Raw genomic sequence first — 115,343 nt, forward strand, 5'->3', positions numbered from 1 at the left:
ATATTACCTTCAACGCCCGCAACAGTACCAGTAGCTATACTAACTTGAGCTGTTGGGTGCGTCATCGCGCCTACAGATAGTGCATTCGGTGTTGTACTTGGGCCACCAACACGAAATGGGTTATCGCCGTCATTACCAGCAGAAATAACCATATTTACACCCAAATCAACGGCGCGTTGAATTAGGTACTGCGCACCACCACCTGTGTATGTATCACCAAACTCGCCACCGAGTGACATATTCATTACATCGACACGATCAGAAATGTCACCATCCCCATTAGGATCCATAGCAGCTTCTAATGCTGCAACTTGTGCCGCACTTGGACAACCACCACCACAAACAGAGTAAACATACAGCTCTACATCAGGTGCAATACCACTTACTGAGTGTGAAGAAGATGTACCGTGATTTGTTGGCTCATCAACATCAGCAATAACAACAACAGGATCGTTTTCAATTGGGTCTGCATCATTGCGAATAAAATCGAAACCACCTTTTACAATACCTTGTGGCCAAGTAACTGCGGCAGGATCTTCCTGAGCAGCATCATATGCCTCAACAGTACCCGCGCCATCAAATGCTTTGTGAGTATAATCAATACCTGTATCTAAAACAGCTACTCGCTGGCCTTTACCACTTACAATACCCTCATCGATTAAAGGTTTAGCATGAATATAGTCCGACGTTGCAGCTACATGTAACTCGTTATCAAACATAGGTAATACTTTAGCTACACGTGAGTCTTTTGCTATTTTAGCTAATGCTTCTGGTGATGCTTGAACAATTAGTGTTGGTGCTAGTATTTTAGTTTTACCAATTACTTTCGCATCAAAATCTAAGCTATTGAGCTCTAAAGTCATTGTATCTTGAAGCTGCTCAATATTTGCCGTAATTTCACGGTTGTTTGATGCCTGATAAGTACCATTTACAAATCCATCAACAGAGGTCGTCGCACGAAGTACGATCATATATGCTGATGGTTCTTTCTGTGCAGAAACAGTATCTTTAACTTGCTCTGCTTGGTGATGAGCAATAGTAACTGTAGGTAAAGTTGTTGCACTTGCGAATGTTGCAATAAACGCACTTGATACTGCAGTTGCTATTGCAGTTCTTTTTATTATGTTTTTAGACATTATTTCCCCTGGGACGAGTTTTATATTATTGTGCTTATACCAATCGTAATTGGTTTGTAACTAGAATATAAAACTTTACACCCACCCTGAGCAACACCTTGATTACAAACAAATTACAATGCGTCTACACAAAGACAGAAAACAAGCCTAAGCAATTGATTTGAAGCAACAATAATTCAATTTAAATTTGTAAACAAGTGTAAACAAATCGACCTTTTTGAGACAAATATGAATAATGAAGTGATTAACATCTTAACTATGGCTAAAGTAATCCAAACCGCAGTGGCTCCTGTGTTCCTCATAACCGGGATTGCTGCCACGCTGGGTGTGTTATCTAATCGCTTAGCACGAATTACCGATAGGGCACGCCAATTAGAACGCAGGTTAAAGGTAAGTACAGATGAAGATTTCAATAAATCACTAGCTACAGAACTTCGCGCCCTTTTAAAGCGTTCTCGATGTATACATATTGCTTTTAGTTTAAGTGTATTAAGCGCATTGCTTGTATGTGCTGTGGTTATGCTGTTGTTTTTATCACATATTCAATCTATAAATTTAGGCGTTACAATTGCCTGCTGCTTTGTTGCAGCAATGGCATTGCTTATATGTGCCTTTATGTCTTTACTTGGCGAGGTATTTTTAGCAACTCGAAGCATGCGTCGCGGGATGATATTTGCTGACATAGACATAAACGATTAAATTTTAATTAAACCCATCGCATTTGCTTGAATAAATACGATGTTAGATACAATATACTTAATTAATAATTAAAATTTCCAACAGGGGCAAACATGAAATTAAAAAACGTATTAGCAACAATAGCGCTAGCAACGTGTGCATTTAGCGTATCGGCAAATTCTGCATTTAAAGAGCCAAGTGACGCAATTGAGTATCGCCAAGCTGCATTTTCAATGATCTCAGTACAAATAAGCGATATGGGTGCAATGCTAAAAGGCAAAGTACCTTTTGACGCAGAGCAATTTAAAAAGCGTGCTAACAACGCAGCTGCACTTTCAAAAATGCCATGGGAAGCGTTTTACGAAGGAACCGATAAAGGCGACACAGCTGCACTTGCTGCTGTTTGGTCTGAAAACGATACCTTTATGAAAAAAGCAACTGCATTCCAACAATACGCAGATGAGCTAGCAGTAGCGGCTCAATCAGGCGATAAGGCCGTAATTGGTAAAGCTTTTGGCGCATGGGCTAAAGGCTGTAAAGATTGCCATAAGCAATTTAAAGATTAATTATTGTTGTTTTAATACTTAATGTAGTAACAACAAATGATAAAAAGCACTGAATGGTTAATTATTCAGTGCTTTTTTGTACCCAGCATTTAAGCCCGTATGTTATTTATTGAGCTAAACCTTCTGCGGGCGACGTTTAAATACAGCCCTAATCCCACCCAAAATGCGTGTAAACACCTTACCAATATCACTTAATATAATATACAAACATGGTACCAATATAAGCGTTATTAATGTTGCAAACATCACTGCAAAACCAAGCGCTACCGCCATAGGTATTACAAACTTAGCCTGCAAGCTTGTTTCAAACATAATGGGCAATACACCTGCAAATGTAGTAATTGAAGTAAGTAATATAGGTCTGAATCGAGCACAACCGGCATCTATTACAGCATTTTTAATACTAACACCTGTTTTACGGGCCTGATTCACATAATCGGTCATAACGAGTGAGTCGTTTATAACCACCCCTGCTGCTGCAATAATACCAAAGCCAGACATTAAAGTTATATCCAAACCAAACCAGTAATGCCCCCATATTGCTCCCGTTAAGCTAAATGGAATCACCGACATAACAATAAGTGGTTGCGCATAACTCTTAAGGGGTACGGCTAATAAGATATACACCAAAATCATGCCGCCGAAGAAAAACATCTTCTGCTGATTAGCTTGATCTTGTTGCTCTTCAATGGCGCCACCAAGTTCTGACTTAACACTTGGGTACTCTTCTTTAAGTTGTGGTAGTAATTTTTCTTTAATTTGATCTACAACTTCGTTTGGCTCAATCACTTCTTCATCTATGTTTCCATAAACATACACTGTACGATAACCCCCTTCGCGGCGAATATAACTAATACCCGGTGTTTCAGTGAGTTCAACTACATCACCAAGCAGTACTTCACGGCCCTGCGGGGTAGTAACAACCGCATGCTTAAGTGACGAAAATGCCTCTCGAGTCAGTTTAGGGTAACGTACCATTACACGCACCTCTTCGCCGTTTCGAATAACACGCTGAGCCTCACCACCGTAAAAGCTTGCCCCAACTTGATTAGCAATAGAAGCCAAATCTAAACCTAAGTCGTAAGCGACCGGTTTTAGGTTCATTTGCACTTCTTTACTGGCAGGGTCTATTGTTGAGCTAATATCAAACAAACCTTCTTGCTGTTGCAGCAATTCTATAAAGCGACGACCAGCATTATTTAATGTATCAATATCTGAGCCATATAATAAATAACCAAATTCGCCGTCACTGCCTCCTCCATTTACATCATCATAAATGGTTAATGATTTAACACCGGCAATATCAGGCATGGCTTCGCGCCAACGGCGTGATAATTCAAACGCGTTATAAGGACGCACACTTTCATCAACAAGAGGTACAAGCACTTGGGCTTCGGTGCGCCCTTGGTTAAATACTAAAATATCTCTTATGAGTTTTTGACCATATTTGCGCTCGGTATCTTCATCAACCGCAATCACCATCGTCTCTATTTCACGAATAGCATTTATTGTTTGTATGTCTGATACATTGTCATTCATTTCTAGATTTATTTGTGGGTAGTCATGCGGAATTTTTGGCATAAACCCAGTACGAACTTGATTTGATGAGATTAAAGCAAAGGTTACGATCAATAGGGCGATAAATGAAAATAATACTGACCAACGCCATTCAACACAACGTACAACAAAGCGCTTATATGGGCCATTTACAAAACCAAAAAATCGCGTATTAAACCGATCTCGCCAGCCCCCCTCTTTTATTGGTGAAAAATGAGTGTGGGCAATATGGGCAGGCAATATCAACTTTGATTCAATCAAACTAAATACCAAACACAGCATTACCACCACAGCTATACCATAAAAGAAGGCACTTTCTGGACCTGTAGATAACGTAAATGGAGCAAATACTGCAATGGTAGTTAGTACACCAAAAGTTGCGGGGGTTGCTACGCGTTTTGCGCCATTAACCACATTAACAACACCGCCGCCTTTTTTCTCTATTTCGGTGTAGGCACTTTCGCCTATGACAATGGCATCGTCCACCACAATCCCTAGCACCATAATAAAAGCAAAAAGTGATAAAATATTAATGGTTACACCAAACAGTGGCATCATCATCATTGCGCCCAAAAAGCACACTGGTAAACCAATCATTACCCATAATGCCAACTTAAAGCGTAAAAAGATTGATAGCATAATTGCAACCAAAATAGCGCCCTGAATGAGGTTTGTAACCATCATATCTAAGCGGGCATTTAGGTAATACGTAAAATCCATTAGTGGCTCTAAACGAACCCCCAGTGGTAGCTCTTTGTTTTTTAATTCTATAAATGCTTTTACTGAATCAGCAACTGGGATAATACTTTGCTCTTCAGTCGCTTTCACCGATATATAAACTGCATTTTCACCATTGAATTTAAAGTAACGCTCACCTTCAGTGAACTGATCTTTAATCACGGCAATATCTTGCAGTAACACTTTAGCGCCGTTAGCCCCTATTTTTACCGGTATTTGCCTAAATTCTTCACCAGAGTAAAACTGATTTTCGACGCGAACAGAAATAACACCTGCGTCTGTTTTTAGCTGCCCCGCCGAAAAGTTAGCTGAGTAACGACGCACTGCATTCATTACATCACTAAGGGTTAGGTTATATTGACGCAGCGTATCGGGTTCGATTTCAATTGCTATTTCATCAAGAGGAACATCGTTTACCACTAACGACACGTTAGATAGCTGTAGTAACTCATCTTCTATTTGGTTTGCTATAGGCTTAAGCTCAGTTAGCGGTAAGTCAGCAACGAGCGTCATACCTATAACATCTTGTTTAAACTCAACTTGACTTATGGTGACCGGTTCCATACCGGCTGGGAACGTTGCTATACCATCAACCCGTAATTTAACTTTATCGAGTATATCGGTAAGCTCTACATCGGTATTAATTTCAAGACTTGCTCTACCGCCATTTCTAAATGCCCTGTACACACCTTTTTTAATTTCGGTCACATCTTTTAGCGACTCTTCAATTTTTATAAGTATGCTTTCTTCAATTTCTTGTGGTGAAGCGCCTGGATAGTTAGCTTCAATATTAATGTAGTTAATTTCTACATTAGGGAACATTTGGCGTTGGATATTTAGAAAGCTAATAATTCCCATCACCACAATAAAAATCATCATTAGGTTGGCAGCAACGGAGTTATTAGCGAAGTAAGCAATAATACCGGTTTGTTTTTCAGCGTTAGGCGCTGTATTTGGTAGTTCAGTGTTACTCATAACTCAGCTTACCTTATAATTTTTCAGTGGAAGCATTTTCAAGTGCCTCTGTTTTTTTAGTATCTTGAAGGCCCGCAATTTTTACAGCCATGCCTTTTTGCGGATATTCTGGCAAAGTAATCACCAACTTATCATCTGCTTGCAAACCATCACTGATGTAAAAGTACTCACCCTCTTCACGAATAACTGTGACTTTGCGCGGCTCAAGTTGCTGCTCTTCATTAACGATCCATACGGTTTTGTTATTAACTAATTCTTGCGGTAAGCGGTAAATATTATTAAGCATTGCACCTGCAAAATTTACCTGTACGTAGCTACCAAACTTAATGGCTGGTTGTATATTCTTAAGACCGTATGGGTCTTCTATACGCACTACTAAACTGCTCATACGCGTAGCGTTATCAACAATCCCTAGGTCGCGGTCAATTACACCTTCACGGGTGAAGCTGTTTAGGCCTTTTTGAATAATCGTTGCGGTAATACCTTTAATACGCTCTGGCAAAAAAACGCTATCGAACCCTGCTATAGGAATAATCACTTCAGCGGTCTCAATATTATTGAGTTCAGCAACTTGCGAGCCCATAGTGACAAATTGTCCAACACCTATATTTCGACTAATAACCAATGCGTCGTAAGGGGCTGTAACATCACAATTATCCAAATCACGTTGCGCGCGCTTTAATGCAGCTTGCGCCGACTTAACAGATGCTTGTGCACTGAGCACTTGAGGTTTACGTAAAAATAAATCTGTGCGCGCTTTACTTGGAAAGCGCTTGGCTTCGTCTTCGGCTACTTGAGCTTGAGCTTGTTCCTCTATTAAACCCGCTTGTGCGCGAGCAAGCTCGGCCTCTGCAACAAGTACTGCTGCTTCATAGTTGTCTTTTTCGATAGTGAATAAGGTTTCACCGCGAGCAACTATGCCACCGGCTACAAAATTAGGATGCCAACTTAACACCTCGCCCGACACCTGCGCCGAAAGCTGTGTATTTTCAAGTGGTCTTACTTCGCCGTAGCTATTAATGATAACTTGGTGATCATTTGCTGCCACAGGCTCAACTTGCACCGTTGGACGAGCATCAATAACTTCTTTTTTTTCTGATTCTTTTGCAATAGCGTTAATTGCCATAAAACCAACGATACCTAAAGCAAGCGCGACGAATGGAAAAACCCATCTAAGTGAATTTGTTTGCATATCTTATTTATCCCTAAAATTCTATTAACACCATAATACCAGAGCTATACGAAACATTAAGATGACATTTGTAAGCAACTGTTGCAAATACATCCAAATTACAACTTTATATAAGTATAAAAGATGAATGAAATGGTGATTAATCTCATTCGTTATATTTTGTTACAAACTTTTATTTATTGATATCAATCAATTAGCTTTAAACGCTTAAATTTCATCGCGAAGATGTGCGAAATTAAATCAATTTACGTACAGTCCAATTAAATTAACAAATATTAAAAGTCTCAAAATGAAATTAACGTCCATCACCCTTGCGCTTAGCTTAGCGTTTGGCAGCCATGCATTTGCAGCCGATAAAAAAGACGAAAAAGAGTCAAAAACACTTAGCGAAATGATCAAAGGACAAACCGAATTTGCCGGTATATTTAGCCTTTATCAAGACGAAAAAACCGGTAAGCACCTTATGGTGATTAACGAATCCCAACTCAATACGCCGTTTGTGTATTTTGCGCACACTGTCGATGGCGTTACAGATGCAGGCCATTATCGTGGTGCATACCGTGAAACTAAGTTAATTGAATTTAGAAAATACTTTGACCGTATCGATATTATTAGCAAAACACCTCGCTACAAATTTGACGAAAGCAGTGCGATTTCAAAAGCGAGTGATGCCAATATTAGTGAAGCGGTACTTGCGAGCATTAAAATAGAAAAAGAAGAAGACGGTAAAATAGCATTTAATGTAAATAAGTTATTTTTAAGCGAAGCACTTCATAAAGTATCACCTACGCCAAATCCAGCAGATAAAAACGCTAAAAAACGCTTTAAAGTAGGTAAACTAGACGATAAAAAATCACGCATTATTAAACAGCGTCCATACCCTAATAACTTAGACGTAGTAGTTGATTACGTATTTACTAACCCAAGCCCTACTGTACGTGGCTCTAATGCAGTAAGCGATCCTCGCAGTGTATCGGTAAAAGTGCAGCACTCGTTTGTTGCTCTTCCTAGCAACAATTATGCACCCCGTATGGATGATGCTCGCATTGGTTATTTTACCAACCAATTTGATCAAATGACATCTACCGATTGGGCACCTTATCAAGATGTTATAAAACGCTGGGACTTACAAAAGAAAGACCCTAGTGCAACACTTTCAGAGCCAGTAAAACCAATTACTTGGTGGATAGAGAATACGACACCAGTTGAATGGCGCGATACTATTCGTGATGCAGTTTTAACATGGAATACTTCTTTTGAAAAAGCCGGTTTTAAAAATGCGCTGGAAGTAAAAGTACAACCAGACGATGCGGATTGGGATGCGGGCGATATTAATTACAACGTACTACGTTGGACTTCGTCACCTAAGCCTCCATTTGGCGGATACGGACCAGCACTTGCTAACCCATTAACAGGCGAAATACTGGGCTCAGACATTATGCTTGAGTTTGTATTTATGAAAAACCGCTGGATTTACGACACACTTTTCACCCAAGGAACAATGAGCCACGGTGAAGCAACAGATACCGGCGAGCTAAATTGCTCTCTTGGGCATGAGATTCAACAAAATCTAATGCTTGCCAAAGGCCTTGCTAGCGGCGACAAAATTGAAGATAAAGAAATGCTTCGCCAAGGTTTAACGCAACTGGTACTTCACGAAGTAGGCCATACTTTAGGTCTTAACCACAATATGAAATCATCTATTTTGTGGGATGAAAAAGAAGTACACGACAAAAACAAAACCCAAGGCATAGTAACCGGTTCTGTTATGGATTATGCACCGGCTAACATTGCCCCAATTGGTGTGCAGCAAGGTGATATTTTTCAAACAAAACCAGGTCCTTATGATGATTGGGCAATTAACTACGGCTACAGCGTAGCGCTTGCAGATGAAGCTGCTGAGCAAGCTCGACTTGAAAAAATACTTGCTCGTTCAAGTGAACATGCCCTTGCCTTTGGTAACGATGCCGACGACATGCGCGCACCAGGTCGCCATATCGATCCACGTGTAATGATTGGTGATTTGTCGTCAAACCCTGCAGCCTATGGCGCAGATCGTATGGCACTTATCAATAAACTATTTACTGAACTAAAAGATAAAGCAACGGTTAAAGGTGAGTCTTACCAACAGCTTGTTACCTCTGCTAATAGCTTATTTGGTCAATACCGAGCTCAAGCAGGTGTTGTTTCTCGCCAGATTGGTGGTGTGTACGTTGAGCGCGCTGTAGTGGGTGATGCAAACGCAGATAAACCATTTACACCGGTATCGCTTGAGCGTCAAACACAAGCGATGGATATACTCGCAAAGTTTGTATTTGCACCAGATGTACTACAAAACATGCAACCTCTTTATAGCTACTTACAGCTGCAACGTCGTGGCTTTAATCACTTTGGTAAAAATGAAGACCCTAAAGCACACAAAATGATTTTAGGCATGCAAAAGTCTGTACTTGCGCAGCTATTACACCCTGCTGTGTTACTGCGTATTTCTGACACCGCTCTATACGGTAATGAATATAGCCTAACTCAGTTTATGCAAGATTTAACTGCCAGCATTTTTGTGAAAAGCAAAGACGCCAACTCTATTAGCCACAACTTACAAATTGAGTATGTTAACCAGCTAATCGCGATTGCAGGCCTTGGTAAAGCAAGTAAATTTGATAACCTAGCTAAAACCGCTGCGTTATATCAGCTAACTCAAATAGCCGATACCAGTGTTGCATGGGGATCAGATACTGCGACTAAAGCGCATAAAAAATATATTGATCGCTTAATTGCAAAAGCGCTAGAAGCGTAAAGCAGCTCTAACAATTGAGTAAAACCAAGGCCACGTTAAACGTGGCCTTTTTTATAACAAGAACAATAAAGATTAAATATAAATAGTGCCTTTTAAATACCTTACAGCATGCCCGGTTAAGGTGACGGTTGTATCACCCACTTCGCAAGTTAGCTGCCCGCCTCTGCTTGAAGCCTGATAAGCGCTTAACGTAGTTTTACCTAATTGCAGCGCCCAGTAAGGTGCCAAGCCAGTATGAATAGAACCTGTCACATAATCTTCGTCGCCACCGCTTGCAGGCCAAAAATAACGAGATATAAAATCATATTCAGCACTCGGAGCAGTGGCCACTACATCAAGTGGATAAAGCGTTTTTAAAAGCTCTGAGCTAGTTTTTAATTCAAGTATTTGATCGGCATTTTCATAAATAGCAAAGTAAGCTTGGCGGTTTTTAAGCACTTTACTCGGTTGTATAGACAAGCCATCAAGCAATTGCTGCGGTACATTTTGCACTTCAACCGGTGCTTGTTTCGGAAAGGTCATTGCAAAGCTGCCATCAGCGTTTTTATTAACGATCAGCTCGCCCACCGCATCAGCAATAAAGCGAATTTGCGATATATTATGCTCTTCACATAAAACATAGGCAGCCGCAAGTGTGGCATGACCGCAAAAGTCGATTTCCATTAACGGCGAAAACCAGCGAATAACAAAACTGCCATCGTCTTGCTGGCAGGTAAAAGCCGTTTCAGATACGTTATTTTCTGCGCCAATTTTTAGCATTAAATCGTCACTTAGCCACGATTTCAATGGGATCACTGCCGCATAGTTACCTTTAAATAACTCATTCGTAAACGCATCAATTTGATGAATAGTTAATTGCATTGTTTAAACTTTGTAATGATTAATAGCTTAAAACTGCCACACCTAAACTCAATTAGCACTTTTATTTTAGCTTTAAGCCATTACAGGTCGCACTCTATAATATTGCATACAGCCAAATTGCACAGCATTTGTAAGCAACAACATAATAAACATAAGTAAGTGCGCAGTACTTGTGGCTGCATTTGAAAGCTCAACAACTAAGCCGCAAATACCAGCAATAAACTGCAAGCTAAAGTAGCGCGCGCTTAAATTACTTACATTACCCGTACGCAATGTTTTATAAGTTTGCGGCATAACACGTACCGAACTCATCACAAGGCCAACATACGTTAAAGCGCTTAATACCGTTGCAGTATCGAGGTTTGAATTCAAAAGCAGTGAAAAGGGCAGTAACGAAAAACCTAACATAGTAACCAGCTGTACGCGCTCTCGTTTAGCTGCGTTGAAACGTGCAAAAAAATACAAAATAAGCCCGCTTAACGCACCGGTTACAATAAATGGTAATGCAATATAATAGCGCTCAAAGTAAATATTGTAGGTTATAAAATAAAGGCTTTGCGCTAACCCAAACGTCATCATCAATAGTGATAAACCTGAGACACTACGATTTTTTCGAATTTTGTTTAGTAGTGGTAAAAAACTAAAAACCAAAATAAAAGAAGACAATATAGGCAAATAATGCGCCAAAGCAACCTCACTCGTTACATAAATGTTAACTAGAAATGGAAATAAAAACATTTATTAAACATATGTTTTAAAAGGCTTTTACTATGAGCGCGGCATTGTAGAGCCGCGTAAATTTAACTCAACTAAATAGCAAAAACTTATTTTAGGTACTGGCAAGCTGAGTATACAAAAACCGTAGAATTAAGTTCACAGTTTGTTTGTTTTATTGAAATTCATTACTGAAACTTACAAATAAAAATGATAGTTGTTATCATGCGCAGGTCATTAGCTACTGCATATAAAACCATCCATGAGAAAAATACTTTTTAAGATCCACAGCTGGATTGCCCTTATTGCAATCATTCCACTCATTGTCATTAGTATTACAGGCAGTGTATTAGTTTTTAAAAGTGAAATAGATGGCTTACTTATGCCTGATAGTCACTTTGTTGTAAAAGCGTTGCCAGAGCGTATAGCAATCGATAAATTAATCGCTAAAGCAGAACATGCTTACCCTGAGTATCTAGTGGGTAGCTGGGAGATTTTTAACAATGATACTGCTGATCGGGTTTACTTAGTTAAACGCGGTACAGAGCAATGGTATAAGTTTCATTTAAACCAGTACACAGGTGATATTTTATCGGAGCCAGTAGACACTAGCCATTACTTTACTGATTGGTTTTTAGAACTACATTACACATTTTTACTAAATGACTTAAAAAGTTTACCTGGGCAAACAGGTACTGTTTTAGGCTTCTTTTTTGCTTTGTTTTTATTAATCTTAGGTATTACAGGCCTCATTATTTATCGCAAGTTTTGGCAACGTCTGTTTAGTGTACGCTGGCGTGCGACACTACAAATAGTCCTTAGCGATATTCATAAAATGACCGGTGTTATTGGTTCCCCTATCATTATTATTTTAGCGATTACAGGTGGCTACTTTAACTGGGCTGTTTGGTATCACGAAGTAATAGAGCACGCAGAAGAAGAACATTTTGTGCTAACCAAAAAGCTACATAGTGCAGATATCTCGTTTCAAGATATTTTAGATAATAGCAAACAACAAATAACTACTTTTAATAGCACTTTTTTGGTTATGCCATTAGAACCGGATGAAAATATTACCGTATTTGGAGAAGTTAAAACTGCCAACCCGTTTGCCAGTGAATACGCCAATACTGTTACCTACAATAAATTGACTGGTGACCACATGGTCAACTGGGATATTCGCGAAGTTGGTATTGGCTGGCAAGTAATTGATAGCTTCAGAAAACTTCACTTTGGTTATTTCGCAGGTCTTACTAGTAAAATACTGTGGTGTGTAATTGGCTTAAGTCCGGTATGGCTAGCCGGAACCGGCTTTTACTTATGGTTTACCCGCCGAAAACGTAAAAAACAGTCACAGGTCAATCGCTATAAAAAACGACATGCCACAAACGCTTAATAAAGAAACACCTTGTTGTTGGTTTAACAATAAGGTGTTTTATCTAAGAAAAGACGAAATAACAATTGGGACGAGCAGGTAATAGTTAATTATTTTTAATTAATCTTCACACATCCAAAAAAAAGTTACCGCCAACCTTTTAGTATTTAAATCGTCTCCAAAATACTTTGAAGCGCTATGAACAATATTACCTTTAAATACAATTAAACGATTAAAGCGGTTATCAATGTCGATGTCTTTATACCATGCACTATAAGGTAAACTAGTTACATTCAAAGCATCAACCAGATTAGCGAACGGAGGATCTACAATATTCCCACCAGCCGCTTCATTTGCATATTTTAAACGATAAAAAGAGGTACCTGCAGAGGGTTTAGGGTTCGGGCTTAAATATAAAACGGCTGCATATCTGCATAAAAAACGATTATCTACATGAGGTCGAGATGCCCCTTCATCTGCACCCACTAATATTGCAGTATTCGTATCCACTACAACTTTATCTGACTTAGCAACCCATAATTTATCTTTTTTTATAACAGACTTAACATATTCTTCTACTTTATTAAGCTGTAAATCACTTAACGCATCGGGCGTACGCATTCCTGGCCAAAGCTCTTTTGTATAAGGTTTGCCGAATTTCCAAACTTCACTGTTTAAACATGAAGAGCGAATACTCATCGCCTCTTCGCTATCAAAAAAGTCATCAACAACCCAATAGTTGTTACCAATTGATGGCTTTTCATACCTTAAGCCTGGTGCGTCGGACGGGACGCTTGGAAGTACCACATCCAGTGGGACTTTCAAGTGTTTAAATGACATTGTTAAAATACTTATTTTATTAAACTAAATCAGAATATAACACTTACTTAATAACCATTCAAAGCGAATAATAGAAGCTCAGCCAAGCACGCATTTCATCTTCAAAACTGTCGCCTTCTACTCGCGACAGTCCCATATTAAATGTTAAATCATTTACGCCCGCAGGCCCCATCCCAAAACTAAAATCACCTTGGTATTTTAAGCCGTAGCTTTGTGCGTATACGGTGTCGTCGAGTTGATGTTGCTTATAATAAAGCCACGGCATGCCTTCTTTAAAGCTAAAGCCGCCACCGTAGCCTTGATAGCGCTTTGCAGTTGCGCTGTAAAAGGGCAGAACAGATGAAAGTACATGTTCACTACTTTGTTGCTGATTAATAAGATTTGAGCTAAAACCACCTAATGCAAGGCTATTGTCATCACGCTGTTTTTGATCAAAGTTTGCATAAAGAGGAATACCAAACGCCCTACCAAAAATTTTGGCGGCTAAATCGTAACCTTGCCAATTACTACTTTTACTACTGCCATCGTACCAACTCGCATAAACACTTTGGCCTATCGCAAAATCTTGACGATCATATTGCCAATTTTGAGCAACGCCTAAACGCGTCCAACTTTTATGGCTTAGCTTATAATCAGTGTAATTGTAGGCAATCTCTGGCGTTAAACTTAGCTGCCCAAATTTAACTGGGTAACTTACTGCAGCAAAACCACCACGGGCATCTATGTCGGTATTTAAACTTGCTTGGTACTGCCGCGATGTATTTAAATTATAGTCAAACAGTGCAAGTTTCAGTTTTACATCAAGCGCATTATATTTTGCCTGCACATAACCACCGTGCAGTGCCCCATCGTGTAAATCAGTGCTATATCCTGCTTGCAAGTCGAGCTGTTTTAATAAATCGCTACTTTTAATGCTTAAATCTAACAAACTGGTAGAAGCCGAATAATACTGCGTCCCTAGTGCAAAAGTAGCGTGCTGGTCGAGCACGTTGTAATTTGTTTGCTGCGTTGTTTGGTGCGTATATATTTTAGCTTTTGGAAGCGTATGTTCGTTTACAATGAGCAGCGATGCTTTTTTATTAGCCGAAAATTCAGTAACTACAGTGCTGTTTATAGCTTTTGGCAATGTTTTTACATTTGGCCCATCTGCGGTTATCGAAAAATAGAGTAACGAGCCATCAGCCATTTCAATCGGGTGGGCAACGGCTTCCTGCCCCTGAGTTAACTTGCTGAGTGTTTTACTCTCTATGTTGTAGTTATAAATATCAGTAGCGCTATTTAAGCCTGCAACAAAGTAAAGTGACTCACCATTAAGACTAAAGCTCGGCTGACTTAAATATTGATAGCCGTTTGGCATAGGTACTAATTGCTGCTTATTACCACCTACATCTTGTATATACAATTGCCAGTTTTCATTTAATGACGTTGATAAATAAGCCAATTTACTTTCATCAGGACTGAGTATTGGGTAATCGTAAGTTGTCTCAAGGCTTTTTGTAAATAATGGTGTGATGGTTTGCGTGTTTAGATCAACCTTTACTAATTCAGAGTAGCCATCTCTTATTTGCTCGCCATATAAGGTTTCACCATTGCTGGTTACGCTAAATCGTCGTATACCAGCAAGTTCGGTAAGTTGTGTAATATTTCCAGTGTCAGTGTTATAGCTAAATATGTCAGACACTTTGTTATAAATACCCGACTCTTCATTGCTGTACGCATTAAAATATAACGTTGTATTATTTACCCATTGCGTGTTTGCAATACCGGCTCGATTAATTTGATTAAGCACTTGTTTTTGTTCGCGCTTAAACACACTTGGCGCTGCATCGGGGATGTCTTGTGCATCGTTTTCGAGTAGCTCTTTTTGCGCTTTAGTAAACTCTTCTTGCGCTTTAATGTTGTCATCCGTGCTATAAATTATAAGCTTGGTATTACTCTCTTTGTCTCGCTCAACAATTGCAATTTTACTACCATCTTTTGAAAGTGCGGGGTTACTTGCATATAAGTTAAGTTCAAGCCAAAGTTCACTATTAAGTAACACCTCCCCTTGCTCTATTTGCATTGCTTTATAGGTATATTCAGCTATAAATCGGCGGTATAGCTTGGCTGCACTTTGCCCAAACACACCGCTAAATGCCTCATCAAAATCCCGCGTTTTTACGCCTTGCATTCGCGTCCAAACACTATCGAGTGTTTGCTCTGAATAGTTTTGCTCTAGCCAATTTAAAAAGCGGCTCCCCATTAAATACGCCATTGAGCCGCCCATAAAGCCCTGCTCGCCATTTAATTGCCCATAGGTTGGCAAAGCACCTTGCTGAGCAAATTCTCGCAGTATTGACTCTGAGTAGTTATCAAATAAACGCCCACGGCCCGTCATTTTAGACTCAATCAATGTGGCATAACCTTCGGCTACCCAGCGCGGTGTATCACTGTAGGTTAAGTCGTATAAATCCCATATGCCACGTACTTTTTGCTGCCAGTCATTGCGTGTTGGCTGTGCTAAGTGTACTAAGTGAATATATTCATGCAGTACAAGTAACTGCTGCCAGCCAGCGCTGTTTGATATAACGGTGTCGGATTGTGGTGGGGTTATAAAAAGCGCCATTACAGGATTATTTGAGGTAGGTAGCGCAAAGCCATTTGCCGCATTTAGGGGATCAAACACAACTACATCAACTGTTTTATCAAGTGCTCGGTTTTGCTGCTCAAGCACTTTGATGCGTACTATTTCAAGCTCTGCTGCAGTTGATTTAGCAAAATCAGCATGCTCAACACTGTAGTGAACATTAAAATGTTCGGTATGAATAGTTTGCCAATCGGCTGCAAAGCTCGGTGCTGCTAGTAATAAAGCCGATGCGATAAGTGTTTTTTTCATGAGCGTCCCTAAAAGAATTCCTTAATACCATCTAGAGTATTATTAAATGTCTTTCATGGGCAGTAAGAAAGTGTAATAAAACATGTGAAAATGAGTATTTACACATGTTTTATTAGGGTGATTTACATCCAGCTGCGAGTATCTGACTCAATCTGTTTGATTGTAAAATCAATAATAAAGTCAGCATCTTGCTGCTTTATATAGGGCATAAATGCAAAGCCCGAAGCAAGTTGTATATACAGGCTTTTTAAGCCTGATTTTCTCATTAAGTACGTACTTATACTGCGTGCACTTTGCGCTTTATAAAGCTCAAAAACACGGTAATGAACGCCAATCATACCTTTGCGTACAACCATGTAATATCGGCCATTATCCTCATGCATGTAATAACCATAACGCTGATACGACAAAGTTACCAAGCCAGAAAGCACCACCAAAACACCAAGGCTTATCAAAGTATTAATATCAGCAATAAAACAAAAGCCAAACACGAGTGCACTGGGTAAAAGTGAGTAAAAGCCTAAATTTTTATACAAAAGCGCTCGTTCTGCGCGCTTAAAAGCGAGTTTTTTACTATTAAACCACGGGTAAATCCACTGGCATACACTATCAACTTGTTCGCTATTTAATACTGGTAATACTAAGGTTTGTTTATTTTTTTTAGCTGCAACACCGGCTGCTATTCCGCCGCTACTTGCTTGCAAGCACTCAACGGTAAATCGCTTTAGTAATCGCCCCATTAGGTTTTGTTTAATAACAATAGATTGCACCTTGTCCATGCTCATAGAAAGCTGATGGCGCTCTAACAAGCCAGCAATACGTTTAAACTTTTGACCTTTAAAATAAAGCTCAAAGTTATAAAAACGAATAAGCGACATAGTCACCGATAGCATCACAGCGACCAAAACTAGCAAAACAATTAAGGTGATCATCGCAAAAGTAGCAGCACTTGCCAGCATACCAAGCTCTTGTTGATAAAAGCCTTCTACTTTCGCAATAATTTGCTTCTCTAAAAAATCAACAATCAGGTTTATAAAAGGGGCAACAGCAGCGATTGCTAAAATAGCCATATTCGACATTAAACCAAATTTGGCTATTTCTTTATTGCTAATGCTTAGGCTGTTTTCGATAGTGTCTGTTTCGCTTTGTTCAGTATTTTGTATTTCTTGCTGTTGCTGCGCTTTAAAATCAAATATTTGTTTACGCATTTGCTGTGCGTAATCTTGAGTGACGCCAGGTAAAACAACTTCTTGTGACACACTGCCTGCGGCATCAAAAATACAATTAACTAAGTTTACGGGGGTAAAATAAAACGGCTCGGCAATATTAACGTTTTGCACGCGGCCAAATTTAAGCGTAAGTCGCTCTTTTTTAAATACACCTTTGTTAAGCAATATTTCGTTGTCGCTACTAATACTAAACTTAAAATTTAAATAATATAAAAATGAGTAAACAAGTAGCAAAATTAGTGCAATACCGCCTGCAACCTGTGCCCAAAATAATTTATTTTCTACTTGAGTAACAAACACCACAAGCATGGGCAGTAAGTTTAAAAGGCCATCTTTTACAAACCGCACACTAAAGTGCACAACAAAGTATAAAAGTGCCCAGGGCGATACTTTTTGCCAGTAAATAGGGCTCGCTTTATCTTCGATAGTTGTATTACTCATCGACTAAAGTTGCCTGAGTAGTTGCGTCGTCTTGACGGTAATTTTGTACAAATTGGCGCATATTTTTACAATCATCATGGGTTAGCCCACTAATTTGTAAATCGGCACTTACACCGCCAGCGCTAAATAATTTAATGCTCGCAAGACTAAGTTTTCGCTCTATTGGCCCTTGGTGTATTTCCATATGCTGTACACGTGCTAAAGGTAATACCGTCACTTGTTGCCAAATAACGCCTTTTTTAAAAGCAATGTCATGATCTCGCACTGCAAAACCTCGCAGCCTCACACTTATTATGTTGTACGCCATAGATACGGCTACCAAAATTGGCATACCAATTAGCAAATACGTTTGTGCATTATTAGCAAAGGCTTCATTAAAATAACAAACAGCAATAAGCGCTCCAATTAGCGGAATATAAAACAGAAGCGAGCTAAGCTGTGTATGTAATAAGGCTTTATCAGCCAATGGCTTAAAGCTAATATCACTATGCTTTGGTAAATCCATTATTTGTTGATTGTTAAACACTATTTGTCCCTATTTCTGCTTTTAATTATGACTGGCTTACCAACTAATGGTGGTTATTAAGGTGTGGCTTTGTTTTGGCTCAAGCGTTACTTTATCGCCTAAAACATTAGCGGCCTCTAGGCAGAGCATTGTTTTATATTCATCATCAGCAAAATTAGATAAGCGTTTTGATTTTTCTATCCATGGGTTCCACAGTACACACGAACTTGAATTTTCGCGGCTCACATTAATAACACCTTCTGGCGTATTAATGGTTTGCTCTGTATTTGCTTGTGTATAAACCATGTCGGTTTCGCGCTCAAAGCTTACAATGCCATGTTGTACAAATGGCCCCTCACTAAACTCAACATATTGCGCGCCTTGCAACCCATCGACATGAGTATTTGTAATGTCTGAGGTAGGAAAATAGGTATGCAGCGCTTGAGTAAAGCTAAATGGTACACTCCCTAAGTTAGTGGTCGTCAAGCGAACCTGTAATTTATCGCTTAATACAAACTCAACTTTTAATGCTGACTGATGCGGCCAATACGTCGTATTAACAAGCTTCATGGGTAGCTTTAAACTAACTGTAATTTGCTCATCAGATTCGTGTACTTCATCGGCTTGCCATACGCTTGTGCGCGCAAAACCATGGGCTGGCCATCCATCATTAGCATGTGTACCAAACCATGGCCAACAAATTGGAATACCACCTCGAATACTTACACCTTCTTGATAGGTTTCGCTCTGTGACACCCAAATAAGCGGCTTGTTATTTTTAGGAATAAACTCGGTAATTTGCCCACCTTGCAAAAATATTTTTGCATCGCACTTTGCACTAGCTATTTTAATAAACTCAAGACCGGTTTCGCTTTGCTCAATGCTAACTGATGGCGATAATTTCATACCTTCCCCTATAATACTGATACTAAAGATTTTTAATATTTGTGCAAAAACAATAATGCATACTTAAAGTATACGCTATTGATATTAAATATTGATTGCTGAATTTGTTCATTGCCGATTAATACATCTACAGTAAACTCACAAACAATTACTTTGTACTAACAGCTGTAAATGAATAATACTAAAGTCTATGTAATAAGACTTGCCAATTATTCACAACCTACGTACTGTGCGCAACTTAATGTATACAAGATGCTAAGAATATTTAATAAATTTTGAACAATATAATTTTACATTAGTTTCTGCTCTAAGCATTAAAAACCAATAAAAGCGGGTTGAAATACAATATATAATTTGAATTCAATTTATTTGATGTGTAACATTTCGCGATTACGGCAAGCTATTGCTTTTTCGACGAGATAAAAAATGCAGAAATATGACGAGTTATTAGTTTCTTTACGTAAAGTGATCCGTGCGATTGATTTGCACTCTAAGCAACTAAATAAAACAGCGGGTTTAACAGGGCCACAACTGCTTATTATGCAGGAAGTTTCCCAAACAAACGGCATAACTGCCAGTCGTATTGCTCAAAATGTCAATTTAAGCCCAGCAACCGTCACAAATATTCTCGATAGAATCGAAAGTAGAGATTTAGTAACACGCGTACGCAGTCAAATGGATAAACGACGAGTGAGCTTATACCTCACAGAAAAAGGAAAAGAGTTACTTGAAAAAGCACCTCAGCCATTGCAAGAACACTTTATTGAAAAGTTCTCTGCACTTGCTGAATGGGAACAGAGTCTTTTACTCTCGTCAATGCAGCGCGTAGCCGCAATGATGGATGCTGACAAATTAGATGCATCTCCCCTACTAGAAGTTGGTGCGCTGACTCAAGCTCCTAAAGAATAAATAATAAAAACACATAAGTTTTGTACTTACTCTAAACGTAAGGCGTTTTTTGACGCCTTGAATTTTTTATTTTTTAATCAACATCTGAGCAGCTACTATGACTAAACTCTCTAAATTAACGTTAGCATTAATTTTAAGTGGTGTTACTGGCACTTCTTACGCCACGGACCTCGACACCCTTCAAAACCAATTAAAACAACTAAAACAGCAAATGCAACTGCTCGAAAATCAATTAATCGAAGAGAAATCCAAACAACAGAAAATCAACAAAAAGCATGAAGAGCAAGTTGCTAAAATCAGTAAAAAGGCCCAGCAAACAGCAACTATTGTAGAGCCAGTAAAAAAAGACGACGGTATTAAATTCGGTGGTGCAATTCGCGCTAACTATAGCGTGGCCTCATACGATGAAGATAATAAAGATCGTGACGGTGATTTCGATTTTGATATTTTTCGTTTAAATGTATCAGGAAAAATTAACGATATCTCAGTAAATGGTGAAATTCGCTTTTTTGATTATATGACCGTAATTAAATATGCCTATCTAGGTTATGAGTTTACAAATGATTGGGAAGCGCAAGCAGGCATTACACAAGTGCCATTTGGTAACGGTCCTTATAATTCTCATAACTACTTTTTTAGCAGCAACTATTATATTGGCCTAGAAGATGATTTTGATTTAGGTGTTGTCGTTAAACGCAAATTGAAAGATAACTGGAAATTAGACTTAGGCTTTTTCAAAAATGACGAGCTTGGCGGTGTTGACGGATCAGCATCAGATAAAAGCCATCGTTATTCTTATGATATTGTTGGTAGCCGCAGTGCAAGCGAAGGAACATATGCAGAACCAGCTAATGAGCTTGGTGAGTACAATACCTTTGCTGGGCGTGCAACATATCAAATTAAGCACAATAAAAACATAACAACAGATATTGGTATTTCACTACTCAGTGGCGGCTTACATGACGGTGTAGATCGAGCAGGTAGTTATGGTGCATGGGCTGTACACCTTGATAGTCAGATTAATAACTGGAATATTCAGCTTCAACATGGCGAGTATGACTACGACTTAGACGATCAAAGTGACCGTATTTCGGTTGCAGCCTATGCCTATTACGATACGATTTCAAGCGAGGCAACTATGTCTAGCCTTAACGTTGCCTACAATTATTCGGTAGAATGGGGGCCTGTAAATGCCCTACAATTTTATAACGACTACAGCACCATATACGACAAATCAGACGATAGCGCCAATACGTGGATGAATATAACAGGTGTGAGTGTATCGGCCGGTGCCTTTTTTACCTACTTTGATTATGTTCAAGCGCGTAACCAGCCATTTATTGGCGGAACAATGATAGGAGATGGCGATACAGAGCGTCGCTTCAATATAAATTTAGGTTACTATTTCTAAAAAAGTCGCACATAATCTATTCAACAATAAAAAAGGGCAAAGTACATTTGTCCTTTTTTATTGCGTGCTGTTGTTATTTCATACCAATCTGCTTATATATTTGGTCTATTAAATGATAAAAAACCGCACTAAAACCAAGCAAAAATTTTTAACGAAATGAGTCCACTATTTAATACTATATAATCATCATGTTTTTAATAAAATTGGCATAAGTACTTCGAATTACGCCTCAATTAGCCTACAATTTAATGTATCCGTAATTAAACAAAATGAGCATAAGTGAATATAAGAGCAGCCTTTGTTTGTTATAAAAATTTATGGCTAAAAATGCTAGGGCTGATACTGGTTGCACTTGGTATTATTGGCATTGTACTGCCTGTTATGCCCACCACTATATTTTTCATTTTAGCGCTCACTTGTTTTACTCGCTCATCGCCCGCGCTAGAACACTGGTTACTTAACCATCCTCGTTATGGGGCTACATTACAACAGTGGCAAGCTCACAAAGTGGTTCCCGTTAAAGCAAAATGTTATGCCGCCATTGGCATGTTAATTGGGTTTATATTTTTACTGTACTCTACTGCCCCGATTTGGGTTATTTACCTCGTTGCAGCGATAGAAATATCGGTAATGATTTACCTTATCTTAAGGCCCTCTACTCCACCTAAGTACTAAACGTATACCTACAAATACCCTCCACTTGTAAAATCTTAATGTAAAGTTAAGTAAGTAAATTTGTAATGACTAATGCAAATCATTATCATGTTGTAAATTTTACAATATTAAACTATTTATGGCGTTTATTAATAAGCGAACTTTGTATAGTACAAGTCGCGCTCTACATATTTATATTTCTACAGCTTTATTTTTTCTGCTTATTTTGTTTTGCGTTAGCGGCATTGTGCTCAACCATATTGATTGGCTTAAAAACGATAAAGATAACGGTCAAGTAACTGCAACAATTCCAGCAGAGCTAGTTACCAAAGCCAATGAACAGCTAAATACGCTACCAACGCTTTACCCTGAAATAGAAGCTTACCTAGCCGAGCAATATTCACTTACAAAAGTAAAAAGCATTGAGTGGGAAAAAGAAGACGCGCTTGTCATGCTCGACTACCCACTGCCTGCTGGGTTTGCCTACGCAGAGCTTGATTTTACAACTGGCGAGCTAAATCTTGATTACCAAACAGGTGGCTTTTTAAGCCTTATTGGCGACTTACATAAAGGCCGCCACAGCGGTGAAGTATGGAGTTGGGTAATTGATATATCTGCCGTACTAATGATTTTATTTGCCATCACCGGCATGATTATTTTGTTTCAAAATAGAAAAAAACGCTTAGCAGGAATATGGATAACTTTACTGGGAGTGGCAACTCCACTGGTTATATATTTATGTTGGGTTCCACAAATAAAAGGAGTGTCTTAATGGTTAAATTTAAATTATTTATAAGCACCGCATTACTGCTCGTAGCTGCGTTTTTTCAAACAACGGCGCATGCGCAAACACCACAGCTAGAGGTTGAATTAACGCTTCCCGACTTAGAAGTACAACCGTATCACCGCCCATACGTTGCAGTTTGGCTTGAAACACCAGAGCGCAAACACGTTACAACGCTTGCACTTTGGGTGCAAAAAGCAGAATGGTTTAAAGACTTACGCCAATGGTGGCGTAAAGCTGGTAAAAGCGATGCCAACTTTGACGGCATTAGCGGCGCAACAAAACGCGCAGGTACTTACACCATAAATTGGCAAGGTAATGATTTAGACGGTAACCCAGTAAAACCAGGTAAATACTTACTAAATATTGAAGTTGTACGCGAAGAAGGCGGCAGAGACTACACCCGCGTTGAGCTCGATTTAACTAAATCAGGCAAACTAACAATTGATGGTAAAAACGAGTTTTCTAAAAGCTTCGTCACTGTAAGCACTAAGTAGCTGCTACTTAATCATTTGAATTTAAGGAAATACAATGAAAATTAATTTATTAAAAACCGCATTAATCGGCGCATTGAGCTTATCTGCTTTAGTGTCAACTTCAGCAAGTGCACACGGACGTTGGTTACTACCTTCGCATACATCTTTATCAGGCGATAAAGCGCATTACGTAATGATTGACGCTAGTATCTCTAACGAAATGTTTGCACCAGACAAAGCCTTTAAACCTAAAGAAAAAGGCGCCGAGTACGACGACACATTATTAATGGCACTTGCACCTAATGGTGAGCCAGTAAGCGACACCATTCGTGCTTATTACTTAAAGCGTAAAAGCTCAGCTGCGGTAAGCTTAACAGAGCAAGGCACTTACCACATTGCAATGACCCAAAAGCCAATGTACATGACCTTCTACAAAAATGAAGAAGGTAAGCGCAAGCGCGTATTTGGTAAAAAAACAGAAGCTGAGTTACCTAGCAATGCAAAAGATGTAACGACAACGAAGGTTGTTTCAACAGTAGATACATTTGTAAGCCGAAATGGCACCTCAAAACCTGCACAGTTAGGTTTAGGCTTAGAGCTTAGCGGTCCAACGCATCCAAACGATTTATTTGTAGGTGAACAAGCACGTTTTCAGTTACTACAAGATGGTAAATCTGCTGGTGAAGGCGTTGAAGTAAGTATTTTAAAAGGCGACACACGCTACCGTAACGAGCGTGGCGAAGTAAAAGTAACGACCGATAAAGACGGTATGTTTACAATTACGTGGAAAGAGCCAGGCCTATACCTAATCGAAACCTCTAACAAGGTTACCGTAAATGAAGAAGGCGTAGATGCAGGACGTTATGCATTATTTACAACGCTTGAAGTTGCCCCTGAATAATTTAAATTACTAAATTTAAAAAATTGAAAGGCCAAGCATTTGCTTGGCCTTTTTACGTCTTACTAACTTTTATCTAAAATCCCCTTGAATTCGCAACCATTCGACACAAGATTGCAACTACAACGATCCAAACGCCTATATCGCGCGTAGACAGTGACCTTACTTGTTAACAACTTAGAATATCTTAGATAGTTTTTATCTTTGCACTAGGATAGTCGCTTCTATATGATGCGCTCCTTTTCGACTAGCAGCTCTTGGGGAACAATTAATGACTTTTAAGCGTTTATCTGCAAATAAACTAGCACTTAGCTTGGCCGTTACCACTGCACTTAGCACACCTTACTCTATGGCCGTTGCCGCAGAGCAAGATAATCAAGCAGAAAAGAATATCGAAGTGATTTCGGTTACCGGTACTCGCAGAAGCTTACGCAGTATTGCCGAAAGCTCAGTACCTGTAGATATTATTACCAGCGGTGATATGCAAAGTACGGGTCAGCTAGAAATAAGCCAAATACTAGCAAACCAAGTACCTAGCTTTAACTACCCAAGTGCCACTATGGGTGATGGTACTGACCATGCAAAACCAGCTGTTTTACGTGGATTAGCACCCGATCACACATTAGTACTTATAAACGGTAAGCGCCGCCATGCCGGTGCGCTATTAAACTTAGCAGGTGTTGTTGGTCGAGGCTCTACCGCTGTTGATTTGAACATGATTCCAACATCAGCCATTAAGCGTGTTGAAGTACTACGTGATGGCGCAGCCGCACAGTACGGTTCTGATGCAATTGCAGGGGTAATTAACATTGTACTTAAAGATGCCTCAGAAGGCGGCAGCGTTAGCGTAACGTACGGTAAATACGACACTCAAATGGCTGGCGTACCTCAGCTAGAAAGCACCTATGCAGATGCTAACGGCGACTTAGCGTTTAATACCGGTGGCGACAGAGAAGTAAACGACGGTGCAACACGCACTGTTAGCGCAAACTCTGGTTTTGCGTTATCTGATAACGGCTTTGTAAACGTATCAATTGAATACCGTGATAACGACTCAACTCAACGCTCAGGCTTTGACCCTCGCGAACAATACAGCCGCCTTGATGATGGCAGCCTAGACCCACGCGAATTTACTATCGATCGTTACAACCACCGCTTTGGTAAAGCCGACCTTGAAGATTACGCGTTGTTTTACAACATGGGTTACGATTTAGATAACGGCTTAAACCTTTATTCATTTGGTAGCTACTCAAAGCGTGAAGGTAATTCAGGTGGTTTTTACCGCCGTGCAAAAGACAGCCGTAACGTTTTAGAAGTGTACCCAGATGGCTTTTTGCCGCAAATTGAAACAGACGTACAAGACTACTCATTTGCGCTGGGCTTAAAAGGCGAAACTAACGACTGGACATGGGATGTAAGTACCAACTACGGCCGTAACGACTTTGGTTTCGGTGTTATAAATAGTATTAACACATCACTAGGTGCCGACAGCCCAAACGAATTTGACAACGGTGCATTGGTTTACGATCAGTTTTTAGTAAACGCAACGGCCAATACCACACTTGATTTAGGCTTACCTGATGACGTATTTTTTACCGTAGGTACTGAATACCGCCACGAAAGCTACAAAATTGAAGAAGGCGAAGAAGCGTCTTACATCACCGCACTTGATAGCGATGGTAACCCAATTGCAGCCGGTGGCGCGCAAGTACTTGCTGGTTTTGGACCAGAAAGTGCGACTGACGAAAGCCGTCATAACATCGCTTTATTTGTTGAGTTTGATACCTACTTAACAGAAAAGTGGAATATCGTTTTAGCGGGTCGTTATGAAGATTACAGCGACTTTGGCGACACATTTACCTCTAAACTTGCCTCGCGTTACAGCATTACTGAAAACCTATCGCTGCGCGGTGCAATTAGCACCGGTTTCCGTGCGCCATCTTTAGCGCAAAGCTCGTACCGCCAAATATCAACCGTACTTGAAAACAACCAACCATTTGAAGTTGGTCTATTCCCAACCGATTCAGCCGCAGCGCAAGCACTCGGTGCTCAGCCGTTAGATGCTGAAGAGTCAGTAAACGTTACTGCGGGCTTTATGTACACGCAAGGCAGCTTTAGCTTAACCGTAGATGCGTACCGCATTGATATTGATGACCGTATTGTATTGTCTGAAAACTTAGAGGGCGATGCCGTAGTAGAAATACTACAAAATGCCGGTGAGCTAAATACCGAAAGCGTACGCTACTTTACCAACGCTATCGACTCACGCACGCAAGGTGTAGATATAGTTGCCACTTATAATCTAGATTTAGACAACTTAGGTGATTTACGTTTAAACGTAGCAGCTAACTTTAACGATACCGAAGTAACACACGTAAACGACAACCCAAGCGAACTAAACTCACTAGGTGACGACTACGTAGTGTTTGCACGTCGTGAAGTAGGCCGCTTTGAAGAGGGCACGCCAGATAGCAAATGGAACTTATCAGCAGTGTGGAACTTTAACGAATGGCAAACAACGCTTCGTGCCACACGTTATGGTGAAGTCGCTGATATATCAACTACAGCTGATCGCGATGAATACCTAGACCCTAAATGGATCACCGACTTAGAAGTGGCATACCGTCCAGACGAATATTGGAAATTTGCCGTTGGTGCAAACAACTTGTTCGATCAATACCCACAAGCAACCGTGGATAACATTGGTTACTCTGACTTTGGCCAAATATTCCCGTACACACCGTATGCACCTTACGGATTAGACGGACGCTTTTTATACGGTAATATTACTTACAGCTTTTAATTAGTTTACTAATAAAAGCAGAGCAATTATAAAAGGATGCATCACGCATCCTTTTATATTAATAATTAGTTATTTTAACCACTTATTAGTATTTCAACTTTCATAAAAAACCACCACCCTATACAAAACAACAGCTTACATTTCGGCCTCATTTTTGCTCTATATTGTTTATATAAATACAAACAATAAATACCAAAGGACTAAACATGAGCTCATCAACTGTATCTAACATTACAAAACCACTTTCACTTATTGGCGGCATTTTATTATTAAGTGGCTGTGTATTTCATATATCGCCAAGCGTTGCCTCAGTAAAACAAACAAAACAGCTATCACTGCCAAGCAATAATTTAGAATATTTAAATGTGTTAAGCGGCGCAGGTAGCCTTGAAATAAAAGGCTCAAAAACGGCCACCAGCATCAGTGTTGATGCCACTATTTACACAGCCGACATTGAAGACGAATACGAGCTAACGCTCGAGCAAGACGGTAAACAGGCAAAGCTTGTTGCCCAAAATAAAAGTCGTAATGGTATTAGCTTTTACAGTGGCCAATCTCCAAGTATTAATTTAGTGGTTACTGTGCCAAGTAATCTAAATTTAGATATTGATGATGGCTCTGGCGACATTTTAATAAGTGCTATGCAAAGCAATATTGATGTAAAAGACGGCTCAGGAGATTTAACGATAAGCGGTGCTAAAAACCTAACTGTTGACGATGGATCAGGTGAAGTAAACCTTGAAAACATCGCAGGTAATTTAGAATTAACCGATGGATCTGGCAGTATTCACATTAACAACGTAAGCGGCAATGCAACTATTGACGATGGTTCTGGCGAAATGCACGTGAGCAACATAACCGGTTCGCTAAACGTTGAAGATGGATCGGGTGATATAGTAATAAGCCATATTAGCGGTGCAGTTAATGTTGATGATAACTCTGGCGACCTGCTTATTGAGCATATTGGTTCAAGCGTAACAATTGAAGATGGTTCGGGTGATATTCGCGTTAATCATGCAAAGGGGCTGACTATCACTGAGTCGGGCTCGGGCGATGTAAGTATCGATAATATTAGCGGTTCAGTAAAAGTAGCTGACTAACTTTATTTAAGCGTTATTCAACTGCCATTTAATATACTTTATGCCCTATCAATCTGGGCATAAAGCACTCCTCTCAAAGTATAAGTTATTTAAAAGCAGCACTGCTTCACGTTAACTATTTCCTAAAATAATATAAAAAGTACCTATTTTGATTTATTTTTTTGCTTTATAGCTAATTTCGGTACATATTAGTATTCGACTTTATTAAAAGGATATTAATACTATGAAATGGAAACTCTTAATTCTAATCACGACTCTATTCACGCTTGTTGCATGTGGCTCTGGTGGTTCAGACTCCAAAACAGTAACTAAACCGCTCAGCACTAACACAAAGCCTGTTGCGGTTATCACCACCGAGCAATCGGGGTTTAAAGTAAATACCACCCTCGTTTTTAGCGCAGCACAAAGTAGCGACCCCGATGGCGATGCACTCACCTATCAATGGCAATTAACCAGCAAAAACGAACAAGTAGAAATACCGATTACGGTTAATAATGAAAGTACCGTTGAGTTTTCAGTATCTGAAGCACAAGAGTACCAATTAGTATTAACCGTGAGTGACGGCAAGCTTTCAAGCGCACCTGCACAAAAACAATTCACCGTTACTGCAAATACCCAGCTAACTGCTAACGCAGGTAGCACACAAACCGTTAAACAAGGTGATGTTGTGCTTTTAAATGGCGCGCAAAGTAGCACAACCAGCGGCGCCATTAATCAATACAAATGGCAATTTATTACCAAGCCCGTAGCAAGTAATGCAACGCTTGAAAATGCGACTCAAGTAAAAAGCCAGTTTGTTGCCGACGAAATAGGCGAGTTTAAAGTTGAGCTTACCGTTACTGATTCACAAGGTGATACAGCAAGCACTGTCGTACTCATAAAAAGTGAATCGCTTAATTCTAATTCATCGCCACAAGCGGTGATAAACGTAGAAAATCAAACAATTGCTCCAAATGAAGTTGTTACACTTTACGGTAACCAAAGTACTGATCCCGATAAAAACGATACGCTTAGTTATGCGTGGGCAATTACAGCAAAACCCCAGGGCAGCACGCCGGCTCTTTCAAACATGCAAAATCATACCGCTGGGTTTTCAGCGTCTACAGCTGGAGATTACGCGCTTTCACTCACTGTTACCGATCAACAAAACGAAAGTGATACCGCATCAGTTACTTTAACTGTTACCACAAGCAATAAAGCCCCAATAGCAACACTTGAATCCGAACGTGATATTACGTTAAACGAATCAACCACTTTGCAGTGCCAACAATGCAGCGACCCAGACGGAGATACGCTGAGTTATAACTGGCAGTTACAAGCCAAGCCTGTAAATAGTGCATCGCAACTCACTAACAACACATCAGCAACGCCCTCTATTGTTGCCGATAAAGAAGGCGACTACGTTGTAGCGCTTACAGTGTCTGATGGGCAATTAAGTTCAAACCAAGCAACCTCAGCACTGCATGCCAGTAGCAATAAAAAGCCTGTTACTTTGGTAACTTATGAAACCTCCATAACGGTTGATGAACAAGTTTTACTTGATGCCTCGACTAGTTACGATCCAGAAGGCCAGCCACTAAGTTACCAATGGGAAATCATTTCGTCGCAAGGCCAAGCAACGCTTAGCAGTAATACAATATCAAAACCAACGTTTAGCGCATCAGTAGAGGGGCAAGTTGTTATTTCGTTACGCACTAACGATGGCGTGCAGTTCTCTGACACAAAAACCCTAACAATTGATGTAATACAAAACGCATTGCCAGTAATTAGCTTCACGGGGGAGCAATCGCGCTACGATGTAGTGGGCAATGCAGTTAAATTTGATGTAAGCCAAAGTTACGACCCAGAAGGAACCACTCTCGATTACGCTTGGACGCTATCAGCCCCTTCAGGTTCGAGCACCAGCTTAAGCAATACAAACCAAAGTATTACCGAATTTATCGCCGATATGACAGGTAGTTACACGCTAACCGTTGTAGCAACTGATGCAGATGGCTTTTCAAAAAGTGTGCAATTTTCAATTACAGTAACTAACTCTGCACAACTTACCGGTCGTATTAAAGGGCAACTCACTAATGTGCAAAAAGCGGCTATAAGCAATGCACAGCTAACAATTAATGGACAGCAGTACAGCACCAACACAAACGGCTTTTTTGATGAAGAGGTTAATTTAGCGCAAGGTGAAAAAATAACGATAACAACAGCAGATCAAAGGCTTGCAGCTGGGGAATATAACTCTGTAGCAATTACGCAAAGCAACTTTACTGTGGATATAGGCCAAAATAGCATGCCCGTTTTACAAGCTGTTGAGGTTTCAGTATTTGTGTGTGCTGAGTTTTCAGGCCCCGACACCGTTAACCTACGCTTTAACATGGTAGATACACTTTTAGCGTCAGATAGCTTTCAATTTAGCTTTGATCAAACAAAACCACTTACTTTACAAAAAAGCGGAAGTAGTTACCTCGATAGCGAATTAGATATCGACCTACCTGCATCTGCCGAATTTGAAGTAACAGTAATTGAAACAAACGTTGAAAATACAATCAGCTCAAACATTACTATTTACCATTCTGATTCAGGCCAACCGAGCTCAGCAATTATAAGTATTTGTAATATTTAGCCCCCAAATAAGCCCTTCAACATAAAGTGCTATTTTTAGCCCAGTAGTTATAACCATTAGTGTTATAACTACTGATAAATAAACAACTTTGAGCCATATAATCCATTGTATTTTATAAGCAGCTAAGCCATTCTAAAAGCCTTGATGTTATTAGGATAAACGCGTGTTAGAAATTGCTTTAATTTACTTAGCAGCAGCAATTGTAGCTGTGCCTATTGCTAAACGAGTCGGACTGGGCTCAGTATTAGGTTATTTAATTGCCGGAATACTCATTGGCCCTTATGCGCTGGGTGTTGTGGGCGATCAAACCGATGTAATGCACTTCGCAGAATTTGGCGTAGTAATGATGCTGTTTTTAGTGGGCCTTGAACTACAACCTTCGCGTTTATGGACATTACGCCACTCTATTTTAGGGCTTGGCGGCTTACAGGTTGTGCTATCGGCAGCGGCTATTTTTGCATTTTGTTATTGGTTTTTTGCCATGCATTGGCAAACCGCACTCGCCATTGGTTTAATGCTCGCGCTCTCCTCTACCGCTATTGTGCTGCAAAGCCTTGAAGAAAAAGGCTGGCTAAAGCAAGAAGCCGGACAAAACGCTTTTTCGGTATTGCTGTTTCAAGACATCGCAATTATTCCTATTTTAGCCCTATTGCCACTGCTTGCATTTGCCCCGCAAACTAGCACAAAAGATATTAGCGATTCGATTATTGCAAGTTGGCCGGTATGGCAACAAGTATGTGTATCGGTTGCGGTTATTGCCGCTATTATTGCCGGCGGTAAATATGTATCGGCGCCGTTATTTAGATACATTGCCCAAACACACATGCGTGAAATATTTACTATTTTTGCACTGTTTTTAGTGGTCGCTATTGCACTGGTTATGCAAAGTATTGGTTTATCGCCTGCGCTGGGGACTTTTTTAGCGGGCGTTGTACTTGCCGAGAGTGAATTTAGACACGAATTAGAAGCCGATATAGAACCCTTTAAAGGCTTACTTTTAGGATTGTTTTTTATAACTGTTGGCGCATCAATTAACTTTGAACTGCTATTTAACGAGTTTAGTACCGTTATTGCCTTAGTAGTTTTACTCATAGTAGTTAAAGCCTGCATTTTATTTGCCCTTGCCGTTACCTTTAAAATTAACAGCAAACAGCAGTTATTATTTGCCCTAGCGCTTGCCCAAGGCGGTGAATTTGCCTTTGTACTGTTAAGCGTAACAACTACCTTAAGTATTTTAACGCCCGAGCAAACCAGCCTTGTTACCTTAGTTGTGGCGGTATCAATGCTAATAGCGCCGTTATTACTTATGGTTTATGAGCAAATACAAAAACGCAGCAGCTGTGCTTTGCCTGAGTTTGATAAGCCAGAGCAAATTAGCACCGCTAAGCACGTAATTATTGCGGGCTACGGACGTTTTGGGCAAATTATGGGGCGTTTACTGCACGCGCAAGGCTACGAAATTACTGTACTTGATCACAGCCCTAGCCAAATAGAATTACTACGTCGTTTTGGCAATACCGTATTTTATGGTGATGCCGCACGCCAAGAACTCCTTGAAGCCGCAGGCGCGCACACCGCGCAAATGCTGGTAATTGCAATTGATAACCCCGATAAAACCATTGAGATAATTAAGCTCGCGCATAAAAACTACCCGCAACTTAAAATAGTTGCTCGCGCAATCGACCGCCGCCATGCGTATCAGTTACTTAATTTAAAAGTAGATGCGTTTAACCGCGAAACAGTCGACTCAGCTATTAACCTTGCCGTAGAAGCTCTGGAGTTACTAGGTAACACTAAGCAAGATGCCGAGCGCGCCGGAAAACTATTTAGAGACCACGATCGCGCTGCAGTTGTGCAACTTGCCGAGCTGTGGGGCGACGACGCCAGCTACGGCGTAGCCGTGCGCCAACGCATGGAAGATTTAAAGCAAGTGCTGCAACAAGATAAACAAGCACAAAGCGATTTAAATACCTGCGATAGCGGCGACTGCGAAGACGGCTTAACAGAAGTAGCGAGTAAACCTAAAAAGCCTGATGATGCTCATTTGGAGTAGCGTCTAAAAACTGATATGTGCTATTAGCGTGAGTTAATAGCACTGTGAATAAGTGCCACAATCAAATAAGTTGTCTGAAAGCATAGCTGTACTTTTTAGTTAGTGTTCAAAGCGCTTATATGTTCCACGCCAATCTAAGTTTTCAGGATATTTAACCTTATAAGCATTTATTTCAGCCTTAGAAGCGTACTGAAAATAGATAGAAAAATAGTCACTTATGTAGCTTTCGCCGTCACCCATTCTCCAAAATATATCGCTCGGATGATAATTTGGAAATTTAATCCAAGGCGGTTTTGGCGGAGTATGCTTTAACTTATTTTCATAACGCTCTTTAAGCATTTTATTCCAAGCAGCTCTATGCTCTAGATACTTACCCCATTTTTCATCGGTAGTGTTAGCTGGTTTTTCACTTCCCATTGATGAAATAGGTATAAGCATTAAAATAAACACTAAGACGGTGTAAATATTTATAAAATGACGCATGACTAAATATGAGCTTTAATAAATGCTTTTAGTTCTTCTTTTTCGGCTTCGTTTGTAAATGTGCTAGCTGGGATTATTAAAGCCAATAACTTGTCTACAAATATATATAAATCACCTTTATTTTCTTCCATTGCTTCAACGGCTTGCCATTTATAAAAGTAACTTCCAAGATGATTAGTCTCGCAAATGCCATCAGCTTGAAATTCAATTGTTTTATTGCCAATCATTACGCCATTTTCATTGGGGATTGATTGCTCTTTTAACTTATAATTATTGTATAAAAATACAATAATTAATATTAAAAATGGCACTGCTACAATTAACCCACTTGGCCAATGAAAGTCAGAAAGGCGAATAGACTCAACCTGAAAAAAAGTCATAAGAACAACGGCTAGCACAAACCATACAATCATGTTTTTTATAAACCCTAAACCTTTATTATCTTTAGGCGCACACAACTTTTTTATTATAAAATCAGCATAGTCGGTATAATTCTTTTTAGTAACAGTAATAGATTTGAGCATAGTAATGTCCATATAGAACGCTTTTTAGCGCACAATTAAGTTTTGTGTTTAAGTAAATAGCTAACTACAAGCGTGTATCAAGCTTAACCAACTCACCTGATAGTACATCAAAAATATAATAAAGTGCTTCACTCTCCGGCTTGGTATAAATTAATACCATATTATTACTAATTAGCTGATAGCCTTCAATATTATCCATAATAGATTTCAAGCCAGAGCCGTCGTATTCAGAAACTAATAACTCTTTTTGGTCATCACTATTTAAAAAGCCATTTTTATTTGTATCTTTTTGTACAACTGAGAAGATGTTTTTACTTAGAACGCTTTGGTAACTGGTTTCTTTTAATTGAACCGGAGAAAAGCCTACAATTAATACGTTATTTTTGAATAACACTTTGTTTTTCTCGCCAGCTTTAGTAAACATTAAATTTACTGCATTACGACTCAAACTCAGTGCTGATGAAATAATAATCTCAGCATTAGCGCTGTAAGGTTTTTGATTTATTATTTTGTCAGACGTGATTTCTAAAATGTGAACATCTTTGATTTGACCAATATAATTTTTTTGTAACTTTGGTTCTTCATCAAGGGCTACGCTATGTTCAATCAACTGAACCTTAGGCGCAGAATAGCCACTTTTAAAAAGATCACTAATAAGGCTCTTACCAATAGCAAAAATTACAACTATCGCAGCAATAAATAGTAATACCTGATTAGATTTCTCAATAAAATTCATAATACGTGTTCTCAACGCAAACTCCTTATAAACAACTGTTTCACCTTTGGTAATTAATTTTTTACCCATTTTATATTGGTTTGTTTAATACCTAGACCTTGCTTGAAGCTTACAGGAAACTCTAATGTGGGCTTACCAGCCCAGCCTCTTTCAAGATATAAATTGTAGCCGTCATCATTTTTTTCATATGTAACAGCGGACAACCAAATACCATCCCAATCACCTAAAAAATCCAGTTCAGCTAAAGTGTTTGGGTATACCCCATTGCGGGTTTTATGTAGTTCAATTAGAGAAATAGCAGATACAAAGTTTTGTGTACCAAATTTCTCATCGGCCCCAGTTACTTCAAAATCACACCCAGATAGTAATAAAACAAATAAAAGACTAAATATATACTTTGTCATATGAAGCAACTTCTAACTTTGTTTAAACATTGCCGCAGGAAAATAACAAGTGAGTCCATACAAAGCATATAACTAAAAGTACTCGCATTTAATTCCCCATATAACAGCTTTGTTAATAGGCACTGTTGCAAACATCCCTATTGCGTGGACTTCTATTAGTATCAAATAGCGTAAGTTATTGCCAACTATAAATAATTAGTAAAAAGTTATGCTCATTTATAAGAAGGGACGGTTATTCGAGGTATTGTTTAGGCGGAAGTATTTTAAATTCACTTTATTTTAGAGGGCGATTGGTAGCTCACCACGGCTTGCTGATTGAAGTATACATTTACCCCCAAAACAGCAAGCTCGTTTTACGCCACATTAAAACTCAACTAAAACCTAGTGGTGATGTCCGCCTTGAATAGCCTCGCCCTGCTGGTTATAAAAACCTGTTGCGCTGTGTTCTATAAAACCAAGGTTTATCATTTTTACTAAAAACGGGTCATTTTCGTTATCGCCAATGTCGGCGTAATCTGTGGTTTGAAAGCGATCCCATTGTGCAAATTGAGCGGTAATTAATGGCTCATCAGTGCTTACATTATTAAGGCTAAGCAAGGTAGTTGTTTGGCTTTTTTTATTACTAATACTAAATGTTTTAACTAATTTTGAATGCGTAAAAAAGGCGAGGTTAAAGTCGTTGCCATTTTCGCTCAATGTATAGTTCTTTACTTCATCGCAGCCTTTGCCTTGTGTGCTTACTAAGGTCATTTTTTTTATTAGGTGGTTATCCACCAGCTGACTTTTAGCACTCCAATTTTGCACGCCGCGTACTTCAGATGGTTGGTATTCAATGCCGCGTTGCTGGGCATTAAAGTAACGTATTGGTCGTATTTGATTATTGGCTAAGTGCTGCCAAAGCTCGGTTATTACTTCACTTTGATGCGCTACTTGCTGGTTGTTTCGCCAAAGGGTAAGTGACTCGCTACTTTGCTGCGCTTTATGGCTGTTGGTAATTTTATAATCGGCTTTTAAATGCTTAGCATCAATATCACATTGCGAGGCAAAGCTACTTGTACTTACAAGCGTGGCAATTATTAATAACGCTTTTTTCATTTAGCTATCTCTTATTTATATTTCAAGTTTATGGCAATAACATAACGATTAAAAATGTCAGCTTAATGACAAAAACCCCGCAAAGTAGGCGGGGTTTTTTATTTAGATATATTTAACTAAATTTATAACTAGCCGGTATTTATTGCGCTAGTTTTTCGTCTGCGGTTTTTACAAAGTCAGCGGCAAAGTCCATTACATGGAATAAAAAGCTTTGCTCGTTTGTGCCTGTTACCAAGTGTGCACCAGGTCCCATTGCATAAACGCCTACGTCTTCACCGGCATGTGTTTCTGAGCCCATTGGTACCAGTGCTTCTTGATGAAAGCCCGGTGTGGTTGTATCAACATCAGTTAAATCAACACGCCCTGTAACCGGTGCAAACGCGTAACCTGCATCGGCATTGGTCTCGCTACCTAGGTTTCTAAAGCCACCACCATTTGTGTAACCAACCGTTGTATAAGGCATATCGTCGGCAGCTAAGCTTGGCTCAGTAGCGCCGACTGCAACCACTTTACCTAAAATTGGGTTACCGCGTTTAGGGTAACCGGCAATGGTAAATACATGGCTGTGATCGGCAGTTACAACTATTAATGTTTCTTCTGGGTTGGTGTTTTCCATCGCCACTTTAACGGCTTTAGCAAGCTCAATAGTGTCGTTTAACGCGTTATAAGCGTTACCCGCATGATGCGCGTGGTCAATTCGACCCGACTCAACCGTTAAGAAAAAACCTTGCTCGTTGTTATCAAGTACGTTTATTGCTTTTTCGGTCATTTGTGAAAGCGAAGGCTCACCTGCTACATCGTTTGCACGGTCAGCCTCGTACTGCATGTGGGACTCATTAAATAAGCCAAACACTTTAGTGGCGTCGTCACTTATTGCATCAAAACCGGTTTGATCCATTACGTAAGTACCATTTGGATATTGCGTTTTCCACTCTGCGGTTAAGTCGCGGTTATCGGTTCGATCCCCTTCAACAGCACTTACTGCATCGGTTGAATTAAACGCGGCATCTTTTGGTAAAAAGTGACGACGACCGCCGCCCATTACTACGTCAATACCGTCTACATCAACACCACTAAAGCGTGCTTCTAAGTTGGCTTCAAAGTTAACTAGTTGCGATGCAATGTCTTCACACGTCGCGGCACTTTCTGGCATATCGGAGATATCTTCCCAGTTACGCTCTGCCGATTTAGCATACGTTGCAGCTGGTGTTGCGTGAGTAATACGCGCTGTAGAAATAATCCCTGTTGCTTTGCCTGCAATTTCAGCAAGCTCTAACGAGGTAACAAGTTCGTGCCCTTTGCCTGATGCACAATTACCACGTTCAACCGCTTCATCTATACCAATAACGCCTGCGTCGGTTTTAACACCCGATGCCATTGCGGTCATAGTGCCTGCCGAATCTGGCGTTTGCGCATCTACGTTGTATGTTTTTACAAAGCCTGAAAAAGGCATAGTTTCAAAGCTTAACTGGTGATCTTCACCCATTTCGCCCTCTAACTGACCCGCTAAAATACGTGCTGCGGTTATGGTAGAAATACCCATACCATCGCCCACAAATAAAATTACGTTTTTAGCTTTGCCTGATTCAGTAACAATGTTGCTACTGGCTGTTTGTGCAGCACCTAATTTTGTTTGTGCTTCACTAAACCAAGTATTACTAGTGAGCGAGGCTAACTGCTCGCTTGTTAGCGACGTTGCGGGTACATTACACACTAAATTAGTTGAGTTAACTTCGTTGCTATCTAGCACGTCGTTATTATTGGTATCTGCGCCTACTTGCGTCTCTACACCGCCATTAATGCACTGCTCAGAGCCCACTGCAATAGTATTATCTACTGCGATAATATTATTTTCATTTTTGTTATCGTCACTCGAGCAACCAGCTAGCGCGACCATTACTGCCAAAGAAAGTACCGTTAATTTGTTCATGTTAGCCGCCATTATTGCTGAGTTAATTCAAGAGCTTGATTAATTAGATGAAATACAACGTTTTGTTCAATTACACCTTGCGCTAGCTGAGCACCAGGACCTTTAGCATGTAAAGATATGTCTTCACCTGCGTGTGTTTCTGAGCCCATTGGTACGGTTGCTTCTTGGTGAAAACCTGGGGTTGTTGTATCAACGCCATTTAGCTCAACACGCCCTGCAACAGCAGCACTTGTGTAACTTGCATCAGCATTTGTCTCGTCGCCTAAATTTCTAAAACCTAAGCCATTTGCGTAACCGACTGTGGTGTACGGCATATCGTCGGCGGCTAGGCTTGGTGTTGTTGCACCTACTGCAACTACTTGACCTAAAATTGGATTACCACGCTTAGGGTAGCCTGCAATAGTAAATACATGGCTGTGATCGGCGGTTACTAAAATAAGGGTTTCTTCTGGGTTGGTGTTATCTACCGCAGCTTGCACGGCTTTAGCAAACTCAATGGTGTCGTTAAGCGCGTTGTACGCATTACCCGCATGGTGCGCGTGGTCAATTCGACCCGACTCAACCGTTAAGAAAAATCCATTATCGTTTTTACCAAGCACTTCAATTGCTTTAGTGGTCATATCGGTAAGTGAAGGCTCGCCCGCTACATCGTTTGCGCGGTCAGCTTCGTATTGCATGTGGGATTCGTTAAATAAACCAAATACTTTAGTGGCGTCATCCGCTATTGCATCAAAGCCTGTTTGATCCATCACGTACGTAGCATCTGGGTATTGTGTTTGCCACTCAGTCACTAGGTTGCGCTCGTCAGTACGGTCGCCTTCTATAGCACTTACTGCATCTGTTGAGTTAGCTGTTTCGTCTTTTGGTAAAAAGTGACGACGACCGCCACCCATTACAAAATCAAGGCCGTCTACGTCGGTCCCTACAAATCGTGCTTCTAGGTTTTTTTCGAAGTTAACCAGTTGCGATGCAATGTCTTCACAGCCACCCGTTACGGCATCTTCTGGCATATCGGATACGTCTTCCCAGTTACGGTCAGCCGATTTAGCATACGTTGCAGCAGGGGTTGCATGAGTAATACGTGCTGTAGAAATAACGCCTGTTGCAAGGCCTTTAATTTCAGCAAGCTCTGTAGCTGTAAGTAATTCATTACCTGCCACTGTTGAACACACGCCGCGTTCAATATCTTCATCTACACCAATTACGCCAACATCGGTTTTAACACCCGAAATCATTGCCGTCATCGTGCCTGCTGAGTCGGGAGTTTGGGCATCTACGTTATACGTTTTAACTTGTGCAGAGTATGGGAACTCTTCAAAGCTTAAATAACCTTCTTCGCCAGATTGGTTATTACGCTGCCCTTGCAAAATGCGCGCTGCGGTAAGAGTAGAAATACCCATGCCATCGCCCACAAATAAAATGACATTTTTAGCTTTAGTGGCTTGTGTAGCCTGCGCTTGTGCTGTTTTTGTTGTTAGTTTAGTTTGCGCAGCACTATACCAGCTGCTGTCTTTTTGGCTTTGCGGTAGTACATCTGCATGGCTCACTGCGCTAAACGCAAACGTTAGAGCGATTGCCGCAGCGACTTTTTTAATTTTCATTCATAATTCCCATTGTTTAGTGGTTATTTTTTGCTTGAAGTTAAAAATCTCAAATGAGTAACCGCTGCACTATAGAAAAAAGATATGACTAAAAAAGGTAATTTTGGTGAACAAAAAGTGACTAATATTTTACAAAAAAAAGACATAAAAAACGCAGCATGTTAAATGCTATAACTCTGGCTTAAAGCGACTGAGTTACACTCGCCTATGTTGATAGAACTGAGTATCGCCCGTATAACAAGTAGTTACTTTTCACCTTTTATATAGTGATTAAAAACGCCAATAACCTTTTGTTATTTTTTAATTACGCTTGCCTCCATAAATATAAAAAGAGGTAAAACTCATCAAAGTGGGCATAGAATCGATTATTAAAATAATTACTGAAACACTTTGGATTACATTATTAGCACCTAAATTTGCAATTTAGAGCCAGTCAATTAAATAATCTAAGATCCATATAAAAATTAAACAGATAAGTGATAGACGTTTTAAGCACTTGAGGTTTCTATTTAATTCACTTCAAAGAACACCACATAGAACATAACAAACTGATTTAAAAAGCTTTAATTTAATTTTAAAAAACAAATCTGCATAGGCGTTAGTAAACTGGCTAATAATTAACAGATAAAAAATTAGTACTTCTAAAATAAAATCACAATAAAGCTTGGTATACGGCTTAACTTACTGTTATCCTGCTTCGCATCGGGTTGATAGAAAACCCTATTTATTTGTAAGTACCACGTTGATATTAGTAATAATCCTTCGCGTTATCCTCAGTTAAATGTATGTTTTCTTCCTGTTAAATTGCCTTAATTTAAGGCGCACTTTTATTAATTCTTAGGATACTATTATGTCTAATACTACAACTGGTACAGTTAAATTTTTCAATGAAGCAAAAGGTTTTGGTTTCATCGAGCAAGAATCTGGTCCTGACGTTTTCGCTCATTTCAGCGCAATCTCTGGCGACGGTTTCAAAACTTTAGCTGAAGGCCAACGTGTACAGTTTACTGTTACTCAAGGTCAAAAAGGCCCACAAGCTGAAAACATCGTTAGCATCTAATTGCTTTCGTTAAATGGGTTAGCAATAACCCATTTTGAATACTAGTTTGAAAGAAGTTCTGTTTTATTTGTTAGTACCGAGTTGTTTTAGTAATAATCCTACACGATATCCTCAAGTTAACTATTTTTTCCGGCTCAATCGCCTCTTTTCAGGCACACTTATATTAATTTTTTAGGATACATATTATGTCTAATACAACTACTGGTTCAGTAAAATGGTTTAACGAAGCAAAAGGTTTTGGTTTTATCGAGCAAGAATCTGGCGCAGACGTTTTTGCACATTTTAGCGCAATCTCTGGCGACGGTTTTAAAACTTTAGCTGAAGGCCAACGTGTACAGTTTACTGTTACACAAGGTCAAAAAGGCCCACAAGCCGAAAACATTGTTTGCATCTAATTGCTAAACAATTTAGTGGGTTAGAGATAACCCATTAATATTTTTACCTTTATCATTTTTTAGTCAAATATCTTCAAAATCCTCCTCTGTAAATATTTTCCAAGCTCAATCTCATTTGTATACACAACTCATTAATTAGTACATTTTTAAACACATTTACGACTATCTCTCTTGAGCGAAAGCTTTGTATTGCCTACAATAGCGCATACTTCATTCAATATAGAATATGACCATGAACGACACTACCGCAAAACCTGCTTTACCAGATCGCCTTTCTATTAATCCACGCAGCCCACATCATGTGGAAGACGTTTTTGAACACGATATTGGTATCACGTTCAACGGCAAAGAGCGTTTTGATGTTGAAGAATACTGCATCAGCGAAGGTTGGATAAAATTTGCATCTCCAAAAGGGCTTGATCGTCGCGGGCAACCACTTTTACTTACAAGAAAAGGCACTGTTGAAGCCTTTTACAAGTAAGCTAATAATGCTTACTAAAAAAGCGACACCTTATTAGGTAGTCGCTTTTTTTGTGTGTTTTTATAGTGTTTTTAAATTTAATACCAATCTGCTTAATTAAGTGAGCTATTTTTAGTTAAGAAAATCGTGTCGATTACAAAGCAAAAATTTCGTTATTTAGTTGTTATCACTAATTGCTCCTGCATTGCTCTATCTCCTGCATCCATGCAGTCGTATATCAGAAACTTTTAACACAGTTAGCATCAGGTTTAAGCCCTCAAATTAATCAAGTATTATTGCTAATTGGTATAAAACTCGCCTTTTAAAGCTGAGTCTTTAATATAAATCAATATTCATTTAGTCGATGAGAGCTATACCACCATAATATAGGCATTAAACTATTTGATAAGATTAATTACCTGAGCACGGACAATCCTCATCTTCTTTTTTAAGACACTGGCGGTAGTTAAACCAATGTGCTACAGCTATAAAAGCTGAGCCAGTTAAAGTTAGCGCCTTTTCTGCACCTTCATGCCCTATAAAAATAGCAAGTAACATTAAGCACAACCCCACAATCCCAAAAGCCATATAACTAAACTGTTTATGTTTTTTACAGCCTAAGCTTAACGCAAGTAAACTTGTGGGTAGCACAGCCATTAATATCCATATATGAAACTGTTCGTTATCTAGTTGTAGTGCTGCCAAACTAGGTAGAAGTACTAAAATAATTGGCGTTGCAAAACAATGCACTGTACACATTAACGAAAGCCCTATTGCTAGACGATCCATTACACTTTGACTCGATTTCATTTTTTCCTCTACTAATCAATGTCTACAAATAAATATTTACTTTTGCATGAGCATTTAAATAACAATCGTTAATTACACTTGATACATTATAACATTTGAAGCACAATTGATACAATATAACATACCAAGAGTAAGGTAGAATGAAAAAAAAATCACAGTTAGCTCTTTTAATAGCCGCTTTATTTCCCGCGAGTGTGCTTGCAAAAACCATTCAAGGCACAGTGGTAAATACACAAGGCAGCGCTATAAGTAATGCTGTAATAGAACTTGAAGGCTCAGACATAAAAGTCACCACCGATAAAAACGGTCACTTTGTAATAGCCAAACTAAACAATGGACTCAAAGAGCTTCACATCGTTGCGCCAGGTTATGCGCATTTACATCGTGATATTACTATAGACACAGATGAAACACGCTCTGTATCGTTTACGCTTCAGCGCTCACCTATTGAAGTAATAGACATTGAGGCAACACCAATTCATATGTCGGCTATGGAGTCAGCCTCACCAGTCAGCGTTTTATCAGGCGAACAATTAAGGCGCGATCAAGCCGCTACACTAGGTGACACCCTTGAAAAACTCCCCGGTGTAAATACCAATTTTCATGGCAAGGTGGCGAGTACACCAATCATTCGTGGACTAAGTGGCCCCCGTGTACTTATAACTCAAAATGGCCTTGATGTAAGTGATGTGTCGCGCGTTGGCCCCGATCACTCGGTAGCATCAGAGGCTTCTACCGCACAACAAATTGAAGTATTACGCGGTCCTGCGACCTTATTTTACGGAAGTGGCGCTATTGGGGGCGTTGTAAATATAGTTGATAATCGCGTACCAACCGACAGCACAACACGCGGCGAATGGAACGTAGAGCACAACTCAGTAGATAATCAAAAAGTAGCCTCGTTTAATGCCACCACAGGTACAGACTCTTTTGCATTTTATGCCGATGCATTTTGGTGTGAGGCCAACGACTACGAGGTGCCTGTAGCTGCCGATATAGATAGCGATGGTGAAAGCCATAGTGGTGATTACACTGTTGAAAACAGTAATGAAGAGTCTGACGGTTTTACTGTTGGCGCTAGCTATTTAATGGATAACGGATTTATTGGCTTAGCAGTAGAGCAATTTAATCGCCAATACGGTATTCCTGGTCATTCTCATGGTGATGAAAGTGAGCATAGTGACGAGGAAAGCGTATTTGCCGATTTAGAGCAAACCAAAGTGCAATTACTAGGTGAATTCAATCTAAATAATAAGTGGCTAAACAAGGTAAATCTGCGCGCTGGCCATACCGACTACGAACACGCTGAAATTGAGGGTGGCGCTGTTGGCACTACCTTTAAAAACGAAACAAACGAATTACGCATAGACCTACTACATAACCAATTTAGCGAGTGGAATGGCGGCTTTAGTTTTCACTATAAAAATAGTGATGTAGAGGCGCAAGGTGAAGAAGCTTTTACACCGCCATCAGAGACCGAAAGCTTTGCTGTAGCGTTAATGGAAGAAAGGCACTTTGGCGACTTTTTAGTGCAATTAGGTGGCCGAATAGAGCGCGTAGAACTTAACGCAAGCAATGTATTACTGCCAAGTATTGATGCTCATGCACATAATGAAAGTGATGAACATGACGATCATAATCACGAAGAAGAAACCAATTTTACTCGCGTATTTGATGCAGAGCATGAATTTACGCCAGTCAGTTTGTCGGCCGGTGTAGTATGGGACTTTACACCTAACTATAACTTAGGGCTTTCGGTATCGCGCTCAGAGCGCGCACCTTCTGCGTCTGAATTATTGTCGTTTGGGCCACATATTGGCACCGCAACTTATGAAGTTGGCGCCTTATTTGATTTAGATGAAGATGGCCATTTAGGTTTGTCTGAGCAAACAACAGACCTAGAAACTGCCAATAATATTGATTTAACCTTTCGTAAAATCCAAGGTGATATTGGCTTTATATTTAACGCTTTTTATAACCAAGTAGACAACTATTACTACCAAATAAATACCGGCTTATACGCCGACAGTGGCCACAACCATGATGAAGATGAGCACAATCATGGCGACGAGGACGAGCACTCAGAAGAGCTACCCGTTTATTTATTTAAAACAGATGATGTAATTTTACACGGGTTTGAAGCGCAAATTGCGTGGCAATTAACAGATGAATTTAAGTTAGATTTATTTTCAGATTATGTACGTGCACGTTTAAAAGACGGCGGCGACCTGCCGCGTACACCTCCACTACGTTTTGGCAGCGAGCTAAGCTACAACAGCGAAAAATTAAGTGCGCATATTCATGTAACTCGCTACCAAGATCAAGATCGCACGGCTCCTGAAGAAACCGCAACAGACGGTTACACCCTAATTGACGCCAGTGTGAGTTACGACCTATCGATACTTAATCAAGACCTATCTCTGTATTTAAAAGGTACAAACCTAACAGATACAGAAGCACGCGTGCATAGCTCATTTTTAAAAGAGATAGCGCCACGCCCAGGACGAAGTTTCGCACTTGGTATTCGCGGTTACTTCTAAAAAGAATTTTAAATAAAGGGAAACTAATATGACCAAATTATTCAAACTAAAATTGATAGCACTTGCAGTAAGCAGCACATTAATTACCGCCTGTGGCGATGCAGAAACCAACATTGTAGAAAAAGATCCTATTGCTGTGGTAGATGACGAGCATGAAAGTGATGACGAGCATGACGACGGCTATACCATAAGCTCATTTGGCAGGCTTGCTGTTCTGGCAGGTGACAGCAACGAAGCGAGCTTTTTTGATTTAGACGATAACGCACTACTTGATACGTTTGTATTAAACGATGACTCAAACACGTTATCTGCATCACCTGACTTTCGTTATGCTGTTATTGCTAATCGTACTCAAGATTACCTAGGGTTTATAGACGGCGGTATGTGGCGCGAAGATCACGGCGCTCATTTACATGATTACGAGCAAAGCCCGGTGTTTAGTAATTACGAGCTTACAAGCGGCAGCCGCCCTACACACTTAATAACTCACGACGGACAATTAGCAATATTTTACGATGGCGATGCAGATTCAGGCGCTTCTGCTTCGGTTGAAGTATTAACCGATAACGATATTACCAATGCAACAGCCACACTTACTGGCATTAACTACGATATTAACATGCATGGTGTAGCTGAGCCTCGCGGTGAACATTTACTCTCAACCATTCGTCGAGACGATGCAAGTAGCACATCTAATGCCAAAGTACTTCCCGATCAAGTGGGTGTATATCATCTTCACGATGGTAATTACGAACTAGAGCAAACGTTAGAAGTAACCTGCCCCGATTTACACGGCGCAGCACAAAATCACGATTATGTTGTATTTGGTTGTGGCGATGGTGTATTGATTGCTCACCAGCAAGGTGATGTATACAACGCTAAAAAAGTTGTAAATATAAACGCCGTAGGCGCTCAACGTATTGGTACTTTGTACGGCCACAAAAACAACGACACAATTTTTGGCATAGCCGCAGGACACGATGGCAGTGATTCAGTATTACTTAGCATTCATCCTGAAAATGCCGAAATGGAAGAAGTAGAATGGCAACTTGCTGATGGCGCAAGTGCTGTATCTTATTCTTTTTCAGCCAGTGGTGAACACTTTTTAGTACTCGACAGTCTAGGCTTTTTAAATGTACTTACAGGACATGACCATGACGGCGAAATGCACTGGGAACTCGCAGGCCAAGTAGATATTACTCAAGCAGACGTAACCACAATGCCTGAAGGCATGAAGTTTACTATGACAGTGGCGCAAAATGGTCAGTTTGCTTACGTAGCCGACCCTATTGCTCAACACGTTGTACAAGTGCACTTAGAAGACCTAGAAATTGAAAGTGAGGTTGAGCTTACTTTTGCCCCAAGTGCAATTACTTGGCTGGGTATTGCGCAAGAGGAAGACGATCACGACCATTAATTTAAAACTAGCACTTTAAGTTAAACCCACAAAGCAAAACACCCGTAATTAGATTTACTAATTACGGGTTTTTTACAGCTATTTATTTAGCTCTATTGTTACTTACGGCGCCAGCCACTCCATACATCATCTATATCATCGGCTTTATTTTTTTTCTTTTTCTTGCCTGTGCCTTCTGGTTTTGCCATTGGCTTTTCACTTTTAAGCGCCTGTGCAGCATCAAGGTTAGCTTGGTTTACAGCAAAGCCTGTAACCTCTTCACGCTCTAAGCGTAGTTTGTTTTTCTTCTCGATAATTTTAAAGTGATGTAAATCTTCATAATCAACTAATGAAAGCGCTAAACCAACTTCACCAGCACGGCCGCTTCGGCCAATACGGTGCATATAATCAGAAGGGCTGCGTGGTAGGTTAAAGTTTATTACCACTGGCAGCTTCTCAATATCTAAACCACGTGCAGCAATATCGGTTGCGATAAGTACTTCGATTTCGCCCGCTTTAAATTTTTCTATTACACGAGTACGCTCACTTTGGCCTTTATCACCATGAAATACTTGTGCGTTAACACCGCGTTTTTCAAGCTTAGCCGCTAAATGCTCACAGTCTTTTTTAGCGTTCACAAAAATCAGCGCTTGGCGCCATTTATGCGTTTTAATTAAATGTGCTAAAACTGTGGTTTTTTCACCTTTGTTTACGGTAAAAACACGCTGTACTAAGGTGCTTTCATCTTTGTTTTGTACTTGTATTTCAACTGGGTCGTTTAAAAGCTCTTGCGTTAATAGCTTAACTTGCTCAGGGAAAGTTGCTGAAAACAACATGGTTTGTTTTTTAGCAGGCATTAACGCTAAAAGATCAGCCAGCTCTTCGGTAAAGCCAAGGCTTAGCATACGGTCGGCTTCATCAAGCACAAGCGTAGTTACATTATCGAGCTTAATCGCATTGCTTGAGATTAAATCAAGTAAGCGACCAGGTGTTGCCACAATAATATCGGCGCCGCCGCGCAGTGCCTGCATTTGTGTATTAACCGACACACCACCAAACACGGCCACCGTTTTAATTGCACCATTAAAGTTAGCAGAATACGATTTAACGCTATCGGCCACTTGCGTAGCAAGCTCACGCGTCGGTACTAAAATAAGCCCAGTTACAAAGTTACCCTTGCTTGCAGTATTTTTAGCGCCCTGCTCTAGGAAAGCTTTTTGCAACATAGGTAATGCAAACGTTGCTGTTTTACCTGAACCGGTATTTGCCCCTGCAATTAGGTCACTGCCCGCAAGCACACTAGGTATAGCCTTAGCTTGAATTGGCGTAGGCTGGGTATATTCCAAATCGGTTAATCGAGCTAATAGCTCTGGAATAAGGCCAAGTTCGGAAAAAGTGCTAGGGCTTGTGGCTGAGGTCATATTTATTACGGGCTTATTGCTAAAAAATTAGCCTGTAATTTTAGCGTATTTAGCGCTTATTAAGTAGAGATTAGTGATTTAAATAATAAACCAATGAAAAAAGTAGCACTTATTTTTATGGTTTCATCTTATCGACTTCAAAAAACATACTGCTCCCAGCTATCATGAAATTAACTCCCTTTACTCCATTGAAAACGAACAGGATTTGATAATTTAATAATATGACCTTCTGCCATTGCTCTCTTTAACCAGTCAGTAACTTGGCTTTTATGGAGATCTAAGCCCGATGTGATATCTGTAATATGTACTGGTTCAACTGCGAAAACCTGCATATTTTGGATAAAAAGAGAGTAAAAATCAATTGAAAACTGGTTAGTTTGAGTAGCAGGTATTGGCTCTTCTTGAGTCAAAGCTTCTGAACTACTCGAACTTGATGCAATAGATTCATTCAATGAAAACATATCATCTTGAGGGCTAACATCAGCAATTTGATTAAATAAACTTTCTAGCTGTAATTCATCTAAATTGCCACTACACCACTGAGCACCTTCAGAAACTAAAATTTTATTCCCCGCTTCAATATCATTGGTTGGTTTAATCCACAGAGGCACCCATTGTTTCTTGATGTTCTCTCGAGCACCATTCCAAGTGCCACCTTTCGTACCTGAATGAACGACCACAGCAACATCAGAAAGCGTATAAATATACTTGTTTCTAGACATTGCATTTCCAGCATTAAACCCTGCTTCAGGGTAAAAAGGGGATATCAAAACTGTATTACCTTGCATTAAACCATTGCGCCATTTTGCTGAGGTTGCAGCTCTTAATAAACTGTCGGCCATAATTCCAATAACATTTCCGCCAGCACCAATTGCACTCAACATGGATGTTTCATCAACCCCCCTAGCACCACCAGAAACTATTCCAATACCGCTTGCTGCCGCTTTTTGGCCTAAGCCTTCTGTAAACCTTAAATCCTCGTCACCAACATTTCTAGAACCCACAACAGCTATTCCGCCACTATTCAGTAAATCCTTGTTACCACAGCCGAATAAAACTGGGGGAGCATCATTGCGTAACTTTTTCTTTAACCTTTTAGGGTATTCTTCATCAGCTCTGGTTAATATCCATAACCCTGATCTTTGCCATTTATCTACTGCTAAGGCTAAACTATGCCCCCTTGCTAAAAGCTCAGAAACTCTTTCTGAGCTGGCTTTTACATCTTGCCAACGGCTCAAAATGTCGTGCTGTTCATCTCCTAAAAGATCCGCAGGTTTATGCTTTTTATCATAAAGCCAATGAGCAAAGCGCCCCCATTCAGTAATGGTCAGCGGTTTAGCTGCCCCTTTGATTGGTTTACTAAAATAAGACGTAAGCAATAAAATTGCTTGGGCATTGTTTGTTAAATTCATCAATCACTTACCGATGTAGAAGCTAAGGCGACAGGGTATACCTTACCGCTACCAGCTTGTTGTAAAAGTGCAGCAAGTACCGTTAATGTCCATCCTGAGTCAACAATATCATCAACTAAGAAAACACTTCCATCTGGTACGGGTTCTTCAATATTAAAAACACCATCAAGATTTCTACATTGATGGAAGTGATTTTGTTGTTCTTTTTGAGGAGCATTCGCTCTAACTTTTCCAACGGCATCGACAAAAGGCAACCCTAGTCTACCAGCTAATCGCTGTGCAAAGTTTGGTACAAGTTCAGTATGATTTAAAGAAGGTACACAACAAACCCATGTAGGAAAATCTTCAGGTTGCCAGCGTTCTTGTATTAACTCAACCGTTGCTTCAACAAGTTCATCTGAAAAGTGGTTGTTATGCTTGTTATCGGCAACCATTTGTCCCCAGCCCGCATCACCCCAACGAGAAAGCTCTCGGCCTGGCTGGGCTCTCAAAGCTTCTGGTAAGTCACCTCTAAAGCCATATTCAGCAAAAGCATTACTAGCTACTCGAATACGAGGTTTTATTATCCTTTCGGCATGTTTTAAGAAAATAGCGGCTTGATGAACAAGCCTACTATCAACTACTGACGAAATAAGCTCTTCGTTTAAACAGTTTTCACATTTACCACAAGGAGTTAGACCATCATCATCTAAAGCGTCTCTAAGAAAATTCATCAAGCAATTTGGCTCTTCCATATAGCTTTGAATCTCTTGCCATTCATCTTCCCTTTGTTGTGTTAAGTGAGCAATACGTTCCCTATCCATAGTGTATGGAACAGGTGTTCTTCGCCATTGAGATCCAACTTTGATAACCGGGGCGGGATTTTCTACTCGAAGTAATTTTAATACTTTATTAATTTGTCCATTGCTTAAGTTGGTTTGCTCTTCTAATCGAGGTACTGACAAACCATCACAGCCTGCTAATACTCGTAATATTTCATTCACCTGGTACTCAGCAGGGAACGCATTTCCTCTGAAAAAATCATGAATATCCTGATCTTCTTTACCTGACAACAACACACCAACAGCGTTATCGATACCACGACCTGCACGGCCAACTTGTTGGTAGTAAGAAACGATAGAACCTGGTGCTTGGTAATGGAACACAAAACCTAAATCAGGTTTATCGTATCCCATACCTAACGCAGTAGTTGCAACTAACACATCCAAGTCATTTCTAAGCAACATTTCTTCTAAATACTGTCTGTAACCATTACTGTCTCTACTACCATTATCAAACGTGAAATCAGGATGTGTTACTTTGCCATGATAAGATAAGGCATTAATGTTATTTTGTCTTAACCAAGCAGCTACTTGATCAGCGTCACGAGTAGTTAGAGCATAAACAATACCTGTTTTTTGAATTTGAGGAATTGATTGAGCAAGCCATGCTAAGCGTGATGCTTGATCTGGCAATATATTGGTTTGTAATCCCAAACTATCTCTAATAAGAGGACCGCGCTGAATCTGTATATCACCTAACTGAGTTTGAATATCCTCAACAACTCTATTATTAGCTGTTGCAGTAGTACCTAATACAGGAGTATTGGCTGGGAGGTTGCCAATGATGTTTACTATACGTCGATAATCGGGTCGGAAATCATGCCCCCAATCAGAAATACAGTGAGCCTCATCAATTACCATTAACGCCACTCTATCTGATATCGGCTGTAATACCGTTTCGATAAAGCGGTCATTAGCTAATTTTTCTGGTGAGATTAACAAGCAATCAACTTCGTCATTCAAAATACTCTGAGTGACAGCTTTCCACTCATCAGTATTAGATGAATTTATGGTTACTGCATTTATGCCTAAGCGCCTGGCTGAATCAATTTGGTTGCGCATTAACGCCAGAAGTGGGGATATTATTATGGTTGGCCCCACATTCCTATCACGGAAAATTTTGGCACTGATAAAGTAAACGGAGCTTTTACCCCAGCCAGTACGTTGCACAACCAGCAATTTCTGGTTTTGATTCACTAATGCATTAATAGCTTCCCATTGCCCATCACGAAACGTGACTGTGGTATCAGCCAATGCGGTTTTTAAAAGTTGTTCTGCTTGTATTCTATCCATTGCTCAATCCTTTGATAGTTAGACTTACACGGTAATTTCTCACAGTGTATTAGTTTGGGTAGTAGATCTCTAATTTAGCACTAAATTAAGTAAATTTTACAATTTTTCTAGGAATTTAAGTTATTCGGGGTAGATCACCCAAATCTAATAAGCTCTGTGAACTTGACTTAACCTGAACAACAAGAAAGCATAACCTCACACTGAACATCCTCTCTTGTCATCACGCTCTAAAATTAAGTAATTAAATTTACAAATAAATTAAAAAGTGGGAAAGGTCTTCGATGGTTTCCTTTCGGGAGTTATATTAAATCAATTAAGTTTTAAATAGCATAATATGAGGCATTCGTGGCTAAATATAGCCCCTACGAATTTCAGAAAGTACTCGCTACCATCAATGCGATAAAACCTTGAATAGAAGCCAATGAAAAAGGCGCATTGAGCGCCTTTTTATCTTTAACGGGTAATCACCAACTCATTGATTTTACTCAACCGTAACCGATTTAGCTAAGTTACGTGGTTGGTCAACGTCAGTGCCTTTAATTACCGCTACGTAGTACGACAGTAGCTGCAATGGCAAGGTGTAAACAATTGGCGCAATAATGTCGTCAGTGTGGTTTACGTTGATTACACGCATTGTGTCGTCTGATGCAAAGGCTGAATCTTTATCTGCGAATACGTAAATAATACCGCCACGTGCGCGTACTTCTTCTACGTTTGATTTAAGCTTTTCTAGCAATTCGTTATTAGGTGCGACAACAATAATTGGCATGTCGGCATCTATAAGCGCGAGTGGCCCATGTTTTAGCTCGCCAGCGGCGTAGGCTTCTGCATGAATGTACGAAATTTCTTTAAGTTTAAGCGCGCCTTCCATTGCAATTGGATATTGCGAACCACGGCCTAAAAATAATGAATGGTGCTTGTCGGCAAACTCTTCTGCAAGGTCTGCAATGCCATCAGCGAGTAATAATGTTTCTTCAAGCTTAGCGGGGAGTACTTTTATAGCATTTACAATTGCACTTTGATCAAGCTGTTTTTCTTGAGCTATAGACGCAGTAAGCATTAATAAACCAACTAATTGCGTAGTAAACGCTTTAGTCGATGCCACGCCTATTTCAGCGCCAGCTTTGGTCATAAAGGCAAGGTCTGATTCGCGTACAAGCGATGAGCCAGGTACGTTACAAATGGTCATTGATGCCATGTAACCTTGCTCTTTAGCTAGGCGTAATGCCGCTAGCGTATCGGCCGTTTCACCCGATTGAGAAATAGTAACAAGTAGGCTGTTTTCGTGTACAAACGACTGACGGTATCTAAATTCAGAAGCTATTTCTACATTACAGCTAACACCGGCAAATTGCTCAAGCCAGTAACGTGCAACCATACCTGAATGGTAAGACGTACCACAGGCAATAATTTGTACGTGTTTTACATCTTTAAATATTTGCTGAGCGCTTTCGCCAAAGGCATCAATTGCTACACGATCGTCGTTTAAACGCCCTTCAAGGGTATTACGTACAGCAAGTGGCTGTTCGTAAATTTCTTTTAGCATGTAATGGCGGTAATCGCCTTTGCCTGATGCATCTTGCGTAATGTTTGATTCAATCACTTCACGCTCAACGGCGTTACCGTTTGCATCAAAAATTTCGACTGTGTCGCGGGTAATACGCGCTACGTCGCCTTCTTCTAAAAAGATGAAGCTGCGAGTAACAGGTAATAATGCAAGTTGATCAGACGCAATAAAGTTTTCACCAAGGCCCAAACCAATAACAAGTGGGCTACCTGAGCGCGCTACAATAATTTCGTTGTCGTTGTCTTTATCAAATACAACGGTACCAAAAGCGCCTTCAAACTGTTTTACAGCAGCTTGAACAGAGGCTAACAATGTAGTGTGTTGTTGGCGTAATTGATGAATTAAATGCACCATAACTTCGGTATCGGTGTCTGATAAAAATTCATAGCCGTCACCTTTAAGCGCAGCACGTAAGCTTGCATGGTTTTCAATAATACCATTGTGGACAAGTGCAAGCTGGCTATTTGAAACATGTGGGTGTGCATTGGCTTCTGTTACGCTACCGTGTGTTGCCCAGCGAGTATGTGCAATACCTGTATGACCGCTAACACCGGCTTGTTCAAGAGCCGCTTCTACGTTAACTACTTTACCGACTGCTTTTACGGTATTAAGTGTATTGCCATCAAGCAAGGCTACGCCTGCTGAGTCGTAACCACGGTATTCAAGGCGTTTAAGGCCTTCAACTAAAATTTTATTTACTGGGCGTTCTGCAACTGCCCCAACTATTCCACACATAGTGTCTCCATTAATTTTTAAATACTTGCTACTGAGTAGCTATTGTATGATCTCTGCGCAAATTAGTTTTACACCACACGCCTCAATTGCTTTGCGTTTATCGTCAGCTAAGCCGTTGTCGGTTATTAATGTGGTTACTATTTTCCACGGTAATTCTAAATTTGGTATTTTTCGGCCAATTTTGTCAGATTCAACCATTACGATTACTTCACGAGCAGCTTTTGCCATTACTTGACTCAAGCCCACCAACTCATTAAAAGTGGTTGTGCCACGTTTTACATCTATGCCATCAGCACCAATAAATAGCTGATCGAAGTCGTAAGAGCATAATACATTTTCGGCAACTTGCCCCTGAAATGACTCAGAATGCGGGTCCCATGTTCCACCGGTCATCAAAAGTGTTGGTTCGTTTTCGAGTGCTAACAAACGACTAGCCACTTTAATGGCATTAGTCATAACAACGAGCCCGCGCTTATTTGCAAGCTCAGGGATCATCGCAGCAGTAGTGCGCCCGCTATCTATAATAATGCGGTTATGATCTTTTATAAGCTTTGCTGCAGCTTTTGCTATTGCGACTTTGCGCTTAGAATCTATTTCATCGCTAACAATCTCTTTTGGTAGCGCAATAGCACCACCGTAGCGGCGCAGCAATAAGCCACTTTTTTCAAGCGCGGTTAAATCTTTTCGAATGGTTACTTCGGAGGTTTGAAACTGCTGTGCTAACTTTTCAACCACGACTTCACCTAGCTCATTAACTTGAACCAAGATATTGTGACGACGTTGCTGTGTGTTTCGTTTAGTCATAAATTAAGTTTCGTTTCGAAAGTTAATAGATTTTAAACGAAACGATTCAAATGGCAAGATGTAGATCAAAAAAAGCGCAAAATGCGCTTTTGGTTACTCTGGAAAATTCATATATTATGTAAGTAATTGCCCACTTAAAATACATTTAACAATTGCATGTTGTCGGTTTGTGCTGTTTGTTTTTCTAATACAATTTGTTAGATGAAAATCAACGGTTCTTTGACTAATACTTAGAATTTGGCTTATTTCCCACGATGTTTTCCCCATGGAAGCCCACTGAATACACTCTTTTTCTCTTCGCGTTATCTTAACGGCATTGCTGCTAAATACTCGCCTATACGCTTCAAAGATTTCTACCAAGAATATTCGCCAATAGTCACCCATAACTTGAATGTTATGTGATTCAACACTCAAACTTGGCAATTCAATCACCAAGCAGGCAAACTTGTTATTGTGTAAGCTTATCGGAATAATTAGTGTAAACTCGCAGCCCTTGCTGAGTTCACTAAGTTGAATCGTTTTTACTTCATTGACGCAATAACGGACCAATTCATTATTAGACTTAATGTTATCCAAAAAAGCATCATTAAAATTACCAAAATGGCTCACATCAAATTGAAATAAGTCAGAGAGTTCAAAAATAACAATCCCCATTTGAACATAGTTATAAGTATTCTTTATATCTAAAAAAAAATTATTAAAACTACTTACCGAATTTATTAGACGAATTCGAGTGTGAAGCTCATTTATGTTAACCATGGCCATAACTCATCTAAGATTCTTTTCTGCACAATATAGGATATATTACACAATTAGAGCTAGGTGAATCATTATCACTAAGTTGTAAGGTGTCATAACCCGCACTAACACCATCTATACTTGCTAGCATTAAAAGAGCAGAAATGGCTGTAAAGATTAAAGATTTCACATAAATATTTTTCATAGTAGACCCTTATTAGGTAGTTGCTTAGTTGTTATATGCTTCACATCAAATTTGAGCTAGAAGAGGCAATATATCAATAACAAACTAAAAACTTTTTCGTAACCTAATGAATCACACTCATAAATCACTGAATTTTAATGGAAATTATTTCACTATATTTATTTCCTAAACTATCAACTACAACTAAATTATTTATTTTGTCCACATGAAATTTTGGTCTAATCACACTAAAGTCAAAAGTTTTAGAGCTTAGGCTAGAGCCATCAACATCATCCACATCAATTTCATAGAATGTCGTATTTATCAAGTTATGGCCACTCCAGAAAATTTTACCATTCACAACAGTCCAATTCGTATACTTCTCTTTCGACACACTTATTGGCAATAGGGCCATCGCTTTTAGATTCACATCATAATGATACAACTGTCCTGTATTATCACCTAATATATAGTCGCCTTTAAATTGTCGGACAAAACGATAACCCTCAAAAATGATAGATTTAGTTTTTTCTTTAATAAAATATTCAAAAACCAACCAGTCGCCATTACTTTTTTTACTATATAAAATAGATGTTTCATCATCTGAAAAAGCAACGTCACCTATTATTTCATCTACTTTAGATATATAGGTTAAGTTATTATTAAACGTATTTAGTATAGTAATACGACCTTGGAGTTTAAGTAGCACATATTGCCCAGACAAAGATGGCGCTATCAACTCAAGTGATTTTTCCGTGCTTAAAAACACAACCTTTTCTTTAGGTTTTTCCTTTTGATAAAAAGCTAAATCGCTTACACCTTTAAGCTTCTCGATCATCCAAACCTTATCTCCTATGGGTTGATAATCGATAATACTACTTTGTCCTGATTGTCTTTCCTGAATCAATTCAATATTTTTAAAGTTACTTAAAGGCAGTTTTTTTTCAATGATTGTATTGATTATGTCGTTATCTCTAATAACAAGTAGCATGTTTGGGCTTACCACATCAAATGAAACAACACCTTTGTTTTTATTAATTATGTTATCTAAGCGCCCTGTTCTAACATTGATTTTAGCCAGCTTCTTATCATCTAATAAAACGATATGTTCATCGTCAAGCCACTGAACACTATAAATAATATTACTCTGCTCATAATTGAAAAGAATACTTCCCGTATTTAGATCCAATACCCTTATACCATTACGCTTACTATCCATGTAAACCCTGAGTACAACTAACTGACCAAAATTCGGTGAAATATCAGCCCGGCTATCATGAGCCCCTTTTTGAGCAACAGAAGTAACCTCTTCGATTAAACCTGAACCTGCATTTAATCTATAAATAAGCATTGCACTTTCGAGACTCTTTTGCCCCGAGAAATAAATAGCACTATCTTTTATACCTATAAAAACATCGGCTATAAAAGAAAAGTGTGTAACTAAAACATCTATGCCATGCTCTTTACTAGTAAGATCTATCCGCTTTAGCGATGCCACCCCATCTAAATTATCAGAGAAGAACAAATGGCTTCCATCATGTGAAAAAGCTAAACCTGTAGGCAGAATCGTATTATCTACAAGCACCTTTATAGCTTGGCTTTGTTGATCCTTTATGTAAATTTGGAAATTATTTCCACGGCTTAATTTACTTGTAAATGCGATGTATCGACCATCATTCGAAATCGCGACTGATGTTTTATTTGAGTCAACTGTGCTGACTACCTCAGTGACGACTGAAATTTCATGATCTTCTTTTTTCGCCAATAAATAGGCTAATGAAAATACGAAGATGGTTACTATAATAAGAAATAGAAAAGCCTTACTTTTACTAACTTTATTGCGAGCTAAACTTTCTTCGCTTTTCTTGTCTACAAGCGGAGCAACTTTAAATACGGGACAAATTAATTTATACCCTCGTTTGGAGAGGGATTGAAGGTATCTAGGGTTCTTATGGTCATCGTTCAATACTATGCGGATTTTGCTTATAATTCGCCTTACAGCAGCATCAGAAACACAGCGGTCTTTCCATAAATTTTCATGTAATTCATCCATTGATATGTAACGCTCATGATGTTCAATAAAGTACATCAATACAGCGAAAACTTTTGGTTCTAGTACAACAGACTGCTCATTTACTTGAAGAGACATCTCTTCTGTGTCTAAACAATATTCACCAAACCTAATTAACATAAATGAAGCCGCACTTAAACCTTAACAGTCCCTTAACAAACAATATAGTAACTCACTGCAATAGCAATTGCCACAAAGTTTTAAGTAATTGATTTTTTTATAAGTTATGTTTTAGTTACCCATATATCACGCATTAATTATTGCAAAACCAAAACACCATAATAGGCTGTATTTTTTAATTCAAAGTTATAGGGTACAGCCAATGCATAACAACATAAAAAATGAAAAACATGCAATTACTGCTCACAGAACAAATGACGGATTGATAGAAATTACAAGCTTGGAGTTACTTGATGCGCTTGTAGGAGGGTATATCAGTCCAGATGAGGTGTATTGCCAAGTAAAGGATAATGACGAAAAATCTAAAATCGCGACAAACCACGAAGGTATTAATTAATGGAGGCTACACTTTATAAACAATATCATCCAAAATTAAAACGGTTTACTGAAAAGCGAGACTTAACATCTTTATCAAATCTCGAAAAATGGTGCAAAAAAATGTGCATTGCTTTTGATAGTGATATTCTCAATCAGAATTCTGATTCCAATGAAACTCTACACTGGCTTATCAATACTTTTCCTCTCATTTTAGCTTATCAAGGAAAAACACAAGAAGCCGAACAATTTTTACATCGTGCCATTTCCTATTGGTCAGATAAATATATACAAAATAAACAGAGTCAAAATTTAGTTCATTTAATAGATCCAACCATTAACTTACTGCGGCTTTACAAACTCACGAATCAGAAATCTGCGTTTCAATCATTAATGAATGAAATAGCTATTATCGCAAATCAAGACAGAGCAAACCTCGGAGGTATAACTGTAAATGAAGAAATTTTAGGTGAGCAATGGCACACACTATATGCAGCTACACTTGATGAGCTTTTGAAATTCTATATTTTAGAATCAAATTTTAGTGAAGTACTTAAGCTTAAAGCAATAATTCCTGAAAAATTGAAGAATAGCGATGTGTATTTAGAAGCAAAAGTAACAGCTTTAATAGGCTTAGGAGAATATGAAGCTGTAATTCAGCTTTGTTGGCAACAAATAAATAAAACAACATGCATTAAGAATGGGGTGTATAGCTTTCGTCTCTATGAGGCTTTCATGGGGATGGAGAAAATTAATAAAGCAAACACCGTTATGAAACATTTAATCTCAACGATGGAAAAAACGCCTCTTGACTCCTTATTATTATTAACTTTTTCATCAAATCTAATTGAAATTGAAAAACTACCCCCATCTTCTTATCTTGTAAAAAAGACTCTAAAAAAATATATAGAAATAAATGATGAATTTAACTACGGCATGACTCTTTGTAATTTACAAGATAACTACCCAAGTGAATTAAATAAAATAAAAATAAACGAATTGTACAAAAAAACAGATTATATAGCCCTAGTAAAAAGAATAGAAAAAACGATAAAAATAAAAGAAATAAAAGAAACTAATAATTACTTAGAAAGAATAAATTCATATTTAAATGATTTTTTATTAAGAAGCTAGTAAATATTACAGTTATCAGATCATATAAAATTAGTCATAGTAGTTTCACCTCCTTGAAGAGGTACTAACATTTAATAAAGGAAAATAAAATGACTAAGAAATTTGAAAATATCGAAAGCCAAGAAATTAAATTAAACGAATCAGGTGAGGTTGAACTAAGTGAAGAGCTAGCTAATGCAGTTGCAGGTGGCTTTTCTCCAGAAGAAGAAGAAGAAGAAGGTATAACAATCAACTTTGGCTGTAAATCTAAAGATAGCAACTAAAATAAAATGGGGACTGCTTATTAAAAGCAGCCCCATACACAAGGAATATCATGTCTAATGTGCAAAAAGTAAAAGGTTTTTCTAGACAACATCTTGCAAATAGCCTTACAAATAAAAAATTCCAACTTATACTTTTCCCAACTGAACAATGTAATTTTCGATGTGTATATTGCTATGAAGATTTCGAAATAGGAAAAATGCCTAATTGGTTGGTGGAAGCAACAAAAACTTTAATTCGTAATAAGATTCCAAAACTGGAATTCTTATCTTTAAGTTGGTTTGGTGGTGAACCTTTATTAGCTAAAGATATTCTTTTTGATATAGCTGAATATAGCTTATCACTCGCTGAAAAGTATGGATGTAAGCTTACAGGTGATTTAACTACTAATGGCTTTCTGCTTGATATTAAAACACTTACAAGATTAGTAGAACTAAAACAAAACAGCTTTCAAATATCTATTGATGGTGACAAAGAGTCGCATGACAAAACTCGATTAACACGAAGTGGTCGTGGTAGCTTTGATAAAATTTGGACAAGATTGCTAGATGCGGCAAATACCGATTTAGGTTTTTCCATAACACTCAGAGTTCATGTAACTGATTTAAACCATGAGAGCGTGTTAAAATTTTGCGAACGCTACGATCAAACTCTCCAAAAAGACAATCGATTTAATCTGCTTTTTCAAGCAATTACTAACCTTGGTGGAGATAATCAAAAAGTGATAACGGATTTAACATCAAAAAAATCCGCCGTTCATTTAGTGAAAGAACTAACACAACGATACACAGTAAAAACTGGAAGCATCAATCCTGATACTAATTATATATGCTATGCCGGTAAACCAAATTCAATTGGGATTAGAGCAAATGGCAATCTTAACAAATGTACAGTTGCTTTAAATGATGACAGAAATGCCGTTGGAAAAATTAACCCCGATGGAACATTGACCTTAAATAATGAAAAATTTAGTACGTGGGTTAAAGGTTTTACTACGCTTGATAGCTGGCAAATGGGTTGCCCTTTAAGCTATATGAATAGTAACAGTGTTGTTGGCGATATTGCTGTTAAGAAAGTAAGTTAACAACATGTCAATTGTTAATATGTTCAGAAAAGAAGCACTTAGAAATCAATACAAATCTAGCGATATAGGTAAGTCACTTATAAAACAACCTAAAATCATTAATAATTCAATTTTTATTTTAATCGCTATATTTTTATTTAGTTTTTTTATTATTAACATTTTAACTTTTTCAACGAGTAAAAATTTAAGTGTAAAGGTATCTCCAGAAAACTATACACCCATTATTTATAATGAAGTTATAATTATTAATAAGCACCTTGCAACAAGTGGAGAAAGTGTAAAAAAAGATCAGAAAATATTATCTATATCTAAATTAAATAATGAAAGTGAACTTAACACTGATTTTATACGCTCTCCAATTGATGGTTTTTTCTTTCACTCTGAAACCGAAAATAACATAACAAAACCTTTTGAGCCTTTAGGCTACATATTAAACACACCACTTGATAATGAATTATCTTTTTGGATATTAAAAAATGAAAAAACAAATATAAATATAAACGATAAAGTAAAAATAATTGCTAATGAGGATATATTAAATGGCATTGTTACAATGATTATTGGAAACAAGTCTAATGATAAAGAGAAAAAAGTATATTTAAAATTAGAAACTAGAAATTATACTCAATTATCCCCTTCTGCTGATATAAAAATACTTCTCACTCAACAATCTGAAAAAGTTATAAACTTAATTAAATAGTGAAAATTTAAATGCGGCTAACCGATTATATTGACTTTAAACCATCAAAATTACCACTTTTTTTACAAAGTGAAGTAGCTGAATGTGGAACTACTTGCATAGCTATGATTGCTTTTTATCATGGCTACAAAGTCAATATGCTTGCTATGCGACAACGCTATCCTGTTGGAACTCAAGGGATAACTGTTAAGCACATTTTAAAAATAGCCGATGATATTGGCCTGTCTGGCCGAGTGTTAAAATTAGAGTTAGGGCAGCTCTCAAAACTAAAGGGACCTGCAATATTACATTGGAACTTTAATCACTTCGTCACCCTAGCTTCTGTTAATAGATCTGGAATAGTCATCCATGACCCAGCTAAAGGAAAGATCAAACTTGACTGGAAACAAGTATCTGAAGCATTTACTGGAATAGCCATTGAACTTACCCCATCATCAGAGTTTATCGTCGCTGATGAGCGAGTAAAAATGCCGCTGAGAGCATTTATTGGTAATATTGAAGGATTGGCATCGTCTTTATTTAAAATATTTATTATTGCTTTGATTCTACAATGCTTTCTTCTTATATCCCCATACTATATAAGAATTGTAATAGATCATGGCATACCGCTTTCTGATAATGGAGTACTAATATGGCTGCTGATTGCTTTTATAGCTATCACCTTATTAACAACTTTCAGCAATATTGTTCGCTCTGCTGCAATTTTATATTTAGACAAAAACTTAGGCTTTCAAGTAAAAGCTAATATTCAGCGCCATTTACTTCATTTACCACTTTCCTTTTTTGAATCTCGCCATGTTGGAGATATAAAATCAAGGTTTGAAGCGTTTAATGAGGTCCAGCGCATGATCAGTCGTGGATTTATTTCTGCTATTGTTGAAGGGCTTCTCGGCATTACAACTTTAATCATTATGTACACTTACTCCCCAACTCTTGCTTTAGTATCTGTATCATTTCTCTCTTTCACATTACTTCTTAGGCTTTATTTAACCAATAAAGAGAATAAACATTTAGAACAAGTTTTGTCTAAACAAGCAAAAGAGAATAGTCACTTCTTAGAGACCATCAGAGCAATTATGCCTATAAAATGCTACGTAAAAGAAAGCACAAGACTTTCTTCGTGGCTTAATTTATTTGCTGATACAACTAATGAAAATATAAAACGTGAAAAGATCACTATAGCAGCAGAAATTAGCCAAGATTTAGTGAGTAAAATAGAGTATTTAATTGTTATTTTTATTGGTGCCACATTAATAATAAATAAAGAGTTCACAATAGGGATGTTTATTGCGTTCCTAGCTTATAGGCAACAATTTTCAAGCAGCACACAAACTCTTGTAGATCATATATTTAAGTTCAAGCTTGCTTCAACTTACTTGCGTAGAATGTCTGATATAGTGATGCAAAGCCAAGAGCAAGAACCCCCCCAATTATCGATAACAAAAGAACACGTTAAAGGGCATATCGAAGTACGCGACTTACATTTTAGATACTCAACATCTTCTCCTTGGTTGTTTAAAGGAATCAATTTTAAAATAAATGCAGGAGAATCAGTCGCAATTATTGGCCGTTCCGGTTTAGGGAAATCATCACTACTTAAATTGATGACTGGATTAATCAAAGCAGAACAAGGTGATTACTTATTAGATGGGCATTCGATAAACATGCTTGGAATGAGAAACTTTCGTTCAATGTGTGCAACTGTCATGCAAAATGATCAACTACTAAATGGTTCTTTAATTGAAAATATTTGCTTCTTTGAACCAAAACCCGATCTAGATAAAATCACAGAAGCTGTTAAAGGCGCTGCAATATGGCATGAAATTCAGAGCATGCCTATGGGTCTACATACTCAAGTTGGTGATTTAGGCAGCTCATTATCAGGAGGTCAAAAACAAAGATTGCTTTTAGCGAGAGCACTTTACAGCCAACCCGTCATTTTGTTTTTAGATGAAGCAACTAGCCACTTAGATGCCATTACCGAGCTACAAGTCAATCAGTATTTAAAATCAAAGAAAATCACACGGATTAGCGTTGCTCATAGGCAAGAAACAATACAAGCCGCAGATAGAATAATTGATCTCGAAGAATTAATTAAAAACCAAACGTTAGCTCAAGCTGTGTAATTAAATTACACACAAAGTATAACAAAAGGAATAATAATGAAAATCACATCCAAACTAATCTATCAAGGGTTGATAGGTTTATCTGCCATTATGCTACTTTCAGGGTGGCAACTTGGGTTTGCAGATAATACAGAGGTTATCTCTAAAGGTTCAGTTACGATTGCGAAGGTTGAGCGCGGAGACTTTTCGATTAAAGTTGAGGGGTATGGATCACTGCAATCAATTAATAAACGGTTACTTACCGCAACAAGTAATGCTGTAGTAGACGAAATAAAACTAAAAGCGGGTGCAGTGGTTAAACATGACACAGTAATCCTTACTTTAAATAACCCTGGAATAGAAAGTAAGCTGCGCTTAGCATTGGCAAAACTTAAAAATGCCAAGACCCAAAAGCGACAAACCGTATTACTACAACAACGCGAGATGTTAAATAACGAGTCAACCGTATCTGAACTAAAAGCACAATCTGAAATAGCCATGTTGCAAGTTGAAGCTGAACGTACATTAGCTAAATCAGGTATTGTTTCAGGGATCAGTGCCAAAAAAAATGAGCTAGAAGCCAAGCAGTTATTAAAACGTATTTACCTTGAAGAATCAAAGCTTGATAAGTTAACACTGATGCAAAAAGAAGCCCTATCGATTCAAGATGACTTAATATCTCAAGCACAAGACGAATTTGATGTCGCAAAATTAATGGTTGAACAACTCTCAGTTAAAGCTGGAATGAGTGGCGTAATTCAACGACTACCTCTAAGTTTAGGACAAAGTGTCACTGCGGGCTCTGAACTGGCGTTAATTGGTAGTCTTTCCCCTTTAGTTGCTGAAATTAAGGTGCCACAAATTCAAGCCCATTTAATTAAAATGGGTATGAAAGCAGAAATCAGTACTTTGAATGACCAAGTGCGCGGCCAAGTCGTACGTGTTGACCCTGTGATCAGCGACGGCGCTGTACAAATTGATATCGAACTCGAAACTGCAGAGTCAGACACAATGAAACCCATGCAGCAGGTCGATGCAACCATTTTTGCAGATGTACAAAAAGACGTGAACTACATTAAACAACCCGCTGGCACAAATGAAGGTAGTTATGATTCATTATTCAAGCTCACACTTGATAACAAAGCAGTCAGAGTTAAAGTTCAATACGGTAAAATATCAGGACAATTAATCCAAGTATTGTCAGGCTTAGAACCTGGTGAGCAAGTTATTATTTCTACATTAGATATCCCCGCTGAAACAACAACAATAAAAATTGCTGGTTAAGGAAAAACATGAATACTGAAATTTTAAGAGTTAATAACCTAAGTAAATCTTTTTCTAATGGTGAACAAGTAAGCCAAATTTTAAAAGGGATTAGCTTTACAGTATACGACGGTGAGTTTATTTCTATATCTGGGCCATCTGGTTGTGGTAAGTCAACGTTACTCAATATTATGGGGCTGCTCGACACACCCCAAAGTGGTGAATATTATATTGATGGCTTGTTAGTCTCTGATATGGATTCAAACCAACGAGCAAAAATACGCGGTAATCGAATTGGTTTTGTATTTCAATCATTTAATTTAATTGATGAAATGACCGTACTTGAAAATGTAGCACTACCACTGAAGTACCGTGGAGATTCTTTATCATCTCGCCATGCACGAGCCTTAGATTGCCTTGAAAAGGTAGGCCTGGGAGATAAAGCAGATTTACATCCGAATCAAATTTCCGGCGGTCAGCAACAACGCGTATCGATCGCACGCGCATTAGCTGGTGATTCTGGCATCATGCTGGTCGACGAGCCCACTGGTAACTTAGACTCAAAAAATGGCGACGCAATCATGGCGTTAATTAAGGATCTTAACCAGCAAGGTACCACTATTGTATTGGTTACCCATGACCCGCGTTATGCCAATATGGCTTTGCGAAATATCCAGCTAAAAGATGGCGCAGTCGTTACTGAACACAATGAGCTTAATATAGAGGCTTCACAGCCATGCTAAAAACAGCTTATAAAACATTTAAACGTGCTAAACAGTATTACTTTACCACTGTATTTACATTGGCTCTTACGCTATCTATGGTCATTAGTTCTTTCAGTTTAGTTGATTTGGTATTTTTCTCTCCTTTACCCTATCAACAAAGCAATAACTTATATTTACTTGAAGGTACAATAAACTCTAAAGGTTACTCTGGACCTGCAAGTAACTCAAAAGTAATGAGCTATATACAAGACGAAAACACCATTTTTACTGATGTTGCTACTTACCATAAGTGGACTGATTATAAACTTTTAGATCAACCTAATAGACCCGAAATAGACGTTATACTCACCTCACATAATTTATTTGATTTACTTGGCGTAAAACCTCTACTTGGTCGGTTATTTAACAAAGCGGAATCACTCGGCACAAAGCAAATGTCTGTGATACTAGGATACCGTGCGTGGCAAAACCACTATAATAGCGACCCTAATATTATTGGTAAAAAAATACAGCTGAACCAACGTCGTTTTACTGTTATAGGCGTCGCACCTGATGACTTGGTATTACCTACATATAGCAATATAAATGATGCTATTTGGTTACCTATTGATGCTGATGAAACCTTTAATCCTAAAACATCCAATGGCTTTATGGGCGCATACAAAAGTGTTGTTAGGTTCAAACCTGCAATATCAGATCAAGAAATCAGTAAACAATTAAGTGAATTATCGCTCAAAGGCGCACAGCTGCACGCTCCTAATATTTTAAAAGACTTTACAGTAAATGCGCGTGTCATCGCATTCAGTGAAGCATTGAAAGGTGACAGTGGAAAAGTGGTTTTAATGCTTTTGTTAGGCGTGTGCTTACTGATGTTAATTGCACTTATCAACCTTTCTAGCATGCAGCTGGCAAAAGCGATTACACGAATAAAACCTCTTGCTATTAGCTTTGCATTTGGCGCCAGTAAAAAACAACTAATTATTGAAACATTAAAGCATAATATTTTACTTATCAGTATTGCAGTACTATTGGCTTTAACTCTTACTCAGATAGGGTTCATGGTTATTCAAAATCTAGCAGCTGACGCTATTCAACGCTTGGACACGCTTTCTTTGAGTATAAATACCATGTTATTTTCAGTATTTTTAATTGTAAGTATTGCCTCTCTTTATTCGTTTATAGAGCTTAGCGTTGTGAAAGAAAGAAATCTAATGGACAGCCTACAAAGTAGCGGTAAGGGAACCGGTAAACAAATGAGTTCAGCGACAAGTCACTTACTTGTCGGTTTGCAAATTTTATTTTCATTTTTAGTATTAACCACCGCTAGCCACGTAGTTTTAGTTACGCTATCTGAAGCACTAAGAGATAACGGTATAAATACACAAGGTAAGTACTCCTTGACCATTAATTACAGCAATATTGATAAATCTGCCGAACGTATTAATTTACACAAAGCTATTCGTCAAAAGCTACTTGCGCTGAATAATGTGAGCAGCTTAGCTGTTTCATCAGAAATGAGATTACCAAAAACGGTTAACGTTAACCAAATATATAACGAAGCAGGACAGTATATTGCCCAAGCACGCAATAGCTTAGTAACAAGCAATTACTTTACTGAGCTAAACCTAACGATAACGGGTAAAGGCTTTGCCAAAGGAGATGAGGAACTCGAAAACCCACCGATTATTATTAATCAACGCCTCGCTAGCTTGCTGAATAAAAACAATAGTGAAGTGCTAAACAGTAAAGTTAGCTTTGACAATAAGAGTTATTTTTCAATTATAGGTATTGTCAGCAATACTTATGTTCCAGGTAGCCCTGAAAGTGAAAATTATGAAGTATTTACCCCTAAAGATTATCCAGGGTGGCGCCAATTTTCGTATCTACTCACTGTTTCAAATGAGAGTGTAGCATTTTCTCAAATTCAACAAACTGTTATCGATACCGATAAGCGTTTAGATATAAATGATTTAACTTCTTTAACCGCTCAGTTTAATGAGAAAAGACAGCGCCACTTAAATGCGGCATGGTTGGCTATTGTATTAGCATCAACATCACTACTTATGGTGTGTATTGGAGTAAACGGTATAGTCAGCTACTTAGTTAAAGTGCGCAGATATAGTTTAGGCGTTAAACTTGCTATGGGCGCTGATAATCGTAGGCTACTAAAAGAAAGCTTATTTGAGCTAATGCAACCTATTACAATGAGCTTAGTACTTGCTTTCTCTACCGCATTTTTAATTATAGGCTATTGCATGTCATTACCTAGTATTGACCTGCCTATAAACTGGTGGTTAACACTGACAATTTGGCTTGGACTATTCATATTGGCGATTATCGCCAGCTTTTTCCCGATCAGCCAAACATTAAGACAAGATCCGATTAAGGCGTTAAGAAATGAATAAATTTTACCTTATTGTAGCGCTATGGTTAATTGCCCCCTCACCCGTTGAAGCTATTGAAAAAGATAATAGTAAATGGGCAAATCTCATAGAGTCTACGGGGCAAGAAACTATTTCATTATCACCTGATGGGGAACAGGTTTTATTTTTACACCAAATTAAATATCCATCTATAAAGTACTTATCTCAACAACGCATACAACTAGCTGGTCTGGATTTTTATACTAATTTATCGAGCAGAGTTGATACTAAACAATATAGCCGCGCTACTTTATTTAACATTTCAAAAAATTCTAGAGAAGAAATTAAGACGGTAGAAGGAGTGATTGTCGATTTTAATTGGTCTCCTGATGCTAAAAAAATAGCTTTTTTAATTCAAAATAACACCAACACACATCTATGGTTACATGATGTAATTAAAAATGACTTTAAAAAATTAACTAACATTAATTTATCTACAAGCCTTGGCGACAGGCATTTAAGGTGGCTACCTAATGGTCAAGCTATTATAGTAAAAAAACGTAACTCGCCGATAAAGTCATCTGAATATATACGTAAAAAACCCAATTTATTGTCATCTGATCTACAAACAGATCAAGGACGGACCCACCAAAGCTTATTAATAAATGACGAGATGAAGAATCAGTTTATATCTATAAACCAAACTAAGTTAGTAAAGGTTAATTTAAATGGTGAAGTTTCTATTTTAACGGAAAGTAGTTTATTAAATTATTTTTCAGTATCCCCTGATGGAAATTATTTACTATATTCAATGCTGCCCAATAAACTATCATCTTATTTACCTTATAAAAAATGGGGTAGGTCTTATAATGTCATTAACATAGAAAGTCCCACTGCCATATACAACCTACCAAATTTAAACGATAAGATTAACCTACCTAAATCTAAAGACAGTGTTCCTATTGGTGCTAGGTTGGTCAAATGGCTGCCGTCACACGGTTCCACTATCAGCTGGGTCGAAGCGAGTGATAAAGGAGATATGTCTTTACCACAAATCTATCACGATCATATTTATAAGTTGGAGAGCCCATTTTCAGGCAATAAAAAATTGATACACCAAGTAACATGGAGAGTTCACGATGTATTATGGGGTTTATCTGGTACAGGAATACTTCAAGATTGGCGTTATGATAGTAAGCAGGCAAGAACAACTTTAATTAATGCCCAAACTCCTACGAGTACTTTAATCCATCAAAGAGATTATCGGGATAAATATAATGACTTTGGCGACCCACAAACTTTACGCACACCTGCCGGATATGAAGTTTTAGTTGAACAAAATAATAACTTATTTTTCTTTTCCTCTGGTCAAAGTAAAAAAGGTATAAGACCAATAGCTAAACATTACAATACATTGAGCAACCTTAATAAAACAATATTTTTAAGCAATGCTGAACATATAGAAATGCCTTTATGGGTCGCTAATAATACCTTAATAATACAGAAACAAAATAATTCAAGCGCACCTCAATATTACGCATTAACGAACAAAAGTTTTAAAAAAAAGGTCTTACTTTACTCTAGTGAAAATAAAAATAAACTTACTAATCAGCCAGTTAATATTAGCTACAAAAGAAATGACGGATTAGATCTCACTGGAACACTACATTTACCTAACAGCTATAATATATCAGATAAAATTCCTGCTATTTTATGGATTTATCCTGATGAGTTTAAAAATAAAAAGCTTAGTCAACAAAATACCGTACGAACGAATTTATTTAGAGAATTTGATCCGCTAAGCCCACTGGTATTTCTGCATGACGGTTTTGCCGTTTTCGAATCTCCCTCAATGCCAATCACCTCATTTGATGGAAGCGAACCTAACGATGACTTTATTAATCAAATTCATTTAAATGCCAAAGCTGCTGTAAATGCTTTAGAGAAAACTGGTCGTATTGATGTGCAAAAATTAGCGGTTATGGGCCACTCTTACGGAGCTTTTACTGTAGCAAACTTACTTGCGCATACCGATCTATTCAAAGCTGGCATTGCACGAAGTGGCGCTTATAATAGAACCCTAACACCCTTTGGGTTTCAGGGAGAAAAACGTAATCTATGGCAAGCAAAGGAAACATACATTAATATATCGCCTCTAATTTACGCAGATAAAATAAATGAACCATTATTATTAGTCCATGGTGAAAGCGATCAAAACTCTGGCACCTACCCAATGCAGTCAATGAGAATGTATCAAGCATTAATTGCTAATAAAAAAACAGCTCAGCTAATTATGCTCCCGTATGAAGGGCATACCTATCAAGCTAAAGAAAACTTATCCTATTTACTCACACACCAATCTGAATGGATGAAGAAGTGGCTCAACACTTCAAAATAATATGTTAAAACAATTTAATTCAATTACTAAAGAGTTACTTGAAGAGCGCAAAGCCGCTCAAGAAATCTGCCGCCTATTCAATAAAAGTCCGAGCAAAGGCAACTTAAAACGTATTAGAGAGTTATTTTTGGAATGTGGTGAGGGCGTTATAATTGAAGCTGGTTTTCACTGCGATTACGGCAATCAGATCACTATTGGTGATCGTACTTTTATAAACATTAATTGCACTGTATTAGATGCACCAATTGATGAAGGTGCAATAACGATTGGCAGTGACTGCTTAATTGGCCCTAATGTTCAGCTATTAGCAGTATCTCATGCAGTTGAGCCCAAACAAAGACTACAGAAAGAAAACTTTGCAGCACCAATAACTATAGGTAATAACGTATGGATTGGCGCAGGAGCTATTGTTTTAGCAGGTATTACCATTGGCGATAATAGCGTGATTGGTGCCGGCTCGGTAGTCACCAAAGACGTAACTGCTAATACCCTGGTTGCAGGAAATCCAGCACAAAAAATACGTGATATTTAATAGTCACGCAATCTTTATGACGAAAAGTTAATACTGTGTTACTTTTAATTTAACAAAAATGCAACTCGTACTTAGTGATGTTTCTAAATATTGTTTTTATTATATTCTTACTTTTTTCTTATCCGGTATCGGCAAGTGTTTGTGAGCAGGATAAATCGGTTGATATAACGAGTGACATTTTAACCTGCAAGCAAAAAATCAGTAAACTCAAGCCACACTCAACAGCATCATTTGAGGCTAAATTAGAATTAGCTGTACTGTATAGGCAAGCTGGTGATTTAGCCTTAGCAAACTCCGAGCTTGAGCAACTACTTAGCCAAAGTTTAAGTATTTCACAGCAATATCATGTAACACGACAACTTGGTATTAATGCATACAGACAAAGAGGTTATATTCAATCTCTTACTTATTTTCATAAAACACAAAAGCTTGCTACGCAGTTAAAAAACTTAAGTTATGAAGGTCAAACATCGAATGATCTTGCTAATGTATATCAAGCGCTTGGGGATTTAGACACCGCTTTAACTTTATTTTTAAACAGTTACGACATTGCTAAGCAATTAAACGACTTAAAACGCCAAGCCGTTACTTTAAATAATTTAGGTAATATATCGCGAGATATTAATCAATTAGATGATGCTATCGTGTCATTTCGACAAGCACATTTACTACATACACAACTTGGCAATCAAACAAAGGCAAACCATACGCTGATAAGCTTAGCTGAAGTGTTTTTTAAAAAGTTACAGTTTGATAAAGCTATAAATCTTATAAATTCAACGCTTACGCAGTTAAACAATAGCGGTGCACATACTCAAGCTTCACGCGCCTACTTACTACTCGCTGAAATCGCTTTAGCTCAAAATAAACTTAATGAGGCACATAAATGGCTAGCAACACAAAAACGTACCCGTAGCCTTATTCAAAATGACAAAGTCGACCAACGGGCGCTATTAATAGAGGCAAAATTAAAACAACTAGAAGGTAATGACACTGAAGCACAAGTGTTATTAAAACAAGGGTTAGCCAAAAACCACAATCAAAACAGCCAACTAACAGAGTTATTTTACATCGCACTCGCTCAGTCACAACAGCAATCAAAACAATACCGTGATGCGCTAAGTACGCTTGAAGATTACAATACAATGTTACGCCAAAATCGAACAGATACGGCCAATCTATACCAGCTACGCTTGAAGCAAGCCGATATTCTCCCAAATAAGCCACAGCATAATTATTTCACTCTTTATAATGTATTCGCGGTATTTAGTGCCTTTATGGCAGGAGTGTTGCTCAGCTATAAATATTTAGCACAAATAAGCAAACCTCCAAATACAGTGAATAACGCCGCCCCCAACGAAGCTACCGACACAGAGCAAGACACTCGCCAATTAATTGTAGAAGTTATGACGCTATCGCTGAGTATTTGGGAACAAACAAGCTCAAAAACAAGAATTGAGCTTGCAGAAGAAAGTAAAATGTGGAAAGTAAACATTGATGATGGTCGGCTGCGGGTGCGTACATTAGAGCGTTATTTAGCGATTAAAACACTGCCTAAAAAACCTCGCTGGCGTAATATAATAAAAACCGCACATTATGTTATTAACCACTGCAATGAAGAGCATGATGATTTACATAAACTAAAACAACAAGTACAAAAGCTTGAAGTACTTGCTAAAACCTCACCTCACTATTTAACCTGAACTCTGGTTAAGAGATTTACTAACATATTGAATCATGGTGATATTTAAATTTATTTTCTCTAGCCAGAGATTTTCAATGAAAACAAGGCGAATTTACGCGTCAATAGCTGGCCTATTGCAAGTAAATTGCTGCTCGAGATAGATTTATTATCCAGAGTTCAGGTTACTTAACCTGAATCAGAATTAAAAAGCACAAGGTATCACTTATATCACCTCGTGCTACGGTTTAGCTATTTTGCTGTATCACAGACATAACACGCTAATGTAACGCCCATGTTGGCTTTAAATTTTTGATGATGTTCGTCCCCTTTAAATTCATAAGGGCCTTCAAAGCGAGTAAATATTTGCATATCTGGGTTTAATGTATTGTCAAAACGCATCATATTTGAGTGTAACGACTCACACATATTGTTTCCCATATCGTAAGCTAAACGCCAATCATCAAACTGACCACAATCTAACATCGGGCTTTCTCGACCTGATGCTGAAAGCCTTTTTTCCGTACACCCACTACTTGTATCACTTTTTAAAAATGAAAACGTTCCTGTCGATATTTTCATTGAAGCGAGGAACGTTGTTTGCTTTTTAGGGCAGTTTTGCGCATTAGCTTGCAGTTCTTCTTGCAGCATTTTTGCACTATGAGCATGTGCAAAGGTTGTTAGTAACAGACTTGATATTAAAATTGTATATTTCATTATATTTACCTCCATTTATTTACTTGATCCTGTTGTTGAGACTGTATTTACATATCTATTAAATACAAAATCAACTCAAAAAGTGTGCATCAAAGAGAGGTAAATCACACTTAAAATCATGGGGCAATTGGGTAAAAACGGGTAAATTTATTTTTAAGCTTTTGTATTTAAAGATATATATATTTATTCAATTCAAAAAACAATATCCAACATGTTTACATCCCCTTGCTTTTCTCACTTTTACCCAACTCGCCCCCTGCTGACCCTGCTAATTCCTTTCGTGATGAAAATAAACAAGCAATATAAAAGGGCACATTATTTGTGCTTATTTATTATTTATGGAGGAATAAAAATGAAACGTACATTAATGACACCACTTGCTTTAGGTTCTCTTGTATATATGGCAATCATAAGTACCACTGCATTTGCAGGTACTGTTGAAAATACCAACCACCGTACTACCGCTTTAGAAAATGATTATGGTGCAATGGCACCTGCTCAAGTTAGTAAACAAACTTGGCAGACTATTTCAGCGTGGTCTACTGACTCGCTTTCTTTGCTTGATTTTATGGCTGAAAACGATGGAGAAGCGGTACTCAATCATTATATTGAAAAACTAACAGCAACTTATCAGGCCGAAGAAATCTTAAGCCAAATAAAAGAGATAGACGTAAATGCGCTTGATTTATGGTCTACGGTGCTTGCTGATCACTCACCAGAGGACAGCTATTACCTTGCACGCTACCTTATACAATATAAGCCGGCTCTTTTTAAGCAATGGTTAACAATGCAAAAAATGGTTTCGTTAGCTGAGTTTGTCGAAATAAACAATCCACGGTTATTTGAAGCGTGGTTTGAAACTTACGCGGCTCCTAAGAAAAAAGGGCTCTCTGTTTTAAGCTATAACAAGGAAATGGATCCAACTACTTATAATGAAATTAAAGAGTTATTAAATAAAGATGCAAAGGGTGGTCCAAAGTCAGCCTGTGCCTGCCAAATGGTAGTGCCAAATACAGGCTCTGGTACTGTGGTAACAAATTACCCTTCAACCCCATCATCACCTGCACCTGAAACATCTAGTGACAATAAAGGAATGTCTAAACACGGACTTAACTTTACCAGTACTGCTTACGGCGCATTTCATTCAGGCGATGGTGAGCGTTGGTCAAAACACAAAGCCTATGGCTACGACAACACAATAAGTCATAACTCTACTGAGTTTTCGGTAAAAATGCTGTGTGCCGATAAAGCGGGTTTTGATTGTAATCAAAGTAATTCATGTTCAGGAAACTTAGAAGTTAGAGGCACTTATGCCTCGCGTTTCCATGTAAAAGGGACTGCAAGACAAATTTGGTCAAAAGCCACTAATGCACACTCTGCCGATGGCGCAAAGTTTGCCGTTGATTTACCTGGTTCTGCCCCTGAGATTGTATTGTTTAATAAAGCCGGTGGTGCAGCAATGAGCTTTAACACTGGATGGGATATTAACTCGGTGCTGGGCACTATAAAAGCAGCTTTAGGTATTACTGCTGCAATAGTGAATGACAATGCGGGTAGCTTACTCGATGCACAACTTGCCAGTGATTTAATTACTAATATTGCAGGCATAATTACCCGTTCAGGTAACGAAGCGAGCGTAAATTCGACAATGCGAGCTCGATTTGATTCATCTGACGTAAGTCCATTTTTGTTGCAACCTAACGAAGTTTACCACTTCACGCTGGACTCAGAAGCCCATGTTAAAGCACGAGGTTATGGCGGTTATTCTGATAGTCATTTTGAGTTTGGTAGCTCTGGCGCTGTAATGTATGCCGCTAATCACTTTACTTGTGGCCCAAATGTTACCGCACCTATGCCTACCGGTTTATGGTTTTATGCCAGCCAGTCAGGTCCTGATAACACCGCATCTCTTCGTAGTGATGTAGAAGGCTGGCTATCTATTCAGCTAAATCAAGGTGTTAATGCTATTCAGCAGCAAGGGGTTGTATATTAAGCACTGCGATCGAACTTATAAAGGGTAGGTGTTTCCTACCCTCTTTTGTATGTTTAAAGCAAAGGAACCATCATGAAAAAACTACTTACATTTTTTATCACTGCACTTACAATAACAGCAAGTATGCATTGTGCAGCAATAGCAAAACAATTCGATACAAGTACTCTACCCGTACTATTTTATGCAAACCAAGAAAGCTATTTAGCTCAAACACCTTGGTTTAATTTTACATACCTGCAACGTAAAATACAGCTACAAACTTGTAAGGAAGAAGCGTGTATTCAACGTTTACAATTTTTAGAACTCCAAGAAGGAGAGCAAAGCCATAAACAAAATAATGGCTCAGCTTTTTTAGGTAAAGCAGATAAAGTACACACATCAAATACCTATTCCAAACTCAGATTAGGCCAGAGTAATCACAATGCATTGCATGTTAGCGGTAACCAACGGCGCATTCTTTTTTCTTTTGAGATCACTGAAAGAGGCACTCCACTTCAGTTTAAATTTGAAGACGAACAAGATTCTTTCACCTCAGAAAATCAACAAGCGCTTATTCGCTCATCTAAGTTATGTATATCAAAGTGTGAAACAACATGGCAGGCATTCAGCGTAGATAAGGAGGGTCAATACACTCCAATAACTTTCCACCAGCAGGCGCAAGATCAGTGGGTTGTTAAAGAATTAGATAACACTATTAGAATTGAATTAACCGCTTTATTTGGTCAATATTCGGCGCCTTTACATCAGTATCACAACGAGGAAGTGTCGTTTTCAAGCTATCAAATAAATGACAAAGCACTTATAAATACACAGAGTCATGATCAACAAAACCAATATATTTTTGAGCAAACAAAAGTAATTGGTTTAAGTGGGCACACATGGGTTTTGCAGCAAGGCAATACACTGCAATTAACCGATAACCACGCTAGCATTTTAAAATCTCGCAAACTATCAACTTGGCATATAAAAAAATTGCTAAATAGCTATATATCAAAGCATCGTGTTTATTTGTTAGCCCAAGTAAATGAGCAATATCAAACCCCACCTTCAAAGCAAACCGTGATAGCCCAGTACCCTAAGAAAAAGCAAAATAGAATGCGCCCCGTAGTGCTCTATGAGTTCGATTTAGCGCTTAACTTAATATCTAGCACCACACTCTATTTACCAGAAAGTGAACTACCGTATGCACAAATAACACTTCAATCGTGGGGAGTATTAGTAGGTACAGGTGAAGCCGCAGCTGCATCGGTTAATCACACTTATCAAAGCAACCAATCATCTGCAAATATGGCAAACTGCCCGATGATAAATGACGGCTATGGTTATGGCTTATTATGTTGGAAAGCATTGAACAACCCAACTACAAATTATACACCTAGTGCAGCTAGTAGCATGATCCCAGTAACGGTTGTCGACAATACAACGCCAAACCTACTTAACCAACTGGAGGCAAACCAACATGGAACAATATTCGATAACAGCGGCACTCCTGTTGATCCTGGCGGCTCATGGACACATGAAAATAACGTTGCAATAAACAAAGAGGACTTAGGCCTATCAATTGCGATGTATAATGAACGTTGGAATTCTCCTGTTGCGGCAAATATTATTTTCCCCGCAGGTACCCCCTCTCGCCCTGTTATGTTTAGAGCTATAGAATATTCTGCAGTAAATACCAGCAACCTCCCACACAATGTGTGCAATCAGTTTGCTGCTAGTTCTGGCTACCCTGAATACCAAGCCGCTGATGCATGTATGACGCAAGCAAACTTTGGCCTATTTAGTTTAGAAAGTCTGAAATTTGATCGCTGGCAAGGAGGAAGTTACCATCCCGATCAAAGCGTAAGCGGCAATGATAATAGCTGGTTTCCGTGGTTTACTAATTTTGTGGGTGATCCTCCTGTCGAAGAAGCTTTTACAGCTGAAGCGGTCCATGAAATGGTGGCTCGTATGCGTATTAAAGCTGCAAATATTGGAACTTTAATACAAGATTCATACATTGACGGGCACTTGTATACCCAAGCACATGTACCAGGGTATTACATTTCGTATCAATAAACTTTACGATACAAAAGGGTTAGTGTATTCACCAACCCTTTTTTAATTCACTGAGCTTTATTTACTCATAACGTAAAGTAAGCGATGGCCGTGTGCTTGCAGCTTTAAATGCAAGGCTTGCAACCGTGAGCCAAGTAATTACTGCAACACTAAGGGCTGCAATTAAATAAACCCACAGCGCTTGATCAACACGCTCATTAAAATTAGCGAGCCAATCGCCCACCAGCCAATAGGTTAATGGGTATGCAATGGCTACACTCACCAACACTAAAATTAAAAACTCTTTTGCCAGTAGGTTCATAATACTAATACGTGATGCGCCAAGTACTTTGCGTACCGCCACTTCTTTTTGGCGACGAATTGTGGCAAACGAAGCTAAACCAAATGTACCTAAGCAGGTTAAGAATACCGCAAGGCCCGTAAAAATAAGTACTACAAAAGAAACACGCTCATCAGCTTTTAAAACCGCTTTATAGTTTTCAGCTAGTAGGTTTATTTTTGGCTCATAAATATTAGACACCTCAGCCAAGGCTGCGATCACTTCTTGCTTTATAGCTGGGAGCTTATGCAAATTAACTGTTAAAATCACTTCAGATACCGGTGCTAAATAGTTAAAGCCACATAAAAACATAATGTTAGAATTTGCATCTTGTGCATTACCAATTTTTACATCTTTTACAACACCGACAACCCGCATATCCACATTACGCCCTGTGTCTTTAATTGTTTGTCCAACAATATCAGCCACATTGCTATAACCAGCCTGCTTGGCAACGGTTTCTGTAATAATTGTACCCACCGTTGTAACTCCGTTTGCTCGCGTCGCCCAGTCTGAGGAAAACTCACGGCTAAAGTCTCTACCAGCAATGAGCGTAAGGCCTAGCCCTTTTACGACATCAAAACCAGAACCTATCACAGGGGTTATTCCACCTGATGATTCTCCATTGGGCCAAGTTGGCTGTAATGTATTATTAATTGAAACGGTTAAACGGGTATCAATAATCGTTGCTTGCTCTACGCCATCAATAGCCGTCAAGCGATTAATGAGTGCGCTAGGCTGCTGCGTAAATACCGATTGCACAGGCAACTCTGAAACCACTAAGCGTTGCTGTGTTTGATAGCCCAAAGGAAGACTTTGTAAGTGAGATAATTGGTTTAATAACGTAATCGAGGCAATGATCAGGCCTATTGCCAATGAAGCTTGTAGGGTTAATAAACTTTTACGCACCCAAGTAGCTGTACTGCCTCGTTGTAAATCGCCACTTAATACTCGTTTAGCGCTAAATGATGAGATAAACAATGCAGGGTACAAACCGGCAAGTATGCCTACAGCAATCACCACGCTCATAATACCCAAACCAAAGGCTGAAAAATAAATTACGACTAGCTCACGATCGACTAACTGATTAAAGCTCGGTAATAACAGCTCTACTAATACACATGCAGTAATCATCGACAATAACGCAACCAACATAGACTCAGCTAAAAATTGCGTTACTAACTGCCCTTTACTTGCGCCAAGCGCTTTACGCACCCCAACTTCTTTAGCACGCCTTGTGGACTGCGCCACCGTCATATTGATAAAGTTAAAGCCCGCAATTAAAATAAGCAACACACTCAAACCCGCACAAATCATTACGACTTGCTTTGCGCCACCCGCTTTCATTTCAAATGGTGATTTGGCTATTAAATGTAAGTCTAATAGTGGGTGAAATTCAATGGCAATTTGCCCCGCCATTTGCCCATTAAAGTATTGTTTAGAAAGTGTATCCGCAAGTGCGATTGGATCGGCCTGTGGCGCTAAACGCATATAAACGTAGCTACTATTCATCATAAGGTTGCTCGGGTCATGTTTTACATACACTAGGTTTTTAAATGCAAAGTGAGTATTGCTTGGTAAATCCGCAAACACCGCCCGTACAGTATATTGCCCTTGTTCGTGCTGTAGCGTATTACCAATAACATTCACAGAACCAAAAATACGCAGTGCTTCAGACTCACTCAATGCTAGGCTACCAGGTGTACTCATAGCATTTTTTAAATCGCCAGCCAATGTGTTCATATTGATAAAATTCTCAATATTTGGCGTTGCTCCATATAAATCGCTGAGCTTAAAACCCTGATCGCGATACTGTACGTCAACCATCGCCTCTCTAGTCATCGACACCATAGTCAAACCAAAGACTTCTTCCACTTGGCTATACTCGACTGCCTTCGCTCCTTGTGAATAATTGAAGATTGGGATCACAAATAAGCCCAACTTCGAGAAGTCTTGGCCTACGCGGTAAACACGTTCAGCATGTGGCTGCTGACTATCGTAAGACAGCTCATTTTGTGCGAACAACGCCACTAAAATAGCTGAAGCTAAGCCAATACTTAGACCTAATACATTTAAAATAAAATGTTGTTTTTGCTGTTTGAACGAACGCAGCGCTGTAATAAAGTAACTTATAAACATGCTATGCAACCTCCATCGTTTGTTGTACGTTATTTGCTTTATCAAGCATCACTTGGCCATCAAGTAGGCGTACTAAACGATCTGCGTAATTACCCTCTTTATCTGAGTGCGTAACCATAATTACCGTGGTGCCTTCTTTATTTAATTCACGGAGCATTGCCATTACTTCATCACCATTTTTTGAGTCTAAATTACCGGTTGGCTCATCGGCTAAAATTAGCTTAGGGTTAATCACCAAAGCTCGCGCTACTGCCACTCGCTGCTGCTGACCACCCGATAACTGTTGCGGTAAATGATCGCCTCGATGATCAATACCCACTCGCTTTAAAATGGTTTCAACACGCTCTTTACGCTCACTTTTTGAAATTTTTTGATATTGCAAAGGCAGCTCTACATTTTGATAAACTGTCAATTCATCAATTAAGTTAAAGCTCTGAAATACAAAACCAATTGAAGCTTTACGTAACTCTGCTAATTGTTTTTCGCTATAACCTGCAATGTCAGTACCTGCAAACTCAAAGCTTCCACTTGTTGGCGAATCTAACATGCCTAAAATAGATAATAAGGTTGATTTACCACAGCCAGATGGGCCCATAATTGCTAAAAAATCACCTTCTTTTACGGTTAGAGTAATATTGCTTAGTGCAGCTGTTTCAACATCTTGAGTACGAAATACACGGCTTAAATTAGTTAGTTTAATCATTATTGTTATCCTTAAAATTGTAGTTGTTGTGCTTTTTCGAAGTTGCTGTAGCTTGAGGTGATCACTTGATCCCCTGCTTTTAGCCCTTCAAGCACTTCAAAATAATGTTGATTTTTTTTACCTAAACGAATATCACGGCGCAGTGCTTTATTGTTACCTTGCTCAATTACGTAAACCCAATTACCACCCGAGTTTGTGAAAAATGCGCCTCGATTAAGTAATAAGGCATCGTTTTTATTGTTGCCAAGCATTAACTCAAGGTCGATGCTTTGGCCACGCTTAATACTTTTAGTGTTACTGGGTAAGTCAACTTCGATTTGAAATTGAGACTGCTGTACGCGGCTATCGATTTTGCTCACTTTGGCAGCAATAGCGTCATCATCAAGTTCAATCATCACAGCCATATCGCGCTGCACCTGATTTAAGTAAAACTCATCAAGACGTACCACTAATTTATACTCGTTGGGAATATCGATTTGTCCGAGTCGTGCGCCGCTGCTTTTTGATTCGCCAATTTCTACATCAAGCTCACTTAAATAACCTGATACCGGTGCTTTTACTAATAAGTTATCGAGGTTTCGACGAGCAAATTGAAGGTTTTTCTCGAGCATTTTAGCGCTGTCTGACAGCTGTGCAACTTGCACTTCACGTATTGATTTTTCTTGCTTTTGACGCTCAAGCGTTAGCTTCTTGCGAGCATGGTAATAACTTAAATCTTCCTCAAGTTCGGCTAATTTATCTTGCGCCAACACCCCACTTTTAACTAATGGTTTAGTTTGTTTTAAACGGCGTGTTAAATGCGTAATCTTTAACTCTATTTCTAATAAGTCTCGGCGTAAGTTTAAGCGACTGGTTTCCATATTCATTTGCGTATTACGTAAAAAATTAAGCTGCTCTGTTACTTGAGCCTCACGGCCCATAACATCAAGTTGCAAGTTAGTATTACTCAAGCGCACCAAGGGTTGGCCTGCTTCTACAAATTCGCCTTGCTCTACCAAACGCTCCTCAACTTGGCCACCGGCGATAGTATCAAGATAAATACTGGTTTTTGGCACCACTTGACCGCGTAAGCTCAACGCATCTTTAAATGCACCTTGTTTAACTGTGCTAACCGTAAGGCTGCCAAGCTCAACATTTTGGCTACGACCTGTATCGCTAGTTTGCGTAAAGCCATACGCAGCCGCCGCAACACCTAAGGCCATCGTTGCAAAGATGAATTTTTTAAAATACTTTTGAGTAAATGAGCGTTCTATTTTCTTATCCATGTTGCCGCCTTGATACAGGTTTAATTTAACTAATTACCTATTGCTATTACAAAGCGTATGCCAACTTTAATTATTCTTTAATTACAACAACTTGAATAATTCCTTATACAGATATATATTTTAGGTGTCCGTTTATAGAACACTTTTTATTTTAATAAGCGTCCATTTATGGACACTGTTCCTTTTTTGTTTTAGGCTAAACAAAACTCTATAAAAATAAAAACCATGAAACACACAGGCTCAGTTTTAATTGTTGACGACAATCCCGATATTCTCATTGCAGCACGCTTGCTATTAAAGCAACACTATCAAAGCGTCAAAACTACTGATAACCCCTTTGATATTGCTGGCATTATTAGCAAGCAACGAGAAAGCGATCAGCCCATTGACGTGATTTTATTGGATATGAACTTTAGCCAAGATTCGATTAGCGGCAAAGAAGGGTTTTATTGGCTCAAAAAAATCATTGAGCAAGACGCCAATATAGTGGTGCTACTGATGACCGCTTACAGTGATATTCAGCTTGCGGTGGATGCCATTAAAGCGGGTGCCTCTGATTTTATTGCTAAACCTTGGCAAAATGAGCAATTACTTGGCGCGGTTGCTGCTGCGTTCTCGCACGCAAAAGACAAGCAACAAGTTGGTAAACTTACTCGCCAAAAGCACGGCCTAAACCAAGCACTAAATACGCCTTCGTTTAAATTTTTAGGGCAAAGCGCAGCAATGCAGCAAGTATTTAATACCATTGAAAAAGCCGCAAAAACCGACGCAAATATATTAATCACTGGCGAAAGTGGCACAGGAAAAGAGCTCACCGCTCACGCAATTCATCAAGCAAGTATGCGTAGCGAACACACCTTTATGAGTGTAGATATGGGCGCAGTGGCGCAAAACCTGTTTGAAAGTGAGCTATTCGGCCATAAAAAAGGCGCGTTTACTGACGCTAAAGCTGATCGAATTGGTAAATTTGAACTGGCCCAAGGCGGCAGTTTATTTTTAGATGAGCTAGGTAACCTTCCGCTAGAACACCAAGCTAAATTACTCGCCGCATTGCAAAACCGCCAAGTAACTCCGATCGGCGGCAGTAAAACAATTGATATTGATATTCGCCTCATTTGTGCCACTAACGATAATCTTGAGCAAGCCGTCGCTGAAGGTCGCTTTCGTCAAGACTTACTGTATCGTATTAATACTGTTGAAATCAGATTACCTCCCTTACGTGAGCGTAGTGATGACATTCCATTACTAGTAGATTATTACCTAAATCATTTTTCACAAAAATACAAACGCGACTTAACCATTGCAGCAGATGATATGACATCACTTTGCCAATACTCATGGCCGGGCAATGTGCGTGAGCTAGCCCACGCCATAGAGCGCGCGGTAATATTAAGTGAAGGCGAAAATCTTGATGTGAGTTCAGTGGTTGGTAATACTACAAGTAACGTCAATAGCACTAATAACCCAATCGAAAATAATAATGCATACGATACTTTTGATTTAGAGGCACTTGAACAACGCACTGTTCGTGCAGCCCTTACTCACCACCAAGGCAATGTGAGCCACGCTGCCAAAGCGCTTGGTTTAACGCGCGGTGCTATGTATCGCCGCCTTGAAAAGTATGGATTATAAAGATGCGACCTTATTTTTCCCTCGGATTTAACCTAGTCGCATTAAGCAGCTGTAGTGCATTACTGTGCTACTTACTTATTAATAAGGGTTTCTCGGCAACATTATTGTTAGTCGTCTTGGTTAGTATTGCCTTGAGCGCCCATATTTTCACACTATTTACTCGCCAACAAAAACAAGCTGAAATAGTTATTCGCGCACTCGCTAATGGCGATAGTACGCTGGGTCTTAGCCAGTATCACCCAATGCGCCAGCAGTTCGATCAAGTAAAAGCACAAATGCAAACCGCACGCTTTAATGCCGAGCAACAAGCTCAATTTTTACAAGCATTACTCATTCATGTCGATTTGGCTGTGTTGGTGTCTGATAACAGTGGCCAAGTGATTGAATCAAACCCCGCTGTAAGTAAGCTTTTAGGTAAAAACGTTAAGCACTTGAGTGAATTAGGCGCTGTGGGTGATCTTCTTTTAAAAGCCGATCGAAACGTACGTAATACCCTGCATTGGCAAACAGGTGAACAACAAGATACATTATCAATTGCACTCAGTATCGCCGAAATTCAAGGTAAAGTTCGCCGCGTTGTCAGCATACAGTCTATTCACGACCAATTGCAGTTAAAAGAGCAGCAGGCCTATAAGCGCTTAACTAAAGTGCTAACTCACGAAATAGCGAATTCTATAACGCCACTTTCATCACTCGCTAACACGTGCACCACTTTATTACCGCAAACGCTGTGCTTTGATGAGCTTGAAGATAAGCAAGACTTACAACTCGCACTCACTACACTTGCGTCTCGCACTGAGCATTTAGGTGATTTTATAGCACGCTTTCGTCAAGTAAGTAGCTTACCTACACCTAAATTAGCGCCTTATAATTTAGCTAGTGTGCTCACACAAATAGTTGCATTACATCAGCAGCAAGCACTTAGCCAAGGCACTACTTTTGAGCTTAATATTAATACCCAACAATTAGTGATGCTCGACAACAGCCAAATAGAACAAGTACTGGTTAACTTAGTAAAAAACGCACTTGAAGTACTCGCTACAAGCCAACAACATAACGCGCAAAATCCTAATAAAACACCAACGATTCAACTCACCCTCGCACAAAATCACGCACAACAGCTTTACATTGAAGTCAGCGATAACGGACCGGGTATTGCTGAACATGTTATTGATATGGTGTTCGTGCCCTTTTTTACTACCAAACAACAAGGTTCGGGTATTGGTTTGAGCTTGTCGCGGCAAATTATGCTCAACCACGGCGGTGATTTGGTTTATGTACAAAAACCACAAGGTGCATGCTTTAGATGTGTGTTTGGGTGAGTAATCAGTAGATCGTCGTTCACAGCAACAACATAAAGTAGCAACCCTACAGCAAACTTCTTTACGCGCTAAAGCACGTCCTACATGTAGGTCGTCATTTATGGCGAAAACACAAAGTAGCTTAACCCTACAACAAACCACTTTACGCGCTAAAACACGCCCTACATGTAGGTCGTCATTTATGGCGACAATACAAAGTAGCAATCCTACAGCAAACTTCTTTACGCGCTAAAGCACGCCCTACATGTAGGTCGTCATTTATGGCGACAATACAAAGTAGCAACCCTACAGCAAACTTCTTTACGCGCTAAAGCACGTCCTACGTGTAGGTCGTCATTTATGGCGACAAATACCTACAAATATACTGAATTCCAAAAAGGGTAATCACCAAGCTTGTTGACTATGCTACGCCTTAAAGGGTTCGCTGCAATGTATCTTGCTATTTCAATTCTATTTTCTTCTTCTCGTAAAGCATGATCATAATACGCAGGCTGCCACACGTTTTGACGAAATCCACGAACCTTATTTACTCGCCAAGATGATAACCCTTTTAAATGACCAACCACATTGCCTAACTTAGCCCCTTTAAGCTGTAATAAACCATGAAAGTGATCAGGCATAAGAACCCATGTTAACCAGCGGCACCGGTGACTAAATTCATTATCAGCAATACATTTGCAAAAAGTATTGGCAAGCTCATAGTCACTAAATATGTTCTGCCTATTCTGGCACGTGATAGTAATAAAATATTCGCCGGACTGAATTGATACTCGCCCTTTTTTTAAATCACTCCAACTCATCCAAAACTCCCTCTTCTAAACAAAGTTTCATTTAAAAAGGTAGCTCAGTTATCCCAAGGATGCCTGCTGTAGGTCGTCATTTATGATGACAATACAAAGTAGCAACCCTACAGCAAACTTCTTTACGCGCTAAAGCACGTCCTACATGTAGGTCGTCATTTATGGCGAAAACACAAAGTAGCTTAACCCTACAACAAACCACTTTACGCGCTAAAACACGCCCTACGTGTAGGTCGTCATTTATGGCGACAATACAAAGTAGCTTAACACTACAGCAAACATCTTTACGCGCTAAAGCACGTCCTACATGTAGGTCGTTATTTATGGCGACAATACAAAGCAGCAACCCTACAGCAAACCACTTTACGCGCTAAAGCACGTCCTACATGTAGGTCGTCATTTATAGCGTCAACACAAAGTAGCAACCCTACTACAAGCTTCTTTACGCGCTAAAGCACGTCCTACGTGTAGGTCGTCATTTATGGTGACAGTACAAAGCAGCAATCCTACAGCAAACTTCTTTCCGCGCTAAAGCACGTCCTACATGTAGGTCGTCATTTATGATGACAACACAGAGTAGCTTAACCCTACAGCAAACTTCTTTACGCGCTAAAGCACGTCCTACGTGTAGGTCGTCATTTATGGCGAAAAATTAAGGTATGAAAATCAAAAACTAACTTTTTAACCCTAACTCAATTCTTAACTTTTCAATATCTTTATGTTGCTCAAAAAAGCTCACAACAGCCTGAATCTGATGCAGCTTTTCACCTTCAAAATTAGCTAGGTAATCTTTAATCTCTCTAAAGCCCCACTCTAATTCCATTTCCGCTGGGATTGCTGTTAACGCAGCAAAAACCTCTTCAATCGTTTTATCGTTAAGTAAAAAACGAATAAACTGCATCACAGCTAAATTCTGTGGATCCTCTGAGTTTTTTTCAGCCTCTGCAACACGATTAAGAACTTGTTCTGGCGCTTCATAAAGTAAAGCCAGTTCAGCTATACTTGCTTTTGAATCAGCTATAATGTTTCTAATCTCACTGTTTTCTGAGCTGTGAAATGTTTCAAGCAACATTGAATGCGGCTTTAGAGCTGTGGGAAAGTCTTTTTTCAGGCCATATACAGCACTCTGGTTAAACATTGCACTAGCTACGGGTATTTGAATCTCTTCATTCAACGAGCCTTTAAACTGCTCAATCAAGCTTGCGTAACTGTTGAGTGCGTCTTCAAACCTTTCTTGCTTACCATAAGTAACTCCTTGGTTAAGCATAGCCATAGCCAACTGAATTTGAATCTCCTCATTCGCTGAGCCTTTGAACTGCTCAATCAAAGCCGCATAACTGTTGAGTGCGTCTTCAAACTTTTCTTGCTTACCATAAGTAAAACCTTGGTTCATCAGTGTGATAGCATAAAGTTCGGGCTCTTCTTTTTGGTCCAATAACTTCAGTACTTTTGCCCAAGCTTTTAACGCCTCATCGTATTCATTATTTTCAAATGCACTTAAACCAACTTTAAACCAACTTTTAGCTGAAGCCCCTGTAGGAGGTTTGTTGTGTTTATTTAAGCCTTTATCTGCCTCCCCTGTATTTGAAGTGACAATTCTTTTACTTTCTTCTATGAGATCATGCTCAATCTTACTCAGTGCAGCTCTCGCTTCTGCTGCTAACTTTTCGGCTCGATCTTTTAACTCTAAGCTGACTTTTTCGAGTTCAACTTTGGTCTCAGAAATTAATTTACCCTTGTTATCTTCTAACCATTGCAGCATATGACTATCTGAAGCTGTATTAGCAGCAAGTTTGGCTTCGTAAACAGCTCTATTTTTTGCACTAAAGCCGAGCGCGATTGCAGCAACCGTGATAATCAAACCAAAAAAAGTGAATATCCCACCCCAAATATTAGTGTTACTTGCAATATCACTTATCCGCCCATCAAAACCAGTAAATTGACTAGCTTGTAGTTTATCTTGCGCTTCGAGTTGAGATTGGAATCTAGATAGTTGAATTGTTAGCGCTTGCTGCGCCGCTTCTAGGGTTTTAACATCATTACCGAGTATTTTTTGTTGCTGTAGTTTTTCATCCAAACTAGCAAGTTGGCTGTGCATACTAAATAATTGCTGGTATACAAAATCATGGTTATTTTGCGTATTAGGCAACGAAGGAGCTATATTTACAGGAGGTGTGACTTGTGTGGCTGCGACAATATTTACGTTCAGCAAAGTCGATAAAAATAAAAAAAGTAAGATTAAACGCATCCATCATCCCTAAAAAACAAGCCCGTTTGGCCAATACTAAATCGATAACTTATTGTAACCCTATTAATTTAACTGAGTTTAACAATACATACCACCTAAAATACTCACCTGTAAAATAGTTTAAACAGGTGATTATAGCGCTGTTTATAACATTCCCTATGTTAAGCTAACCGGCTTTTAGCTAGCTGCATTTATATTACGGAGTAGTTTTTACGTGTTTTTAAATCGATATATCGGCATTTTGCCACTGATTTTTATTTTATCTGGCTGTGAGACAACACCAGAGCAACCAGCCCCTAAAACAATTATTAAAGCTAAGCCTGTTATTAATCAACAAAGTAAAGCAATTGAACAAATCGCGCCTTTAAATCCTAAAGAGCTGGACGATGTTTGGCAACGTATTCGCGCACAGCTAAGTTTTGCTAATTCAAACCACCCCGATGTGAACAAGCGCATTGCTTGGTACTTATCTCATCCTAATTATATGGATGAAATAAGCCGCCGCGCTACACCTTATCTTTATCATATAGTGACTGAAATAGAAAAACGAGATTTACCAATAGAGCTGGCATTAATGCCACTTATTGAAAGCGATTTTGATGCAAGCGCCTATTCTCATAAACATGCGTCTGGTCTTTGGCAGCTAACGCCCTCTATTGCTAAATATTTTAAAGTAAAAATTTCACCTTGGTATGACGGTAGACAAGACGTGATCGACAGTACCCGTGCAGCATTGGATTTCATGGAGTATTTATACAAACGTTTCGATGGCGATTGGTATCATGCTATTGCGGCTTATAATTTAGGTGAAGGCCGCGTTTTAAGAGCAATTAAAAACAATAAAAGGCAGGGTAAGCCAACCGATTTCTTCAGCTTAAAACTACCTAAACAAACAAGTCAATATGTCCCTAAGTTGCTTGCTGCTGCCCAACTACTCAAAAGCCAAAAAATGGCATTTCCTGCGATAGCAAACAAAAATACCATTGCGGTGATACCGGTTTCGGGAGCCGTTATCATAGATAACAAAGAGAAGTGGCAACAACTCGAATCATTAAATTACGGTGTGATCCGCTTTCCAGCAGTTATTGATGCGCCTCATATCGTTGTTCTTGCCGATGAGCAAATAGAGTTTAAAGCAATGCTCGCAAATCAAAAAAGTAATGATTACAGTCAATGGCAACACTACACCATTCAATCTGGCGACAGTCTCAGTGTCATAGCTAAACGCCATGCAATAACAGTTAATCAGTTAAAGGCCTTTAACAATCTAAAAAGCAATCGTATTCGCGCAGGAAAAAAGCTGATACTCCCTATACTTGCAGATCAAGAAATCGAGCATAAAGTTAAATCAGGCGAAAGCTTATGGAAAATCGCTAAGTATTACAAAGTCAGTATTAATAAACTAAAACAATGGAATAACCTTTCAAGTGACCATTTAAAAATAGGTAAAAAACTTACTGTATTCTTATCTAATAGCTAACTACTTGGCTGATTATTAAATATATGGGCTGATGATTTTATCAGCCCATATACCCTTCAAAAAATGGTTTGATTATTTATCAATCATACCAATATCATTTATTAAGTGATTCGGTTTATCCATTTTTAAAATACATACATTCAAAACTGCAACATTTGAGCAAAACACATTTAATGCTCTACATACTTGCCCCACACAATACATAAGTTGTGACTGCAGGACCTCGAGTGAGTAATGTTCGCTATTCCCTTATATTTCAATTTTCTGCAGACGTAAAAAAGCCCGACTATTTCTAGTCGGGCTCTCTACAATTTGAAGCCTGGTAATGTCTTAGTGCCCACAGCGGTAGAAAGTCACATAACAAATGCTACACTATCATCGGTCGAAGCTTTGACTTCACTACTGAGTTCGGCATGGACTCTTGGCTATTTACTAAATCCCAGATAGCAAAAAACCCGTCACATTGCTGCAACGGGTTTCTTTAATTTGAAGCCTGGTAATGTCCTACTTTCACATAGCAAATGCTACACTATCATCGGCGCTGTTTCGTTTCACTACTGAGTTCGGCATGGGATCAGGTGGGTCCAAAACGCTATTGTCACCAAGCAAATATGGTGCAAAGAATTAATGACAAGCACGTAGTGCTACCATTTTCTTTGCGCAAGGTGCCTCAAATTTAACGCTACGCGCTAAGAGTCACCTATTGAATTTGGAAAATATCTGATAATATTTTTTAAGTCTTTCTAAGTAATATCTACTTTAGTTATATTAACTTCTGTCTAAACTGTCGCATAAAACGCGTTTGGCGTTGTATGGTTAAGCCTCACGGGTAATTAGTACAAGTTAGCTTAATGGCTCACACCACTTCCACATCTTGCCTATCAACGTTGTAGTCTTCAACGGCCCTTCAGAGACTTTAAAAGTCTAGTGAGAACTCATCTCGAGGCCTGCTTCGCGCTTAGATGCTTTCAGCGCTTATCAGTTCCGAACGTAGCTACCGGGCAATGCCATTGGCATGACAACCCGAACACCAGCGGTTCGTTCACTCCGGTCCTCTCGTACTAGGAGCAACCCCTCTCAATTCTCAAACGCCCACGGCAGATAGGGACCGAACTGTCTCACGACGTTCTAAACCCAGCTCGCGTACCACTTTAAATGGCGAACAGCCATACCCTTGGGACCGACTTCAGCCCCAGGATGTGATGAGCCGACATCGAGGTGCCAAACACCGCCGTCGATATGAACTCTTGGGCGGTATCAGCCTGTTATCCCCGGAGTACCTTTTATCCGTTGAGCGATGGCCCTTCCATTCAGAACCACCGGATCACTATGACCTACTTTCGTACCTGCTCGACGTGTCTGTCTCGCAGTTAAGCTGGCTTCTACCATTACACTAACCGTACGATGTCCGACCGTACTTAGCCAACCTTCGTGCTCCTCCGTTACTCTTTAGGAGGAGACCGCCCCAGTCAAACTACCCACCAGGCACTGTCCGTAACCCCGATTCAGGGGCCAACGTTAGAACATCAAAACTACAAGGGTGGTATTTCAAGGTTGACTCCACAACAACTAGCGTCGCTGCTTCAAAGTCTCCCACCTATCCTACACATGTAGGTTCAATGTTCAGTGCCAAGCTGTAGTAAAGGTTCACGGGGTCTTTCCGTCTAGCCGCGGGTACACAGCATCTTCACTGCGATTTCAATTTCACTGAGTCTCGGGTGGAGACAGCGTGGCCATGGTTACACCATTCGTGCAGGTCGGAACTTACCCGACAAGGAATTTCGCTACCTTAGGACCGTTATAGTTACGGCCGCCGTTTACCGGGGCTTCGATCAAGAGCTTCTCCCTAAGGATAACCCCATCAATTAACCTTCCGGCACCGGGCAGGTGTCACACCGTATACGTCATCTTGCGATTTTGCACAGTGCTGTGTTTTTAATAAACAGTCCCAGCCACCTGGTCACTGCGGCTCCCGTCCGCTTAGAGAGCAAGTCTCATCACAGATAGGAGCGTACCTTCTCCCGAAGTTACGGTACGATTTTGCCTAGTTCCTTCACCCGAGTTCTCTCAAGCGCCTTAGTATTCTCTACCTGACCACCTGTGTCGGTTTGGGGTACGATTCCATATAATCTGAAGCTTAGAGGCTTTTCCTGGAAGTATGGCATCAGCAACTTCATCACCGTAGTGACTCGTCTCGTGTCTCAGGTTTAATGTTCGTCCGGATTTACCTAAACAAACGCCCTACTCACTTTCACATAGACTACCAACGCTATGCTTGCTTAGCCTGCTCCGTCCCCCCATCGCAATTATATCGAGTACAGAAATATTAATCTGTTTCCCATCGACTACGCCTTTCGGCCTCGCCTTAGGGGTCGACTTACCCTACCCTGATTAACATGGGATAGGAACCCTTGGTCTTCCGGCGTGGGAGTTTTTCACTCCCATTATCGTTACTCATGTCAGCATTCGCACTTCTGATACGTCCAGCATACCTCCCGGTACACCTTCAACCGCTTACAGAACGCTCCCCTACCACTCAGAATAAATTCTGAATCCGCAGCTTCGGTGCATAGTTTAGCCCCGTTACATCTTCCGCGCAGACCGACTCGACCAGTGAGCTATTACGCTTTCTTTAAAGGATGGCTGCTTCTAAGCCAACCTCCTGGCTGTCTGGGCCTTTCCACATCGTTTCCCACTTAACTATGACTTTGGGACCTTAGCTGGCGGTCTGGGTTGTTTCCCTCTTCACGACGGACGTTAGCACCCGCCGTGTGTCTCCCGGATATTACTTTACGGTATTCGGAGTTTGCAAAGGGTTGGTAAGTCGGGATGACCCCCTAGCCTTAACAGTGCTCTACCCCCGTAAGTATTCGTCCGAGGCTCTACCTAAATAGATTTCGGGGAGAACCAGCTATCTCCCGGTTTGATTAGCCTTTCACTCCTAGCCACAGGTCATCCCCTAACTTTTCAACGTTAGTGGGTTCGGTCCTCCAGTTGATGTTACTCAACCTTCAACCTGCCCATGGCTAGATCACCGGGTTTCGGGTCTATACCTTGCAACTAGTCGCCCAGTTAAGACTCGGTTTCCCTACGGCTACCCTATTCGGTTAACCTCGCTACAAAATATAAGTCGCTGACCCATTATACAAAAGGTACGCAGTCACCCAACAAGTGGGCTCCTACTGCTTGTACGTACACGGTTTCAGGTTCTATTTCACTCCCCTCACAGGGGTTCTTTTCGCCTTTCCCTCACGGTACTGGTTCACTATCGGTCAGTTGGGAGTATTTAGCCTTAGATGATGGTCCACCTATATTCAGTCAAAGTTTCACGTGCTCCGACCTACTCGATTTCACTTAAAATGTCTTTTCATGTACGGGACTATCACCCTGTATCGTGGCGCTTTCCAGCAGCCTTCCATTAACACATAATAAGCTTAAGGGCTGTTCCGATTTCGCTCGCCGCTACTTTCGGAATCTCGGTTGATTTCTTTTCCTACGGGTACTTAGATGTTTCAGTTCTCCGCGTTCGCCTCGTTAACCTATGTATTCAGTTAACGATACCTGCAAGCAGGTGGGTTTCCCCATTCGGAAATCTTAGTCTCAAGCGCTTTTTACTAGCTTGACTAAGCTTATCGCAAGTTAATACGTCCTTCATCGCCTCCAACTGCCAAGGCATCCACCGTGTACGCTTAGTCACTTAACCATACAACCCAAACGGGTCTTTGTTTTGTGACAGTTTAACTTCGCCAGAAGTCAATATTGAATACTAAAGTAGATACCAATCAATCAACGTAAAACGTTAATTAAATGGCACTGAATGGTACTGCTACCATTCTTTTTTACTTTTGAAAACTCTTGATAAATACAATGTATCTATCAGAATTTTATTATCAGCTTTTCCAAATTTTTAAAGAGCATATTAATTAGTTATCCCAAAGGGACACGCACTAATTAACAATCATCTGTGTGGACACTACGAACAAATAAGTTCTAAATCGTATAAGGAGGTGATCCAGCCCCAGGTTCCCCTAGGGCTACCTTGTTACGACTTCACCCCAGTCATGAATCACTCCGTGGTAAACGTCCTCCCGAGGGTTAGACTATCTACTTCTGGAGCAACCCACTCCCATGGTGTGACGGGCGGTGTGTACAAGGCCCGGGAACGTATTCACCGCGTCATTCTGATACGCGATTACTAGCGATTCCGACTTCATGGAGTCGAGTTGCAGACTCCAATCCGGACTACGACGCACTTTAAGTGATTCGCTTACCTTCGCAGGTTCGCAGCACTCTGTATGCGCCATTGTAGCACGTGTGTAGCCCTACACGTAAGGGCCATGATGACTTGACGTCGTCCCCACCTTCCTCCGGTTTATCACCGGCAGTCTCCTTAGAGTTCTCAGCATTACCTGCTAGCAACTAAGGATAGGGGTTGCGCTCGTTGCGGGACTTAACCCAACATCTCACAACACGAGCTGACGACAGCCATGCAGCACCTGTATCAGAGTTCCCGAAGGCACCAAACCATCTCTGGTAAGTTCTCTGTATGTCAAGTGTAGGTAAGGTTCTTCGCGTTGCATCGAATTAAACCACATGCTCCACCGCTTGTGCGGGCCCCCGTCAATTCATTTGAGTTTTAACCTTGCGGCCGTACTCCCCAGGCGGTCTACTTAATGCGTTAGCTTTGAAAAACAGAACCGAGGCTCCGAGCTTCTAGTAGACATCGTTTACGGCGTGGACTACCGGGGTATCTAATCCCGTTTGCTCCCCACGCTTTCGTACATGAGCGTCAGTGTTGACCCAGGTGGCTGCCTTCGCCATCGGTATTCCTTCAGATCTCTACGCATTTCACCGCTACACCTGAAATTCTACCACCCTCTATCACACTCTAGTTTGCCAGTTCGAAATGCAGTTCCCAGGTTGAGCCCGGGGCTTTCACATCTCGCTTAACAAACCGCCTGCGTACGCTTTACGCCCAGTAATTCCGATTAACGCTCGCACCCTCCGTATTACCGCGGCTGCTGGCACGGAGTTAGCCGGTGCTTCTTCTGTCAGTAACGTCACACATGATGGGTATTAACCACCACGCTTTCCTCCTGACTGAAAGTGCTTTACAACCCGAAGGCCTTCTTCACACACGCGGCATGGCTGCATCAGGCTTGCGCCCATTGTGCAATATTCCCCACTGCTGCCTCCCGTAGGAGTCTGGGCCGTGTCTCAGTCCCAGTGTGGCTGATCATCCTCTCAAACCAGCTAGGGATCGTCGCCTTGGTGAGCCATTACCTCACCAACTAGCTAATCCCACTTGGGCCAATCTAAAGGCGAGAGCCGAAGCCCCCTTTGGTCCGTAGACATTATGCGGTATTAGCAGTCGTTTCCAACTGTTGTCCCCCACCTCAAGGCATGTTCCCAAGCATTACTCACCCGTCCGCCGCTCGTCAGCAAAGTAGCAAGCTACTTTCTGTTACCGCTCGACTTGCATGTGTTAGGCCTGCCGCCAGCGTTCAATCTGAGCCATGATCAAACTCTTCAATTAAAAAGTTTTATGTCTTTCGACAGCTCAATGAATTCTGAATTTTTTAATATCTTTCGATATTGAATTGACTGTGCCGAATAATTACCGAAATAACTATTCTGTTGGTCACTCAGTTTTCAATTGAGACTCTAATTTTTTTGCCTCGCTACCTAAGTAGCTTGGCTGTTAGAACTCAATCTGTACGAGTGCCCACACAGATGATTGCTTTATATTGTTAAAGAACGTTTTGAGTCGCTTTAGCGTCTCAAGGGATGCGAATAATACACCCTTTATTTTTCGAGTCAATACTTTGTTTTAAACTTTCTTTTTAGAAGATTTAAAACCGAAGTTTTATTTAACTCTCTGAGTAGTTCGTGCTTTGCTATGCTTCAGCGTTTCCCGTCTCAGTGGGGTCGCATTATAGGGAGATTCGAGCGGGGGTCAATGTTTTATTTCAGCTTTTTGACAATTAAATGAATTTAGTATGAAAGCTATACAAATAAAGGGCTACAGGATACTTTTAGTTTAAAAAACACGCACAACATATGTATCTATTGATGAGGTATTAGTAAGGTTTAAACTAAGCTGTATGTTAAACAAACAACACACAGCTTTATTTTAAATTAAAGGTTTATTTAGATGCTATTTCCCATACGGCAATGGAGCCTGATATTTCATTTCCAACGATTAAGAGTGGGTTTCCTGTAGCACTCTGCTCTGCTGGAACGAATTCCATTCCTTCAGGCGCTAAATCGCCTGTAATATTAGCGTCTTTAATTAAGCCTCTATTATAGAAGTAGTCTTCAAACTGCACATTGTATGGATTAGTAATGTCGTACACCATAATGCCGCCCATACGCTCAAGCCCTATAAAAGCAAATGTACGATCGTCAATTTTACCAATAGTCAGCGCTTCAGGCTCTGCGCCTTTATCATCTGAACGTGAGTCACCTTTGTTTTCATCTTCATTATTGTTAAATGATTCACCATGCACAGATGCTGTTATACGTGCTATATCGTCGCCTGAATCAAAAACCACCAGCCCATTGCTATCCCAAATAGTAAAAGAACGTGCGCCATAGCCGTAAAGCGATTCGTATTGTCCGTCGTTATTGGTATCGCCTTTTATTGTTGTTACTTTTAAGCGACCAATATCATCATCGTCATTATTTAAGTAATCAAAATTAGCAGCAAGCGTTAAGTCTTCAACGCGGCTTTCATCTATATAAGCTAAGCAGCCATCGTCTTTATCGTAATCAAGTCCGCCCTTTGCTATACAGTCTGCTTCATCCGTTGTATCAAAAAAGTATTCTCTTGCGTCACCTTCGTTGGCAGTAACTATAAAGTTAGCGCCTTTCCAACTAAAGCTTGAGATAGTATCGGGCTGGTACATACCATAGAGCCCTGGGTATGATTTAAAATTCACGCCGCCGTCTTTATCTGAGGCATCAAGTTGTAAGCTTGACCAATCTTTAAAGCCTAAGCCCTTTAGCTTAAGACTGTTGTCTTGTAGGTTAACTATTGCAAGTGCATTGTTTTCTTGAATAGATACATAAGCATATTTGTTATCTTTAGAAATGCTAACGTACTCGGGCTCTAAATCCATAGCTACTGTAGTATTTATTAGATTACCGTTAATAGTACGACCATTTGGGTTTGCAAAAACTCCCCCTTGCGCTTCTAGTTCGGTTTGTTTGTTGTTATAGGCTTTAAAATCAATATTTATTGCTGTATCGGCTATTACACTATTTTTTATATCGATAATACTAATAGAACCTTCAGGATCTACGCTGTAGTCGCCACTTGGTTCACCTTCGTTAGCAACCACTGCCTTTGCGCCATCATGGGTGAACGCCACCATGTCTGGTAAAAATCCGACTGTAACATTTTTAATAAATACAGGTGAGTCGCCGCTTATATCGTAAAAAGCAATTTGACCTGCATCACCCGTGCTTTCAGCAGCCATTGCCACTGCAAGTAGATTGTTATTTTCATCAATAGCAATGCTGTTTGCATCGCCTTGGGTAAACTCGTTTAAAGGCAACGTAATAACGGATGTTAAATTTGTGCCGTTTATAACCCCTTCGTTATCTTTAACAAGTGCGGCAGTGTCAAAGGTGTCGGCGGGTAAAATATTAACAACAGCGTCATCACCTGAACTGTTAATAGCGTAAATCCATTTTTTAGATGCTTGATATGCAACTATTTCAGCTGCACCTTCTGGGTTTTGTGCATTTAATACACCTCTACCCACAAGGTAAATATTTAATGCTGAATTGGCATTTATACCATTTAACCCATTAGTCCCACCTGTGCCTTGTTCTCCCTGTAATCCTTGAGAGCCGTTTTGACCATCGTCACCATCAAGTGAGCAACCAGTAAGAACAGATATAAGTGACAGCGCAATAATTGATTTTTTAAACATGTAATTTTCCTTAGTATTGTATTTGCTAAATATCAACACACAGGCATGACAAGATTATGGCAGTTTTAATACAGCCCCTTAGCCTAAGTAATTAGCTTATACGCTAGCGGAGTTATTAAAATTAAAGCGGCCGTATAACCAAGAATTTTTACAGTCGGGGAATACTCTCGTTTAATTGCAACCCCTAGCAAAGGTCTAAGTACATCAATACGTGTAATACACCATGTAATAACACCGCAAAAAGACCAAGTCCCTGTAATAATGATGAATGGTTCAGCAACAGGCCCTAAACTTAAAGGCTGTAGTAAAAAACACAAAACAATCAAAATGCTTTGATGCAATAAATAAAAGGGAAACACCCATACATTGAGCTGTTTTAAATAGTAAGTATTAAAATTTAAAAATCGACGAGCGAGCGCAAGTACAAAAAATACACCTACAACACGTTGAATATTGTAGCTACCGATTAAAATAAAATGAGGAAGAGTAAACACCTTCTGATAACTTAATATTATAAGTACAAACAAAACCGCAAAACTCAAAGCCAGTAATACCAAATTTTTATTTAAGCAGTTCCAAAAGTAAGTGTTTTTGGCAAGTATGTATCCTGCGAGTAGCAGTATTAAGCCGTTAGTCTCTCTGATTGAATCGCCAGTTAAGTAATGGCTTGTAAATAGTACGGCAATAGTGAGCAAGGTAATTAAAAGCCCAAATGACATATCCCCTTTAACAAATGTTTTTAAAGGCGTAATAAAAGGCAAGCGTGCAAAAAGAGTTAAAACGATAATGATCAGCATAAATTGCCACAACGAGCGCAAATACCATAAGTGATTTACATCCACATTCGGCCACACCCCAGACTGATAATTAATAAAAAGCGTATTGTTAGTCTCTATAAAAGCTAAATAAAATTGCCAATAGCTAATATCAATAACACCGTGCTGTGACATTTCTGCAAACAGCTGTAAAGGCACTATTAGCCATAGTCCCACCAGCAAGGGTAATAGTAAAAAAATAGAACGGTATAAGGTGAAATGTAACCAAGATTTAAAGCTGCTTACTTTATCAATCATAAAACGCAGTGCTACGCCCGAAATAAACCAAATGAGCAACATGCGCCAAGGTGAAAACACCAACATTAAATATTCAACATACTGTGATGTATAGCTACTTTTAAAATGAAATCCCCAGTTTTCGCTATACAACATGCCAATGTGATAAAAAATTAGCGACGCAAATGCGATTACCCTAAGCCAATCAAGATAATATTTACGCGAATTAACTAATGAAGATTGTTGTACTTGAGTGCTCATGCTTTTACTACTTTATGAATGTTATGCGTTATTCATACCTAAAGCTCTCGCTAAAACTATCTATAAGTGCTTATATTACAAGCAATAGTGATAAAAGGTGGTATACAGGGATAAGCGTGCCACGTCAGCAATAAGCATACATTTATGAACCTACAGCACTTTCAACGTTTTCAAAGCATTTACGCATCAGTATTACTGTGTGCTTACGTATTAATTAATAATACAGTAAACGCTACAACCCAAATAATGGAAGCCCAAAGAGAAGGCGCTTTAACTTTTTTAATGTGGGAGCCATTTGTTTGGGAGTATTCAAGTGCCTTGAGTACTTTGCTTATATTCCCTATTTTAATTTGGTTTTTAAGACACTTATCTTTTAATTGGCAAAATATTACGGCCTCATTAGGTATGTACTTTGGTGCCTCTATTATATTTAGCGTGTTACACGTTGGTATTATGGTAGGGATTCGTAAATTCATATATTTGTTGAATGATGGGTCTTACAACTTTGGACTTAGCTGGTTTGAGCTTATTTATGAATACCAGAAAGACGCTATAAGCTTTGTGTTTTTCATTGTACTTATCAAAGTATATCAATATGTGGTACAGCAGTTACTAGGTGAAGCTTCTTCAATTGAAGAAAGTGAGCAGCAAACAACATCGACCATAAATCGCTTATTAGTTAAAAAGCTCGGTAAGGAATTCATTATAAAAATAGAGGATGTTGATTGGCTTGAATCGTCGGGTAATTATGTAAACCTACATATAGGCTCACGTATATATCCGTTAAGGGCAACACTTACAACATTGAGCAAACAACTTGAAAAGCAGGGGTTTTGTAGAATTCACCGCAGCCATGGCGTAAAACTCGATAAAGTGGAGTCCATTACACCACTACCCAGTGGCGACAGTGAAATAAAACTAACAACAGGTAAAGTACTAAACCTATCTAGACGCTATAAAGAGCAATTTAAACTAACGTTGCAATAATACAAATCAAACAAGCGATAATGGCTTACACTAAAATCAGTGGCCAAGTTTAGTTGGCCACCAGCTTATCTGACACACTTAACTGTAAATCAAGATCTGAAAGCGCATTATTTTGTTCAAACAAACTTAAAGAGGCTTGCCAAATATCGATTTGATGCTCATTTAATTGTAGTTCCAAGTTTTTAGCCTTTCACTCAGTTAAAAGGCTATTTAAATCACTGCGAATTAATATTTGCGGATTAAATAACTTTTGCGGTACATCAATTGGCTTAATTTCATCATAAGCAATCACTGTTTTTTTACCTGGCTGCATTTGATCGATTAACGACATAGAAATCACTTTAACTTTGTTGTTTCTCTCACCTCTTTCAAAGGTAGCCGTTTTGGCATGTTTGCCAGAACGAAGATACAACTCTGCTTGCAATGGAAATAAATCGGCTTTATCAACGGTAAGTTGAATTTTTTGATAGCTCGCCTTTTCTGAATAAGCCGTTAAATTAAACACTATGACAGCTTCATTCGTTTCATAAGACTCTATATCGTAATCTTGACTCCAACTAAGTGTCGCAATATCGCCCAGTGATGCCTCCCCCAATAATTTTTGTAAAGGGGTTATGCGTATTGGTCGACGGCTTTTCGGCATGAACATCCAATAATCATTTTCCTTCATCAAGACCTTTTGTCCTTGCTCTGAAGCCGTTTTAAAAACAACAAGTGATTGTTTATTGATAGATGAATAAACATCATATTGCTTTTCACTTTTTAGCTTCTCTTTATTATATGCACTGACTGTTGCCGAAATTTTTACTGACTCTGCTTCACTTCGATAAGCATCAACGTTGACAAGAGCTGCTTGCAGATCAAATCCACCTTCGTATTGTTCATTTACAGTTTGCGCAACAGCTGATACAGAAATAAGCAACAGCGCACAGATAGATATAATATTTTTAAATTTAAACATGACTTAGCGCCTCTGTAATTGATTTTGAACTGCCTTTATATGCAGCCTTTAGTGCCGCTAATACACATACCAATACCATAGTAAGTAATACAATACCTGCTACTTCCCATGAGAAAGTAATGGTTAAAGGGTAACCCTGATTGCTACCTGGCGGTGGTGGCATTTCTAAACCTAAATAAACCAATCCCCAAGCAATGAAGGCAGATGCAACAATACCTAACGCCGCGCCAATGAACCCTATCATGCTTGACTCTAATACAAAGTTACGAATAATTTCCCATTGATAAGAGCCCATTGCCGATACAGTCTCTATTTCACGGGTTCTTTCACTAACAGTCATCGCCATCGTGTTTGAAATTGAGAAGAATACAAGTAACACCATAATTCCACCTAACAGGCCAAAAATACGGTTATAAAGATCTTTTACTGACTGATAATAGAATGCGCGCTTCCACCAAGGTGTAAACTCCAATGACTGGTCACGCTTCTGATAATCTAAAACTGTTTGTTGTGTTTTACTTATGTCAAATAAGTAAACCGACAATGAGCTGACTTTCTCGGTATACAACAATGATTGCGCATCTGATAGTTTCACATAGAGCTGTCGCTTATCTAAATCTGGCACACCTGTCGTATAAATACCCCTTATTGTAAAATCCATCGCATTCAACGCACCATCTGTCGTTGTCGACATGAGCGTAATATAATCCCCCACAGTCACCTTTAAGTTGCGTGCTAGCTCCTTACCTAATACACCTAATACAACTTCTGCTTCATCTTCATTACCAAAGTTTGATAATGCTTTACCTTCTAACATTGTTAAAAAAGGCCCTTTAACCATAAACTCTTCGGGGTCTACACCCAGACCAATAAAAATTGAGCTTTTTTCACCGTTAGATACAAGACCATTGAAGTTTATGCGTGGCAATACACTTTTAATGTCTTCGTCGGTTTCAAGTTGAGCTATTAACTTTTCAATATCAGATAAACCATATTGCAGCGGTGTATCTTCTTCTTTTAGAAGTTTTTGATGTGTAATAATAAAATTACCTTCATCTCTAGCCGCTTTTTCTGCCAGTGATTGATAAGTAAATAAGGCAAAACCACTCGTCGTTAAAATAGCGGCAACGGCAACTGCAGCAACTAATATTGTGAATAATGAACGCCTACCATTTCGGCAAACGTTAAAAAATGCAAATGAGATCCAACGCATTATCCTGCCCTCCTATGAGCTTCATATGGATTAAATACCGATAAATTACCATCAGCTAGATTTAAAACACGATGACAGCGATCTGTCATACGGTGGTCATGTGTTGCTACAATAAAGGTACAACCTAGGTCATTGCCTAAATCACGCATCAGATCAATGATCATATTCGCGGTCGATGTATCTAAATTTGCGGTGGGTTCATCCGCAATCACAATCTCAGGTCGCTTAACCAATGCTCGAGCAATAGCAACACGCTGCTGTTGACCACCTGACAATTGATCTGGCCGTTTAGATATATGACCTTTTAAACCAACTTTATTAATAATATCAACAACTTTATCCATTCTTTCTCGCTTATTCATATTAAGCATTAAAAGTGGATACTCCACGTTTTCATAAACAGACATCACTGGGATCAAATTATATCTCTGGAAGATAAATCCTAGTTTTTCACGACGAATTTGTGTCATTACTTTTTTATCTTTTGAGACTGCTTTACCTGCAAGCCAAATTTCACCTTTATAGTCATCGTCAAGCAAGCCACAAATGTTTAAAAGTGTTGATTTCCCGCTACCTGAAGGGCCACATAATGCAACAGTTTCCCCTTTTTTTATCTCAGCAGATACGCCTTTTAATGCGTCGACGACGACTTCTCCAGTCTTGTAAGACTTAACAATGTTCGAAAATTTAAGCATTACAATTATCCTTTTTCAGCCTTTGAAAGGCGCGCTAGAGCGTCAGACTTGTCGATGAATAATTTCGCTCTAGTTTGATCTTCTAATTTATTTGCAGCCAATGCGGCACATCTATAAGTTGATTGTTTTAGCTGTTTATCTAACTTTGAAAATCCATCACTATCGGCCAATACTTGATTTAATAAATGAGCGCCATGTTCAGCACGATTCATCATTTTTGGTACCTGCGCAAAGGTACAGCCAGCAGTCACATAAACGCTTGCTTTAAGTGGATATGGCATTCCTTTAACTTGCTTAATTGCTTTATTTAATTTCGCAATGCCGGCTTCTGCGAATTTCACTTTTTGCCAAGGTTGACTGGTGTATCGTGCCTGCGTTGTTTCAGCACTTCCTAACATAGCTAAAACAACGGGATTTGATGCTTTATTGTTGAGTTCAGAAAGCGCGTTCACAGCAAGTTGATTTTGCTCTTGGGAGCCAGTAAGTCCCTGTTGATATGCTGTAATGACATGCGCTGGGATTTCACTTGCAGTAACTGAAGAGCTTGCTAGTACAACGCCTAAAAGCATTTTTTTAATCGTAGAAAATTGGTTCATTATCGTTATCCTGTATTGTTTCTGTTGATGAACATATCTTAAGACACAATGACCACAGAATGTTTGGCAGGCGATAATAGGTTGAATAGGGAGATAAACGGGAAATAGTAATGATGAATATACTTTGTAGTCCTTTTTTAGGGCAACGATCAAATTAGCAAGTGGAATTATGATAGTGATTAGAGCGCACTCAATACAATCAAAAAAGAGGTAAATCATGATTTACCTCTTTTACAGTATTAAATCCGCTTCAATAATGTGTTTTTCTACAAGGTAGAAGTGTATTGAAAAATAGTAGTTAGCTCATACTTTTTGTTATAAAGAGTGAGCTAACTTAGATTCTTCTATTAATGATGATTTATTCTAAATGATCAGGATAGTGAGTTCTTCTTGGATCGTAGTTAAACCAACTCAAGTTCTTTTATTTCCCTACCTATAAATATTTTTTGATAACTTAAGTCTACTTGTAAATTATATCTTTCATACAGCGACCTATGGTGGCCTTCATTGATAGCCCCACCAACTATCAATGGTGTAATCTCATTTGGTACGAGCTGCATGCCTGAGGATAAGCTTTTAATATTCTTTTTATGTAATTTCATTTCTAATTTATAGCTTAGTAACATAGTAGTACGTTATTACACCACACTAAGTTAAACATGCAATGTAAAACATTAACATTTGTACTTTTAATGTTAATATGAAATTATGATTATTTAAAATTTAAAGATGTTGATAGAAAGGAATTCCATGATAATCAATGGGTTGGTTGGAAATGCGCAAAGCGATGTGATGAGGGGTATCCTCAAAGAAATAACTCAAAAAATATCAGAAGAGATAATAAAAAAAGAGAGTGGTAATGGGCTATTAAATGGGCTGGCTGGTTACATCTTGTTTTTATACAATGCAGGTAAGTTTGAGGATATTTGTGTCGGTGATTCACTCCTAAATGAAAAAATGGAGCTTTTACAGGCTCAGTTAGCTAAGCAGTCCTTGGAGTTTAGTTCGGGATTAGCTGGGCAGGCATGGTTGTTGGAGTTTTTAAATCAATCAAATAAAGCTGATTACGATAGCGAGCTTCTTGAAAGTATAGATATTCTATTTGCTAATAGTTTGTCTCAGAATGATGTTTGGCTTGGTGAGATTGAAACAATACTAGGTCTAGCAGGTTACACACCTTATACAGCAAGACGTGCCCGTTTTACTGATCAAACAAGACTTTACAGTATTATCGTTAGAGCTTTTGAGCAAACAGCCACTTACTTTGATAATGGAAACATTACTTGGTCTCAACCCTATAAGTCGGCTTATAGGTTTAATCAAAATGATGAAAACTTACCTGAGTATAATTTAGGCTTAGCCCATGGTGTGCCAGGTATTATTGCTGCTTTAGTTCCTGTCCTATATATACCCAAACTAAAGGCAAGAGCGCGTAAGTTATTGTTAGGCAGTTGTGATTGGCTATTGACTAATCAAAACTGTAATTTAAGTAGTAACGCTTGTTTTGGCAGTTGTGCTGGTGATGGGGGAGATTCCCGTTTAGGTTGGTGTTATGGTGACTTAACAATTGCTTTGACTCTTATGCGCGCAGGGGTCGCTTTAAATATGCCTCATTATGTTGAAAGAGCACTAGGTATCGCTCGTCACGCAGCCAAGCGTGATGAAATTTCTGGTTACGTCAAGGATGCGGGGATTTGCCACGGTTACTTTGGGTTAATAATGATATTTAGCTTGTTAAATAAACTATCTCCACACCCAGATTTACAAGCAGCAATTAACTATTGGCTAAGTTTTGCTTTAGAGCAATATGAAGATAATGGAGTTAGCAGCTTTTACAGTTATAAAGGTGATGAAGGCGGTTATGAAGAGGATTTCAGTCTCTTAATGGGGTATTCAGGAATTGGGCTAGTAATTATAAGTCTTTTAAATGGTGAGTTTGGTTGGGCCGATAGTTTGCTAATTGATTAAAATACAAAAGGAAATTGGAATGACTAATAAAATAAAAAATGCTCCATTCTTTGTTGTACGTGCACCACGGTTAAGTAACGAACAACTTCTACAGTTTAATAATGCGAATGCTGATACTAATAAAATACTTGAAAGCTGGTTAGCTATGTATGGTGTTCAAGAAGCACTTTATTTAGCTAGCCCCTCGTTATTAGAACGCATAAATCTATGGCGTGAAAAACCAGACACTAAGCAAGGTAAAAAGGTATCACACGCTTTAATAAAATATATGATCCGGATGTGTTCAAGAGCAACACCGTTCGGTTTATTTTCGGGTGTAAGTAAAGGTGAGATCACTTCGGTTACAGATTTAATCTGTGGGGATTATAAAAAAGATAGCCGAAAGACTCGTTTAGACATGTTTTACCTAAATGAGCTTAAAGACTATTTTATCAAGCATACCTCGAAATCTGACACACTAAAATATAAACCAAATCCCTCTCATTATTTCATCGCGGAGCAGTGTCGTTACATAGAAGCTTACCTCTTCGATGATAGTATGCAATATCGTTTAAGCGCGGTGGAAAGTGACGAATATTTTAAATTTGCTTTAAATTTAGCAAGTACCGGGATTAGCTTTAATAACTTATGTAAGGCTTTTTGTGAGCAATATATAGATGCCGATAAAGAAGATGTAGAGTCATACATTCAAGATTTAATAGATGAAGGCATTTTAATAGCTGATATACCATTGCCATTAACTGGAGATTCTCCAGATTATGCTTTATTAAAGTCTATTCAAAATCTTAAAGAAAATATTTACGCTGATCATCTTGCTACAGTTTTGGTAAAAATAGATCATCTAGATGAAGATAACTTAGGAAGCATTGCACCATACAAGCAATTACTTACACATTTAGATAAATTGCCAATAAAAGCACAAGAAAATAAGCTGTTTCAAGCTGATATATATCGCAACTACAGTACTTGTTATTTAAGCGAAATAGAAATTAACCGCTTGCAAAAGCAACTTGAGCTACTGTCTGGTTTGAGCTTGAACGAAAGAAGCAATCCTTTATCCCCGTTTATTAACCAATTTAATGCTCGTTTTGAAGGGCAGTTTGTAGCACTTGATGTCATTTTAGATGATGAAACAGGGATTGGTATTTCAAATGAAACAGGCTATGAAGCACCTTTGGTTGCCGGCTTACACTTCGCTCGGGCTGGCGGTATTGTCAATACTCCGGCAGGTGTGAGTCTAATTGATGCAATTATTGAAGAAGCAATTAGTTTACCAAAAAATCGCAATAAAAACTGTATTGCTCTAAAAAGTAAAGAACTCAAAGTTAAAGCGACAAATACTGACGCACTAAAATATTATCCCAGCTCTTTTGCTGCAATGCTAAGTTTGTACGAAGATGATAAACACAATCCTATAATTAAGTTTAATGGCTGCTATGGGCCATCATCAGCAAATTTATTAGGCCGTTTTTGTCATTTAGATGAAAGTTTAAAAAATGCAGTGAGGGAAGAGTTAAGGCTAGAACAGGCGCATTCTCCAGATGTTATTTTTGCTGAAGTTGTACATATGCCAGAAGGGCGACCCGGTAACGTTATTGCTCGTCCGCATTTACGTGAATACGAGATTGTATTTATGGCTGACAGCAGCCTAAATGACGAATATCAAATTCATTTAAGTGATTTATATGTTTGGGTTGAAGGCCATCAGGTTAAGCTCTGGAGTAAGCGATTAAATAAACAAATTGTTCCGCGCTTGTCATGTGCACACAATTATTCTTCGCGCAGCCTTAGTGCATATAAATTTTTATGCATGCTGCAACATCAAGATGGGCGAGTACCTCAGTTTTCTATGCCGCAAAGTACAACCAGAGATAGTTTTGTACCACGGATAATGTTAGATAATTTAGTGCTTAGTGAAAAAACATGGCGCATCGATAGAAAATATCTACAAGAAGTGTTAATTGATGGCCAGCTTAATATGGATAAGCTCAATACTCTCTTAGCTACCTTCCAATTAGACCCGCAAGTTTGTTATGCAATGTTTGATAATATTTTGCAATTGGACTTGCGAAACTCAGACATGTTTGAAATTTTACTAGCAGAGACTAAAGGACAAACCAAGGTTGAATTAAAGGAGGTTTTATCTTCTAGTTTTTCCTCACGTGTAAAAGATGAACAAGGGCATCATTATAATAATGAAGTAATAGTACCTTTTAGAAATACAGCGGCAAAAGTACATAAGCACTTTGTAGGTGAGCCACTTGCAAATATATCGGCCAAGCCAATTAAAAGAAGGTTTAGTGCTGGTTCTGAGTGGCTCAGTTTAAAAATTTATAGCGGTAATTCTTTAGTTGAACAACTTCTGTGTGAGAAGTTACTTCCACTCATTGAGTCAAACAAAAACCTTTATAACAAGTGGTTTTTTATTAGATACTCAGATCCAGACTGGCATATTAGAGTTCGTTTTCATGGAAAGCCTAATATATTATGTGGTGAGTTACTACCTTTATTAAATAACCTACTTGATCCAATGATCGAAAGCGGTGAATTACATAAAGTAGAGCTAATGACATATGAGCGAGAAGTTGAGCGCTATGGTGGGCCTGAGTCCATAGCCTTGGCTGAATCTTTATTTATGTATGATAGTGAGTTAATTACAAACGCATGTTTACTAGTCGACGACCACGGTGAAGATATACGTTGGCGAATAGCATTAAATTATACACATAAGTTACTCAATCTATTTAATTACACGGATGATGAGCGTTTAAGTTTGATTAGCCGTTTACGAGATGGTTTTGGTAATGAGTTTAACGAAAATAGTATTTTACGTAAGCAGTTAGGTAGCCGTTTTCGAGAGTATCAAGATCAGTTAAATGACGACTTCATTAAGCTAAATACTGTTGATACAGATGGCCTTGATGAAACGCAAAAGTTTATTTTTAAATTACTTAAAGAATGGCAAAATAACGCTGAGCCAATTGTTAAAGCCTTAGTTAAGCTCATTAAAGAAAATAAGCTTAACTGTACACGAGATTCACTTTTAGGCTCACTTTTACACATGCATAATAACCGTATATTTAAAGCATATGGAAGAGAGCAAGAGTTTTTAATACATGATTTGCTAAGGAGAAAATACTTTTCTACAGGTAAAGCTAAATAAAAAAAGCGCGTTTAAAGTTGTAATACCTTTAAACGCGCTTATATATTTTACCAATCCTCGCTACAATAACGCTATTCAATTAAGTGTGTTTTTCAGTCAAGATTCAGTACTAATAAACTAACCTACTGAGTATTTGCACAAGAAGTGATTTACGTAATCTTCTGCACAAACATAAGACTTATTTAGCTAAAACAACGAAAAAAGGAAATTGTTTTAATGGCTCTAACAACTGTTATTCTTGCTGCGGGTAAAGGTACTCGCATGCGCTCTGCTCTACCTAAAGTTTTGCACAAAGTTGCAGGTAAACCAATGGTACAGCACGTTATTGATAATGTGATGGCATTAGGTGCAACGACTACAAACTTAGTTTATGGACATGGCGGCGAACTATTACAACAACAACTTGCCGATAACGATGTAAATTGGGTACTCCAAGCAGAACAACTCGGTACTGGCCACGCAGTAGCGCAAGCCAACTCTCATATTAACGATGAAGACACAGTATTGATTTTATACGGTGATGTACCGCTAACAAAACAATCAACACTAGAGCGTTTATTAGCCGCAACACCTAAAAATGGTTTAGCGGTATTAACGGTAAATTTGGTAAACCCAAATGGCTATGGTCGAATGCTTCGTGCCGGTGGTAAGTTAGTCGGTATTGTTGAGCAAAAAGATGCAAGCTCAGAGCAGTTACTTATTAACGAAGTAAATACAGGCATTATGGCTGTTAACGGTAAGCTATTAAAAACATGGTTGGGTAACTTATCTAACAATAATGCACAAGGCGAGTACTACTTAACAGATATCGTTGCAATGGCGCACAGTGAAGGTGTAGAAATTACTTCAGCTCAGCCAGATCATGCAATGGAAGTTGAGGGCGCAAATAACCGCGTACAACTTGCTGGTCTTGAGCGCGCTTACCAAGCATGGCAAGCGCAAGAGTTAATGTTAAATGGTGCAACACTTGCTGATCCTGCTCGTATTGATGTGCGTGGAACAGTTACCACCGGTGAAGATGTACTTATTGATATAAACGTTATTTTTGAAGGTAATGTAACCCTTGGTAGCAATGTACAAATTGGCCCTAACTGTGTCCTTAAAAACTGTACCATAGGCGATAACGTTATTATTAAAGCTAATACGCTGATTGAAGATGCCACAGTTGCAGATAAGTGTACGTTGGGTCCTTATGCTCGGCTTCGCCCAGGCGCTGTAATGGAAGAAGACTCACACATTGGTAACTTTGTTGAGATGAAAAAAACCCGTTTAGGCAAAGGCTCAAAAGCCAACCACTTAAGTTACTTAGGTGATGCTGAAATTGGCGAAAAAGTGAATATTGGCGCGGGTACTATTACCTGTAACTACGATGGTGTTAATAAATCAAAAACTATTATTGGCGATAATGCTTTTATTGGTTCTAATTCATCACTTGTTGCCCCAGTAAATATAGGTGCAACTGCAACAATTGGTGCAGGCTCTGTGATCACCAGTACCGTTGAAGATGACCAATTAGCAATAGCACGCTCTAAACAGCGTAATTTAACAGGTTGGAAACGCCCAGTTAAAAAATAATAAGCCAACACCTTTTTAAGGCGAGTTATATACTCGCTTTTTTATTGCTTATATTTTGACTATTATTTAAACTTATGGTTAACGGATTAAAAAATATACTCAAGGAAGTGTTATATGTCAGCTCATGCTCGCCGTGCTATTGCCGAAAGGCAACGTCAAAGCCAAATAAAAAGCATTCTATCAGGTAATAACCACACTCTTATTCAAATGAACTCAGAGAGTTTGTAGACTACATTATCTCTGTAAAGATGAAGCAAGGTAAATCTCGTTCAGAAGTGGTTGATTGGCTTGATGAGTTACTGGAAGAGCATAATTCACTATCAAGTAAATGGAAACGAATTAAAGATCCTTTGAAAGCAGGGGCTGGTCTATATCCTCTATTTGATGATATTAAAGCTTTAGTCATTATTGCAGAAGTAATGAAGCGCCAAGGTAATACGTTTGGTAAGTTTAAAATCAAAATATATAATGGCTCCCCCGCTATTATAATCACTTCTTACCCTGGTATCAGAGCTCATTTAACTGGAACTCATTATTTAGCAAGTAATCCTAGGCTTTTTACTATCGGCGTAGGCAAGCTAGAAGCCTCTAAAGCAATGAAAGGAGGCTTTGTAGTTAGTTTATTAATTTCAGTTACATTCCACAGTGTAGATTTGTTTTTAAATGATCAAAAAACATGGCATGACTTAGTCGCAGGTATAGCTGTCGATATGGCAGTTGTTGGAGCTGCTATAGCTACAACATTTGCAGTTACTTATTTTGCAACCGCTTTTGCTGGGGCCATTATTGTTACTACTGCTGCAATACCTCTCCTTATTGTTGTCAGTGTAGGTATAGCTTTTACTGCCTGTACTAGCTCAGACTTGATCTGACAGTTACCCATTTTTCTAATGGTGACTGTTAGTTTAGATTTGAGCTAAATTCTTTTCTGCCCAAACCGTTTTTCCATCCAGTAATGTTTCAAGTGGTGTTCGACCGCAACATACTTTTCCTTGATGAGTCCGATCATTGTTGTAGTAATCCATCCATTCGTCCAGATCTTTTTGTAGTTCTTCCATTGAATCGTACAACTTTTTGCGGAATGTGATTTGATAGAACTCGTTTAAAATCGTCTTATGGAAACGCTCACAGATACCATTTGTTTGCGGGGACATTGCTTTCGTTTTTGTATGGTCGATGTCGTTAATTGCCAAATATAGCTGATAATCATGATGCTCAACTCGCCCACAATACTCAGTTCCTCGGTCAGTTAATATTCTAAGCATAGGTAACTTATGACCTTCGAAATAAGGCAATACTTTATCATTGAGCATGTCAGCCGCTATAATTGGCGTTTTCGTTGTGTAGAGCTTCGCAAAGGCGACTTTACTGTAGGTATCCACAAAGGTTTGTTGATAGATACGACCAACACCTTTAAGGTTACCAACATAAAATGTGTCTTGTGAGCCAAGATAACCGGGATGCGCTGTTTCAATTTCACCACAGGCTTCATCGTCATGTTTTTTCTTTTCTAGCGCAGCAACTTGAGCGTCAGATAAAATAATGCCTTCATTAACGACTTTGTTTTCCAATGCTTTCAATCGTTTTTTGAAGTTTTCTAAATCGTGACGCAACCAGATTGAACGAACACCACTACCTGAGACAAACACGCCTAACTTACGAAGCTCATTGCTGGTTCTATGTTGACCGTGAGCAGGATAGTCAACTGCATAGTTAATGACGGCTTGCTCTGTTTCTTCGTCAACGCGATTCTTTATATTTGGTGTACGGCGGTTCTTTTCGATTAATGCATCAATACCACCTTCATTAACGAGTTCTTGATAACGATAAAATGTATCTCGTGATACGCCCATGACTTTACAGGCTCTTGATACATTGCCTAGTTCTTCGGCAAGGTTAAGTAAACCAGCTTTGTGTTTTATGATTGGATTGTTAGTATGCAACATGAGAGTTACCTTTTTGTTTGTTTTGATTTAAAGATTCGACACCTTTATCAAAACGGGTAACTCTCACTTTTTCAAGTTGAATTGTCAGATCTTGTCTGAACTAATACAACTTACTACTGTCTAGGTTTGAAGTGCAGTGGAATGTCTTACATTTCTGAGATACAAACAATACCACAAGAATTTAGAGTAAACATATTACCTGTTGGTTGCTCAACCGGATAACGTGCACCTCCCGCAACTTCTTTAGTAGCAACATTAGCACTACGGCCTTGTTGAGAAAGGTTTTTAATAGCTTTTTTATTCATTTTAATATTCATAATATTTTCCTTACATTTCTAATTTATTGATGGTTTCAGGGCTACAAGTAATAACTGTTGGGGGGCAAAAACCACCTACAACTTTGTCTGTCATTTTAATATCAATTACATTGAACTCTTGTAACTGTTTAAGTTTTCTTTTATTCAATTTCATACGTTGTCACCGGTTACAGCTGAATAACAATAAATGGTGGAATACAACCATTACCATTTTCATCCATATACACTCCACCAAAAATATTTGCTATCATTTCTTTATTTTGTAACTCAATCATGTTTTTACCTTTAAGTATTAATAAAAGTGAATTTTAACTTTGCTTTATACGGGTATTACTACACCCATAAGTAAGAAAATTACATCCATTCTTCAGGTGGAAATGGACGTGGATCGTTACCGTCTTCAGGGATCGCCATAGTGATCGGCCCACCAGGGACTCCAGGGCCTCCATCCTCCTTAAGGCTTAGAGTAAAATTAACATCACCTTTACCGCCAACAACTTGCTCTTCTTGTGATTTTTCTAATGAAAATGGGTGCATTTTCTTTTCCTTATTTACTTTCTCATTGATGGCATTATTGCCGTTTTTATTACGTGATACTCCGCCAAGAACTCACGTAACGTTAAAGCTTGTCTTTAACTATACAGTTTTTACTTACATCCACTCTTCAGGTGGAAATGGGCGAGGGTCGTTGCCATCTTCAGGGATAGCCATTGTAATTGGGTCTGTAGGATTGATCCCACCGCCATCCTCTGTACAACCGCCAAAATAAGTAACTTTAGAGGCAACAACGCCACCTACAACTTGCTCTTCTTGTGTTTTTTCTAATGAAAATGGGTGCATTTTCTTTTCCTTATTTACTTTCTCATTGATGGCATTATTGCCAGTTTTTATTATGTGATACCCCGCCAAGAATTCACATAACAGTAAAAAACTAATATTTGTGTTTAGCTACTTACATGATTACCGGGTTAAAGTTCTAATAACTTGACCCAAACAGTCGACCCAATTACCATTTTCGTCCCAACCTAGGCCACCATTTACATTTTTTAGTTGAACAATACTTAACTCTTTCATATATATTTCCTTTTTATCAATTATTAATGTTCTAACATGTAATCAACTATATAATCAGACATTGGAATACCTGATTGCTTTTCAAAACCAATAAACATGGGAGAAGGGTTTGCTTCTAAAAAATAATACTCACCGCTTTCGTTCCTACGCCAGTCTATAGCAGTCCAATTAAGGTATAACTCTTCAGCAATATGCTTTGCTTGGCTCTTTATTAACTCAGGTGTATCAATCACTATCAGCTTTGCATCATCATCTTCTCTAAAATCAGCCATGTCGCTTTTAAGCTCAATGGAGATAACACGCTTACCAACTACATAAGTTCGTATATTTGTCCCAGCAATAAACTCTTGTACTGTAATGGGTGATTTAGCCAATGCTGCTTCTACTCTTTCTGTTTCTAAGTGAGACTCTGTTAACATTTCAGTATGCGCGCCACCGAAAACAGGCTTAAAAATACTTTGCTCTAAATTTTTATATGCAAACTTTATATCTTCTATGTTGTTACCAACATAGGTTTGTGGAATTTTAACGCCCAAATTTTTTATTTTTTGTAATTGATAGGGTTTTTCTTGATGATGCTGAAAAGCCTCCCAGCCATTAACCCACTTAGTGCCATTGTCTAAGTAAAACCATGTTCTTAAACAGGCCATGCTATCCTTTGCTGCAATACCCTGCTCAGTCATATAAGTGGCTCGAGTCTCCTCATCGGACACACCCGAAAAGCTACGCCAAAACACGGCTTTAATATCACTTAAATTAATCAGCGTGCCGCATCTTAAAGTTAAACTGCCATTGCCATCATTAGGTGAAAAACTAAACTTTATTTTTTTTGGAAAGTCATGTGTTTGCAGTAAGTATGCTTCAACACCACGCATTTTTAACTTTTCAAGTATTTGCTGGGCATGCTCATCATGTGACTGCCCAATAACAATATAAGCCATTTATAAACCCTATTAGTTAAGTGTGTAATAATCTAAATTACTTATGTCGCTTTCCGCGATATTAAATATTTGGCAGCTATTACTTATAACACCGTCTGAATCCAAATAACTGTCAATACAGTCGGCTGCAATTTGCTTATCTAAAAAACGCTCTAATTCATATTCTGATTGGAAGTACTTAGCCATTTTGTTATTCCTATTTTATTATTTTTGGCTGCAACAACTACGCTTTCAAATATGCATATTAAATCAGCCAATTACTGGTTTAGAATTCAAATTCATGTCGCTCAATGTTTTCGACGGGATTAATAATGAGTTTATTTTTTAAAGATTGCAAAAAACCAAAAAAAAACATAAAGCAATGTAAATCAACACTTTATATTTAAATGTTATTTTATTATAATTTCATTTTATGCTCTAAATATGAAATAGCGTGGTTTGTAAGCGCTGCATATTGTTTAATTAGTTGGTGAATTGAGCGGGGCCGTTTCAACTATGAGTAGCAATGTTTAAAGTTCAGGAAATGACTATTCATGAATAAAGTAAACGCTTTTTTATAGGTATAAGCATGATTCGTAAAAGGGTTTTATCGAAAACTTAATCGGCAAATTCAACTGGGATTCTCATTAAAACTATTATTTAAAGTCTTGATTAGTAATTAGCAGTAAAATCACATATTGAATCAAGCTTAGAATAAAAACCGCAATATCAATAAAGTGCTAAAAATACCTGCTAAAGGGAAAGGTTTTGAATTACTCTGTCATCTTAAGTTATTTAGTAAGGGGTGACTTAATATATCACCATAAAAAGGATCTATTTTATAAATAAATCGACAATCACTGGCTCAAAATGTAAATGTATGTCCGCTTACCAACGAAAAACCGAAGTAACCAATATGATAACTATAGAAGAGCATGGCCTAGTAAATTATTACCCTGATAGGAAGCTATAGTAACCTGGTGATGAAAGCCCCTAACAATTTAAAGCACAATAGATAAGCAATAGTAAGCGCCGGCAATAAGCTCAGCTATTTAGCTTGAGAGTCCATTAGTAATCAGAGTTTAATACTTGGAATTTATACAGCGTTATTACTTGTTAACGGTCTCTCAATAGAAGAGTCTAAGCTCAATCGAACCACTGTATAAAAGGCTTTGATTGCAGCCAAAGCTTGGATATCACATTACCTAAACAAGGTTAAATAATAATTAACTTATGGGACTATTACCATACCAGGGCTTAGATGATATAACACCAATAAAAAACTTGAAAAACTCAACTGCTGGTCGTCGTTAAAAATGGGGGGGATTACCTGCCCTTTGTTGTATATTAAAGCTCGCAGTTTTTGATGGCAAAAAAAAGGAGCATATCTGCTCCTTATTCATCTTATTTCTCGCAATAAGTTAATATTACTTCTCCGCCAAGAGGGGTAATACTATTTTTCGGTTTCAAAAATACCAACCATTTTATTAAAAATTTCGTCGATTTTATCCGCTAAACTTTTAGCGCCACCGTTAATTTTTAATACTTCTTTTTTATCTAAAGTTTTCATTTTAAGAGATCCTGAATTTTATCCCAAATTTTCCCTATAACTGACTTTCCGCCATTTACTTCTTCTAATTGCACTGTATTTAGTTCTTTCATTTTAAGAGTTCCTGAATTTTATC

The 115,343-nt window shown here is 38.9% G+C and carries 89 protein-coding genes and 3 rRNA genes (1 of these 92 only partly in view); 43 read left to right on the forward strand and 49 right to left on the reverse strand.

Annotated elements, in window-relative coordinates; all coding sequences use genetic code 11:
- A protein-coding gene (locus tag AOR04_RS17050; RefSeq protein WP_096793979.1) for a S8 family serine peptidase crosses the window boundary here: on the reverse strand, positions 1 to 1,136 show its 5' portion. It extends 2,329 nt beyond the left edge of the window; only the first 1,136 of its 3,465 coding nucleotides appear in the window; its start codon is at positions 1,134 to 1,136; the stop codon falls past the left edge of the window.
- A 228-nt stretch (positions 1,137 to 1,364) separates the two neighbouring features.
- Here AOR04_RS17050 and AOR04_RS17055 point away from each other — a divergent pair, with 228 nt between their 5' ends.
- Positions 1,365 to 1,835, forward strand: a complete 471-nt coding sequence (locus tag AOR04_RS17055) for a DUF2721 domain-containing protein (RefSeq protein ID WP_007377300.1) — start codon at positions 1,365 to 1,367, stop codon at positions 1,833 to 1,835.
- A gap of 92 nt (positions 1,836 to 1,927) precedes the next feature.
- On the forward strand, positions 1,928 to 2,380 hold the full coding sequence (locus AOR04_RS17060; RefSeq protein ID WP_096793980.1) for a c-type cytochrome: 453 nt from the start codon (positions 1,928 to 1,930) through the stop codon (positions 2,378 to 2,380).
- A 114-nt stretch (positions 2,381 to 2,494) separates the two neighbouring features.
- Here AOR04_RS17060 and AOR04_RS17065 read toward each other — a convergent pair whose 3' ends face one another.
- Both AOR04_RS17065 and AOR04_RS17070 read right to left on the reverse strand, forming a co-directional pair.
- Positions 2,495 to 5,650, reverse strand: a complete 3,156-nt coding sequence (locus AOR04_RS17065) for an efflux RND transporter permease subunit (protein WP_096793981.1) — start codon at positions 5,648 to 5,650, stop codon at positions 2,495 to 2,497.
- Positions 5,651 to 5,663: 13 nt separating this feature from the next.
- The gene (locus AOR04_RS17070) at positions 5,664 to 6,842 is read right to left on the reverse strand and encodes an efflux RND transporter periplasmic adaptor subunit (protein WP_096793982.1); all 1,179 of its coding nucleotides are present in this window, start codon (positions 6,840 to 6,842) and stop codon (positions 5,664 to 5,666) included.
- 289 nt (positions 6,843 to 7,131) lie between these two features.
- On the opposite strand from AOR04_RS17070, the gene AOR04_RS17075 reads away from it, so the two are divergent.
- A complete protein-coding gene (locus AOR04_RS17075) occupies positions 7,132 to 9,639 on the forward strand; it encodes a zinc-dependent metalloprotease (RefSeq protein WP_096793983.1) in 2,508 nt (835 codons plus the stop codon).
- Between the two features lie 72 nt (positions 9,640 to 9,711).
- Here AOR04_RS17075 and AOR04_RS17080 read toward each other — a convergent pair whose 3' ends face one another.
- Positions 9,712 to 10,500, reverse strand: coding sequence for a PhzF family phenazine biosynthesis protein (locus AOR04_RS17080; protein WP_096793984.1), 789 nt, complete (start codon positions 10,498 to 10,500; stop codon positions 9,712 to 9,714).
- Between the two features lie 72 nt (positions 10,501 to 10,572).
- Positions 10,573 to 11,187, reverse strand: coding sequence for a PQ-loop repeat-containing protein (locus tag AOR04_RS17085; RefSeq protein WP_033015705.1), 615 nt, complete (start codon positions 11,185 to 11,187; stop codon positions 10,573 to 10,575).
- Between the two features lie 289 nt (positions 11,188 to 11,476).
- On the opposite strand from AOR04_RS17085, the gene AOR04_RS17090 reads away from it, so the two are divergent.
- Positions 11,477 to 12,610, forward strand: coding sequence for a PepSY-associated TM helix domain-containing protein (locus AOR04_RS17090; protein ID WP_096793985.1), 1,134 nt, complete (start codon positions 11,477 to 11,479; stop codon positions 12,608 to 12,610).
- Positions 12,611 to 12,709: 99 nt separating this feature from the next.
- Here AOR04_RS17090 and AOR04_RS17095 read toward each other — a convergent pair whose 3' ends face one another.
- The 5 genes from AOR04_RS17095 to AOR04_RS17115 all read right to left on the reverse strand — a co-directional run bounded on the left by AOR04_RS17095 (position 12,710) and on the right by AOR04_RS17115 (position 19,385).
- Positions 12,710 to 13,429, reverse strand: a complete 720-nt coding sequence (locus AOR04_RS17095) for a DUF6445 family protein (protein ID WP_096793986.1) — start codon at positions 13,427 to 13,429, stop codon at positions 12,710 to 12,712.
- A gap of 58 nt (positions 13,430 to 13,487) precedes the next feature.
- Complete coding sequence (locus AOR04_RS17100) at positions 13,488 to 16,304, reverse strand: TolB family protein (RefSeq protein WP_096793987.1); 2,817 nt, start codon at positions 16,302 to 16,304, stop codon at positions 13,488 to 13,490.
- Between the two features lie 122 nt (positions 16,305 to 16,426).
- Complete coding sequence (locus tag AOR04_RS17105) at positions 16,427 to 17,974, reverse strand: PH domain-containing protein (protein ID WP_096793988.1); 1,548 nt, start codon at positions 17,972 to 17,974, stop codon at positions 16,427 to 16,429.
- Entirely contained in the window at positions 17,967 to 18,500 is a 534-nt protein-coding gene (locus AOR04_RS17110) for a PH domain-containing protein (RefSeq protein ID WP_096793989.1), read from the reverse strand. The genes AOR04_RS17105 and AOR04_RS17110 overlap by 8 nt, the downstream gene beginning before the upstream one ends.
- A gap of 36 nt (positions 18,501 to 18,536) precedes the next feature.
- Positions 18,537 to 19,385 (reverse strand): D-hexose-6-phosphate mutarotase, encoded by an 849-nt coding sequence (locus AOR04_RS17115; RefSeq protein ID WP_096793990.1) that lies wholly within the window; start codon positions 19,383 to 19,385, stop codon positions 18,537 to 18,539.
- A gap of 426 nt (positions 19,386 to 19,811) precedes the next feature.
- Here AOR04_RS17115 and AOR04_RS17120 point away from each other — a divergent pair, with 426 nt between their 5' ends.
- The 10 genes from AOR04_RS17120 to AOR04_RS17165 all read left to right on the forward strand — a co-directional run bounded on the left by AOR04_RS17120 (position 19,812) and on the right by AOR04_RS17165 (position 33,093).
- Entirely contained in the window at positions 19,812 to 20,294 is a 483-nt protein-coding gene (locus AOR04_RS17120) for a MarR family winged helix-turn-helix transcriptional regulator (protein ID WP_007377393.1), read from the forward strand.
- Between the two features lie 97 nt (positions 20,295 to 20,391).
- The gene (locus AOR04_RS17125) at positions 20,392 to 21,705 is read left to right on the forward strand and encodes a porin (RefSeq protein ID WP_096793991.1); all 1,314 of its coding nucleotides are present in this window, start codon (positions 20,392 to 20,394) and stop codon (positions 21,703 to 21,705) included.
- 279 nt (positions 21,706 to 21,984) lie between these two features.
- Positions 21,985 to 22,380 carry a YbaN family protein gene (locus AOR04_RS17130; protein ID WP_033023731.1) on the forward strand — a complete coding sequence of 132 codons (396 nt, stop codon included), beginning with the start codon at positions 21,985 to 21,987 and terminating at the stop codon, positions 22,378 to 22,380.
- A 118-nt stretch (positions 22,381 to 22,498) separates the two neighbouring features.
- Positions 22,499 to 23,131, forward strand: a complete 633-nt coding sequence (locus tag AOR04_RS17135; protein WP_007377390.1) for a PepSY-associated TM helix domain-containing protein — start codon at positions 22,499 to 22,501, stop codon at positions 23,129 to 23,131.
- Positions 23,131 to 23,640, forward strand: a complete 510-nt coding sequence (locus AOR04_RS17140) for a DUF2271 domain-containing protein (RefSeq protein ID WP_007377389.1) — start codon at positions 23,131 to 23,133, stop codon at positions 23,638 to 23,640. The genes AOR04_RS17135 and AOR04_RS17140 overlap by 1 nt, the downstream gene beginning before the upstream one ends.
- A gap of 34 nt (positions 23,641 to 23,674) precedes the next feature.
- Positions 23,675 to 24,520: a DUF4198 domain-containing protein gene (locus AOR04_RS17145; RefSeq protein ID WP_002960196.1), complete on the forward strand. Its 846-nt coding sequence runs from the start codon at positions 23,675 to 23,677 to the stop codon at positions 24,518 to 24,520.
- 268 nt (positions 24,521 to 24,788) lie between these two features.
- Entirely contained in the window at positions 24,789 to 27,320 is a 2,532-nt protein-coding gene (locus AOR04_RS17150) for a TonB-dependent receptor plug domain-containing protein (protein ID WP_096793992.1), read from the forward strand.
- Between the two features lie 206 nt (positions 27,321 to 27,526).
- Positions 27,527 to 28,420 carry a hypothetical protein gene (locus AOR04_RS17155; protein WP_007377385.1) on the forward strand — a complete coding sequence of 298 codons (894 nt, stop codon included), beginning with the start codon at positions 27,527 to 27,529 and terminating at the stop codon, positions 28,418 to 28,420.
- A gap of 223 nt (positions 28,421 to 28,643) precedes the next feature.
- The gene (locus AOR04_RS17160) at positions 28,644 to 31,040 is read left to right on the forward strand and encodes a PKD domain-containing protein (RefSeq protein WP_096793993.1); all 2,397 of its coding nucleotides are present in this window, start codon (positions 28,644 to 28,646) and stop codon (positions 31,038 to 31,040) included.
- Between the two features lie 163 nt (positions 31,041 to 31,203).
- Entirely contained in the window at positions 31,204 to 33,093 is a 1,890-nt protein-coding gene (locus AOR04_RS17165) for a monovalent cation:proton antiporter-2 (CPA2) family protein (protein WP_096793994.1), read from the forward strand.
- 99 nt (positions 33,094 to 33,192) lie between these two features.
- Here AOR04_RS17165 and AOR04_RS17170 read toward each other — a convergent pair whose 3' ends face one another.
- The 7 genes from AOR04_RS17170 to AOR04_RS17200 all read right to left on the reverse strand — a co-directional run bounded on the left by AOR04_RS17170 (position 33,193) and on the right by AOR04_RS17200 (position 39,866).
- Positions 33,193 to 33,576, reverse strand: a complete 384-nt coding sequence (locus AOR04_RS17170) for a hypothetical protein (RefSeq protein WP_096793995.1) — start codon at positions 33,574 to 33,576, stop codon at positions 33,193 to 33,195.
- Positions 33,577 to 33,578: 2 nt separating this feature from the next.
- Positions 33,579 to 34,100: a YcxB family protein gene (locus AOR04_RS17175; RefSeq protein WP_008136062.1), complete on the reverse strand. Its 522-nt coding sequence runs from the start codon at positions 34,098 to 34,100 to the stop codon at positions 33,579 to 33,581.
- Between the two features lie 64 nt (positions 34,101 to 34,164).
- Positions 34,165 to 34,905, reverse strand: a complete 741-nt coding sequence (locus AOR04_RS17180) for a hypothetical protein (RefSeq protein WP_096793996.1) — start codon at positions 34,903 to 34,905, stop codon at positions 34,165 to 34,167.
- The gene (locus AOR04_RS17185; RefSeq protein WP_096793997.1) at positions 34,890 to 35,240 is read right to left on the reverse strand and encodes a hypothetical protein; all 351 of its coding nucleotides are present in this window, start codon (positions 35,238 to 35,240) and stop codon (positions 34,890 to 34,892) included. The genes AOR04_RS17180 and AOR04_RS17185 overlap by 16 nt, the downstream gene beginning before the upstream one ends.
- Before the next feature lie 381 nt (positions 35,241 to 35,621).
- Positions 35,622 to 36,335 carry a hypothetical protein gene (locus AOR04_RS17190; protein ID WP_096793998.1) on the reverse strand — a complete coding sequence of 238 codons (714 nt, stop codon included), beginning with the start codon at positions 36,333 to 36,335 and terminating at the stop codon, positions 35,622 to 35,624.
- Positions 36,336 to 36,474: 139 nt separating this feature from the next.
- Positions 36,475 to 38,265 carry an alkaline phosphatase gene (locus AOR04_RS17195; protein ID WP_096794156.1) on the reverse strand — a complete coding sequence of 597 codons (1,791 nt, stop codon included), beginning with the start codon at positions 38,263 to 38,265 and terminating at the stop codon, positions 36,475 to 36,477.
- 11 nt (positions 38,266 to 38,276) lie between these two features.
- Complete coding sequence (locus AOR04_RS17200; RefSeq protein ID WP_033030560.1) at positions 38,277 to 39,866, reverse strand: alkaline phosphatase; 1,590 nt, start codon at positions 39,864 to 39,866, stop codon at positions 38,277 to 38,279.
- Positions 39,867 to 40,716: 850 nt separating this feature from the next.
- Here AOR04_RS17200 and AOR04_RS17205 point away from each other — a divergent pair.
- The 3 genes from AOR04_RS17205 (at position 40,717) to AOR04_RS17215 (ending at position 41,802) form a co-directional block, all read left to right on the forward strand.
- Positions 40,717 to 40,926, forward strand: a complete 210-nt coding sequence (locus AOR04_RS17205) for a cold-shock protein (RefSeq protein WP_006792548.1) — start codon at positions 40,717 to 40,719, stop codon at positions 40,924 to 40,926.
- A gap of 185 nt (positions 40,927 to 41,111) precedes the next feature.
- A complete protein-coding gene (locus AOR04_RS17210) occupies positions 41,112 to 41,321 on the forward strand; it encodes a cold-shock protein (protein ID WP_007377377.1) in 210 nt (69 codons plus the stop codon).
- Between the two features lie 232 nt (positions 41,322 to 41,553).
- A complete protein-coding gene (locus tag AOR04_RS17215; protein WP_007377376.1) occupies positions 41,554 to 41,802 on the forward strand; it encodes a DUF3297 family protein in 249 nt (82 codons plus the stop codon).
- Positions 41,803 to 42,192: 390 nt separating this feature from the next.
- Here AOR04_RS17215 and AOR04_RS17220 read toward each other — a convergent pair whose 3' ends face one another.
- On the reverse strand, positions 42,193 to 42,591 hold the full coding sequence (locus AOR04_RS17220; protein WP_033030558.1) for a MerC domain-containing protein: 399 nt from the start codon (positions 42,589 to 42,591) through the stop codon (positions 42,193 to 42,195).
- A 140-nt stretch (positions 42,592 to 42,731) separates the two neighbouring features.
- On the opposite strand from AOR04_RS17220, the gene AOR04_RS17225 reads away from it, so the two are divergent.
- Both AOR04_RS17225 and AOR04_RS17230 read left to right on the forward strand, forming a co-directional pair.
- Positions 42,732 to 45,131, forward strand: coding sequence for a TonB-dependent receptor (locus AOR04_RS17225; protein ID WP_096793999.1), 2,400 nt, complete (start codon positions 42,732 to 42,734; stop codon positions 45,129 to 45,131).
- A gap of 28 nt (positions 45,132 to 45,159) precedes the next feature.
- Positions 45,160 to 46,548: a 5-methyltetrahydrofolate--homocysteine methyltransferase gene (locus AOR04_RS17230; protein WP_096794000.1), complete on the forward strand. Its 1,389-nt coding sequence runs from the start codon at positions 45,160 to 45,162 to the stop codon at positions 46,546 to 46,548.
- 98 nt (positions 46,549 to 46,646) lie between these two features.
- On the opposite strand, the gene AOR04_RS17235 is transcribed toward AOR04_RS17230, so the two are convergent.
- The 8 genes from AOR04_RS17235 to AOR04_RS17265 all read right to left on the reverse strand — a co-directional run bounded on the left by AOR04_RS17235 (position 46,647) and on the right by AOR04_RS17265 (position 57,693).
- The gene (locus AOR04_RS17235; RefSeq protein WP_096794001.1) at positions 46,647 to 47,948 is read right to left on the reverse strand and encodes a DEAD/DEAH box helicase; all 1,302 of its coding nucleotides are present in this window, start codon (positions 47,946 to 47,948) and stop codon (positions 46,647 to 46,649) included.
- 170 nt (positions 47,949 to 48,118) lie between these two features.
- Positions 48,119 to 49,360 carry a DNA-processing protein DprA gene (locus AOR04_RS17240; RefSeq protein WP_096794002.1) on the reverse strand — a complete coding sequence of 414 codons (1,242 nt, stop codon included), beginning with the start codon at positions 49,358 to 49,360 and terminating at the stop codon, positions 48,119 to 48,121.
- Positions 49,360 to 51,474, reverse strand: coding sequence for a RecQ family ATP-dependent DNA helicase (locus AOR04_RS17245; protein ID WP_096794003.1), 2,115 nt, complete (start codon positions 51,472 to 51,474; stop codon positions 49,360 to 49,362). Before AOR04_RS17245 ends, AOR04_RS17240 begins: the two co-directional genes overlap by 1 nt.
- 481 nt (positions 51,475 to 51,955) lie before the next feature.
- Positions 51,956 to 53,776, reverse strand: coding sequence for a glutamine--fructose-6-phosphate transaminase (isomerizing) (gene glmS, locus AOR04_RS17250; RefSeq protein WP_096794004.1), 1,821 nt, complete (start codon positions 53,774 to 53,776; stop codon positions 51,956 to 51,958).
- 39 nt (positions 53,777 to 53,815) lie between these two features.
- Positions 53,816 to 54,580, reverse strand: coding sequence for a DeoR/GlpR family DNA-binding transcription regulator (locus tag AOR04_RS17255; RefSeq protein ID WP_096794005.1), 765 nt, complete (start codon positions 54,578 to 54,580; stop codon positions 53,816 to 53,818).
- A 114-nt stretch (positions 54,581 to 54,694) separates the two neighbouring features.
- The gene (locus AOR04_RS17260; RefSeq protein WP_157770556.1) at positions 54,695 to 55,339 is read right to left on the reverse strand and encodes a helix-turn-helix transcriptional regulator; all 645 of its coding nucleotides are present in this window, start codon (positions 55,337 to 55,339) and stop codon (positions 54,695 to 54,697) included.
- A 13-nt stretch (positions 55,340 to 55,352) separates the two neighbouring features.
- A complete protein-coding gene (locus AOR04_RS21610; protein WP_157770557.1) occupies positions 55,353 to 55,523 on the reverse strand; it encodes a hypothetical protein in 171 nt (56 codons plus the stop codon).
- A gap of 124 nt (positions 55,524 to 55,647) precedes the next feature.
- On the reverse strand, positions 55,648 to 57,693 hold the full coding sequence (locus tag AOR04_RS17265) for a winged helix-turn-helix domain-containing protein (protein ID WP_096794007.1): 2,046 nt from the start codon (positions 57,691 to 57,693) through the stop codon (positions 55,648 to 55,650).
- A gap of 202 nt (positions 57,694 to 57,895) precedes the next feature.
- Between AOR04_RS17265 and AOR04_RS17270 the strand changes: the two genes are divergently transcribed.
- The 12 genes from AOR04_RS17270 (at position 57,896) to AOR04_RS17320 (ending at position 72,336) form a co-directional block, all read left to right on the forward strand.
- Positions 57,896 to 58,090 carry a hypothetical protein gene (locus AOR04_RS17270; RefSeq protein WP_096794008.1) on the forward strand — a complete coding sequence of 65 codons (195 nt, stop codon included), beginning with the start codon at positions 57,896 to 57,898 and terminating at the stop codon, positions 58,088 to 58,090.
- Positions 58,090 to 59,202, forward strand: coding sequence for a hypothetical protein (locus AOR04_RS17275; protein WP_096794009.1), 1,113 nt, complete (start codon positions 58,090 to 58,092; stop codon positions 59,200 to 59,202). Before AOR04_RS17270 ends, AOR04_RS17275 begins: the two co-directional genes overlap by 1 nt.
- Positions 59,203 to 59,291: 89 nt before the next feature.
- A complete protein-coding gene (locus AOR04_RS21615) occupies positions 59,292 to 59,465 on the forward strand; it encodes a hypothetical protein (RefSeq protein WP_157770558.1) in 174 nt (57 codons plus the stop codon).
- 50 nt (positions 59,466 to 59,515) lie between these two features.
- Positions 59,516 to 60,547, forward strand: coding sequence for a radical SAM protein (locus tag AOR04_RS17280; RefSeq protein WP_232525489.1), 1,032 nt, complete (start codon positions 59,516 to 59,518; stop codon positions 60,545 to 60,547).
- 4 nt (positions 60,548 to 60,551) lie between these two features.
- Positions 60,552 to 61,247, forward strand: coding sequence for a hypothetical protein (locus AOR04_RS17285; RefSeq protein ID WP_096794011.1), 696 nt, complete (start codon positions 60,552 to 60,554; stop codon positions 61,245 to 61,247).
- Positions 61,248 to 61,258: 11 nt separating this feature from the next.
- A complete protein-coding gene (locus AOR04_RS17290; RefSeq protein ID WP_096794012.1) occupies positions 61,259 to 63,373 on the forward strand; it encodes a peptidase domain-containing ABC transporter in 2,115 nt (704 codons plus the stop codon).
- A gap of 36 nt (positions 63,374 to 63,409) precedes the next feature.
- Positions 63,410 to 64,636: an efflux RND transporter periplasmic adaptor subunit gene (locus AOR04_RS17295; RefSeq protein WP_232525490.1), complete on the forward strand. Its 1,227-nt coding sequence runs from the start codon at positions 63,410 to 63,412 to the stop codon at positions 64,634 to 64,636.
- 8 nt (positions 64,637 to 64,644) lie between these two features.
- On the forward strand, positions 64,645 to 65,358 hold the full coding sequence (locus tag AOR04_RS17300; protein ID WP_096794014.1) for an ABC transporter ATP-binding protein: 714 nt from the start codon (positions 64,645 to 64,647) through the stop codon (positions 65,356 to 65,358).
- A complete protein-coding gene (locus AOR04_RS17305) occupies positions 65,352 to 67,745 on the forward strand; it encodes an ABC transporter permease (RefSeq protein ID WP_096794015.1) in 2,394 nt (797 codons plus the stop codon). Before AOR04_RS17300 ends, AOR04_RS17305 begins: the two co-directional genes overlap by 7 nt.
- Positions 67,738 to 70,101, forward strand: coding sequence for a S9 family peptidase (locus AOR04_RS17310; RefSeq protein WP_096794016.1), 2,364 nt, complete (start codon positions 67,738 to 67,740; stop codon positions 70,099 to 70,101). Before AOR04_RS17305 ends, AOR04_RS17310 begins: the two co-directional genes overlap by 8 nt.
- Position 70,102: 1 nt before the next feature.
- A complete protein-coding gene (locus AOR04_RS17315) occupies positions 70,103 to 70,633 on the forward strand; it encodes a sugar O-acetyltransferase (protein ID WP_096794017.1) in 531 nt (176 codons plus the stop codon).
- Positions 70,634 to 70,710: 77 nt separating this feature from the next.
- Positions 70,711 to 72,336, forward strand: a complete 1,626-nt coding sequence (locus tag AOR04_RS17320; RefSeq protein ID WP_096794018.1) for a tetratricopeptide repeat protein — start codon at positions 70,711 to 70,713, stop codon at positions 72,334 to 72,336.
- Between the two features lie 230 nt (positions 72,337 to 72,566).
- On the opposite strand, the gene AOR04_RS17325 is transcribed toward AOR04_RS17320, so the two are convergent.
- Complete coding sequence (locus AOR04_RS17325; protein WP_096794019.1) at positions 72,567 to 73,031, reverse strand: hypothetical protein; 465 nt, start codon at positions 73,029 to 73,031, stop codon at positions 72,567 to 72,569.
- 352 nt (positions 73,032 to 73,383) lie between these two features.
- On the opposite strand from AOR04_RS17325, the gene AOR04_RS17330 reads away from it, so the two are divergent.
- Together AOR04_RS17330 and AOR04_RS17335 are read left to right on the forward strand one after the other, a co-directional pair.
- Positions 73,384 to 75,024: a hypothetical protein gene (locus AOR04_RS17330; protein WP_096794020.1), complete on the forward strand. Its 1,641-nt coding sequence runs from the start codon at positions 73,384 to 73,386 to the stop codon at positions 75,022 to 75,024.
- 72 nt (positions 75,025 to 75,096) lie between these two features.
- The gene (locus tag AOR04_RS17335) at positions 75,097 to 77,082 is read left to right on the forward strand and encodes a hypothetical protein (RefSeq protein WP_096794021.1); all 1,986 of its coding nucleotides are present in this window, start codon (positions 75,097 to 75,099) and stop codon (positions 77,080 to 77,082) included.
- A gap of 61 nt (positions 77,083 to 77,143) precedes the next feature.
- On the opposite strand, the gene AOR04_RS17340 is transcribed toward AOR04_RS17335, so the two are convergent.
- Genes AOR04_RS17340 through AOR04_RS17350 form a run of 3 tightly spaced genes read right to left on the reverse strand, consistent with a single transcriptional unit; the run spans position 77,144 to position 81,508 of the window.
- Entirely contained in the window at positions 77,144 to 79,540 is a 2,397-nt protein-coding gene (locus AOR04_RS17340; RefSeq protein WP_096794022.1) for an ABC transporter permease, read from the reverse strand.
- 1 nt (position 79,541) lies between these two features.
- Positions 79,542 to 80,243 (reverse strand): ABC transporter ATP-binding protein, encoded by a 702-nt coding sequence (locus tag AOR04_RS17345; RefSeq protein ID WP_096794023.1) that lies wholly within the window; start codon positions 80,241 to 80,243, stop codon positions 79,542 to 79,544.
- Between the two features lie 11 nt (positions 80,244 to 80,254).
- A complete protein-coding gene (locus AOR04_RS17350) occupies positions 80,255 to 81,508 on the reverse strand; it encodes an efflux RND transporter periplasmic adaptor subunit (protein ID WP_096794024.1) in 1,254 nt (417 codons plus the stop codon).
- 225 nt (positions 81,509 to 81,733) lie between these two features.
- Between AOR04_RS17350 and AOR04_RS17355 the strand changes: the two genes are divergently transcribed.
- From AOR04_RS17355 to AOR04_RS22035, 3 genes are all read left to right on the forward strand, one after another.
- Positions 81,734 to 83,140: a sigma-54-dependent transcriptional regulator gene (locus tag AOR04_RS17355; RefSeq protein WP_096794025.1), complete on the forward strand. Its 1,407-nt coding sequence runs from the start codon at positions 81,734 to 81,736 to the stop codon at positions 83,138 to 83,140.
- Between the two features lie 2 nt (positions 83,141 to 83,142).
- Positions 83,143 to 84,462: a sensor histidine kinase gene (locus AOR04_RS17360; RefSeq protein ID WP_096794026.1), complete on the forward strand. Its 1,320-nt coding sequence runs from the start codon at positions 83,143 to 83,145 to the stop codon at positions 84,460 to 84,462.
- A gap of 100 nt (positions 84,463 to 84,562) precedes the next feature.
- Positions 84,563 to 84,694: a hypothetical protein gene (locus AOR04_RS22035; protein ID WP_257790453.1), complete on the forward strand. Its 132-nt coding sequence runs from the start codon at positions 84,563 to 84,565 to the stop codon at positions 84,692 to 84,694.
- Between the two features lie 121 nt (positions 84,695 to 84,815).
- On the opposite strand, the gene AOR04_RS17365 is transcribed toward AOR04_RS22035, so the two are convergent.
- The gene (locus AOR04_RS17365) at positions 84,816 to 85,262 is read right to left on the reverse strand and encodes an REP-associated tyrosine transposase (protein WP_096794027.1); all 447 of its coding nucleotides are present in this window, start codon (positions 85,260 to 85,262) and stop codon (positions 84,816 to 84,818) included.
- Between the two features lie 161 nt (positions 85,263 to 85,423).
- Here AOR04_RS17365 and AOR04_RS17370 point away from each other — a divergent pair, with 161 nt between their 5' ends.
- Positions 85,424 to 85,636 carry a hypothetical protein gene (locus AOR04_RS17370; RefSeq protein WP_096794028.1) on the forward strand — a complete coding sequence of 71 codons (213 nt, stop codon included), beginning with the start codon at positions 85,424 to 85,426 and terminating at the stop codon, positions 85,634 to 85,636.
- Between the two features lie 299 nt (positions 85,637 to 85,935).
- Here AOR04_RS17370 and AOR04_RS17375 read toward each other — a convergent pair whose 3' ends face one another.
- Positions 85,936 to 87,510, reverse strand: coding sequence for a tetratricopeptide repeat protein (locus tag AOR04_RS17375; protein WP_096794029.1), 1,575 nt, complete (start codon positions 87,508 to 87,510; stop codon positions 85,936 to 85,938).
- Between the two features lie 214 nt (positions 87,511 to 87,724).
- On the opposite strand from AOR04_RS17375, the gene AOR04_RS17380 reads away from it, so the two are divergent.
- Positions 87,725 to 88,990: a LysM peptidoglycan-binding domain-containing protein gene (locus AOR04_RS17380; protein ID WP_096794030.1), complete on the forward strand. Its 1,266-nt coding sequence runs from the start codon at positions 87,725 to 87,727 to the stop codon at positions 88,988 to 88,990.
- 491 nt (positions 88,991 to 89,481) lie between these two features.
- Here the strand turns inward: AOR04_RS17380 and rrf are convergent.
- The 5 genes from rrf to AOR04_RS17405 all read right to left on the reverse strand — a co-directional run bounded on the left by rrf (position 89,482) and on the right by AOR04_RS17405 (position 98,243).
- Positions 89,482 to 89,596: ribosomal RNA gene (rrf, locus tag AOR04_RS17385) — 5S ribosomal RNA — on the reverse strand.
- Between the two features lie 206 nt (positions 89,597 to 89,802).
- Positions 89,803 to 92,693: ribosomal RNA gene (locus tag AOR04_RS17390) — 23S ribosomal RNA — on the reverse strand.
- Positions 92,694 to 92,990: 297 nt separating this feature from the next.
- Positions 92,991 to 94,526: ribosomal RNA gene (locus AOR04_RS17395) — 16S ribosomal RNA — on the reverse strand.
- Together the 16S, 23S and 5S rRNA genes form the textbook arrangement of a ribosomal RNA operon.
- Positions 94,527 to 95,136: 610 nt before the next feature.
- Positions 95,137 to 96,930, reverse strand: coding sequence for a choice-of-anchor I family protein (locus AOR04_RS17400; RefSeq protein ID WP_096794031.1), 1,794 nt, complete (start codon positions 96,928 to 96,930; stop codon positions 95,137 to 95,139).
- 83 nt (positions 96,931 to 97,013) lie between these two features.
- Entirely contained in the window at positions 97,014 to 98,243 is a 1,230-nt protein-coding gene (locus tag AOR04_RS17405) for an acyltransferase family protein (protein ID WP_096794032.1), read from the reverse strand.
- Between the two features lie 144 nt (positions 98,244 to 98,387).
- On the opposite strand from AOR04_RS17405, the gene AOR04_RS17410 reads away from it, so the two are divergent.
- Positions 98,388 to 99,230, forward strand: a complete 843-nt coding sequence (locus tag AOR04_RS17410) for a LytR/AlgR family response regulator transcription factor (RefSeq protein ID WP_096794033.1) — start codon at positions 98,388 to 98,390, stop codon at positions 99,228 to 99,230.
- Positions 99,231 to 99,279: 49 nt separating this feature from the next.
- Here AOR04_RS17410 and AOR04_RS22040 read toward each other — a convergent pair whose 3' ends face one another.
- The 5 genes from AOR04_RS22040 to AOR04_RS17430 are packed head-to-tail and all read right to left on the reverse strand — an operon-like array spanning position 99,280 to position 102,695.
- Positions 99,280 to 99,408, reverse strand: coding sequence for a hypothetical protein (locus AOR04_RS22040; RefSeq protein WP_007379052.1), 129 nt, complete (start codon positions 99,406 to 99,408; stop codon positions 99,280 to 99,282).
- Positions 99,409 to 99,420: 12 nt separating this feature from the next.
- Positions 99,421 to 100,191, reverse strand: a complete 771-nt coding sequence (locus AOR04_RS17415) for an outer membrane lipoprotein-sorting protein (RefSeq protein ID WP_008137622.1) — start codon at positions 100,189 to 100,191, stop codon at positions 99,421 to 99,423.
- Positions 100,184 to 101,404: an ABC transporter permease gene (locus AOR04_RS17420; RefSeq protein WP_096794034.1), complete on the reverse strand. Its 1,221-nt coding sequence runs from the start codon at positions 101,402 to 101,404 to the stop codon at positions 100,184 to 100,186. The genes AOR04_RS17415 and AOR04_RS17420 overlap by 8 nt, the downstream gene beginning before the upstream one ends.
- Positions 101,404 to 102,099 (reverse strand): ABC transporter ATP-binding protein, encoded by a 696-nt coding sequence (locus AOR04_RS17425; RefSeq protein ID WP_096794035.1) that lies wholly within the window; start codon positions 102,097 to 102,099, stop codon positions 101,404 to 101,406. Before AOR04_RS17425 ends, AOR04_RS17420 begins: the two co-directional genes overlap by 1 nt.
- A 5-nt stretch (positions 102,100 to 102,104) precedes the next feature.
- Positions 102,105 to 102,695, reverse strand: a complete 591-nt coding sequence (locus AOR04_RS17430) for a hypothetical protein (protein WP_096794036.1) — start codon at positions 102,693 to 102,695, stop codon at positions 102,105 to 102,107.
- Between the two features lie 750 nt (positions 102,696 to 103,445).
- On the opposite strand from AOR04_RS17430, the gene AOR04_RS17440 reads away from it, so the two are divergent.
- The 4 genes from AOR04_RS17440 (at position 103,446) to AOR04_RS17455 (ending at position 110,273) form a co-directional block, all read left to right on the forward strand.
- Positions 103,446 to 104,663, forward strand: coding sequence for a lanthionine synthetase C family protein (locus AOR04_RS17440; protein WP_096794038.1), 1,218 nt, complete (start codon positions 103,446 to 103,448; stop codon positions 104,661 to 104,663).
- 19 nt (positions 104,664 to 104,682) lie between these two features.
- On the forward strand, positions 104,683 to 107,826 hold the full coding sequence (locus tag AOR04_RS17445) for a lantibiotic dehydratase (protein WP_096794039.1): 3,144 nt from the start codon (positions 104,683 to 104,685) through the stop codon (positions 107,824 to 107,826).
- Positions 107,827 to 108,042: 216 nt separating this feature from the next.
- A complete protein-coding gene (glmU, locus tag AOR04_RS17450; RefSeq protein WP_096794040.1) occupies positions 108,043 to 109,401 on the forward strand; it encodes a bifunctional UDP-N-acetylglucosamine diphosphorylase/glucosamine-1-phosphate N-acetyltransferase GlmU in 1,359 nt (452 codons plus the stop codon).
- A 248-nt stretch (positions 109,402 to 109,649) separates the two neighbouring features.
- On the forward strand, positions 109,650 to 110,273 hold the full coding sequence (locus AOR04_RS17455) for a hypothetical protein (RefSeq protein ID WP_232525491.1): 624 nt from the start codon (positions 109,650 to 109,652) through the stop codon (positions 110,271 to 110,273).
- Positions 110,274 to 110,306: 33 nt separating this feature from the next.
- Here the strand turns inward: AOR04_RS17455 and AOR04_RS17460 are convergent, their stop codons facing one another.
- The 7 genes from AOR04_RS17460 to AOR04_RS21630 all read right to left on the reverse strand — a co-directional run bounded on the left by AOR04_RS17460 (position 110,307) and on the right by AOR04_RS21630 (position 113,865).
- Complete coding sequence (locus tag AOR04_RS17460; protein ID WP_096794041.1) at positions 110,307 to 111,347, reverse strand: IS481 family transposase; 1,041 nt, start codon at positions 111,345 to 111,347, stop codon at positions 110,307 to 110,309.
- 146 nt (positions 111,348 to 111,493) lie between these two features.
- Positions 111,494 to 111,664: a hypothetical protein gene (locus tag AOR04_RS21620; RefSeq protein WP_157770559.1), complete on the reverse strand. Its 171-nt coding sequence runs from the start codon at positions 111,662 to 111,664 to the stop codon at positions 111,494 to 111,496.
- A 10-nt stretch (positions 111,665 to 111,674) separates the two neighbouring features.
- The gene (locus tag AOR04_RS21625) at positions 111,675 to 111,818 is read right to left on the reverse strand and encodes a hypothetical protein (protein WP_157770560.1); all 144 of its coding nucleotides are present in this window, start codon (positions 111,816 to 111,818) and stop codon (positions 111,675 to 111,677) included.
- Positions 111,819 to 112,018: 200 nt separating this feature from the next.
- Complete coding sequence (locus tag AOR04_RS17465; RefSeq protein ID WP_096794042.1) at positions 112,019 to 112,201, reverse strand: hypothetical protein; 183 nt, start codon at positions 112,199 to 112,201, stop codon at positions 112,019 to 112,021.
- 114 nt (positions 112,202 to 112,315) lie between these two features.
- Positions 112,316 to 112,504 (reverse strand): hypothetical protein, encoded by a 189-nt coding sequence (locus AOR04_RS17470; protein WP_096794043.1) that lies wholly within the window; start codon positions 112,502 to 112,504, stop codon positions 112,316 to 112,318.
- Positions 112,505 to 112,761: 257 nt separating this feature from the next.
- Entirely contained in the window at positions 112,762 to 113,679 is a 918-nt protein-coding gene (locus AOR04_RS17475; protein WP_096794044.1) for an ATP-grasp domain-containing protein, read from the reverse strand.
- Positions 113,680 to 113,691: 12 nt separating this feature from the next.
- Positions 113,692 to 113,865, reverse strand: a complete 174-nt coding sequence (locus tag AOR04_RS21630; protein ID WP_157770561.1) for a hypothetical protein — start codon at positions 113,863 to 113,865, stop codon at positions 113,692 to 113,694.
- Between the last annotated feature and the right edge of the window lie 1,478 nt (positions 113,866 to 115,343).

Origin of the sequence: Pseudoalteromonas sp. 1_2015MBL_MicDiv (assembly GCF_002407505.1) — a bacterium.
Taxonomy (GTDB): Bacteria; Pseudomonadota; Gammaproteobacteria; order Enterobacterales; family Alteromonadaceae; genus Pseudoalteromonas; species Pseudoalteromonas fuliginea.

Excerpts from the sequence above, each read along its gene's own strand:
- AOR04_RS17070 (WP_096793982.1), bottom strand. The coding sequence starts at position 6,842 with ATGCAAACAAATTCACTTAGATGGGTTTTTCCATTCGTCGCGCTTGCT.
- AOR04_RS22035 (WP_257790453.1), top strand. The coding sequence starts at position 84,563 with ATGGCGAAAACACAAAGTAGCTTAACCCTACAACAAACCACTTTACGC.
- AOR04_RS17410 (WP_096794033.1), top strand. The coding sequence starts at position 98,388 with ATGAACCTACAGCACTTTCAACGTTTTCAAAGCATTTACGCATCAGTA.
- AOR04_RS17375 (WP_096794029.1), bottom strand. The coding sequence starts at position 87,510 with ATGCGTTTAATCTTACTTTTTTTATTTTTATCGACTTTGCTGAACGTA.
- AOR04_RS17240 (WP_096794002.1), bottom strand. The coding sequence starts at position 49,360 with ATGAATTTAACAAACAATGCCCAAGCAATTTTATTGCTTACGTCTTAT.
- AOR04_RS17290 (WP_096794012.1), top strand. The coding sequence starts at position 61,259 with ATGCGGCTAACCGATTATATTGACTTTAAACCATCAAAATTACCACTT.
- AOR04_RS17195 (WP_096794156.1), bottom strand. The coding sequence starts at position 38,265 with ATGAACAAATTAACGGTACTTTCTTTGGCAGTAATGGTCGCGCTAGCT.
- AOR04_RS17465 (WP_096794042.1), bottom strand. The coding sequence starts at position 112,201 with ATGCACCCATTTTCATTAGAAAAATCACAAGAAGAGCAAGTTGTTGGC.
- AOR04_RS17255 (WP_096794005.1), bottom strand. The coding sequence starts at position 54,580 with ATGACTAAACGAAACACACAGCAACGTCGTCACAATATCTTGGTTCAA.
- AOR04_RS17445 (WP_096794039.1), top strand. The coding sequence starts at position 104,683 with ATGACTAATAAAATAAAAAATGCTCCATTCTTTGTTGTACGTGCACCA.
- AOR04_RS17095 (WP_096793986.1), bottom strand. The coding sequence starts at position 13,429 with ATGTCATTTAAACACTTGAAAGTCCCACTGGATGTGGTACTTCCAAGC.
- AOR04_RS17275 (WP_096794009.1), top strand. The coding sequence starts at position 58,090 with ATGGAGGCTACACTTTATAAACAATATCATCCAAAATTAAAACGGTTT.
- AOR04_RS21610 (WP_157770557.1), bottom strand. The coding sequence starts at position 55,523 with ATGAAAAATATTTATGTGAAATCTTTAATCTTTACAGCCATTTCTGCT.
- AOR04_RS17260 (WP_157770556.1), bottom strand. The coding sequence starts at position 55,339 with ATGGTTAACATAAATGAGCTTCACACTCGAATTCGTCTAATAAATTCG.
- AOR04_RS17330 (WP_096794020.1), top strand. The coding sequence starts at position 73,384 with ATGAAACGTACATTAATGACACCACTTGCTTTAGGTTCTCTTGTATAT.
- AOR04_RS17400 (WP_096794031.1), bottom strand. The coding sequence starts at position 96,930 with ATGTTTAAAAAATCAATTATTGCGCTGTCACTTATATCTGTTCTTACT.
- AOR04_RS17100 (WP_096793987.1), bottom strand. The coding sequence starts at position 16,304 with ATGAAAAAAACACTTATCGCATCGGCTTTATTACTAGCAGCACCGAGC.
- AOR04_RS17235 (WP_096794001.1), bottom strand. The coding sequence starts at position 47,948 with ATGACCTCAGCCACAAGCCCTAGCACTTTTTCCGAACTTGGCCTTATT.
- AOR04_RS17160 (WP_096793993.1), top strand. The coding sequence starts at position 28,644 with ATGAAATGGAAACTCTTAATTCTAATCACGACTCTATTCACGCTTGTT.
- AOR04_RS17320 (WP_096794018.1), top strand. The coding sequence starts at position 70,711 with ATGTTTCTAAATATTGTTTTTATTATATTCTTACTTTTTTCTTATCCG.
- AOR04_RS17335 (WP_096794021.1), top strand. The coding sequence starts at position 75,097 with ATGAAAAAACTACTTACATTTTTTATCACTGCACTTACAATAACAGCA.
- AOR04_RS17415 (WP_008137622.1), bottom strand. The coding sequence starts at position 100,191 with ATGTTTAAATTTAAAAATATTATATCTATCTGTGCGCTGTTGCTTATT.
- AOR04_RS17430 (WP_096794036.1), bottom strand. The coding sequence starts at position 102,695 with ATGAACCAATTTTCTACGATTAAAAAAATGCTTTTAGGCGTTGTACTA.
- AOR04_RS17215 (WP_007377376.1), top strand. The coding sequence starts at position 41,554 with ATGAACGACACTACCGCAAAACCTGCTTTACCAGATCGCCTTTCTATT.
- AOR04_RS17065 (WP_096793981.1), bottom strand. The coding sequence starts at position 5,650 with ATGAGTAACACTGAACTACCAAATACAGCGCCTAACGCTGAAAAACAA.
- AOR04_RS17345 (WP_096794023.1), bottom strand. The coding sequence starts at position 80,243 with ATGATTAAACTAACTAATTTAAGCCGTGTATTTCGTACTCAAGATGTT.
- AOR04_RS17310 (WP_096794016.1), top strand. The coding sequence starts at position 67,738 with ATGAATAAATTTTACCTTATTGTAGCGCTATGGTTAATTGCCCCCTCA.
- glmS (WP_096794004.1), bottom strand. The coding sequence starts at position 53,776 with ATGTGTGGAATAGTTGGGGCAGTTGCAGAACGCCCAGTAAATAAAATT.
- AOR04_RS17060 (WP_096793980.1), top strand. The coding sequence starts at position 1,928 with ATGAAATTAAAAAACGTATTAGCAACAATAGCGCTAGCAACGTGTGCA.
- AOR04_RS17135 (WP_007377390.1), top strand. The coding sequence starts at position 22,499 with ATGGCGTTTATTAATAAGCGAACTTTGTATAGTACAAGTCGCGCTCTA.
- AOR04_RS17355 (WP_096794025.1), top strand. The coding sequence starts at position 81,734 with ATGAAACACACAGGCTCAGTTTTAATTGTTGACGACAATCCCGATATT.
- AOR04_RS17365 (WP_096794027.1), bottom strand. The coding sequence starts at position 85,262 with ATGAGTTGGAGTGATTTAAAAAAAGGGCGAGTATCAATTCAGTCCGGC.
- AOR04_RS17175 (WP_008136062.1), bottom strand. The coding sequence starts at position 34,100 with ATGCTCAAATCTATTACTGTTACTAAAAAGAATTATACCGACTATGCT.
- AOR04_RS17090 (WP_096793985.1), top strand. The coding sequence starts at position 11,477 with ATGAGAAAAATACTTTTTAAGATCCACAGCTGGATTGCCCTTATTGCA.
- AOR04_RS17145 (WP_002960196.1), top strand. The coding sequence starts at position 23,675 with ATGAAAATTAATTTATTAAAAACCGCATTAATCGGCGCATTGAGCTTA.
- AOR04_RS17280 (WP_232525489.1), top strand. The coding sequence starts at position 59,516 with ATGTCTAATGTGCAAAAAGTAAAAGGTTTTTCTAGACAACATCTTGCA.
- glmU (WP_096794040.1), top strand. The coding sequence starts at position 108,043 with ATGGCTCTAACAACTGTTATTCTTGCTGCGGGTAAAGGTACTCGCATG.
- AOR04_RS17120 (WP_007377393.1), top strand. The coding sequence starts at position 19,812 with ATGCAGAAATATGACGAGTTATTAGTTTCTTTACGTAAAGTGATCCGT.
- AOR04_RS17055 (WP_007377300.1), top strand. The coding sequence starts at position 1,365 with ATGAATAATGAAGTGATTAACATCTTAACTATGGCTAAAGTAATCCAA.
- AOR04_RS17270 (WP_096794008.1), top strand. The coding sequence starts at position 57,896 with ATGCATAACAACATAAAAAATGAAAAACATGCAATTACTGCTCACAGA.
- AOR04_RS17295 (WP_232525490.1), top strand. The coding sequence starts at position 63,410 with ATGAAAATCACATCCAAACTAATCTATCAAGGGTTGATAGGTTTATCT.
- AOR04_RS17230 (WP_096794000.1), top strand. The coding sequence starts at position 45,160 with ATGACCAAATTATTCAAACTAAAATTGATAGCACTTGCAGTAAGCAGC.
- AOR04_RS17185 (WP_096793997.1), bottom strand. The coding sequence starts at position 35,240 with ATGACAAAGTATATATTTAGTCTTTTATTTGTTTTATTACTATCTGGG.
- AOR04_RS21625 (WP_157770560.1), bottom strand. The coding sequence starts at position 111,818 with ATGAAATTGAATAAAAGAAAACTTAAACAGTTACAAGAGTTCAATGTA.
- AOR04_RS17370 (WP_096794028.1), top strand. The coding sequence starts at position 85,424 with ATGGCGAAAACACAAAGTAGCTTAACCCTACAACAAACCACTTTACGC.
- AOR04_RS17340 (WP_096794022.1), bottom strand. The coding sequence starts at position 79,540 with ATGTTTATAAGTTACTTTATTACAGCGCTGCGTTCGTTCAAACAGCAA.
- AOR04_RS17205 (WP_006792548.1), top strand. The coding sequence starts at position 40,717 with ATGTCTAATACTACAACTGGTACAGTTAAATTTTTCAATGAAGCAAAA.
- AOR04_RS17460 (WP_096794041.1), bottom strand. The coding sequence starts at position 111,347 with ATGTTGCATACTAACAATCCAATCATAAAACACAAAGCTGGTTTACTT.
- AOR04_RS17080 (WP_096793984.1), bottom strand. The coding sequence starts at position 10,500 with ATGCAATTAACTATTCATCAAATTGATGCGTTTACGAATGAGTTATTT.
- AOR04_RS17150 (WP_096793992.1), top strand. The coding sequence starts at position 24,789 with ATGACTTTTAAGCGTTTATCTGCAAATAAACTAGCACTTAGCTTGGCC.
- AOR04_RS17405 (WP_096794032.1), bottom strand. The coding sequence starts at position 98,243 with ATGAGCACTCAAGTACAACAATCTTCATTAGTTAATTCGCGTAAATAT.
- AOR04_RS17325 (WP_096794019.1), bottom strand. The coding sequence starts at position 73,031 with ATGAAATATACAATTTTAATATCAAGTCTGTTACTAACAACCTTTGCA.
- AOR04_RS21615 (WP_157770558.1), top strand. The coding sequence starts at position 59,292 with ATGACTAAGAAATTTGAAAATATCGAAAGCCAAGAAATTAAATTAAAC.
- AOR04_RS17470 (WP_096794043.1), bottom strand. The coding sequence starts at position 112,504 with ATGCACCCATTTTCATTAGAAAAAACACAAGAAGAGCAAGTTGTAGGT.
- AOR04_RS17455 (WP_232525491.1), top strand. The coding sequence starts at position 109,650 with ATGAAGCAAGGTAAATCTCGTTCAGAAGTGGTTGATTGGCTTGATGAG.
- AOR04_RS17105 (WP_096793988.1), bottom strand. The coding sequence starts at position 17,974 with ATGAGTAATACAACTATCGAAGATAAAGCGAGCCCTATTTACTGGCAA.
- AOR04_RS17245 (WP_096794003.1), bottom strand. The coding sequence starts at position 51,474 with ATGGATAGAATACAAGCAGAACAACTTTTAAAAACCGCATTGGCTGAT.
- AOR04_RS17125 (WP_096793991.1), top strand. The coding sequence starts at position 20,392 with ATGACTAAACTCTCTAAATTAACGTTAGCATTAATTTTAAGTGGTGTT.
- AOR04_RS21620 (WP_157770559.1), bottom strand. The coding sequence starts at position 111,664 with ATGAATATTAAAATGAATAAAAAAGCTATTAAAAACCTTTCTCAACAA.
- AOR04_RS17440 (WP_096794038.1), top strand. The coding sequence starts at position 103,446 with ATGATAATCAATGGGTTGGTTGGAAATGCGCAAAGCGATGTGATGAGG.
- AOR04_RS17170 (WP_096793995.1), bottom strand. The coding sequence starts at position 33,576 with ATGCGTCATTTTATAAATATTTACACCGTCTTAGTGTTTATTTTAATG.
- AOR04_RS17360 (WP_096794026.1), top strand. The coding sequence starts at position 83,143 with ATGCGACCTTATTTTTCCCTCGGATTTAACCTAGTCGCATTAAGCAGC.
- AOR04_RS17305 (WP_096794015.1), top strand. The coding sequence starts at position 65,352 with ATGCTAAAAACAGCTTATAAAACATTTAAACGTGCTAAACAGTATTAC.
- AOR04_RS17210 (WP_007377377.1), top strand. The coding sequence starts at position 41,112 with ATGTCTAATACAACTACTGGTTCAGTAAAATGGTTTAACGAAGCAAAA.
- AOR04_RS17180 (WP_096793996.1), bottom strand. The coding sequence starts at position 34,905 with ATGGGTAAAAAATTAATTACCAAAGGTGAAACAGTTGTTTATAAGGAG.
- AOR04_RS17420 (WP_096794034.1), bottom strand. The coding sequence starts at position 101,404 with ATGCGTTGGATCTCATTTGCATTTTTTAACGTTTGCCGAAATGGTAGG.
- AOR04_RS17265 (WP_096794007.1), bottom strand. The coding sequence starts at position 57,693 with ATGTTAATTAGGTTTGGTGAATATTGTTTAGACACAGAAGAGATGTCT.
- AOR04_RS17225 (WP_096793999.1), top strand. The coding sequence starts at position 42,732 with ATGAAAAAAAAATCACAGTTAGCTCTTTTAATAGCCGCTTTATTTCCC.
- AOR04_RS17140 (WP_007377389.1), top strand. The coding sequence starts at position 23,131 with ATGGTTAAATTTAAATTATTTATAAGCACCGCATTACTGCTCGTAGCT.
- AOR04_RS17285 (WP_096794011.1), top strand. The coding sequence starts at position 60,552 with ATGTCAATTGTTAATATGTTCAGAAAAGAAGCACTTAGAAATCAATAC.
- AOR04_RS17350 (WP_096794024.1), bottom strand. The coding sequence starts at position 81,508 with ATGGATAAGAAAATAGAACGCTCATTTACTCAAAAGTATTTTAAAAAA.
- AOR04_RS17300 (WP_096794014.1), top strand. The coding sequence starts at position 64,645 with ATGAATACTGAAATTTTAAGAGTTAATAACCTAAGTAAATCTTTTTCT.
- AOR04_RS17425 (WP_096794035.1), bottom strand. The coding sequence starts at position 102,099 with ATGCTTAAATTTTCGAACATTGTTAAGTCTTACAAGACTGGAGAAGTC.
- AOR04_RS17475 (WP_096794044.1), bottom strand. The coding sequence starts at position 113,679 with ATGGCTTATATTGTTATTGGGCAGTCACATGATGAGCATGCCCAGCAA.
- AOR04_RS17315 (WP_096794017.1), top strand. The coding sequence starts at position 70,103 with ATGTTAAAACAATTTAATTCAATTACTAAAGAGTTACTTGAAGAGCGC.
- AOR04_RS17190 (WP_096793998.1), bottom strand. The coding sequence starts at position 36,335 with ATGAAAAAAGCGTTATTAATAATTGCCACGCTTGTAAGTACAAGTAGC.
- AOR04_RS21630 (WP_157770561.1), bottom strand. The coding sequence starts at position 113,865 with ATGGCTAAGTACTTCCAATCAGAATATGAATTAGAGCGTTTTTTAGAT.
- AOR04_RS17200 (WP_033030560.1), bottom strand. The coding sequence starts at position 39,866 with ATGAAAATTAAAAAAGTCGCTGCGGCAATCGCTCTAACGTTTGCGTTT.
- AOR04_RS17155 (WP_007377385.1), top strand. The coding sequence starts at position 27,527 with ATGAGCTCATCAACTGTATCTAACATTACAAAACCACTTTCACTTATT.
- AOR04_RS17220 (WP_033030558.1), bottom strand. The coding sequence starts at position 42,591 with ATGAAATCGAGTCAAAGTGTAATGGATCGTCTAGCAATAGGGCTTTCG.
- AOR04_RS17115 (WP_096793990.1), bottom strand. The coding sequence starts at position 19,385 with ATGAAATTATCGCCATCAGTTAGCATTGAGCAAAGCGAAACCGGTCTT.
- AOR04_RS17075 (WP_096793983.1), top strand. The coding sequence starts at position 7,132 with ATGAAATTAACGTCCATCACCCTTGCGCTTAGCTTAGCGTTTGGCAGC.